Consider the following 115,343-nt stretch of genomic DNA (forward strand, 5'->3'; position numbering starts at 1 on the left):
TAAAGGCATTTTCATCATAACTGAATATGGAACCTTTATCAATTAAAAAGCTATTTTTATTTTCTTTTAGGTTATTGCTATTTTTAAATGAATTCAAAAACTTCTCCTGGAGCTTACTCTTATCAATAGGAAGGCTTATGACGTATTGATTAGTCTTATATATATTTTTAATACCATCAACAGCCTTTAGTCTTTCTACAAACTTATCTCCAAACAAATTGCCGTCCTTTGCTGTAAAGGCAGCTTCTACTTTGAGACTACCATTTAATATTTTGTTTGACCTTAAAGTAAAGTCTGCGAAGTTTGAAAAGAATATAAACATAATTAAGGAAACTGTTAAAGATATGCAGGTAATATAAAATCTCTTCCTGCTTCTTTTTATATTTTTGTAAGCAACCTCTCCTTCAAAATTAAATATAAGTCTAGGTAAAAAGCTTCTTCTTCTTTTTACTTTTTCTCCTTTTATTACTGTAGTTCCTCTGATTGCATCAATTGGAGAAACCTTTGAAGCAGTTCTTGCCGGGAAAAATGCAGATAAAAATATAGTTATAATCCCTAATGCTGCACCAATAATTACTACCTGAGGCTTTAATACTACATGTAAATCGCTAAAGGTATTTCCGGTCATCATAAGGTTGATTGTTATATATAGTCCCAAGTATCCGCAGAAAATACCTATTGGTATAGCTATTATGCTCATAATAAATGCTTCTTTAAAAACAAGATTTCTAATTTGCTTTTTAGTAGCTCCTATACTTCTAAGTATTCCATAATGCTTGACTCTTTCCATTACCGATATGTTAAATGCATTATAAATAACTACTACAGTACAAATGACTACAAACACTGTTACAACTATAAATATTTTTAATACAGCATCATTTTTTTGTTTATCCGGTCCTTGACCATAAAGATATAGAAGATCGCTGTTTACATCAAAACTTACTCCCGAGTCTGCAGCTATTTTTTTAGCAGCTCCTATTTTATCTTTTTTCTCTTTTAAATTAGCATAATAAGAAAAGCTTCCATCTTTTGCTAAAGCTTCATCAAGAAAAGTGATTCCATAGCTGCTTATTTCACTGCTTTCAAAAGCTCCTACTATTTTATACCCTTTATTCTCGGCATTATTTTCAAATGCTAACTTTCCCTTTAACAGGCTGCTATTATTTTTGTCTTTCAAAACATTATAAAACTTTTTATCTACTATTATTTCCGAACTATTTTGGGGAAGCCTTCCTTCTGAAAGCTTTAACTTAAATATATTATTAAACATTCCTTCATCATAAGCCTTAATTTGCATTGACTTGATTGAATCTGTCAAATCTACGTTTTCAATTACAAAGCTTCCTAGTTTTTTCTCTGCTCCTCCATTTTTTATTTCAGCATTGCTTTTGAGAAGCTTTAATTTATCTGTATTTAATTTAGAAAATAAAACTTCAAAGTTTCCGGATTTTTCTTTTGTACTTTCAATCTGACTTTCTTTCCCACTGTAATAAAAAGTAAAGATTGCTGAAAACATTGCAACAGCTACTATAATTCCAAATAGAGTAAGAATTGTTCTTCCTTTATGCTTTAATAAATATTTTCTTGTAAGAGACGAATATTTCTCCATTATTTCATCACCTCATCTGATGAAATCTTTCCGTCCACAATACTTATAATTCTATCTGCCATAGAGGCAATATTTAAATCATGTGTAATAAGTATCAAGGTCTGGTTATACTTCTTTGCTGAATACTTTAAAAGTTCTAGTACTTCTTTAGAATTTTTTGTATCTAGATTTCCTGTAGGTTCATCAGCTAGTATTATTGAAGGCTTATTAGAAAGTGCTCTACCAATGGATACTCTTTGCTGCTGTCCTCCTGAAAGCTCTGATGGAAGATGCTTTCTTCTTTCTTTTAAATCTAATATACTTAACAGTTCATCTATATAAGGCTTATCAGCTTTTTTGTTATCCAATAAAAGAGGCATTAATATATTTTCTTCTGCAGTAAGCACAGGTATTAAATTATAGGCTTGAAATATAAATCCCACTTTACGTCTTCTAAGTATAGAAAGTTGTTTTTCTTTTAGTTCATATATATCTAAGTCATCAATAAAAACTTTACCAGAAGTAGGCTTATCTACCCCTCCTAATAAATGAAGCAATGTACTTTTCCCTGAACCGCTTGGACCTACTATTGCAGTAAACTCACCCTTGTCAACAGAAAAGCTTATATTATCAAGCGCTACAACTTCATTTTCACCTTTGCCATATTTTTTTGATAGATTTTCAACTCTTAAAACTTCCATTTTTTCCTCCTTATAGTCGGAAGCACTGAGTAGTTTAGACCACTCACTTCCGCTCGTAAACTACTCGTTAAAGGTCATTTAGACCTTTAACCTCCTTTCGCTAGAAACACTGGGTCATTTAGACCTTTAGTTCTGGGCAATCTAAAATCGCTCATTGTCATTCCCTAGATTGCCCGTTGAAGCCCATTTAGGGCTTCAGTTCGGGGCAATCTAAAATCGCTCATTGCCATTCGCTAGATTGCCCGTTGAAGCCCATTTAGGGCTTCAACCTCCAAATCAACTTTATAGCTTTATTATAAAGTCAATTAATTACAATAAGCTTAATAATAAAATTACAAAATTGTAATTTAATAAAACAAAAAACTGATGCGCAGCTAATTATTAAGCTTACTGTTCATCAGTTCCTTATCATTTTTAAAGTGTTATTGTTTTTTGCAATCCTAAAAAATCTCCGCTCCATATAACTGCTTTACTTCATTTAATCCCTGCAATATTTCCATTCTTGAAAAATTGCAGTTAGAAAGCTTTTCTTCGCTCCATTTACTGATTTCATCATAAAAGTTTAAGGCTAATTCCAAAAGCCTCGGCGACTTACGGGTTTGCATAGCTTCAAATAGAGCATTTTCAGCCTTATTAATTTCACCGTCGCTTACATATCTTTTAATCATCATTTCCAACAGCTGATCCTCTGCAATAATAACATTTCCGCTTTCTTCATCAATATTGTCTTCAATGCCGCTCTTCTTTTTTATAAAAGAAACTATTCCATTTAAAGCAGATTTTATTAGTTTCATAATATAATCATTTTCAAACATCTATTATTTCTCCTTTTGTTAATACCTAATTTATTCTCAAATTCAGCTACTTACTTGCAAGCTTTGGTGAAGTCATAAACAATCCTTCAACTTTATGATTTTCATCTCCGTTTTTAAAGGTTATAGTAACCATAACATCATTAGGCTCATTAGAATACTTTGCACTATAAATTGCTGTTATATAATCTCCCTTAGCTTGGGCCTTTACGAATTGCTTTGATTTATACTCGCCTATCTTATCCTTTATAAGTTTATTCTGCTCCTTAAAGTTAGTTTCAGTTAAAGCGTCCTTCATTTTTTCACTGAAATCCTTAGAATAAGTAGAATAATCGTCTTTGTTTGCAGCCATTAGAATACTTTCTAATATAGGCTCTGAGTAATTTTTCACTTCCTCATCATTAACCTTTACTGACTTTTGGCTACAGGCAGTAAATAAGCTTACCATTACAATTAAAACAAATAATATGCTAAACTTTTTAAATCTCATGCTGACCTCTCCTTTCAGTTAAGCTAATATGCTTTCGCTGCTTGACTTTTTTATTTTCCTGATAATGAAGAATAGCACAGCTGCAGCAAAGACAGCAACCCAAGCCTCAAGCAGAATGGTGTTTTTTACAAAACCTATTGATGAGTCAACTATTCCATGAAGCAATATTGCATATAAAAGATATCTATTTTTCTTATTCTTAACTCCATATAGTACTACTAAGGATAGTGCCACATGAAGTGTCATAGCAAAAATCCTCTCAATTCCTCCTAAAAGATACATACCAGGAAAATTATATACTGTTGTTCCATTTATTAAGCTTGTAACAATTAAATTTATAAAAGGAATACCTGCAAGAAGTACAGCCTCTATTCCTCCATGACCTATACCATAAGCAATACCGTTTTTCCACTCCAGCTTATCCTTTAAGAAAAACTTAAAGCCAATAAATCTTCCCACATTCTCAAATATTCCTGCTGTAAAACCCGCTATTAAGTATATACTCCATGGATTTACTACAGAGTTATAAGTATACCAGTTTGTTTTTTGCCAAAGACCTAAAAGCTGAAATCTTGTCAATAGCTGAAATACTATAAAAATTAATACTCCAACAACTGTAGCTTTCCATGAGGTATTATACTTTTTATTAAGATATAAAGCTGCAGCTATAGGCAAAACTATAGCAATAGCTGCACTTATGCACATAAATAAAATTGAAAGACCATAGCCCATTATAACCCCTCCCCAATAGCTTTACTTATTATTAAAGTATATTAGAAAAAATCCATATTAAGATTCAATTTTATATATCAATATATAAATTTATTTAAAAGAATTATCTTTCTTAGTTATTGTAATATTATCGTCAGCTTTAATGCTGAGAACAAATTGTCCTTTAGCTGAATTACCTACTATTTTTATACGGCTTTTACCTTTTGGAATATCTATCTCTTTACTATTCTTTTCTGTTTTTTCTGTAATAGAAGTTACTTTTCCATCTGAATTTATGAAAGCTATTTTGAAGTTTCCTTCTTCTATTTTAACATCATACTCTAAAGTATACTTTTTATTTTCTTTTGCTTCAATAATCCATATGGTATCCGCACCGTCAAAACCGCCAAATTTCAAATCTGCTTTGTTATCAGTTTTGCTGCTTTCAATGGTCCCTACCTTGTTTTGAAAAGTAAAACTATCTCCCTCTGCTTCTATTTTTGAATCATCTTTATAAACAGACTTTTGATAGGAATTTATTTTACTGCAACCGCTTATTGAAAGCACTATTATAGTAAGTACAATACAACTTAACACTTTGATTTTTTTCATTTAACTTCTCCTTCATAGCCTTTCTTATTTTTATCTCCCCGGCTTATTTGCTATTTTATAAATGGAACAAATATCATTAGTGTCAAAAATGCATCCATAATAAAAGCTGGAGTAGCATTTTTTGCAATTACATTAGTCTCCATATCTTTAGTATACTTTTTGTAGCTGATTACACAGCAGAGTATACTTATCATAATTGCTAAAACCTCGCCAATTAGAGGAGTAAAATATGCTGGCAGAAAATAAGCGTATCTTTTTAGAGAAACAGAATAAATAAAGTATCCCTTTATAGCTAAGTAAAATAAATATACAGCTAAAAAAGTAATCTTTTTAAATTTATCTTTTAGCTTGTACTCTACTATGCATATCAAAGCTGCAAGGCAAATACTTGGAATAAGCCAAAGAGCTCCGTAAGGAAACATATATCCTATGACAAATAGAACTTCTTCAAAACTATCTTGGATGGCATATTTATATTCCTTTATTGTTCTTCCATTATTAGCATTTTTAAAATCTTCATTTTTTGAAGTCATATATATATTTGATTTTCCATCTTCAAAATCACAGAATACCACTGCTTCTCCTGCTATATCAGAATAAAGAGAAAAGGCCCTAGTTCTTGATACAGGTATTGGATTTGATGCAGCTCCATTAATAATTGTATATTCACTTATATTAGAAAACACCTTTTTCTTTCCCATAGGTACTTGATCACTTGTTAATATCTTCCCATGACCATCAGAATTATTTGCAACTACTTCTAATAATGTTTCTCTATATCCTTCTGAGTTTGTAAGTTCTTGAACCTCACCTTCTTTATCGCTGTCCAACTGGAACTTAAGTTCACTAATGCCGCCATTTAATCCCAAATACATATATGGGTTTAATATATAACCATATTTCCCATCTGATACAAGATTAGAGCCTATATAGGTCATTCTGTAGCTTCCCGGCATATGACCCGCTATTTGTGCCTTACTCACTTCTCCATTTTCAATATAAAAATATTTATACAAATCTGTACTTGTACAATAAGAAACCATATATTTGTTATTAATCTTTGTGCCTGAAATTCTCCTAGGAGTATCATCTTTAACTATTATCTTATTATTATTTTTAATATCACTTATCTCCATCCTATCTCCAAAACTTATTAGCATTAGACTATCACCGATTTGAATTTTGTCATCTATATCATCTATTTCTTTTTTATCCTTTATATTAAAATCTTTATCTAAAACTAGCTGATGCAAGTTTTTAATTTCACCTTTGTTTTCAATCCAGTTTAAATATATATTTTTTCCGTCTGTTAATAAGCCAACGCTTTTAGGCTCCCCGCTTACGGCGTTAAAGCTTTGTTCTTCAAGTTTTTTCCCTAATCCGTTAACGGATAATATCTTTACCTTACTTCCATAATTATGAGCAATAATATAATTCTCGTTATACTTCATTATTTTAGCCGATGTTTTACCATCACCTGTTGAAACAAGTACTTCCTTTCCCCAAACAGGTGATGGTGGCTGAGTTGTGTTGTTTATATTAATTACCAAATGGTAAATAAAAATCACTGCAAATACTGATATTAAAATGTAAAAGACTGACTTCTTACTCATGATTCTCAACTCCTAAATCAATTCTATAATCAAGTGCATCTGATAGTGCATCTCCAATCAAATTAATACATATCATAATCAAACTTAAAAAGGCACCTGGGAACAAAGCTTGATATGGATAAAACAAAATATTCTGTTGTGCATCGATTGCCATTGTTCCAAAGCTTATAAATGGTTTTGTAAGACCAAACCCTATAAAACTGAGTGCCGCTTCAGTTAAAATTATATTTGGCACTTCTAAAGCAAAAGTAACTATAGCAATGTTTAATATATTAACTAAGAAATGCTTTGCAATAATTCTTGAGGTACTTGCACCTAAAGCCTGGGCAGCCATTATGTACTCCTGTTGTTTCACTTGAAGAAGTTGTCCTCTTATTATTCTGCTTACATTGCACCACCCAACCATACTCAATGCAATAATAAGTGAAAATATTCCTACTCTAAGTACTAATAGTATTTGAAGTATAAATAGCACATTAGGAATGCTGGTAAGTATTTCTACAATTCTCATTATTATATCATCAATAACTCCCCCATAATAAACGCATATAGCCCCAAAAATAACTCCAATTATTATATCAAGTGCTGCTGAGCTTAAGCCTATTATAAGAGATGTTCTTATAGCAATACATACTCTGACAAATATATCTCTCCCTATATAATCAGTACCAAAAATATGCTCAGTACCAGGAATAATATTTCTCCATGCTCTCTTCTCTTCAAATGGCTGATAACTTGTTAATTTAGGTCCTATTGCTCCCATAATAATAATAGCTATCAATACAAAAACTGCTGTAACTGCAATCTTGTTGCTTAGAAACCTTTTTAATGTATACTTCCAATTAATTCTCTCTATACTTTTAGAAGCTTCATCTAAATCAATCTCATCAACCCCTATAATTCTAAATTTATCTTTACTTATTTCGTTCATAGTCAAATCCCCCATTTGTAAAACATTATATTTATATAAAACACCAAAAAAACATGACCCTTATTCAGAGTCACAATTTTTCTTAATTTAAGCTTATAGTTTCACTTGTATCTACAGGTTCACTATTTTCCGGAACTCTTAATAATATTAATCCTCCTATAATAAATAGAAGTATTATGCTAAAAACACCATAATTTGATTTTCCAGTAATTTGAGTCACTATTCCCATTAAAAATGGCCCCATAACAGCTGCAAATTTACCAAATATATTATAGAAACCAAAAAACTCATTAGAGTTTTCCTTTGGAACTAATTTCCCAAAATAAGATCGACTTAATGCCTGAATCCCCCCCTGAGAAGTTCCTACAAGCATTGCAAGTATCCAAAAATCTAATGTTGTCTTTAAGAAGAATGCATAAATACAAATTACAGTATAGATTATTATCCCAACATACAGCATAATCTTGCCTTTAAATCTTTGAGCCAGCCTTCCGTAAATAATTGCACAAGGAAAGGCGACAAACTGAGTAATAAGCAATATTAGCAATAGTGATGTAGGTTTTATCCCAAGATCAGCTCCATAGGCACTTGACATTTTAATAATAGTATCTACCCCGTCTATATAGAAAAAGTAAGCTAATAGAAATAAAAAAACCTTTCTATGTTTTTTAATATCCTTAAAGGTATGAATTATTCGTATAAAACTCTTCTTGACTGGTCTTGGCTCTATTTCAATACCATGGATTTGTTTAACATTTTTGATCATAGGAATAGTAAAAATAAGCCACCAAACTGCAGTTATAAAAAATGAAATTTTAGAAGCAGCAGCTGCAGATAAGGGCAGCATTTTTAACTGTTGAAGCATTATTATTGCCATACTGATTATAAATGGTATCGTACTTCCTATATATCCAAGTCCAAAGCCTAAGGTAGACACCCTATCCATTTTTTCTTCTTTTGTTACATCTACCAAGAAAGCATCATAAAATATATTTGTACCAGAAAATCCTATAGCTGATAATATGTAAAATCCTAAAAGTAATATCCAATTGTTATCTGGAACAAAAGAAAGACAAGCCGTAGCCATTATACCTATTATAAAAAACATGTTAAATAATTTCTTTTTATATCCCTTATAGTCCGCTACTGTTCCTAATATCGGTGCCATAATAGCTAAAAACAAAGTCGATATCGAACTTGCATAACCCCAATAAGCCGTAGATACCGCAGCACTTCCTCCAGCATTTTGAAACACAGACTTAAAATATAAAGGCAGTACCGCAGTAGTAATAGTCAAGCTATATGCTGAATTTGCCCAATCATATAAGGCCCAGCTCTGTTCCGTCTTATTTAAGTTAAACATCAAATCCCCCCATTCATTCCATTTAATGTATACTACAATTGTACCAAAGTATTGTTAACTTATCATCATATTTTAAAGAATTTTCAAAAAAATTATAAAAAGTCCCCTTAGTTTTAAAACTAAGGGGACTAATATACTATTTATTCTGTTTTGCATCAGTAATCTTTTCAGCCAGTTCATTCAAATAGACCCATCTATCCATTTTCTCCTCTAGCTGTTTTTCTAAAGTATCCTTTTCTTTTAGTAGGTCTTGCAATAAGTTATAGTCAGAAGAAGCACCATTAATTTTTTCTTCAGTTTCTTCAATTTTACATTCGAGCTCTAAAATAACCGAATCTATTTCATCATATTCTTTCTGCTCTTTAAAAGAAAACTTTAAAGGTTTTTCCTTCTTTTTATCCACAGTATCAGAATTTTTATTCACATTTTGCTTATTATTATCCCTGCTATTGTTAGCAATATCATCTTCGGTTTCTTTTATTTCTCTAAATTCAGTATAATTTCCTGTATATTGCTTTATTTTTCCCTGGCCTTCAAATAAAAATATCTTTTCGGCTATTCTATCTAAGAAGTATCTATCATGTGATACAGCTATAACGGCTCCCTGAAAATCATCTATATAATCTTCTAGTATAGTAAGTGTTTCTATGTCCAAATCATTAGTAGGCTCATCTAAAAGAAGAATATTCGGAGCTTCCATAAGAACTCTTAATAAATAGAGCCTTCTTTTCTCGCCTCCTGAAAGCTTTGATATCGGGGTCCATTGAAGAGTACCTGAAAACAAAAATCTTTCCATCATTTGTGAAGCTGTTATTTTATACCCTTCAGCATTTTCGATGTATTCAGCACCCTCTCTAATGTATTCAATAGCTCTTAAACTCTCATCCATATGATAATTTTCCTGAGTATAATACCCTATCTTAACAGTTTCCCCTACATCAACAATCCCACTATCTGGATTTATCTTTCCTGAAATTACGTTCATAAGAGTAGACTTTCCGCTTCCATTCTGACCGATTATTCCTATTCTGTCGTTTCTTAAAATGATATAGGTAAAATCATCAATAACCTTTTTATAGTCAAAAGCTTTATTTATATGCTCAAGCTCAATTATCTTTTTGCCTAATCTACTGCTTCCTACAGATATTTCTAATTTATCTTCAGCTGCATCAGAAAGACTATCACTTAACTTTTCAAAGCGATCTATTCTAGCTTTTTGCTTTGTAGTTCTAGCCTTAGCTCCTCTTCTTATCCAAGCAAGTTCCTTTTTAAACAGGCTTTGTCTTTTCTTTTCATTAGCATTTTCTATCTCTTCTCTTTCAGCCTTTTTCTCAAGGAATATACTATAGTTTCCTTTATATAAGTAAAGATTTCCGCTGTCTAACTCTATTATTTCATTGACAACTCTATCTAGAAAATATCTATCATGAGTGATCATAAGAAGTGCACCTTTTCTTTTATTAAGGTACTGCTCAAGCCAGTCAATAGTATCATTATCAAGATGATTTGTAGGCTCATCAAGGATAAGCAGGTCAGATGGATTAATAAGCGCGCTTGCAAGCGCTATCCTTTTTTTCTGCCCTCCTGATAAATTAGCTACTTTTGCACTAAAATCTAAAACTCCAAGCTTAGTTAAAATAGTCTTGGCTTCGCTTTCTAAAGTCCAGGCATTTAAAGTATCCATAGCATGGGTAAGCTTTATAAGCTTTTCCCCTGAAGAATCCGGGTTTTGAAGAGCCTCTTCGTAATCTCTTATAAGCTTCATAACCTCAGAATTTCCCTTAAACACCTGCTCTAAAACTGTAGCCTCAGGATCAAAATAAGGATTTTGAGGCAAATACTCAATTGTAACTGAATTTCCTATTATAACTCTTCCTTCATCTGGTTCTTCAACCTTTGAAAGTATTTTTAAGAAGGTAGACTTTCCAGTTCCGTTTACGCCTATAATACCTATTTTATCCCCTTCATTTATTCCTAAATTTATATTATTTAAAAGCTGTTTTTCGCTGTAGCTTTTTGAAATATTTTCTGCACTTAAAAGATTCATATTGTTGTCCGTACTCCTTCATATTTTTGATTTATTTACTTTATAACATAGAGGGCAAAAAAGAGCAAATAATTTGTAAGGTTATGTATTACGATTTACTCCTATAAATTGAATTTTATATATTAAAACTGTTCATTATAATAATAAAATTATTTACCAATAAGGAGACATATATTATGAAGCTTTCTAAGGGATGGTTTATAATTGGTTCAATAGCGATTTTTTTAGTGATATTCTTTTCTATTACCTATAGCAAGGATAATACAGAAACTCCTAAACCTGAACTTAAGTTTAGAAAAGATGGTACTTTTAAAATAGTTCAGTTTGCTGATTCTCAAGATGGCCCTGATATAGATATTAGGACTATAAATCTAATGAATAAAATATTGGATTTTGAGAAACCTGATTTAGTTTTACTCACCGGGGATAATGTTGATGACAGCAGCAAATCTTCTAAAGAAGTTAAGAAGTCTATAGATAATATTGCTGAGCCTATGGAAAGACGTAGGATTCCCTGGGCTGTTATCTTTGGAAACCATGATGATGAACACGGTAAGATGAGCAAGGAAGAAATGATGAATATATACACATCTTACCCTAACAATATAAGTCAATCTGGTTTTACTACTTCCGATAGAGTCGGAAATTACAATATTTTAATTAAAGCTTCCGAAACTAATATTCCTGTATTTAATATATACATGCTGGATTCTGGGAAATACGATTATAAAACTAAGGAATACGAGTGGATTAATTATAAACAGATAGATTGGTATAAACATACCACTGAAGCTATACAGCAAAAGTATAATAGAACTATACCTGCTCTAATGTTCTTTCATATTCCTATACCAGAATTTAAGATAGTCTGGGAAAACGGCCAGGCAGTAGGCTTTAAAAACGAAGAAATATCTTCACCAAAGTTTAATTCAGGACTATTTGAAGCTTTAGTTGACACAAAAGATGTAAAAGGCATATTTGTAGGGCATGATCATTTAAATGATTTTGTAGGAGAACTTAATGGTATAAAGCTCGGCTATTCAAGAAGTATAGGCTATGGTACCTATGGAGATGATAGCTTTTCAAGAGGAGCAAGGGTATTTTTTATTAAGGAATCAGACCCTTCTAAATTTGAAACTTGGATGAGACTTGCATCAGATTTTCACAATTAAGACGCTTTTCAAGGCGTCTTTTTTTATATTTTTCAAATGTATTTATATAATTTGCAATAAAATTCTGATTTTTTATATTTGCATTATCGAAATTTGTATAATATAATAGAATACGCGAATATTTATACAAAATTTACAATTAAGGGGGACAATCATGAGTAACTCAAAAAAAATTGGTTTATGGACTTTAGTAATGCTGATATTTGTGCCAACCTTTGGTTTTGGTAACATAACTACCAATGCAGTGGCACTTGGACCTGCAGCAATTCCTTCATGGCTGTTAGTTTCAGTATTCTTCTTCCTGCCTTTATCAGCAGTTATAGCTGAACTTGCTTCTGCAAACAATGATAAAAACGGAGGGTTATATAACTGGATAGATTCTGCTATAGGATCAAAATGGGCATATATAGGAACTTGGTCTTATTTTATTTCTAATTTATTTTATCTTCAAATGGTTTTTGCCAGAATTCCAGTTATGATTTCTTGGGCTATATTTGGCGAAAATAGATTTAATGATTCTAATGCTTATATATTATCTTATCTAGGAATTGCACTTGCAATTATTCTAACTTGGGCTGCTACAACTGGAGTTAAAAAATTCTCCAAGCTAAGTAATCTTGGTGGAAGATTTACAATAGCAGTTACAGTTATTTTTATAGTGTTTGCTTTTGTTGGTCTTTTAGTTGGAAAACCATCTGCAACAGAATTTACAACAGCTTCAGTTATGCCTAAATTTAATGTTGATTATTTTTCAACTTTCTCCTGGCTTTTATTTGCTGTTGCTGGTGCTGAAGTTGCAGGAACTTATATAGGTGAAGTAGACAAACCTAAAAAAACTTTCCCTAAAGCAGTTATAGTTGCCACATTATTAGTCGCGGCTGCATACACAATTGGTTCTGTTGCACTCTGCATCGTGGCATCACCTGATGCTATACAAAAGGCTGGACTAAAAGATGCAGGTTATGTTGTATACAAGCTTTTAGCTGAAAACTTCGGACTTAATGGAAAAGTTATTGTTCAGCTATACGCAGCAATACTTACTGTAACTTCTATTGGTGCATACATTGTTTGGATGGAATCTCCAATCAGAGCCATGTTCTCAGAGGTTCCTGAAGGAACTTTCCCTAAGACACTAACTAAGAAAGATGAAAATGGTACTCTTAAGAATGCTCTTTGGATCCAATGTGCTATTCTAATAATTTTGGTAGCAGTACCAGCTGCAGGATTAAAATCCATAGATACTTTCTTTAAATTCTTAACTAATTTATCATCTTTATCACTTATATTACCTTATATCATATTATCTGGAGCTTACTTAGTTTATAGACTAAAAGGGAATAAGGCTCCATATACAATGTTTAAATCAAACACAGCTGCTATTGCAGTATCAATACTATTATTAGTGCTTGGGATAGCAGGTTTCTTTGGAGCAGGTCTTGGTGACATAGTTTCAGCAGAAACTAAAATGGATGCAATAAAAGCAGTAGGTAAGGATTATGGCGGACCTATAGTTTTAATATTGCTTGGATATATAATATCCTGGATTACTAAACTTACCTCTAAAAATAGTTCAGACTCTGATAAGAGCACTGCAGCTTAATTAAAAGGCGTCTTGATATAAGGCGCCTTTTTTATAGCGATAATTATTAGAAAATTTCAAATTATTGTATACTTTTTGCTGATTTACATATATAATATATTGTAGTTAATTAATTTTGTATTATTAAAGGAGATGTGAGCCAATCGTGTGTAAAATGGTAGTTCTTACAGTTAGTTTAGCTTAACCTAGGGGTAGTCTGCCCTTTTTTAGCTGCTAACTGAATAGAATTATCGATTACAGGATAAGGCTCTTTTTTGCTGTCTTTTAGCTTGTATATATATTTGTAACTTTATATATTATATTTGGTTACTTATATGATTTGTACATTCTGCAGCAAACATCTCTTTTTTGTTTTGCAAAGTTTATTAACTTGGAAAGGGGAGTTTTATAACCTCTTTCCTTTTTTGTTTGCAGCTAAAATTAGTTAGATTAATATAAAAGTTTTTAATGAAATTGCGGCCTAACTATGAGTTAGGCTAGTGAATATTTTTAATGAGGTAAAAGTCCTAAATGGACTTTTACGGGCAGACTAGCGAGTGGGAACGAGCTGGTAAGGCTGCCCAGTGTTTCGAGTGAAAGGAGAAAATTATGAGTATATTAAACGTAGAAAACTTAACCTTTGAATTTGGAGATAAAACTATATTAAAAAACATTTCCTTTAGGCTTTTAAAGGGAGAACATGCAGGGCTCGTTGGCGTAAACGGAGCGGGTAAAACTACTTTTTTAAATATTTTAACTGGAAGACTTATTCCTGATACAGGCACTGTATATCGGCCTAGTTTAATCAATATAGGTTATCTTGACCAGCATCAGGAATTGGACGGAAGCTTAACCATTAAGAATACCCTGCAGTCAGCTTTTGCAAAGCTTTATGAAATTGATAAAAGAATTTTAGACATAGGAAACCTATTATCAAGCAGTGCTAATTCTGATACTGAAAAGCTTCTTAAAGAGCTTGGCAGACTTCAAGATTATTTGTATTCAAGTGACTTTTATAAAATAGACAGTTTAATAGAAAATGTTTCCCGCGGTCTTGGAATTTATGCTTTAGGGCTTGATACTCCCATAGAAAAGCTAAGTGGCGGCCAGCGAACAAAGATAAAGCTTGCAAAGCTGCTTCTTGAAAACCCAGATTTGCTGCTTTTAGATGAACCGACAAACTACTTAGACAAGGAACATGTAGATTGGCTTTCTACCTATCTAAGCAGCTATCCTGACAGCTTTATTGTTATATCTCATGACACTGATTTTTTAAATAAGATAACTAATGTAATATATCATATTGAGTTTGCAGGTTTAAAAAGATATCCTGGAAACTATGAAACTTTTTTAAAGTTAAAAGATGAAGAAACAAAAAAGTACTTTGACGAATACAATAAGCAACAGGAGCAAATCTCAAAGCTTCAAGACTTTATAAGCAAAAACCTTGTTCGTGCTTCTACTACTAAAAGAGCTCAAAGCAGAAGAAAGCAATTAGAAAAAATAGAAAGACTTGAAAAACCTAAGGTTATGCCAAAACCTGCTTTCTCATTTATGTTTTCAAGAGAATCAGGAAGGTTTGTTTTTGAAAGCTCGAAACTTAATATTGGCTACAGCTATCCAATACTAAATAATTTAAATCTCTCCCTTACAAAAGGAGAAAAGATTGCTATAACTGGCTGTAATGGAATAGGAAAATCTACTCTTTTAAAAACAATCATGGGTGTTATCCCCCCTCTAAGCGGAAAAGTAGAGCTTGGAGAATATCTTAATCCTATATATTTCGAGCAGGAATCTAAGGTAAGCAGTAATACTGCCATGGAAGAAATTTGGTCTGAATTTCCGAGTAAAACTCAAAGAGAGATCAGAGAGGCACTTGCAAGATGCGGGCTTAAGCAAGAGCACATACTTCAAAAAATGAGCTCACTTAGCGGCGGTGAGCAGTCAAAAGTAAGACTGTGCAGGCTTATGATGACCGCAGGGAACTGGCTTTTATTAGACGAACCCACAAATCATCTTGACATAAATGCTAAGGAAGCATTGAAAGAAGCTCTTGTTAAATTTAATGGAACTGTGCTCCTTGTATGTCATGAAGAAGATTTTTATAAGAGTTTTGTATCAGATATATGGAATATGGAAGAGCTTGCTCTAAACATGTAATAAAAAAACACTGGATATGTTTATTTATATCCAGTGTTTTAAGCATCTTTCATAAAAAAGCTGAAAGCATCCTTTTTATATCCATTGGCATTAGCGGTAATGCTTATATTTCTTACATGATAAACCTTGTTTCCATAATCCTTTGCCTGGTTATCACAAATGTACGCATAGTCGTAATTTCCTTCTTTAACCCATCCCATAAATACATAGGTATGAGAAGGTACTCCATTTTTGTTTCCTTTATCATCAGTTGTAAAACAAATATCTCCGGGCTTTAAATTTTTATAATTGTTGTCCTTTTCCCATCCTTCTTTTTCAAGCAAAGCTATCATTTGACCAGTATTACAGGTTTCTTTAGGAATTTGAAATTTATTATTTCTAAGCACCTCTGATATAAAATATACACAAGTGTTTTGAGAGCTTCCGTTATTAAGTTTCATTGCAGCTTCATAAATCTGCATTTGATTTTTCTCACTCTTAAGATACTTATATATACTTTCTCTTACCTGTAGATTACTGGTGCCAAACTCTTCCCTAGCCTTATTTACAATAACTACGCACAAAACTATTATTATAATAAGCTCAATAATAAATTTTACCCTTTTCATAATATGTAAGCCCTCCATAAATTAACAACTATATAAATATTATAAAATGCATATATTACGAAAGGCCTACAAAATTATTACAAATTCCTTAAGAAATAATAACTTTATTTTTTAATCTTCCTTATTTCATTTATTGAAACCCTGAAAGGGGCTGGGCCAGAAAGCCTGCCTCTTATACTAACCTCTTCAATAGGAATATTCAGCTCTCTAGCTATAATAGCCGCTACCCTTTTTCTACAAAAATTTCCCTGGCAATTTCCCATACCTGCCCTTGTTCTCCTTTTAACAGCATCTATCGAACTTACTGGTATCCCTCTATGCAAAGCATCGACAATCTCTGCTTCTGTAATCTTTTCACATCTGCATATCAAATTCTTAGCAGGATCTTCATGATCTACCTTTCCATCAAAATTGATGTTCTTTTTTATTATTATTGATTTTCTGTAAGGACTAAACTTTGGATTAATATTTAACTCTAGTCCTGTATCTTTGAGTATTTCAGATACCTTGACTGCAATTGCAGGAGCTGAAGTAAGCCCTGGAGAATCAATACCTGCTGCATTTATAAAGCCTTTAACCTTACTTTCCTCTATTATAAAATCCCCCGTACTGCTCACTGCTCTTACTCCAGAAAAAGTTGTAAGTGCTCTTTTAACATCAAAATCCTTTATAGACTTTCTTGCAGTATCAACAACTTCTTCTAGTATTTCTACCGAGGTTGCCAGATCCTCTTTATCCTCTATTTCCTCCGCATTAGGGCCTATCATAAAGTTGCCATGATAGGTGGTTGTTACAAGTATTCCTTTTCCTTTTTCAGTTGGAACTTGAAAAACTACAGTATTGACAAGATGAGCCTGATCCTTTCCAAATAGAATATACTGGCCTTTTCTAGGAAGAATTTTAAAGTTATCAGCACCAACCATTGCCGCAATCTTATCGCTGTATAATCCTGCTGCATTAATTACATATCTGCTTATTATTTCTCCATTATTTGTTTTAATATTAAAGTATCCTTCCAAAGTTTCTATACCTGAAACCTCTGTACCAAGCTTTAACGTAGCTCCATTTTCAATTGCATTTTCAGCAAGAGCAATTGTCAGCTCATAGGGTGAAGTTACTCCTACACTTTTAGCATACAAGGCAACAACAGCTTCATCATTAATATGAGGTTCTATTTCTTTTATTCTGTCCTTATAGATTATTTCTAAATCATCACAGCCAATCTTCAGTCCATTTTCATAAAGCTCTTTTATTTTCTTTTCGTCCTCTTCAATAAAGCCTACAACTAGAGCCCCTGTTCTTCTGAAACCAAAATTTAATTGCTTATCAAGCTCCTCATACATTTGATTTCCCTTAATGCATAGTTCTCCTTTTAGAGTTCCGTACTTTGCAGCATAACCTCCATGAACAATGCCGCTGTTTGCTTTTGAAGCACCCACAGCAACATCCTCAGTTTTTTCTATTAAGCATATATTTAAATTGTATTTAGATAACTCTCTAGCAATAGCGGAACCAACAACCCCTGCACCTATAATTGCAACATCGTACATATAAAGACCCCCACTTCTAAATAGCATTAATCCAACTTAAAATATCACTGTATACTTCTTCCTTTCCAACTTCATTTAATATTTCATGTCTCATATCATCATATAGTTTCATATTAATATTTTTAATTCCAGCTTTTTTATATTCTTCGAAGGCTTTAACAACAGTTTTACCGTTGGCTCCTACGGGATCTCTTCTACCTGAAAGCAGAATCATAGGTAGTTCCTTAGGAGTCATTTTTATATTATTTCTGTCAGTAATAAATAAAAGCCCCTCAAACATATCTCTAAAACCGCTGGAGGTAAAAATAAACCCGCATAATTCATCTTTGATGTACTCATCTACAATCTTTTCATCTCTTGTAAGCCAGTCCTGTTTTGTCCTTATAGGCTTAAACTGATCACTGAAGGAGTCATAGGACATTTTATTTAAAGTTTCATTTCTATGTTTGGAACCATTTTTTTGTATATCTCTTTCAGCTAACATCCTCCCAAACTTAAGCACTAATCTTGGATTATGTGCTGTTCCTGTAGCAATAACTCCGCTTACCTCTGTTCCATGAACTGAAGCATAGTGTCTTACCAAAAAGGAACCCATGCTGTGCCCTAGAATTATAATTTTCAAATTTTTGTGCTTGTTTTTAATAAATTTTGTTATTTCATATAGATCTTCAACCACAGTCTGCCAGCCATTTTCTTCTCCAAAATACCCCAATTCTTCATTATCTTTAACAGTTAATCCATGTCCTCTTAAATCATTTGAATAGACGATATAGCCATTATCAGTTAAAAACTTTGCAAAGTCCACATATCTTCCTGAATGCTCACAGGATCCATGAACAAGCTGTACTATTCCCTGAATCTCTCTCCCTTCCTCCGGCTCCCACAAATACATATAATTTTCGCAGCCGTCTCTCATCTTTAACTTAAATTCTAAACTTTTCATTGTGCCCCTCCCCTAATAAAAAAGCAATTTAATTAAACAAAAAATGGTATCCCCTTTAAAAGGAAATACCATCTCACGCTCTAATTATATTATATCACAATATTTCAAAAATTGTACTCAATATTTTTCACTAGTTTTTCTCTTTTACAATTTTAATTGTGTTTTTTGCTATAGCATATATAGGGACAATAACAAAAGCTGCAAAGGGCCCTCCAACTGCTACTGCACAAATTACTAAAAATATATCAGTAAGAGGATGTATCTTCATTGTTTTAGCCATTATAGCAGGTACTACCAGCCTCCCCTTGAGGGTTTGAACTATAATAAATACTGCTGCCAATTTAATAAAGGTTATAAATCCCATTCCTAAGGCTATTATTGATGGAATAATCATGGATATAAAAAAACCTACAAATGGTATAAAAGCTAAAATAAAAGTTATACCTGCAAGCAGCATAGCATTATGTATTCCAATGATTTTATAGCCTATGAAAATCATTGTACTAAGTGAAAGAGCAACCTTTGCCTGACCAGTAACATAGTGGCTCAGTATACTGTCACTTTCCGTTAATACTTTATCCGTAACATTTTTATATTTAACAGGTATAAATCTTAAAATACTATTTTTCAGATTTTGTCCATCTTTAAGCATATAAAAGATTATTACTATTATCAAAAATACAATAGAAAATGTATTCATGAAGTATCCTGCCATCTTCATAAAGTTGTGACCTATTTTTTGAATATAATTGTTAGCCATATTAGCAGCTAAAGAATATATTTTGTTATCGCTTATAAGCTTGTTAATATAGCTTACAACTCCACTCACTTCACTGCTGCTGTTAATAGTATTAATTAACTGCCTGCTTATTTGTCTAAATTGATCATAGGCATACCTTCCAAAATATACTCCCACTCCGCTTGCTATAAATGAGAATATTGTTAAAGTAAGAAGACTTGCCTTTCCTTCACTTAATCCCTTTTTCTTAAAAGCATCATTAAGTGGTCTTATTATATAAAAAAACAAAGTTCCGATAAATAAAGGGATTAAAAGCGTCTTATAAATAGCAGTTAAAAGTTCTTTAATGAAATTTATTCTGCCTATTAGAATCATAGCCAGCAGTATTAAATTTATTTTTATTAGAATATTAATTAACTTATCTTTTATATCAATCAACTCCTTAAGCCTGCCTTCACCAATTAATGCTATTGTAAGCAGGTTTAAGGATAGTTATTCAATTCTATAAGTTATAATTTCATTTATATCTTATAAACTCTAGCTTCATAAGGTCTTAAAATAAAATTATTATTTAACTCGTGTATCTCATAGTTGCTTATTAAAAGTTTGGCATTATTAACATCAAATTTTTTTGGAGCTGTAAACGCTGCTTCTTTATCGAAGAAATTAAGAACTACTAATAAACTTTCATTTTCAAACTTTCTAGTATAAGCAAAAATTTTTTCATCCTCTTCAAGCATCATATTGATATCGCCATATACTATTACTTCGTGCTCTTTTCGCAGCTTAATAAGCTTTTGATAGTAATAAAATATTGAATCTTTATCTTTCAATGCGCTTTCAACATTTATTTCTTTATAGTTCGGATTTACCCTTAACCAAGGAGCCCCCGTAGTAAAGCCTGCATTTTCTGAAGCATCCCATTGTATTGGTGTCCTTGCGTTGTCTCTTCCTTTAGCATATATAGATTTCATCAATTCTTCCTTTGGTACACCTTGTTCAGTCTTTTCTTTGAACATATTGATTATTTCAATATCCTTGTAATCTGATATATCAAACTGAACATTTGTCATTCCAATTTCTTCACCTTGGTAAATATACGGAGTTCCCTGCCAAGTATGAAGGAAGGTTGCCAGCATTTTAGCCGATTCTACTCTATACTCTTTATCATTTCCAAATCTAGATACTAATCTTGGCTGGTCATGATTGTTTAGGAATAATGAATTCCAGCCTTGTTCTTTTAAAGCTTCATACCATTTGTACATTATATTTTTAAAGGTAGTAAGCTTCCAAGGTCTTATATCCCACTTTCCATTACCTGAATCTATATCCATAAGTTCAAACTGAAACAACATGTTTAATTCTTTTCTGTCTTCATTTACATAAAGCTTCGCAGTTTCAGGATCTACTCCTGGAGTTTCTCCAACAGTCATAATATCATATTTACTTAAAACTTCTCTATTCATCTCTTGTAAATATTCATGAACTCTTGGACCATTTGCTGTTAGCGGAAAACCATTTCCATAAAGGTCATTTTCTCCTTTAGTTCCATCTGGAAGTCCCGGTACTTTTGATATAAGATTTATTACATCCATTCTAAAACCATCTATTCCTTTGTCAAACCAGAACTTCATCATATCATAAACTTCATTTCTAACTTTTTTATTTTCCCAATTTAAATCAGGCTGTTTTTTAGAAAATAAGTGCAGAAAATATTCATCAGTAGTTTCATCATATTTCCATACAGAACCGCTAAAGAAAGAACCCCAATTGTTTGGAGGATTTCCCTCTTTAGCTTTTCTCCATATATAATAATCTCTATACGGATTATCTTTAGACTTTCTACTTTCTACAAACCACTTATGCTCATCAGAAGAGTGATTAACTACTAAATCCATAACAAGTTTTATATCTCTTTTATGCATTTCCTTTAGCAGCTCATCAAAGTCAGCCATTGTTCCAAACTCATTCATTATATCTCTATAGTCGCATATATCATAACCATTATCATCATTTGGAGACTTATAAATCGGGCCCAACCATATTATATTTGTACCTAAGTTTTTAATATAATCTAATTTTTCAATTATTCCTCTTATATCTCCTATTCCATCACCATTGGAATCCTTAAAGCTTCTAGGATATATTTGATATACTACTCCTTCTTTCCACCACTTCTTATTCATTCTTCTGCTCCTTCTTGTAAGTTTTAAAACTTAACTTAATGTGTCAGTCAAAAACATCAATTGACACATTAAGTATATTTAATACACAATATAAACTAGATCCCAAATTTTTAACTTTGAAACTATAAATTTAATTTTTCTGCCTTGATCACTATCAACATATTTAAAATCTAATTTTAAAGCTTTCCCCTCTTCAAAATCAGGTGAAGCTGCATATACGGCTTTCACTTTATTACAAGTTAATACTGAAACTTCTATATCATTTATTTCAGATGATAATTTTTCCTTAGGTACATTCCAATTCATATCCTTCATTTCAGCATAGTTAATCAGGTTTATAATCTTATAACCCGGCTTTTCTTTAATTAAAGTCCACACACTTTCCGCCTCAGCCTTTGGTGAAGCTTCTACCCCGTTAAAAGTATACTCTCCATTTATTCCGCCAGTATTAACCATTGTAGTATCAACAATATCAAAATCATAGAGAAGTTCTTCATACTTAACTATAAAATCATAATAACTTCTTAGTTTGTTTTTAAAATCTTCATTTTCCATTGTTCTATATTTTGGATAATACGGATCGCAAAGTACCCCGTTCTTCTCACCTAACAGAAGATGAAAACCTCCGGCGGCAAATATAGTCGCCATAGTAAGCAAAGTTGAATTTTCAGCCTGATCTTTAGGAATATTTAGTTCCTCTAAGAATGGCTTCATATAAGCTGCTAAAATAACCTGCTTTTTCGGAGCATACTTCTTAGCGTTTGTTATTAGATTATATAAATCCTGATAGGTATCATTTGGCGGCCATACTTCAATATAAACTGCATCTTCTTTTGAATTAGCAACAGTTTCAACGGGCCAATTGTTTACAGCGTTGAAGATTAAGCTTACCTCTTCCCCTTTACCTTCTATATATTCTCTAGTGTCATCAATTAAAATCGGGAAGTCTTCTCTTAAATATCTAACTTTCTTTTCCCCATTTGCATTACTTACAGCTTCCTTTGGATAACCATACTGATCCATGTGGATTCCATCAAAACCCAGCTTAACAGCCTTGTAAAACTCATTAATGATATGATTATGCCATATGCTTTCTCTTGCTATGTCCATAATATAAAGAAAATCAGCAAAGCCAAATACTTCATCATTATTTTTATAAAGAGCTAATTCTTGATTTTCCTTATAAAAATCTGGAGCAGCTGCATAAACTGCACCATAGCCTATGGCTTTCATTCCATATTTATGTGCTATATTTATCTTATCCTTAACCGCAAGCAGACTAAGCTCTCTATTTAATGGATCTATAAATATATCAGTTTTAGGAATTAAATCATGATGTCTGTACATCCAGTCATAATACTGAACAACATTCAAATGATATTTATTCATTTCCTTTAAGTCTTCTTTATCCTCCAAGTCATTTGCCGAAAAGTCCGCTAGAAACCCATATCTAGGAGCATACTTAAAAGAATCTAAAATATCAAAGGCCGTACTTTTAGAATAAATCATCTTTCCATTTTTATATAATTCTATTTCTATCCCAAAGCCAGACATAATACCTTCTTGTCCATCTATATCAAATTCAAATAAAACTTTGTTTGTTAAGTTTTCAATATTTTCTTCCAGTGTTAAAATAACTTCATGAAACTTATAAACCTTGCACTTAATTCTTCCTTCTAAAATATGTTCCTCTAGCTCAACGACAATTTGTATTTTATCTCTTTTCATAAACTGTGACTTTAATGGGTAAACATCTATAATTTTCAAGCTTTTCACATCCCTAAAGTTATTCTTTATCAATATAAACCATGTTCCAATACTGAAGCTCTGGAACTTCAATATGAAGCTTTTCTCCATCGCTTTCCATCTTGGTTGTATATTTTAAGCTTATTGATTTTCCTCCATTAATATCTGGTGAAGCTAAGTACACTCCTTTAACCTTACCTTCTTTAACGGTATAGTCAAGCTTTAAGTCCTTTTTAAAGGTTGGAGCATTGTAATTAGCACCATCATCTCTCCAGGCAGGACGTCTCATACCTAAAAGATTTACCATTTGAACAACCTCATAGCCTTTTTTCTCTTTTGCAAAGGCCCACACAGTATCTTGAGTACCATTACTGCTTGTATTAATTCCTTCCAGCTCTATTATATTATTGATATCCTTAAGACCATCTCTTAAAAGATTCTCGTAGGCTACTAGAAAGTCATAATTACTTCTCATGGCAGCTACCAAAGACTGAGGCATAGTTAAGTTTTTATTAGGAAAATACTCTTTTGCAAGCATTCCTGTATCACCAAGCTCAAGGTGAGCACCTCCTGAAGCAAATATTGCTGCATCAGTTAGCCTAACACTGTGTTCATTAAATTCTCCTGGCATATTTGCTCTTCCATAATTCATGTAAGCTGCTATAACTGTATTTTTCTTTCCTCCTGTAAGCTCATATCCTTTATCCACTGTTTCCTTAAAAGAATAATAATTTGGAAAATCACTGGGCCAAAGCTCAGAATATAAAAAATCCACATCACTTTTGGCTACTTGCTCTAGCCCATATCTATTTACAGTATTAAATACAACTCCTACACCCATTTCTTTTTTTGCATTGTTAATAAAATCAGTATAGGTATCAGGTATATTTACTTTATTTCCATTATAATCGTAGGTGTCATTTCCTCTAAAACCTAAGGTATCCATATGAAACACATCAAAGTTTAATACTTTATGAACATTTTTTTCTTTATTATATATATAATTTTGCCACTCCTTATTTGATGGATTAAATACTGCTAATGATGAAGTTGCCCATCCCGAAGGAATATTATGAGTATCTTGTACTTCATGCTTTTCGTCTTTGTAAATTCCCCATTCCGGTTTTACTCCATCTTTCTCATAGTCTGCATAAGCGCCATAAATAAGATTATAGTTGCCAGCTTTCATATTTTTACTGTGCGCAGCATCAATATAATCTTTAACAGTATGAAAGTAAATGTCTCTATTAGCTATATCCTTCCATGACCTTGGGATATTATCAGTAATTCCGGGTACCGGCTTCTGATGCTCATTCTGCCAGTCATAAAACTGCAGCCCATTTATATGAAACTTATTTATTTTATCAATTACTTCAGCAGTTTTTTCTTTAGTCTGCTCAGGGAACTCGACTAAATAGCCATATCTCGGAAACTTATCCCATGTAGAAGATACATCCACGGCTGTATTTCTATGGTCATCAACGCTTATGCCGCGCGCTGCATATACTTCTACAAGATAACCTTGATAATCCTCCTGTGGTGCTATCCAAGAAAGCTCAATAGTTTTTTCCTCATTATTAGTTAAAGAAACCTTAATTTCCTTTTTTTCGATTGTTTTGTTTAAATGCTTGAAATAAACTTCTAAAATGCCTTTATAATTCTTATTTAGTTTATTGTTTAACTCGATTTTAAAATTAACTGTATCATTTGGATTATATCTAGACTTATCTGTATAAACATCCTTTATAAGACCGTTACTGCTTAAAATCTTCGCAGCTTCATCAGCTTTAAAGGTTTTATATTTATAAGCGGTAAAGCTCCCTCCCCCAAGGCATAACGCAATAGCTATACCTAATATAACTTTTCTTTTCAAATTAATCCTCCCCATAAATTAACCTTTAACAGCTCCTTGATTTCCACCTTGTTTAATAAACTGCTTGTTAAAGATAATAAAAATTAAAATAATAGGTATTAAAACTAATATTGCAGCAGCAAATATTATTCCCCATTGCGTTGCTTTACCGTTTTGTAAAAGCTTTATCGCAATTGGAAGAGTTCTCTTTGATTGAGTTTTAATAATTGCAAGTGCTGTAAATACTTCCATCCAAGTTCCCGAAAAAGTACCAATAGCCATAGTAGCTAAAGCCGGTTTTGAAAGTGGTATAATTATATTTTTATATATTGTCCACTTGTTTCCTCCATCCATTATTATGGATTCTTCCAATTCTTTAGGAATAGTTTCGAAGAAGCCTTTTAAGAAGAAAGTATTTCCTGCTACTCCGCCACTTACATATAAAAGTAATAATCCTGTATAAGTATCTACTAGACCTAAAGCCTTAATAATTGTAAATTGTGAAACCAAAGCAAGTACTGCAGGCATCATTAAAGAAAATATATAAATATTAAATATTACCTTTTTTCCAGGAAAATTCAATCTTGCAAACCCGTAGGCTGACAAGGAGGATATAAACAACACTAATACTGTAGTGGCTGCTGTAACAAATACACTATTAGCAAAGTATGTTGAAAAATGCTCTCCCTTCCAAACTGAAACATAGTTTCCAAAATAAAATTGTTTAGGAATTATCTGAGGTTCTGAAGGCAGAACATAAGTATTAGGTATCAAGGAGGTAGTTATCATATTCAAAAACGGAAGTAATGAGAATATAACTACTACTATAAGCACTAAATGTATTAAAAGCTTACCAAACTTACTTTGAACCATATTTCCCTCTCCTCCTTTAGAATTCAACTTCTACATTCTTTGTTATTTTTCTCTGTACTAGAGAAATGGCGATTAATACAGCCCCCATTACCATGCTTAAAGCTGCTGCATAACCAAATTCGAAGCTTGAAAATGCTTTATTGTACATATAGTTTAATAAAACATCAGTCTTTCCCATCGGTCCGCCGTTAGTAATAAGCATTACCTGAAGCATTATGTTAAAGGCTCCGATTATCAAATTGATTATAATAAAATAAGTTCTTGATGCAAGAATGGGCAGAGTAATTTTCCACATTTGCTGTCTCTTTGATGCTCCATCTACATCTGCAGCTTCATATATATCCTTTGGAAGATCTTGAAGTGCTGCTGTATACATAATCATTACCCATCCTATACCCTTCCATATGCAAAGCGCCCAAATAACAATATTTCCAGTCCACTCATTTTGAAGCCACATAATAGGTTCTTTGATAAGATGTAGATTAAGAAGTATTGAATTAATTAAAGCTCCTTTTGTATCCTGGAAAATATACTTAAATAATACTGCCACAACTATCCAATCTGATATGACTGGTATATATAATAGAAATCTATACAAAACCTTTCCCTTAGAGATCGCTTCTATTGCTACAGCAAGTATCATTCCCAAAAACCACTGAGCAGGAACAGTAACTAATACTGCAAGTAATGTATTTCTTAAAGACAGATAAAACTTAGAACTTTCATTTAAAACTCCGGACCCTAAAAATGCCTTTCTAAAATTATCAAGTCCTACAAAAGTGCTTGGTTTATTTGGATTAACACTATAATTCATAAATGCCATTTGAACATTTTTTAAAAGAGGATATGCCACAAAAACTACGAAAAGTAAAAAACCTATTCCAATAAAAGCCCAACCTTCTAAAGCTTCTCGGTGCTGCTTTTTAAATTTTCTATTTTTAGGCTTAGTTTGCAAAGCAATTGTATCCTTACTTATCAACCATTTCACTCTCCTTAAATTTATGACTAAGGATTAAGAGAGACCCCTTAATCCTTAGTTCTATCTAATAATTTATTTTTGCTGCAATAATGCATCAACTTTCTTGGAAGCATCATCTAAAGCTTGTTGAGGAGTTGCTTTTTTTCTAACTGCTAATTCAAAAGAATCTCTTATAGCTGATGAAATATCTGACCATTTTGGACTTGGAGTCCTTGCCCAGGTTGAAGCTAATTGAGTCATATAAACGCTTGTCATCGCATTATCTTTAACTACCGGCTTTTCAGCTGTTTTCTTATTAACCGGCATCATACCAAGCTCGGTAGCAAATATTGTTTGTGCTTCATCTGAAGCTAAGAACTTAGCAAAAGCTGCTGCTTGCTGCTGATTCTTTGAAGCCTTGAATACTATTGTATCTTCTCCTCCAACTATGGAAATGCTTCCTCCATCTCCCTTAGGAATTGGAGCAAATACTACATTGTCTTTAACTAACTTTTGATCTTTGTTAGCTGGGAACCACCATGGGCCGTCATCTATCATACCATAATGTCCTGCATTAAAACCTTCCCAGGAACCTTCTCCACCAAGTAAACTCTTTGCCACATACCCTTTATCATTCCACTCAACTATTTTTTCAAGGGCCTTAACACTTTCCGGGCTGTTTAAGAAGCCTGAAGCTTTTGTATTAGTCTTGTCTGTAACCTTGCCTCCAAGCGATAAGAAGTATGGCATTGTTCCCCAAGTATCTATGTTTGCAATACCTATTCCCATTACTTTATCTTTCTTTACTGCTTCAGCATATTTTTCAAGTTCATCCATAGTTTTTGGTGCTTCTGTCAAGCCTGCCTTTGTAAGCATTGACTTATTATATATAGCAATCTTAGTATTGGTATCTAGCGGTATTCCATAATAATGTCCATTGTAGAAATTTGTGCTCACCGGTCCCTCATATAGGTCTTTCTTTAAATCATCAAATCCAGGCATAGAATCAACTGCTACTAAGTAATCTTCTTTAGCATATTGAGCAACATCTACAATATCTGTTCTTGCCAAGTCCGGTGTGGTTCCACTCATAGCTGCTTGAAGTATTTGTTTCTTATAGTCATCTCCACCAGGCATTGGTGTAATTTTTACTTTAATATCTTGATATTTCTTATTAAACTCAGGTACTATTTTATCTGTTAATACCTTATTTTCAATATCTGTGAAAGTGCTCCACATTTCTATTTCACCTTTTAGCTTCGTCTCATCAGTAGTTGTTGCTGACTGCTGATCTTGAGCAGGCGCCTTGCTTCCGCAGCCAACAAGCAACGAGGAAGCTATTAAACCTGTAAGAATTAATGATAAAAGTTTTTTATTTTTCATATTTTTCCCCCTATAATTATATTTTTTAGCGTTATTAGCGCTTTAGTTAGCTAAATTTTTTAATATTATACAGTAAAATTAAATACATTGCATGAGCCCATAATACTGGCGAAGCTACATCACCCCACAGGCTTCTCCATTTTTTTATATAATTTTCATCATTTACATGTTCTAAAATTTGTTCACTTAACTCTCCATTTTCTTTTGCTTTATCTTCAATCCATCTAAGAATATCTTTTGCTTTTTCTATTTCATTTACTTTGCAGTAGTATAAGCCAAGTGAAGCTGATAGAACTATCCATTCTCCACCACCGTAATAAGTATCTCCTAGGTATCGATGGACACCAATATTGTTTACCAATTTATCCTCGATTTCCTTAACTGTATTCGTAACTATAAAATCGTTTACTTTAAACAGATTAAAAGGAACAGCTGCCCAAAGCAAACTTCCATCTATGTTTTCATCATCAATACACTTCTTTAGTCTTCCATCTGCTATACAGTTTTCTATAACATATTGTTTAATCAAGTTGGCAGTATGTTCAAGCCTTTCATCTTCTATATAATTACTTATTGCTTTTAATCCTCCATATATAGCAGCAAGGGTTGATGTATGAATTTTTTCACCATTTTCCTGCCAGCAATCAAAGCAAGGATAATCCCAAAAGTTTATTAAATACTCAATTACTATTTTTATGCTTTTTCTATATTCAGCTGCTAACTTTGTGTTATTAGAAATTCTTATACGTTCTGATAATGCCCAAAGCCATGTACCATATCCATCTAATTGAAAGTTAGGCCATTCATCTAGTGAGTCATTTCCATCAAGAGTATACTTAGTCGGAAGATAATCATCATTTAATAAAATATCTCCCCTTTTTTTCATTTCTAAAATTCTCTTAAGTTTTAAATCCTGTTTTAAGATCACATTATGAGACCATTCAAAAAACTTATCTGCAGAATTATTTTCCTCCCATAGGTTCATTGCGTATGCTGTAAATGCTCCATCCTTAATCCAGCAGTAATTATAAATACTAAAATTAGGACTAGCAACGTAAGAACCTGAATAGTGTTGATTAGAGGTTATAATTTTAATGCTTTTGTCTTTTAAATCAGCTATACTAATCAACTCCTTTTTCTAAAGTTTGCTTACTTATTGATTTAATTTTAATTTGTAATACAATATAATTGAATGTATCATTAATACTTTCTTTGTATAATTCCGACTTTCTATATAAATGGAGGGACCAATATGAACTTGCTTTCAATAGATACAAGTATTGTTCCATCAGTTAGACTCATTGGTCATGTGTCTTATAATAAACCTTGGAGTCATTTTACAAGAATAATAGATGAGTATTTGTTATATATAGTAAAAAGTGGAGAATTGTTCATAAGAGAAGGAGATAAAGAATACCACTTACTGAAGGGAGATATTTTACTCCTTGAACCCAATATAGAACATACCGGTTATAAGGAGGCTATATGCCACTATTATTACTTTCATTTTAAACATACAAAAATTAGTTTGGTTACTGACAAGTCTCATGATGAAATAGCTAAAGAATTAGTTATTAAAAGAAAAGATTCACTAGCAAGCGAGCATCTTGAGGAAACTACTGACACCGATCCTATATTTTACTTACCTAAATACTATCATTATGAAAACGAAAATGAACTTATGGCTATGTTGGTAGACACTGATAATGACTACTATAAAAAATATGAAGGTTACAAAAGAGTTGCTTCCCTAAAATTACTGGAAATACTCATAAAAATAAGTAGAGATTATACTTCTACGAAAATAGATAATTCTCAACCTCACTTCTCAAAAGCCTTTGCCAAATGCCGAAATATACAAAATTATCTTAATGCTGAATATCAAAGTAAAATTACAAGTACAGAAATAGAGAAAGCATTTGAATCAAACTATGATTATTTAAACAGAGTATTTCAAAAGATGACAGGTTATACTATAGTAAATTATTTAAATGTACTTAGAATTAACAAGGCAAAAGATTTACTGGATACCACTCCTATAAAAATATCTGAGGTAGGTTATCTTGTAGGTATAGAGGACCCTTATTACTTTAGCAAGCTGTTCAAAAAGCATACAGGAATGACTCCATCTCAGTACTTAAAATTAAGAAGTGAAACTAAAATATAAAAGAGCGTAAATAGCGTTACTTTAACAGTAACTATTTACGCCCTATTTTATAAACTATCAATAAAGTTTTGAAAATCGCTTAATATATCTAAAGTCTCAAATTTTTTTCTAAAATGTTTTTTCAATTCTTCCTGAAGCCTCTCGCAGTCTTCCATTTTGTTTTTTCTTTCGAGATAATCTCTGATAAGTTCCTGTTCTTCTTTAGAAATATAATATTCAAAATTGCTGTTGCTTTCTTGTAAATCTTCTAGAGTAACAGGTCTAGCTTTATCATTTTCAGCAATGACTATAGTTGATGCAGCCATATCACCAACTCTTTTGTGCTGTTTATTGAAGAATATAAAGAATACTCCTATCCCAAGCATATCCACGAATAATCTAAAAAGGTTTCTAATTGCTGAATGCTTCAGTGTAATTGATTGGCCGTTAGTTCTAATAGTTCTAAGCTTCATAACTTTCTTTCCTAAAGTCTGTCCATTATTATTAAGCTCCATGACAATAAAGTATCCATAAATTATTAATGCGCTTACGATAAGAGAAACACCTATAATCCATCCGTAATAACCTTCCCAAAACCTTGGCGAAAAATATCTTATTAAAACAATCGCAACTAAAAGAAGAATTAATATTACACTTTGGATAAGTGTATCAATAACCACAGCAGCAGTACGTGAGCCTACGTCAGCTAAAGTATATTCAACTTCTATATTTTCTGGAGTTGTAATTCTGATTTTTTTCATAGATTTTCTCCTTTACTTCTTTCCATTTTATGTACAATTCATTTTCAATCTGGTAAAATATACAAGAGGTGAATATATTGAAAGAAGAACAATTTATTAAAGCTAATTCAAATACCTGGCGAGAGCTTGAAGAACTCTCAGCTATTATAAATAAAAAGGGTATCAAAACCCTGCCTTCAAGTGATGTTAAAAAGTTTTTAAGTACTTTCAGACAATCAAGCCATCACTTAGCCTATGCCAGAACTCATTATCCTCAAAGCAGTGTAGTGACTTATTTGAATTCTTTAGTAAGCAAATGCCACAGCAATGTTTACGCTGTTAGAAAGTTTTCCCCTGGAGCTGTATTAAAGTATATTGGCTTTGAATTTCCAAGACTACTTAAAGAATATAAATGGTATTTATTAAGCTCCTTTGGCTTTTTTGCTTTTGGTGTAGCTTTAAGTCTTATACTAACTGCGCTAAATTCAAATAATGCCTCCATCTTTCTGCCTCAAGACATGATAGAAGGTGTTAAAAGCGGAAAGGCTGGCAGCGGCGGTCAATGGAACTACCCGTTAGTGTCTAGCCAAATCATGGTAAATAATATAACAGTTTCACTGAAAGCCTTTGCCTTTGGCATAACTCTTGGATTAGGTACAATGTATGTTCTTTTTATGAATGGCGCACTCCTTGGTTCATTAACTGCTCTTATGTATATGTACGGAGATCCTAAAAATTTTTGGTCTCTGATTCTTCCTCATGGCGTATTTGAACTTACAGCAATATTCATATCAGGAGCTGCGGGACTTATAATTGCCAAACATCTATTGCTTCCTGGAGACTACTCTAGAAAGCACGCATTAATAGATGGTTCTAAAAAAGCTGTATCCCTTATTATGGGAGTTGTTTTTATGCTTATAATTGCTGGAATTATCGAAGGTTTCTTTACTCCGCTTAATATATCTGCTGATATAAAACTTGCCTTTGCAGGAATCACAGCAGTGGTGCTTATAGCCTATTTTTCAATACCATACGTTATTAAAATGAAGAATTAAACACGGAATAGTAAGAGAACACAGAAGACACGGATATTTTATAGTCTGTTTACTTCTGTGTTTACTACTCTTTTAATTAAGCCGTCTTTCCGTGTTGAGTTATGCATTCTAAAGAAGGTTTTTGTTCTTTATCTCCACATACTGATTAATGGCTGCCAATTCTACTTTTTCTGCGGGGCATTCAATGCAGAAAACACCTCTTCTGTTTAAAAGATTAATTATCTTTTTCCGGTCGCTTAAAAGTTCTAGGGCCACTCCCTTATCAAACATCTCTTCCTGATTTTTAATATTTTGAGAACTTATTTGTTCTAAGCTTTCATTCTTTATCAGTATTATAACTACCAGATGATTTTTTGTTATTATAGGAAGTACCTTTAAAATATTTTCAGCTTCCTCAACAGTTTCAAAATCAGTAAACATAAATACTATGCTTCTATGACGTTCCTTTCTTTTAAAATGGTAAAAGGCATCATCATAATTTGAAGTCTGATTTGTATAATCTACATGATATAAAGATTCCAATATTTTATTTCTATGAGCTGCTCCTTTTCCGGGAGCTATCATATTGTCAACCTCTGTATTAAAAAGCAGCAGTCCTGATTGATCACCGTTTTGATTTACTATATCTGATAAAACTAAAGCTGTATTAACCGCTAAATCAAGCTTTCTATAGCCCCTTACTGTATAGCTCATAGGTCTACCCGTGTCTATAAACATATAAACATGTTGATTTTTTTCCGGCTCATATTGATTTATTATAGGCTTGTTGCTTCTTGCTGTAGCAGGCCAGTTAATTTTTCTGTATTCATCTCCAGATACATATTCCCTTAAGGATTCAAATGAAGTTCCTCTTCCAAGTATTTTTAGGTTTCTCTGTCCCTGCTTAAGCTGACGGTTATTGACAACGCTTAATCTATATTTTCTTAAGTTTTTTAAGTTGGGATAAACCTTATATTCTCTATCTAAGTTTAACTTAAATATTTTAGTACATAACTTTAAGTTCCCCTCGCATTTAACATGCAGTTTTTCAAAAGTAAAGGCTCCTCTTTTAGTTGGTAATACAAAGTAGTTGAATTTTATTTTTTCATGAGGTTTTACAAAACCTTTCATTATTTTGTTCTGCGTTTCAAAGTGAAATTCAGGTATTTCATCAACAAGTTCAAGCTTAAGTACTCTGCTTGTTTTATTAAAAACTTCAAATTCAATAGCCTCTTTTTCATATATAGATAAATTTTCATCTCCCACACGTTCTATAAATAAATCAGCTTCATTTGGAGAAATAAAATAGTCTATTATTAAAAGAACTGCACATAATAAATTATATAATATAAATATTGTTAGTGAGTTATTTAGAACTATGCCTAAGGTTAAAATTACAATTCCAAAGGATACTAAATAAATAAATCTTCTGGTAATACTCAATACTATCACCCATCTCTCTATCTTGGTACTTTAACTTTTGATAGTATATCGCCAAGTACCTGTTCAGGCTTAACCCCTTCAAGTTCAAGCTCAGGCTTTAAAATTATTCTATGCCTTAAAGTTGGCACAGCCATTTTCTTTATATCCTCAGGTATTACATAGTCACGTCCATTATAAGCAGCACATGCTTTGGAACACTGCAATAGTGCAATAGATCCTCTAGGTGAGCTTCCAATATCTATAGTAGGATTATTTCTGGTTTCAGAGATTATTTTTACAATGTATTCTAAAAGCTCCTCATCTACTCTAACTTTCTCTACCTGTTCTCTGCATTTTAATATATCCTCTGCCTTGCATACAGCTTCTAAATTGACCTTATCTAAATCAATGCTTGAAAAGCCCTCATTATGTCTTTTTAAAACTTCTTTTTCTGCATTATTTGAAGGATAATCTATTATAATTTTCATTAAAAATCTATCTACTAAAGCTTCTGGAAGAGGGTAGGTTCCCTCATATTCAAGAGGATTTTGCGTAGCAAATACCATATAAGGAGAAGGAAGCTGGTGCATTTCTCCATCAATGGATACAGTCTGCTCTGCCATAGCTTCTAAAAGTCCTGCCTGTGTCTTTGGCGGTGTACGATTTATTTCATCAGCTAAAAGAAGATTAGTAAATATAGGTCCTTTTTTAAGTTCAAACTCTCTTGTCTGCATATTAAAAATCTTTGTTCCAGTTACATCTGCAGGCATCAAATCAGGAGTAAACTGTATTCTTTTGAAATCTAATGAAAGTGTTCTGGCCAATGCCCTAACCATAAGTGTCTTAGCAAGCCCCGGCACCCCTTCTAAAAGTACATGTCCTCCGCTCAAAAGGCTTATTATGGACTGTTCAATAAGCTCTTCCTGTTCTACTATAACCTTTTTAAGTTCATTATCTATTTTTTGAGCAAGCTCTTTAACTATATTTTTTTCAACGCTTTCCAATATGAATCTCTCCTCTTCTTTAATATCCTGTTTAACTGTTCAATAGTAGTTATAATTTGTATATACTCCTTTGGCTTTCTTTTTACCTTTGAAGTGTTCATAAATTCATAAGCTTGTTTCGCCTTATTCAAAGCTGGTAGTTCTTCTCTTTCCCAATATTCCAGCCAATTTTCATGAGTATGCCTTATCTGATACAGCAAATTTTTATAATAGCTTTCTGCTATCAAATCATAGCTTTTTGCCTGTCTGTATAAAGCAGACGCGGAAAAAAGATATTCATTTTCGCTTCTTTCAACCTCTTCATATAAGGCTATAGGCCTCCCAAAGCGCTTTCCTTTATAATAGAAGAAGGCAGCAAGACACAGAACAAACTGAAATATTAAAAATCTTCCCCATAAAGGTATAAAATCCCACAAAGATACTTTTACAGCAGCCTGGAACAGATTAGTTTCATTGAAATATATTTTTCTGTTATTAAAGTTTGATACCTCGCTTAAAAGGCTGTAAGCATTGCTCGTATTTTCCAATAGAGCCTTATTTGTTATATAAGCTGCATCTGAGGTTATAACAGCTCCTTTTCCATAATTATAAACTGTTATATTACCTCTTATATCTGGATTTACTCCATAATCAACCATATGAATATTTCCTGCAGCCAAACGGACTAATACACCGCCTTTATTGACCCAGGACTTAATGGAGGGACTATTTATGTCAAACTTTCCTCCGGGAACTACAATTTGAATTGTACTGTAGTCCTGTTCCTCTACTGGTTTTAAAACCCTTTCAACAGGCATATTCAGCTTCTTCATAGCTTCATAAAAAACACTTGAACCTAAAGAAGACTTGTTTATTACAGAATAAGCTGGAAGCTGGTTTTCCATCCTGCTTGATACAAAGAATGCTGCAAGTAAAAATACAGGAATTAAAATGATAAAGATAATAAGCTCTCTATACTTTTTAACCTTCATGCTTTATCACCTCATTCCAGAGTAAATTAAAACTGTCACTCCAATTTTTATAAACTTCCTCGCTAGTATCCTTATGACCATACCAGGAATAATTAAATATATCTATTAAATTTCTAAACAAAGGAAGCCTTGAGAAACTATTTTTCTTTAAGAATCTATAAATTTCTTCGTTGGTTTTCGCTTCATCAAGGTATACTAAATTCTTTTCATGCATTAGTAAAAGAAGAGCTATAAAATCAAAACGTAAAGCCTGTCTCAAATCTCCCGACTTTATAAAATCTGAAGCTTTCTTTCTTAAGCTTTGCGGAGTTGTTTTATCATCAATTTTTTCACCAAGTATTTCTGTAACCTTCCTCTTCTTTTCGAAGGTTTTATTTATCTTTATGACTATAACTACAATAATTGATAGTATTACAACAATACCAATTATCATAAATACAGTAGACAAAGTATCTGATATTTGTCCCGGATTGCTGAGGTTATTAAAAGTTTTTTTTAAAAGCTTTAAAAGCCAATCTTTTATAGTATCCTTTGCCTTTTGTATAAAATCTCTTAAGGCGTTGTCAAGATGCTTGTAATCAGGCCTTTTTAGGATACTATGAACAGTGTTGTCAAATTCATTTTTAGATGGAATTATTAAATTCAACAGTTTCACTTAATTGTTTCCTTTCATCATTTTTTTCAATTTCCTTAAGTCTAAGTTCCAAGTCAAACCCTTCTTTCTTAAACCTCTGATTAAAGTACAGCATGGTAAGCATAATAGCAGCAATTGGAGTTATTACCATCCAAAAAATTAAGTTTAGAGGCCAATTAATATAGGTATACACAGAGGTTAGAAAAGTTGTATAATCTTGATTTATATTTAATATCTTTCCAAGCATATACACCCCGCTTGCAATAAGAGCAATTAGAGATTCTATAGATATTCTTATTGCATAGACTACTAGATTAAATAAAACAGAGGCTCCAAACACCTTCCAGTAATCTTTTCTGACCAGCTTAAAGCTTCTTTTTATCGAAGCAAAGGGACCCTTTTTTTCAACTACAAGAGCATGAAGTGCAAAGGAAAACCATGCAGCGTAGGCTGATATTATAAAAATTACTGCTAATACAAATATTATTGAGAAAATAACCATAAGTACTATTCTTCCGTTCAATGCACTCATCATTAAAAAAGTTCTGTCGAAGCTTCCGAAAAACTTTTTTCCTGCTAAATAGATTAGTCCGCCTGCTGGAATAAACATAACTGCTGCACATAAAATAATCACAAAAACTTTAAAGATACTTTTAAAAGAAACTTTTATAGCATCGTGTGCAAAAATACTTTCTTCTAAATATTCCTGACTTGCTATTTTTATAGTTCCTGAATAAAGACTTACCGTAAAGGATGCTCCTAAAATTACTACTATAGAAATAAGAATTACAGGAGCGGCCATATTTCTAGAGGAACTAAAGACAATCCCCCCCAGTGCCAAAAGGATTGCGCTTACAATGACCAAGGCTATTATTAGTAAAAAAGCTATTATTCCATATCCTACAGTAAAAAGTGCAATACTTTTTACATGTTTTCTTAAGGTTTCAATGGATTTATCCATTATTTCAGAAAGATTCATTATGCCCATATAAAATCTCCTATCATATTCATGTTAATCTATATTTTACTATAATTAACAAAAAATAAAAAGGGGCTCCCACAAAACAGTTTAACACGCAGGGTTTAATCGTTTTGTGACAGCACCTTTTAATATTATGCTTCTAATTTTTCCAATCTTTTTGAAGCTTCCATAAGCCTTTGGTGGCTTTGATTATATTTTTTATAAACCTTCATTTTTTCCTTAAGCCTTATTCTTGCATCTCTTTCAGGATGAAGCCTTATGTGTTCCCTGCAATCTTCGGAGCAAAAGCCTTCGTGTATCTTCTCACAGTCCTCGCAGCATAGATGCTGGTCATGACAGTCATCATTTGTACAATTTATATATCTGTCGCTTGGTTTTCCGCAGTGCTTGCATTTTGAAATCACAAGGTCCTCTTCTGTTTGATTAATCTTCACAGAAATTCTTTCGTCAAAAACATAGCACTTTCCATCAAACAGCTTTCCCTTTGTTTCCTCATCCTTTCCATAGGTTACTATTCCACCTTCAAGATGATAAACATCTTGAAAACCTTGATTTAGGAAAACTCCAGTAAGCTTTTCACATCTAATACCGCCTGTACAATAGGTTAATATTTTTTTATCCTTATGCTCTGATAAATTATTTTCTATCCATTCAGGAAACTGCTTAAAGTTTTTAACCTCTGCTTTTATAGCTCCCCTAAAGTGACCTATTTCATATTCATAGTCATTTCTTCCATCAACTATAATAACATCATCTCTTTGAATCATTTCCATCCATTCCTTAGGTTTTAAGTATGTCCCCACAATCTCATTAGGATTTACATCATCCTCTGGAAGAAGTGTTATTATACTAGGTTTATATCTTACATACATTTTTTTGAAGGCATTTTTTTCTTCCTCATCAATTTTAAACACCATATCTGCAAATCTTTCGTCTGCCTTAACTGTCTTCATATAAACTTCTGTTTGTTCAATGGTACCTGAAACTGTTCCGTTCATGCCTTCTTCAGCAACTAAAATACGCCCTTTTAATCCAAGTGATTTGCATAACTCTAAATGTTCCTTGGCAAATTCCTCAGCATTTTCTATCTTCACAAATTTATAATATAATAAAACTCTATACGGCTTATTCATTTTATATTTCAATCCTTTCTAAATCTGCAATATTTAGAATTTAATAATTAAATTACTTATATATCATAAACCATAGAAATATTTTTGTAAATAATAAATATTATCAGTTAATATATTTTATCATAATAAAGACCTCCTAAGCATTTAATATGCCTAAGAGGTCTTATTTTAATTAAAAGACTTCCAAAACTCACCTTGAGTATTTATTATATTCATTATGCTGTTAAAAGGTATTTTAAAAGTTGGGAAACCTGCAGCATACGGAGCTATTTCATAGGGTTCAAAATAAATATATAGATTATTTGCATCAACATAAAAAGGCTGGTTAGGCTTAATTCCTTTATAAGTGTCAGGGAATACGTAAGAATACTGAGGATCAGTTTTTATCATTTCTCCTATTATGTCGCTTAAAACCTTAACATAGCTGCTGTTAGCTTTAAATAAGTCCTTAAGCTCGTAAAATCTTCCGCTTATGAGATCTATGTGAGGATAAATTTTACTTGGCATTCCATGGGCTGCACCAAAGGCAAAATCATAACCGTTTAGCTCCAGTACAAGAAGATTCTTTTTGAAAAATTCTACTGAAAAATCTCCAGTATAGCTTGATTCAAGCTGAACATCCGGCTTAACATATTTAACTCTTGAAAGCTCTTTAAGTCTTCTGTTTACAGCCTGCTGTACAGTTCTGTACTTAATTCCTTCTATTTGAGGATAATATACTAAATAATCTTTGTTTGGCTTATATTTTTCTTCTATTACTCTATACTGATTGTTTAAAGGTATTACAGTATTTTCTCTATATATTACATTTCCAGCTTTATCAAAATAAGTTGTTCTCAAATCAACTAAAGCTCTTATTACATCACCTATTATTGTAAGACTTCCGCTGCCGCTTACCACAGGCAGCTTATTAACAATAGTTCCGCTTCTATCTATAAAAAAGGTATTTTTATTATCACTTGCAGAGGCTAATCCACCTTCAAAGTCTGATATATCATTATATATAAAATCAGTATAAAACTTTCCATTAATATCAGCTAAGGCATACTTATAGCCCAAAAAAGGCTTATCAGAAACTATTGCCTTGCCTACAGCAACTCTGTTTTCACCTAATATATTCATGTTATCGTAATCAGGCTTAAATATTAAATTTCCTTGTTTATCTATAAGCCCATACTTGTAAATATAATCGTTAATTGTATTTATAATCGCTCTTCCATTTTGAAAGTTTTGAGCATTTTGGAACTGAGGCTCAATAACTACCTTGCCCTGCTCATCAATAAAACCATACTTTCCCTCGGGCTCCTTTTGAAAATCCATGAGCCCTTCGCTTAAAATACCAACATAGTTGTAATTAAAGGTATTTAAAGTTTCTCCATTGATTCCAATCAGCTCATATTGATTATCTTTAACCTTAACAACTGTTTTTCCATTCCTAAAATCATTAGCCAGCTCATATTTTGCCTTTATTACTTCATTTCCTTGCCTGTCTAAAAATCCGTACAAGGTATTCCCTTTATCATCTGTATTAGAAAACAATGCTCTTTCGTTACTATAACTTCCTATAAAATTGTAAAACCTCTTCGTTATTACAGTACCTTTTTCATCAATAACTCTAAATCCTTGCTTATCAAGAACTGCTGCTCTGCCTTCTGAAAACTGATTTATAGACTCATACTTAGGTTCCACTATAAAAGCGCCTTTTGTATTAATAAGCCCGTTTAATCTATTTACCTCTACAACTGCAAGACCATTATCTTGAAAATCATAAGCATTGTCATACTTGGGTTTAATTATAAAATCTCCTTTGTTATTTATAAATCCCCACTTTGTACCTTTTGCAGTTCTAACCGGCGCAGGATACAGACTTATAGATGCCTGCTTAACATTTCTAAGAAGATATGAGACGCTTTGGCCGTTTGTTTTTGTATTAAGCATTGTGTACCAATAATCGCCCTGGTTTTTTAAAACAATAATATAGTCCTCATCCTGCCATCTGTATAAAGCTGAAATTTCCAATATGCCATCATTATCTATATCTTTAACAGCTACAGCAGGTTTATTTACTGAATTTCTATGAGCTAATATCACAGCATCCACTGGAAGACAGCTTTGAACAAAATCTACTAAATTAAATTTATTCCACATACCTAAACCTTTCTATAGTTTTGCTACTATAAGCAGTATATGAAATATATTATTTCAGTGTGCTTGTATAAAAATCAAAAACTCTAATGCTTTCTGCACTAGAGTTCTTCTCGTAAATTTATTGTCCGTTTGCTTTCAATATATTTGCCTGATGTACTGGATCTATAATTGGATCAGCATGTCCAGTTGAATTGTAGAAATAAAGATCGCAGTGTCCGTTCATTCCATTTGTTGTACTGTCTGTAGTGCTGTGCGGCATACCTGTTAGGCTTACTGCCATTTGGTAGTTTACCCCGCCTTTTGTAAAGCAAAGCACCATTGGTCTCTTGTGAGAATTTGCCCAGGACCAATCTCCATATATTGATTGCATAATATTTGTATCATTCTGAGTCATAGGAACTATATCACTGTGGTTCGAACCTCCATAGTATCTAACATTGAAGGTCTTTCCTGCAGCTAAGTCCTTAAGAGCTCCTGTAGTTCCAACTGTCCATAATCTCATTGCATTTTCCCAAGTGTATATATCACCGTAACTGTTATTTACTCTTGCTTTCATCATTGTAATTCCAACAGGCTTAACAATTTCCTTTGAATTTACTGGTATGGTTAATGTTTGATTAGGCATTACATAATCTACAACAAGCATATTGGTTTTCATTATTGCATCAACACTTGTCTTATATTTCTGAGCCAATGCCCAAAGTGTATCCCCAGATACTACCTTGTAGTTAACTGTTTCAACTACTTGTATTGGCACAGGAACTGGTGTTGGCAATGGTGCAGGAGCTGGAGTCGGTGTTACAGACGGAGCTGGCACACTTATAGGCATTCCCTCAATTCTCAATACTTGTCCAACTTTGATAACTGATGAAGTTAAATTATTGAGCTTCATTAAATTATCAACAGTTGTTCCATATTTTCTTGAAATAATCCACAAAGTATCCCCTGCTTGAACTATATGAATAGGAGCTACCTTTAAGGTTTGTCCAACATAGATTGTGTCTGCAGTTAGACTATTCCAAAGTTTCAAATCAGAAATAGATACATTAAAATTACTTGAAATCTTCCAAAGTGAATCTCCTGCAATAACCTTGTAGGTTGTTGCAGCTTCTGCAGCATGTGATATTGATGGTATAAAGGTTCCCCCTAGAATACCTGCTGAAATCAATATAGACAGAAGTTTCTTTTTCATAGAACACCTCCTACTTATTTCGACATTTTTTGCACTTCCATTATAACCGATTTCATTGGTAAAATAACCAGGGGGTTAAAACCTCTACTGCCTTTTTTTATCCTATATACTCATTGTTTTTAAACTCTCCAATTTGGACTTTTCCATCCGAAAATATATACATTCCTTTTCCATCTCTAATATCGTCCTTCCACTCACCTATGTATTTATCACCATCTGACCAGGTATGCATACCATAGCCGTGTCTTAAATCATTTTTCCAATCTCCAACATAAGTGTCTCCATCATTCCAAGTGTAGGTACCCTGTCCAGTCTTCTCACTGTTTTCCCAATGCCCTGCATATATTTCTCCGTCCGGCCATGTATATACGCCATAACCATGTTTTTCATCATCTTTCCATTCACCTATATACTTTTCCCCATCAGTCCAGGTATGTGTTCCCTGTCCGTTCATTTTATCATTTTTCCACTGTCCTATGTACTTACTGCCGTCATTATAGAGGTAAGTTCCTTCCCCCTCCATTTTCCCGTCTTTTTTTTCACCTATATAAGTTCCGCCGTGAACATGCTGGCTTTGAGTTTCTCTTACATTTTCTACTTTAAGGTTATTTAACTTTGCATTGCTTATTTTTATATTTTTCATTTTATGATCTCCTTTTCTTTAAATTCGTGTAAATATATAAATATATAATTATTTCAATAGCTATATTATTATCTAAGCTTTAGCTATTTTATTTAAGATTATATCATATAAAATAAAAATACCTATACGCAATCATAAAACTTACTGCTTACAGGTATTTTTTAAAGCTATCTATTCATATTTAACTGCCTCAATTATATTAAGCTTTGAAGATTTTAAAGCTGGGGCAATCGAAGCTGCCATAGTTATTCCTATTCCTAGTATAAAGCACATTCCAAACAAACTATAGGAATAATGCATATTTAAAGGGAGTTCCATTGCTTTCATTACATAGGGTACTATTACTGTAGTTACAAAGCCTGCTGCTACCCCCATGATACCCCCTATCAATCCTACTGACAATGCTTCAATAAATAATATTTTTATGCTCTGTCTTTTACTCATGCCTATTGAGGCAAGTACAGCAAAAGCACGCCTTCTTTCAATAAAGCTTATAATAAAATTATTTATTACTCCAAACCCGCCAATTATTATTGAAACAAAAGGAAATGCAGTAAGCTGCTTCATCATGCTTTCATTTGATTTTGCATTGTCCTCCTCCATATGCTTCAGTGTGTTAATTACATATCTTTTCCCCTTGAATTTGTCATTTAAGGAATTCTTAACAGCATCACTATCTTTACTTGTTTTCACAAAGATTTTGTCATAATTTTTCACTTTAAAATCACTCTTCATATATTTTTCAGGGATAAAAGCATAATTGCCGTTTTCCATTAATGTACTAAATATTGCTGCTACTGTATAACTCCTATCTCCGTTATCTGTTTTTAAAATCAGAGCATCACCTATTTTAACATTAAATCTTGATTTTAAAATAGAAGTTATCATTATATTTCTATCTCCGTCAAAATTCTCAGGTATCCCTTTAACACTGTCAGGAAAATCAACATTAATAAAATCTTTAAACTTTCTTGAATCAATGCTGTCTATAACCATTATCTTGTTATTAGGCACATTATCAATATTAACCTCAACGTTATATTTTGTTCTTATTGGACCTACATCAGTAACTCCTTCTACAGTGCTTATCTTTCTTACATCCTCAGTATTTTCTGTAGTGATATCTACCCTTGGAAATACAGCAACATCGCAATTCCAGGCAGCATAGGCTTTTGAAACCTCCTTATTCATGCTCAGGCTTACAACGTTAATCATAAATAAGGCTGATATACCTATACTTAATAGTGAAATATTATTTAAAAGGCTCTTGTTATCCCTTAAATTTTTAGCAGCAAGGATCCCTTCATTTCCAAATATAATAGAATAAACCGAAGTAAATATTTTAACAAAAACAGTGTTTATATAAGGAATAATTAAAACCACAGAAATCATAACACTAAACACTGCAGTTAAATTTATTATCATCGCTATAGTTTGATTTTTGGGTGAGTTCATAGGTCCTAAAAGACTGTAGGCCAATAATATAATTGCAAGCATTAGCTTCCAATATTTTTTCTTTTTGGCACTTTCAACTTTATTTAATACAATATCTTTTACAGGAACCTTAGATACTCTAGCAATAGGAACAATTGCACTTATAAAAGAGACAAGTACTCCAAATAAAAAAGCAGTAAATAAAGCTGAGGTCTTGAATTCCAAGGTTGGAGTAATATATTTTTTATACGGATTCATAAGTACTCCAACAACATAAAGTATACCTATGCCCAAAAAGTCTCCAATGATACTTCCTATCAATCCATAAATAACACTTTCCGCCACAAGTACTATATTTGTCATTTTCTTTGTAGCTCCAATACTTCTAAAGGTTCCTATTACAGGCATCCTCTCCATTATAATAACCTTAAAAGCAGTATATATTATAAACATGCTCATAATAAGTACTATTGCAAGCATCATAGTAAAAGAGGTTCTAACCATCTGAAGATCCTGATCCAGTTCCTTTTCATTTATAGCTTCTTCAACATCATAATTTTTATAGACCTCTTTTAACTCCTTTATAAGAGGCTGCTTGTCATTTAAATCCTTTGCCTTAACATATATTGCGGTAGCTTTTCCTTTTGCTGAATTAAATTCCTCCAAAGTACTCTTTGGTGCCACTGCCACCATATCATTTTGTTCTGTTTTAAAGTAGGAGGTTCCTTTAGCTACACCTGCTATGGTAAATACCTGATTATTTTCTCCTATTTTAAGTTTAATTTTTTCTCCTGCCTTTAGAAAATACTTGTCCGCCATTTTTTCACTTATGATAAGTTTATTTCCTTCAAAGGGCTTTATACTAAACTCTTCTTTCAGAATGACCGGATTAATTTTTTCTAAATCTTCATAAGCAATTCCTCTAAGCACTACATTAATACTCTCATCCTTATTTACGGCATAGCTTCCGGCTCCGTTCATCATTCCTATAACATAATCCGTTCTATCTTGAAAGCCTTTTGCAGCATCAGGCTTTAAAAACTTAGACGGCGACTTTTGATTTGCGCTTATAATTATATCTGAGTTTCCTATAGAACTTCTAATCATGGTAATATAAGAGCTTTTATAACTTTCAGAAATGCCATTTGAGGCAAAAAATAAAGCACAGGAAGCTGCTACAGATATGGTTATAAGCAAGGTTCTAAGCTTCTTTTCTTTAATATTTTTCAGTATAAATTTAATTATTATCCTCAAACTATCATCGCCTTTCAAGCTGCAAGGCTAGTTCTTGCTTATTTCAACATCTACGCTGTAATCAGGCAGAAGCTTTGAACTTGCATCTACAGAAATCTCAACAGGTATTGTTGTTTCCCCATTTTGTTTTACTGCCTTGCTAGGTATTTTTGTTACCTTTCCTGTAACCTTATTAGACTTGTCAAACTTAGGTATAATAGTAACAGACTTTCCTTCCTCCACATCTTTAATAAATTCTTCATCCACGTTGGCAACTACATAAATACTGTTTAAATCCATGAGACTTAATACCTTTTGCTGAGCAGTTATAACATCGCCTTTGTTATAATTAACCTCGCTAACAACAGCATTATCCATATCGCAGATTATACTCCCGCTGCTTATATAATTTCTGTTAAGCTTTGCTTTAAGTCCATCAATCTCTGCCTGCTGTGCAGATATCTTTAAGCTTTGAGCATTCTTTTGATTTGTTGTGATCATATCCTTTCTTAAAGTCCAGTCTGCATCAATAGTTTTCTGTTTTTGTGTAACAAGGGTATTATAATCAGATAAATCCAGTTCAACTAATTTTTCACCCTTTTTCACCTTCTGACCGTCTCTAACATTTATACCGGATGCTTTTGCCTGAGCTCCCATGGGCAGATCAATAACTATATTTTCAATATTGGATGCTTTAACAACTCCAGAGGTTTCAACCACATTTTTAGCTTCCTTTGCCATTACAGGCTTGCTTTCCTTGCTTGCATCCTGTGCTTTTCCGCAGCCTGCTGAAAACACCACAACTCCTGCAAGCCCTAAAACTAAAATTATTCTATTCTTTTTCATTACCCTTCAACTACCTTTCCATCTTTAACATAAACAATTCTTTGTCCATACCCTGCTGCTTCTTTAGAATGAGTAACCTGAACTATAGTTTTCTTTTTCTCCAAGTTAATCTTTCTTAAAAGCTCCATAACTTCTGTTCCTGTTTTACTGTCAAGATTGCCTATAGGCTCATCAGCTAAAATAACATCGGGATCTCCCACAAGGGCTCTTGCAATGGCTACTCTTTGCTGCTGTCCTCCTGAAAGCTCTCTCGGAGTATGCTTTCTTCTATCAGCAAGTCCAACAACCTCTAAAATTTCTTCAAGTCTTTCCTTATAGCTTTTTAGCTTTTTGCCATCTAAAAGCAGAGGCAGCATTATATTCTCCTCAACGTCAAGATTAGGAATCAGATTATAAAACTGAAAAACAAAACCTACATTTCTTCTTCTCATAATGCTCTGTTCCTTATCCTTCATATAGGAAAGTTCTTTTCCTGCAATCTTTACACTTCCTGAAGTTGGCTTATCCAATCCGCCAAGAAGATATAAAAGAGTACTCTTCCCAGACCCAGAAGGTCCCATTATAGTAACAAATTCTCCTTCTTTTATTTCAAGGTCAATATTTTTTAGAACCTCAACCTCTACTTCTCCAAGCTTAAAGGTTTTTACTAAAGCTTTAGCCTCAATGACAGCTTCATCTAATACCTCCATAAATCTACTTCCTTTCCAGCTACTATTGTTGATTTTTTAACATACATAAATTTTAGACGTATATATTCCACAATATCCCACGGATAAAATTAGAAATACTTACTTAAAAATACTTTTATTACTTAAGTACTAATATTAACTTTTAAATATTTATAAAGAATACTACACAAAAATATTGCACAACCTAAAGCTATATATCCTGCCAGAAAGAAGGTATAGCTTATGGATACTAGAAACATTCAACGTGAAGAGATTGAAAACATATACGGAAAAATAAGTCCTTTTGAATTTAAAAACAAATTGATTCACCTTGCAGCAGATCAAAAGGAAAAGAGTGCTCATGCCCTTTTAGATGCCGGTCGCGGCAACCCAAACTGGACTGCAGCAACTCCACGTGAAGCTTTCTTTACTTTTGGTCTTTTTGCTGTTGAAGAAACCAGAAGAGTTTGGAATGAGGGTGACTTAGCTGGCATGCCTCAAAAGGAAGGTATTGCTGATAGGCTGAATAATTATCTTGATAGAAATCCTAATGCTCCCGGTGGAGAGCTTTTAAGAAAGATAATATCCTATGGAGTAGAAAGATTAGGCTTTATTCCAGATGACTTTGTACATGAATTAGCTGATGCAATTATTGGAGATAATTATCCTGTCCCCGATAGAATGCTTATACATATTGAAAAAATTGTACATGAATACTTAGTTCAGGAAATGTGCTACAACAAGCCATCTAAAGGAAGATTCAACGTATTTGCAGTGGAGGGTGCTACTGCAGCTATGTGCTACATATTTGACACCTTAATAGCAAATGAGCTTCTTCAAAGAGGAAGTAAGATAGCTCTAGCGGTTCCAATATTTACTCCATATCTTGAAGTTCCTCATCTGCCCCGCTATAACTTTGAGGTGGTTTATCTGAGAGCTTCAGAGCTTACTAAAGACGGCACCCATACATGGCAGTATCCAAATTCAGAGCTTGATAAACTTAAAGATACAAGCATAAAAGCTTTATTCTGTGTGAATCCAAGCAACCCTCCCTCGGTTGCTATGAGACCTGAATCTGTTAAGTACTTGGTTGATATAGTAGAAAATGATAATCCTGACTTAATGATTATATCAGATGATGTATATGGAACCTTTGTTGATGGTTTCCGTTCCTTAATGGCTGATCTGCCTTATAATACAATTGGCGCCTACTCCTACTCAAAATATTTTGGAGTAACAGGCTGGAGGCTTGGAACCATTGCTATCCATGAAAAAAATGTGTTTGATAAGCTAATAAAAGAACTTCCTGAACATATAAAAAGAGAACTTACACAAAGGTATGAAGGAATCTCAACAAATCCTGAGCATATTCCTTTTATAGATAGAATTGTAGCTGACAGCAGACAGGTTGCCCTAAATCATACCGCAGGACTATCTACTCCTCAACAGGTTCAAATGGCCTTCTTCTCTGCTTTTTCACTAATAGATAAAGAGAATAAATACAAGAAGCTGACCATGGATATATGCCGAAGACGCCAAAAGCTTCTATTCGAGGGACTTGGCTTAGACTTAAGAAAAGATATTTACGATGCTGCCTACTACACTGAATTTGATCTTCTTGAATGGGCCAGCCACTACTACGGAAAAGAATTTGCGGATTATCTTCAGGCTAATCATAAGCCTGTACATGTGCTCTATCGCCTGGCTCAGGAATTTTCAATAGTTCTTTTAAGCGGAGGAGGCTTTCAGGGACCTGAATGGTCTATTAGAATTTCTCTTGCAAATTTAAATGACGAAGCTTACTCAAGAATAGGAAAAATGCTGCATAAGATACTGCAGGAATATGTTGCCGAGTGGGAAAAAAGCAAAAAATTATAAAATGCAGCTGATTAAAATAAGATTGGGAACTAAATGACCGCAGGCTGAGTGTAAAGACCGAGAGCAGGTGTAGAAAATAATATTTTAATTTGATTGATGACTTTGCCCATGTTCTTGGCGAAGTAATGCTGAAAAGCTTAGAGCCTCTCTCTGAGCAAGCTAAAAGTATTTTAAGTTTACTAAAGACTTTTTAAAGCCTGCGGCTATTAAAGTAACAAAAAGCTAAAGCGAATTTATAGAGACTCTTAGCTTTTCAGTATTGCAAGCCTTAGAACATACGCAAAGGAATCATAAAATAAAATATTATTTTCTACACAAAGCTCTAAGGTCTTTACGCCCCAGCCTGCAGCAACTTTATTCCGCAATCTACTTATTAGGCATGATAAATTATTTACCAACTACACATTAAGGCCTGTGCTTTGCACTGGCTTTTCTCTTTTTAAGAGACCACTTAGCATAACCAACGCTGCAATTATATCTATGATAAGTCCGAATATTATTGCATAATTTGTTCCAAATTCAGTGAACACGAATCCAAATATAGGCGCACTTATTATTGCAGATAATCCTATAATAGATTCTGAAAGACTTAAACAGCTTGCCTTATATTTCGCTGGTGCAAGTTCATAAATATAAGTTTTATAGGAAGCTGCAACAAGACCGAAGGCAAACCCTGAAAATACTCCCATAATCATTACTGCTGCTGCGTTATTAAATATTAAAATTACAGTTAATCTTACTATCTGAAGAAGAAAGGCTATAAAAATAAGACTTTTACTGTGAAATTTCCTTAAAAGCTTTGCTGCAAGGAAAAATGTAATTATTTCCGGTGAAGCGTCAAAGAAATAGGTAAGCCCTAAACTTCTTGCTCCTCCTCCGAAATCTGAAACCAAAACTCCAAGATAGCTGTATATTCCTCTCATAACAAAATTATACGTAAACATAATAGCTATCATTACTAGTATTGGTTTTATCTTAAAAATCTGTCCGAAGGCTTCCTTTATAGAAACTTGCTCGTTCTCTTTATGCGTAATTTGCTTTTCACTGTCTGCCATAAAGTATATGATTACTAAAGTTAATATAACTGCCGCTAATATATAATAACTGTAAATTTTCCAGCCTATACTTTGAAGTATAATTCCTAAAAAAGCTCCAGAAAAACCGTATCCTATGGATCCGAAGCCTCTTACTCTTCCAAAGTTTTTTTGCTCATTATGCTTTGTTAATATATTTATACACCATGCTTCTGAAAGAGAGTTAGTGCCAACAACAAAGAAGCCCCAAATAAAAATAATGATATAAATCTGCCAATTAGCAGTGCAGAAAGCCATACCTATTCCTACTAAAAGCCCCATGCTTATGCAGGCAAACATTATCTTTTTTATCTGCCTGAACTTATCAACTAAATATCCTATAAAGCTTTGACCTATTAGACCGGCTAACGTATATATTGTTACAGCTATGCTTACATCTTTTTTAGAAAAACCAAGTTGTGCTATGTACATCGTATACATTCCAGTTACACTTAATATCATAGCCCAGTATATAAACATAAAAATCCTGAACCTTTTAATATCCTTATTCATTTTATGCCCTTCCCCCTTGACCACTAAAATTATTGTTACCATTAAAAGTATATCATACTTAATTCTAAAAATTCATCTTGTACTATTGCAATTTATTAAATTTAAGAGCATAATAAAAATATATTAGTTGATAATAATTCTCATAATATTCAAAATACATGGAGGTCTAAAATGGAAAAACTACTTATAAGCAATGAAGCCTACGAAGAATTTGTAGAATTCTTAAAAGACAACAAAATAGACAATTTTAATATAAGAATCAATTATGCAGGTTCTGGCTGCAGCGGTCCATCCTTTGATATTTCAGTTAGTGAGCCAGAAGAAGGCGATGTTGTAGAAAAAGTCAACGACATAAGCTTCTTAATAAAGCCTGAAATTATTGATGAGTTTGGTATACTTACAATATTATCTTCAGAAGAAAATGATGGAAGAGGAATGTCACTAAGACCACTTATAGAACCAGTAGGCGGATGTGCAGGCTGCTCAGGCTGTCACTAACATAAAAGGCATCACGATATCTTTTTATCTAAATATCGTGATGCCTTTTCTATTTAAATAAATTCGCACTTGTCACCGGTGTAATATAGAACAAGCTGGTGAAGTGCTCTAGTACATGCTATATACAATAGTCTTCTGTCAAAATCACTTTTATAATTTTCTTTTGAAGCATTATAAACAAGTACTGCATCAAATTCCAACCCCTTAGAAAGATAGGATGGAATAATAACCACCGAACTTTTGCTGTCATATTTCTTATCTCCTAAAGTCTTAATCTCAATTAGACTTCCTAGGCTTTTTTGTATCCTTTCTGCTTCCTTTTTATCTTTGCAAATTATTGCTATATTTTTATATCCCTTATTATGAAATTCATCAATCTCTATGCAAATCTCCTTATTAACACTTTCTATGTCCTTCATAAATTTAACTTCCGGTTCAGCTTCATGTCTTTCAAAGGATGCAAAATCCTGTTTTTCTTTAAGCAGCCTTTGATTAAAAGCATTAATTTCAAAGGAAGACCTATAACTTTTATTTAAGTTAAGCTTAACTGTTTTAGTTTTATGAAGTATTTTTTCTACATAGTCATATAAATCTTTGCTGCCCTGTTTTTCAAGAGTTTGATTAAAATCTCCAAGCACAGTATATCTTGAAGCTTTAAATAAAAGTTTATAAATATGATAATGCATTGGGTAGTAGTCCTGAGCTTCATCGATTACAACCTGCTTAACCTCATCGTAGTTTTCGCTACCTTCAAGTTTTAATTTTAAATACAATAGTGCAGCTGCATCCTCGTAGGATACAAAGCCTTTATTTAAATTGTTTCTTGTGTCAGTAATAATTCTATCTATATTTTCAGGTAGGTCTATATCTTTAGAAAGTCTTAAAAGCAAATTTCTGTCCTCAAAAAGCAATTTATATAGTTTAGTACAATCTATATAAGTAAAACTTCGTATATGCTCCATAAGCTTATTTGCTTCCTTAATAGCTAACAGCCTGCTGAAGGATTTTATTTCAAACATGTGAGTTTCGGTAGTTCTTTCAACTATCTTTTCTATTAACTCAAGCCTCTCTTTTCTTAATGGATGAATTTTATTTAATATCATATTTTCTATTCTTGCAAGCCTTTTAGCCATAGGCATATTAATCTTATTATTTAGAAAAATACTCTTTAACTCCTGGGCTGTTTCAATAGTCTTTCCATGATAGTATATATCCTTAAATGAAAGCAATCTTCTTTCGTAGTATTCAAGCAGTCTGTCAAGAATCTTCACAAATTCATTTGAGCCCTTAAACTTTATGCTTTCAAGACTTGCATCAAAGCTTTCACTGCCTTGAAGCTCAATAAGCCTTTCCATCTGCTGCTGTCTTGATTCTCCCTTTATTAAATCTTCAAAGATTATCTGCTGTACATTTTCCTCTCCTAATTCAGGAAGTACATCTGAAATATAATTACTGAAAATTGAATTTGGTGAAATGATTAAAACATCATTTGCGTTAAGTTTCGAGTTCAGCCCTTCATAAAGTAAATAGGCTATTCTATGAAGAGCGATAGAAGTCTTTCCGCTGCCTGCTGCTCCCTGTACAATCAAAAGCTCGTTTTCAGTGTCTCTTATAACTATATCCTGCTCCTTTTGAATAGTCTCAACTATGCTTTTCATTTTATCAGAAGAGTTTCTGCCTAAAACCTCCTGCAGCATTTCATCATTGATTCTTATACTGCTGTCAAAAAAATACTTAAGCTTTGAAGCTTCAATTTTATACTGCCTTTTTAATAAAACATCCCCATATATTTTCCCCGCAGGCGAATTATAAAAACCTCTTCCTAATTCATTCCTGTAAAACATACTGCAAATTGGAGCACGCCAATCATAAACATATATATCTTCTGTTCTTTTATCCATTAAATTAGAAAGTCCTACATAAATCTTTTCAATTTCATCAAAACCCTCTTCAGAAAAATCAAATCTTCCGAAGTAAGGAGATTTGAGCATTTTTTCATACTTGTCAATTCTCTTTTGAACGCTTGTATAACCTATGGTTTCTGTATTGACCTCATTTAAATATTGATTCATTTCGGGCACTCCGTCAAAATCCTCGGAAGAATGCGAGCTCTTTTCCCACATTTCTCTTCTTGAAGCCATAACCTTGGTAAGCCTGGAATTTAAGGCTTCTTTTTCCTTTTGAAGCTCAGTTTTGATGACATCTAAAGTTTTTTCCAGATACCTGTTTTCTTCCCTTTGAATGTCGTTAAAGTTTTCCATTTAACCACTCTCCCCATATTTTTTTAAAATCCCTTGACATCATTACCAGCTTTGTGCTATGATTATAGTATAAATTTTGATGATAATGATATCATTGTTATAATTGTACACAAAACTTAATTATACTTTATAATTTTAGTTTTGTAAAGAATGACTTTTAAGCTGTGATTTTTAAATTTAAATCACAGCTTTTTTATTTTTATAAAAAATAAACTGCGATGTCATACTCACCGCAGCTTTAAAAACATATTATTTTAGTTTGTAATATCTTGTCCCATCAATAATTCTAAAAATGATGATTAATATAATCACCTCAGGTATATCGTTAATAAGAGTTAAGTAGCTATTTTTTTGATATGCCAAAAAAATTATTATTGCTGCTGTCATAGAAAATACACTTATGACTATAAAACTCATTCCAAAATTTTTTATAAACTTTATCTCCTCAACACTTTCTTCTTCGTTTTCACAGCTTGAATTTAAAATGCCTTTCTTTACAATTAAGTATCCAAAAACAAATGTTCCAGCACTCATTAATATGCACATTATTACCCCAGCAGCATATGTTGGCTCCACTTAATCATCCCCTATTGTATAATTTCTTACTAAAATACTAACATTTTTTAGTTCTTAAATTCTACAAAATATCGTGAAATGGTATGTTTTTAGTCGTGAAATACATATGTAACTTCATTTGCGGTGAAAAAAGTCCCTTTTGCGGAAAATCTATTGTAACTTTTCAGAATTTTTAGTACATTAAAGCTGATATATAGCACAAAGGTTATATTATAAGAAGGTGATTTTTATGGTATTTGAATACGAAAAGCTCAGCTTTAAAAATCTAATATCTGTTAGAAAGGTTATGAGTTATAAGGATATCAAATGTGAAATAGAGAATCTGGCGAAGGTAATTAAGAACTATAATGCATGGAGCCTAGGTCTTGCTTTTGCTAGACCCTACGATATTACTGAAATAGGGTCTGATAAATTCTTTGATATGGAAATACTTATCCCTGTTGATAAAAAAGTACCTGATTATAAGGACTACAAATTTATAGATAATTTTAACCTTTTTAACACCTTTAAAATAACACATTCAGATAGCGCAGAATCACTTGAAGATGTAATTTCTGATATCGGTGAGTATACTCTAAGCAAAAATCTCAATCCCCCTACTTTTGCATTTAATATTAACAGCGATTATGCCTCTATTATATCCTTAACACATGAATCTGAAGTAGATATATACATTTCAATGTAAAAAAGATATGCTAAATTATTAATTCAGCATATCTTTTTATTTATATAATTTTTAAAAGCCTCCAGCTCCTCCGCCACCGCCGCTGTCAAAACCTCCACTGCTGTCACTGGAACTAAAACTTCCACCGTATTCTGTATTTTTAATTGGAGTTTCAAATGAATTATAAAAACTGTCATTATCACTACTCATCATATAATACATTGCCCAAAAGCTTGAACCTGTTTCATCAACATAATTTTCATCTTTTGGAGTTATTTTATATATCAGATCACTTCTTAATCCCATTGAAACTGCATATATAAGATATATTTCTCCCTGCAGCGGTTTATTTTGAAGTTCTTCTATTTCAAACTTATTCAAGTTTTTAATTCTTCTCTTCATCTTATTCCATAGAGCTAATTGCACTTCTCCCTCAAGCGTTCTTGTATTAATTAAAAACACAGCTGAAAAAGCTAATGAAGAAGCAATAATGCTTATAAAGCCGTACAAGTTTCCTAAAGCAACCAGAAACACAGCCGCTGCTATTAGTATAATCTCAAATATAATTATAAAACTTTTAATATTGTCAGCCTTTTTATCGTGAAGATTAAGTTTATCTGCCTCAAGCTTTACTTCGCCTCTCCAAAGTGCAAATTGTCTTCTCAAGTCATTAGGCTTATCTTTGCCGTAATTCTTAATAGCCTCTATGGTTACAGAATTTCCGTCTCCTATTTCGTCAATAAGAAGATGCATTAAATATGCTTCATGCTTAAAGGTATTATCATCTTTTTTTCTAATTCTTTTAATTTTATATTCTTCAGTTTTACCTTCAATACTTAGATACCCTCGTCTTGAAAGCTCCATAACAGCAGCCATCAAGTCGTTTGGCATAAGCTTTGCTTTTGCATTGTAAGCTAATATAGCCGGATTATAATTTGCTATATCCTTTCCTGCTATTAAATCATCTACATAGTAATATTTTTTTCTTCTTATAAAAATGCAAATAATAATTAATAAGCTTACAACACTCATAAGGATAGCAATAATCTTTGTATCTTCTATAATCTTTTCTCTTTCCTTTGCCTTTTCTATTTTCTCGTTAATATATCTATTTTCTTCAGCCATAATACTTTCAAATTTGTTTTCGTTACTGCTTATTTTAGCCTGAGGTACCAGCTCTCTGGGAAACAAGGTTCTAACCTCAACATATCTTCCTGAAGGTACGTTTAAAACCGAAAAATTTATAGTTCTGTCATCTTGTATTCTCCATGCTCCATCTAACGGTCCATGGCCAAAAACCTTCATTTCTTCCTTTCTTGCTCCCTTAGGAAGTATTAAACTAATTTGCAAATTCTCTATTTTTGTTTCGTTATCACTGCCAATAAACTTCCAATACAGCTCCCCAATATCATTATATTTTTTAACTGCCGCTGGAATTTTATAAGATATTCTGAAGTTCTTTATTTCATCTTTTGATGGAGAGTATATTTTTAATCTTACACTGTTAGACTTTTTTTCTATGCTATATACTCCCTTATCCCCATTGCTTGCTGACTTTACTTCCTTATAAGCCGCTTCACTCCCCTTAAGCTCGGAAACAGTTATATTAGAAATGCCTTCACCCTTGTCAAAGGAAATATCCTTATATACACCATTATACTTGCCCGAAATATCAAAGCTTAAATCTTCTACTGTATTCATCGAGCCATCCTGAGTAATTTCAGTTTTTATAACATCGCTTTTCAGCTTTATTTCCTCTGCTTGAACTTTACTGCCTAATGATACAGTAAATGCCAAGGATATAAAAATTCCGATAATCCATTTGTTTAATCTCAATATAATCCCCCCCCCAAAATGCAAAATATATAGTTTTATTTAAAAATTCTTTATATTATCAAAAAGCACCCTCATTTTTAAAGGCAGCCTCAAATAAAATAACTGTTCCTCTAAGAATCAAAAATAGTATATTTATCAAAATCTCCTTTAGTACAACCCCTTCTTCCTTATAAAAATGATATTTCTTATTATACTATACTATTTACATTATCTGCAAAATATATCTTAACAAATATTCAGCTTAATAAAACAATAATAACGTAAAATCTATACTTATTAGTCGTAAATTAATTCTTTATAAAGGAAAAACATATTTCACGACTAAAAAATGGCCTTTCACGACATTTTGTAGAAAACCTTCTATTAAAATATTATAATTTATAATTAAAGCAGTTAAATTAATACAGTTTTTATCAAAAAATCCTAAAAAATAAAAATAAGGGGGGATAAAGATGGGGAAAACAAGACTAAAAAAATTTTTATCACTTATAATCTGTGCTGTTGCAATGTTTGTGGCTTCAATCTCTACATCTATGTGCTTTATATTTACTTTTGGCGAACCAAAAATGCCGGAATCCTTATATAAGATGGATTGAAGCAAAAGAACGGCTGCCTAGCTGCCGTTCTTCTCATTTAAAATTACTATCTCCTGAGTAAATACATTGTCCTTAATCTTTGTATTTAATAAAATATTATTATATTTCTCATCTATAATACTTCTAATAATCTTAAGTCCTAGTCCCCTGCCTTTACCTTTAGTTGAAAAATCCTGTTCATATATTTTGTTTACAGGAGGAGTATCCTCCAGACAGGTGTTGCTTATAAAGAACGCGGTACTTTCTTCTTCCTTCAAAAACATTAAATTTATTTTCTTGCCATCCGTCATTTCAGCTGCTTCAATAGCATTATCCATCAATATCCCTATAATTCTGCATATATCAATCAAATTTATTGGGAGATTTTCAATGTCATCAACAATCTGAATATTAGTCTCTATTCCCTTAGCTTGAGCCGCAATAATCTTCGAAGATATAAGCCCTTTTAATGATATAATTTTTATATGCTGCAAAACATTTAAATTTTTATTTTTATCTAATATTATCTTGCTTTCCGGTAATAATTCATCTTTATAGAAGTTTTTTAAATCAGCAATATTCTCTGTCTCTATATACCCGCCTATAGTACCTAAAATATTTAAATAATCATGCTTAAACTTTCTTAGATCATTGGATACAGTCTCAAGCATGTTAGTATATTCCTTTAGCTGCTCATATTCCTGCTGCTTGTGCTGGTTTTCAAGTCTATTTTTAATATTTTTATTGCTTATGTAAGTTAAAATAGTGGTAAATATAAAGAAGCCAACAATTAATACTATATACAATGATAAAATAACCTTATTGAAATTTTGTCCAAGTTTTTTGTTAATAATTGTATAAGCATATATAGAGCATAAACCTAAGATTACATAAATAACTATTAAGAAGTTATCTTTCAAATATTCCCTTAGGCTGTAAGAATTCATATTTATTTTTGTTGAAAGTATCTTAACAATTTTGCTTAAAGTATATGCTGTAAGCAATATAAAAACTCCAATAATAAAGTAGTAAGTTTCATTACTTATAATGCTCTTATAATCTATTCTAAAGATAAAAACTGTTACAGCTCCGACTACTACATCACTTATAGCAAAGATAAAATCTACCGCGATAGAAATTATAGTTGAGTAAATAAGTTCCTTAGTATTTATGTACAAAAGTATACATGTACAAAATGTAAGCACTGGAAGCAGCAGATTTTCAATTTTATTAAAATAAAATACTATGCACATCAAATAGCTTATCAAGGCATATATAGATATACTTTTGATGCTTATCTTTTTCATACCAATATTTAAAATTATTACTACCAATGTTCCAGACATTATAATAGAATAAAGCAGTACAAAAATCAGACTAAACATTTTTAAGCAGTCCTTTCAAATAACGAGAAGTCGTATAACATATCTCATTATTAATCATTCGTATAACAAGCTTATCTTTATCTATTTCTTTTATTTTTTTTGTATTTATCAAATAGGACCTATGACATTTATAATAATAGCTTGGAACTATTTTTTCCATTTCCTTTAGTGTGCCGTAAAACTCCAATTGTTCTTCGCAGGTATGTATTCTGAGCCTATGGTCTCTGCTTGTAGTTTCAAAAAATAATATATCATTTAAATTAAAATTAATAATTCTACTTCCAAAGGTGATAGGTATTATATTTGAATCCAGAGTTTTCAGATTTTCGTAGTCCTTATATGCTGCATTGATACATTCTCTAATTCTAGCATCAATACTATTAGCATCAAACTTTATTATAAAATCCATAGCTTGTACCTTGTATTGAAACGGTAAAAAAGACATTTCTGCATGGGATGTTATAAATATAATGTATCCTGCAGGGTCGTATTTTCTAATCTGCTTAGCCAGCTCCAACCCATTAATTTCACTTCCAAGCTCCACATCCAAAAAGTATATAAAAGTTTTTCCTTTACATGTGTCTATATAACTTATTACTTCCTTTGGACTATCTGTAGATAAGTCAATATTCATATTAAGCTTAGAAGATTTTAGTTCATCAATAATTATATCTTCAACTTTTTTTCTCTGCCTTAGATCATCCTCACAAATTACGATACTAAGCATGCCGCACCTCCTGAAATATATATATATATTTCTACGTACCTTGTATCAAATATTATAACATGAATGACAATATAATCCAATATTCTATTATATATTGACTTAATTAGCAATTTATGACATTATAGGATTGTAGTAATTAGTTAAAGGATGGTTAATATGGATATATCAGAATATATAAGTGAAAAAGCTGCAGTATTTGTGCAAACTTCTTTAGACAAATCAAATAGTGAAATAGAACAAATAAAATATGGTATACAATCTATTTTAACGAATACCTTTAAGCTCATTATTTTATTTATTACAGCTTATTTTTTAGGAATAGCAAAGCATACCTTAATTGCCTTAATAAGCTTTGGAATATTAAGAAGTTTTGCTTCCGGAATACATGCAACTTCAAGTTTAAAATGTATAATAGCAAATTATATTATATTTTTAGGAAATGTTTATTTAAGCATTTATTTTACAATAAACAAGCTTAATATTACTGTTTTATTCTTAATAAGCTTAGTATTAATTGCTTTATATGCTCCTGCAGATACTGCCGCAAGGCCATTGACAAGCAAAAAGACTAGAAGAAAATTAAAAACATTATCTATTGTAACTACTATATCCTTATATATTTTAGCAATTACTCTAAAAAATAATACTTATGTTAATATAGTAACTTTTTCTGCCTGCATTGAGGCCATTCTTATTACCCCATTAGCTTATAAAATATTTAATCTTCCCTATAGAAATTATAAGAAATATGAAATTATAACTTCTACTTCAAACCAATCCATGTAGTCATATTAAAAATAGAGTGGCACATTATGGGTATCCATAGTGTGTCATATTCTTTAAATAGAAATCCAAATACTAAGCTTGCTATTGAAACTGTAACAATTGAACTTACCATATCTGTGCCTGAGATAATCCAGTTTGGAAAGTGTAAAAGTACAAATATTATAGTTGTAATTATATTAGCATTCCAAAAATTCATTTTCTTTTGAAGCTTTTGAAGAATAAAGCCTCTAAACGGTATTTCTTCAAAAAATCCTACCAGTAGTACTGCTGACCACATCATTCCTATATTCATATTAATTGCTTTTCTTTGTATAGCTATATTTTTTATTATTAATATAAGTAAATAAGCCGCACTAAAAACAGCACCTTTAAAAATATTTTTTGACATATTATTTTTAAGTCTTAAAAACATAAAAGGGTCTGTCTTTTCTTTAAATTTTAGATAGAGAAAAATAGGCACTAAAAATACTGCTAAATATATAGCAAAACCAATCAATAATAATCTCGCATCATTTCTCACATATATTCCCCCCTTTTACTTCCCATTTTCCATTATAACCATCTTTCTACAATAATTTAATGGGTTAATACCCAAAATTTATATGAAATTTTTAATTCATATTTTTTTAGAAATGCAAGATAAATTACGTTTTCATAAGATAATATATGATTAATGTAGAATTTTAAGTTTAATTGTCGCTTATAGACTTTGACTATAAGTGCTTTTTCTCATAATATTGTTTATGGCAATTAAAGATTAATAAGTACAAGCATGAAATTCGGAGGGAGATACATATCATGTCATCTATTTTTAGAAAGAAAGATGTTAATTCAATTTTAGAGAGCAACAAAAACAGCTCAATTCAAAAACACCTGGGTGCCTTTGATGTAACTCTTATGAGTATAGGTGCAACTATCGGAACAGGTGTAATGGTTTTAACAGGTCTCGTTGCATCTCGTGATGCTGGTCCTGCTGTTGTTTTATCCTTTATAGCTTCAGCTATTGTTTGTATTCTTGTAGCACTTTGTTATGCAGAGTTTGCTTCATCAATACCTACCTCAGGCAGTGCTTATGCATACATTTATACTTCCTTGGGTGAAATAGTTGCTCATTTAGTTGGCTGGTCTCTTATTGTTGGTTATACTTTAAGCACTTCAACTGTAGCTGGTGGATGGGCCGCTTACTTTAACGGACTTCTAAAAGAAGTAGGAATTCACTTACCTGAAAAACTTACAAGTATACCAAGCCAGGGAGGAATTGTAAATCTTCCTGCAGTATTAGTTGTTTTAATGGTTACTTTCCTTTTATCAAGAGGTACTAAGGAAAGCAAAAAAGTAAACAATTTAATGGTTATTGTTAAATTAGCAATCATAGTTTTATTTGTAGCTGTTGGAGTATTTTATATAAAACCATCAAACTGGAATCCTTTCATGCCTTTCGGTATAAAAGGAGTATTCGCTGGAGCAGCTTCTGTATTCTTTGCCTTTACAGGTTTTGATGCTGTATCAACTTCAGCAGAGGAAGTAAAAAATCCTCAAAAGAATTTACCAATAGGTATTGTATTTTCACTTGTTGCTTGTACTTTAATATATATAGTAGTTTGTTTAGTTCTTACTGGCGTTGCAAGTTACACTAAGCTTAATGTTGCAGATGCTATGTCTTATGCACTTGCTAGTGTTGGACAAGGCTGGGCTGCTTCAGCAATATCAGTTGGTGCAGTTATAGGTATTATTGCAGTTATGCTTTCTTATACTTATGGAGCTTCACGTATATTATTTTCAGTAAGCCGTGACGGACTTCTTCCAAAGACCTTTTCTAAGGTAAATAAAAAGACTGGTGTTCCTGTACTTTCAACCTGGGTAGTAGGAATTGGCGCTGCTCTTATGACCGGAATGGTTGATTTAAAGCAATTAGCTGACCTTGCAAACATAATTCTTATCGGAACCTTTATGCTTGTTGCATTATCAGTAATTGTGTTTAGAAAGAAACATCCTAACATTAAAAGAGGCTTCGTGGTACCTTTAGTACCAGCACTTCCATTGTTTGCAGTTGCCTGCTGCATATTCTTAATGACTAATTTATCAAAGGCAACTTGGATCTACTTTGGTATTTGGATAGCACTTGGAGTTGTTGTATACTTTACTTATTCACACAAGCACAGCTCGCTTCAAGTTAAAGTTAAACAAAAGACTCAAGAAAGAAAGATTGCTTAAAAAAACAAGCTTAGTCTATTTATGCAAAATTGCATTTAGACTAAGCTTTTCTTATTTTCTTCCGCTGAAAGCTTTAACATAAAAGCCATCATTTATATAATATTTACTGTGAAGAATTTCTGTATTTTTAAAATCCAATTCTTCTTTTTTATCCACAACAAAGGTTATTTCATCCACAATCTTAACTAAATCATTCTCCTTTTGCTCATCCAGAGCAAGACCAAGAGCCGGCTTTCCTCAGCCTCTTCCCAGAACTTTAAGTCTAATAACCTTATTTTCTTTTGTTTTTAAGTATTCTTTAAGCGCTTCTGCTGTTTCAGCATTAAATCTAATGTTCATGTAATCACTCTCTATTATGAATTATTTTCTGCTGGCTCTCTTTGCAAGATAGTAAAGAGTTCTGACTCCTGCTCCTGTGCCACCCTTTGAGTAGTAGTCTCTTTCAGCATCTGTCCAGGCTGTTCCTGCAATATCTAAATGAAGCCAAGGTCTTTCAAGAACAAATTCTCCAATAAACAATCCTGCTGTTATAGTTCCTGCAAATCTTCCGCCTAGGTTTTTCAAATCAGCAATGTCTGATTTAAGCATCTTCTTATATTCATCAAAGGCAGGAAGTTGCCACACCTTTTCTCCAGCCTTTCTTGAAGCTGTCTCAAGTTCATTGTAGAATTCATCATTATTAGTTACAACTGCTGTAGTAGTAGTTCCTAGAGCAACTAGTGCAGCTCCGGTTAAAGTAGCTACATCTATAACTTTTGAAGCCTTTTCCTTTTCAACTATATAGAATACCGCATCAGCAAGAGTCAATCTTCCTTCTGCATCTGTATTTAATACTTCAATAGTTTTTCCTGACATTGAGCCAATAATATCTCCAGGCTTATATGCTCCTCCAGAGATCATATTTTCACAGGCTGCAACAACAGCAACCACATTTATTTTAAGCTTTCTTTGTGCTATAGCACTCATAGCTCCAATGACTGCAGCAGCACCGCCCATATCTGACTTCATTGTAACCATGCCATCTGTAGGCTTTATAGAATATCCGCCGGAATCATAAGTTAATCCCTTTCCTACAAGACCTAATATTTCAGACTTATTTTCTATATCTCCAAAGTATCTCATAATTATAACTCTTGGAGCCTTATCAGAACCTTGAGCAACTGATAGGAAAGCATCCATTTCTAAATCTTCAATTTGAAGCTCATCTAAGACTTCAACCTCAAAGCCATATTTCTTTCCGTGTTCTAAAACCTCTTCCGCAAGAGTTTCCGGATATATAACATTAGCAGGCTCATTAACTAAATCCCTTGCAAGAAGTGCCGCTTCAGCTACAGCTTCCCCTTCTTTTATGTAGTCCTCTGTCTCTTTATATTTTTCTTCAATAACATTTCCAAAACCTATATTTAGCTCTGCTTGCTCTTTTCTATCTGTTTTATACCAGTCAAATTTATAGTCTCCATACTTCAAGCCTTCTACCATAGCCTTAACTGTGGCACCATAACACAAGCTTTCAGTATTAATAAAGTCAACATATACTTTTTCCGCCTTAAGCTCTCTTGCCTTTTTAACTGCCTTAGCTAAAGCAATTCTTATCTTTTCTCCATTTATCTCTTCTTCTTTTCCAAGCCCTACAAATATAATGTCCTGAGGTAAAACTTCTCCAAATTTTACTGTAGTAAAAACTTCTCCTTGCTCACATTTAAATTGTTCCCTGCTTCTAATATATTGATAAATATCCGAAACATATCCCAAACTAACTTCTTCACTTTCAGCAAATACCGGAACTATAACTGCCTGAGCTTCTAAAATACTAATATTATTTATTGCTATATTCATTTTTTCACCATCCTCAATTAAGTTTTCTATAACAATTATGTATTAATAGTTATTATAACACTGTAGAAATTGCATCTCAACCTATTATTTTTTAACCATTCTCATATTTTACTGACATATATCCTTCGTAAGCTTTTCAATTTTTTCTCTTCTAGCATTAGTTTCATCTGCATCAATAGTTATTATATTACCATCAACTATAAGAACATCTCCTTCTTTTGCTTCTACAGGAATATTTTTTCGCTCTAAATCAATCATTTTCTCTATTATCTTTTTCACATATTGCAAGGGCGCCTTCGAACCTGTCTATGATGGCCTTCATATATATATTCCTCCTTTTAGTCGGAAGCACTGAGCAATTTAAGATTACTCGCTTCCGCTCGAAAATTGCTCGTTAAAGCCCATTTAGGACTTTAGTTCGGGGCAACCTGAACTCACTCATTGCCATTCACTAGGTTGCCCGTTAAAGATCATTTAGACCTTTAGTTCGGGGCAACCTAAACTCGCTCATTGCCATTCGCTAGGTTGCCCGTTAAAGGTCATTTAGACCTTTAACCTCCTTAATATGCGCTTGTGCTATTATATGCTAGATACTATATATAATATTATTGAACATAAAACGGAAAATAAAAATCAGTTTAAATTAAAGTAGGATGTGCTCTAACACCCTATTTTAATTTAAACTGTTCAATAAGTTTGCCTGATATTACTACTAACATCAACAGCACTTTATCTTTCTTCCCTAAAGTAAGGAAGCCCCAAGGACTCTGGAGGAGAATTCTTCTTGGACTTTTTAACAGAAATAAATATAAGAATAATTATAGTTACCAAATAAGGAAGCATGCCTAAAAAATAAGGGGATACAAAGCTAGTTTTTATTCTAAAGCCTATTATATCCAATCCTCCAAAGAGATAAGCACCTAATACTGCTTTATAAGGATTCCAAGCTGCAAAAATAACTAGCGCTACAGCAATCCAGCCTCTTCCTGCAGTTATGTTTTCCTGCCAGGTTGGAACATGTACTAGAGACAAATAGGCTCCACCAAGACCTGCCAAAGCTCCACCTAGAAGAATATTTATATATTTATATAGGCTCACATTTATGCTTACAGCATCTGCGGCTGCAGGATTTTCTCCTACTGCTTTAAGGTTTAGTCCCATATTAGTTTTATATAGATATATACCTACTGCTGCTGTTATTATATATGATAGATAAACAAATACATCCTGATTGAAGATTATATGTCCTATAAAAGGTATATCACCAAGCATTGGAACTTTTATAGGAGAAAAAAATACTTTTATACTTTCAGATAGTGATTGACCCACTACCTTTTGACCTAAAAGGCTTGATATTCCTGTACCAAAAATAGTCAGAGTCAGCCCTGTTACAACTTGATTAGATCTTAAGGATACGGTTAAAACAGCATATACAAGTCCTCCCAAGGCTCCTGCAAGCATAGCTGCTGCTAAAGCTAAGGCTGGATTTCTTGTACTATAGCCAGTAACAAACCCCATTACAGCTCCCAAGAGCATCATACCTTCAACCCCTAAGTTAAGGTTGCCTGCCTTTTCGCAGAGTATCTCCCCTAGGGTTGCCAATAAAAGAGGTGTTCCTGCTACTACCGCTGCGTGAAGAAATAATTCTAAATTCATTATTGTTCCTCCTCATTTCGTTCGTTGGAAACACAGGACAACCTGAACTCGCTCATTACCATTCGCTAGGTTGCCCGTTAAAGCCCATTTAGGGCTTTAACCTCCTTATAGAAACTTTATATCTTATAAACAATTCGCTTCCAAGTACAAAGAATAATAGTAACGCCTGAATTACTGACGCTGCTGCATTAGGAATTCCAAATGCTGTCTGTATATAGGAACCGCCTTCAACAAGCCCAGCAAAAAGTACAGAAACCACCAAAATAATTATGGAATTTAAATTTGACAGCCAGGCTACTATTATAGCTGTATACCCTACCCCACCTGTTACCTCTACAGATAAGGTCTGGGACACCGCTGAAGCTTGAATAAAGCCAGTAAGTCCACATAAGGCTCCACTTATACACACAGCAGCCAAAATAGTTTTATTTATATTTATCCCTGCATATCTGGCAGTATTTTTACTCTCGCCAAGCACTGCAATCTCATAACCTAACTTGCTCTTTTTCATAATAATATAAAAAATAATTACAACAATAAGTGCTATAATCCAGCCTGCATGTATATTAAAAACTTTTGGCAATATAGCATTTTCAGAAAAGTTAGCTATCTTTGGAAAATTCATTGCTTTCTTGTCTCTCCAAAAATCATACTGCAAAAAAGTGATAAATTTAAGAGCAATATAGTTCAACATAAGAGTTATTATGGTCTCATTTGTATTAAAGTACACCTTAATTACCCCAGCTACAGCTCCCCATAGCGCCCCAAAGAACATTGCTGATATTGCCATAAGTATTAGCAAAATAGGTTTTGGAAGAGCTGAAAGGTTTAATGCTACTAAGGCAGCTCCAAAGGCTCCCATAAATATCTGTCCATCACCACCTATATTCCAAAACTGCATTTTAAAAGCTACTGATATACCTATTGCTGTAATAACTAAAGGTATGGCTCTTATTATGGTTTGTCTTACTCTATATGGCGATCCAAAGGACCCCTTTAACATTCCTGGAAATACCTTCATAGGATCGAAGCTCATTAAGGCCAGGAATATACCTGCAACAACCAGTGCAAGAATTACAGCTATAACTCTCACCTTAATGCTGTTCATTTTGCTTATTTCTTCTCTTTTTATAAGTCTTATCAAAACCTTTAACCTCCTTAATTATGCTTTTGAGCCTACCATCATTCTTCCTAATATTTCTCTTGTGGCCTTGTCAGCTTCTATAGTTCCACTTATGCTTCCGTGGCACATAACCATAATCCTATCGCAAAGCTGAGTTAAAACATCCAAATCTTCCCCTATAAACAGTACTGCAGTACCGCTCTTTTTAGCTTCATTAACGAGGTTGTAAACTGTAAAACAAGTATTTATGTCAAGTCCTCTTACAGGATAAGCCATTACAAGAAGTCTTGGTTTAAGACTAAGCTCTCTTCCAAGTAAAATCTTTTGTATATTCCCTCCAGACAGATACTTTATAGGATAGGATATACTAGGTGTTTTTATTTCAAGAGATTTTTTTAACTCCTTAGCCTTCTCAATTAATGGCTTTCTATCTATAATCATACCCTTTTGAAGATGATAAGACTTTAGCAGAAGATTGTCCACCATATCCATGGAGCCTACAAGTCCCATGCCTAATCTATCCTCCGGAATAAAGCTCATGCTTATTCCTCTTTTAATAAATTCTCTTGGATTCTTCCCCTCAATATTTTCTCCTAAAAACACTATCTCCCCAGCTTTTGTGCTTATTACTCCTGCAATGGCCTCACATAATTCCTTTTGTCCTGAACCAGCAATACCTGCTACCCCTAATATCTCTCCTTCATTAATATTGAAGGAAATATTTTTTACAGCTTCAGAGCCCTCTTCATTTAGAACTGTGAGATTCTTAATTTGAAGTAATTCTTTTCCTATTTCGGATTCTACCTTTTCAATAGTTAAGTCTACCGCTCTGCCTACCATAAGCTCTATTAGTTCATCCTGATTTGACTCTTCTACTTTTAAGGTCTTGATCGTTTCACCCTTTCTTAAGATGGTTACTTTATCACATATCTCTATAACTTCATCCATCTTATGTGAAATGAAAATTACTGCGCAGCCTTGTTCTTTCATTCTTCTCATTATTTTAAAGAGCCTTTTTGTTTCCTGTGGAGTAAACACAGTAGTAGGTTCATCCATTATTAATATTTTTGCTCCTCTATATAGAACCTTTAATATCTCTAGATTTTGTTTTTCACCTACTGACATGTCGCAAACATATTTATTTAAATCCAAATCCAGGCCATATTTTTCGCATATTGCTTTTATCTCTTCTTCAAATTTCTTTCCCTTTTTAAAAATTCCATTTTTTTGACCGAGTATTATGTTTTCTCTGGCTATCATAGCATCTACTAGTTTGAAATGCTGATATATAGTTCCTACACCATATTTAATTGAATCCTTAGGTGATGCAAACTTAACTTCTTTGTCCTCATATCTTATTATTCCGCTGTCAGGAGTATAAATCCCAGATATAATATTAATAATTGTACTTTTCCCTGCGCCATTCTCACCAAGCAAAGCATGAATTTCACCTGAGTATATAGATAAATTTACATTTTTGCTCGCGGCTACCTTTCCAAAGACCTTATTTATATTTTCTAATTTCATTAAAGGAATTTTCTTATCCATTTTTCCTCCAAAATATAAGCTATATAGATTTTAAAGTAAATCTGCTATTTGAGCTTCTCAAAAACCTATAAAAACATTAGGATTTTTGCTCGCTCAAATAGCGATTTACTAATTAAAACTATATGGAACTGAAGCCTTACGCCTCAGTCCCATAGTTTTATCTTTAGAATAACAATTAATTAGCTGGTATAGTTCCATCTACACCTTCTACAAACCAATTCATATTCCATATTTCGTCATCAGACATTGCCTTACCACTTTCAACCTTAACATTTCCCTTTTGGTCTTTAAGAGGTCCAACAAATATTTTGTTCTTTCCAGATTTTATATCTTCTTTTGCCTTTTCAACCTTATCCTTAGCATCTGTTGGAGCTAAAGATGTTAATGGAGCTATATCCACTATGCCATCAGAGATTCCGCCCCAGTATTTTTCTGACTTCCAGCTTCCATCCATAATAGCTTTAATCTGCTTAACATAATATGGACCCCAATTCCAAACTGCAGAGGTCATATTTGCCTTTGGAGCTGTTTTGCTCATATCTGTATTATATCCTATAGAAAATACACCTTTAGCTTCAGCTGCTTGTTGTGGTCCTGCTGTATCCTGGTGCTGAGCTATAACATCAGCTCCGCCATCTATAAGTGCTAGTGCAGCATCCTTTTCCTTTGCAGGATCATACCAAGTGTTTGTCCAATTAACCTTTACCTTAATATTAGGATTAACTGACTTTGCACCTAGTGTAAAAGCATTAATATTTCTTATTACCTCTGGTATTGGGAAAGCACCAACAAAACCTACAGTATTTGTCTTTGTCTTAAGTCCAGCTACAATACCATCTAAATACATCATTTCATGAATTTTACCAAAGAATTGGCTCATATTATCAGCAGTTTCAGTACCTGAGCAGTGCATAAATTTAACATCCTTGTGCTTTGCAGCTTCTGAAATCATACCCTCCTGAAAGCCAAAGCTTGTACCTACAATTACATTAGCTCCCTGCTCTATCATATCTTCAACTACTTTTTCTACCTCTGCCTTGTCCTCTTTTACTGATTCTTTGTAAATTGTTTCAACCTTAAGTTCTTTTTCAAGATATAATCTTCCTTCGTTATGAGCATAGGTATAACCACCATCACCGATTGGGCCTACATATATAAAGCCAACCTTAATTTTGGACTTTTTGTCGCTGTTTGCACTGGTGCTATCCTTTGCACTGCATCCTGTTAATACTAGAGATGTTGTAACCGCTGCGACAGCCATTAACTTAAATAGCTTTTTCATAAATTTTTATCCCCCTTAAGTATGATAATCTTTATTCTTATAAAGCTTCAGTCATATGCTGAGCTTTATTTAAAACGCACCTTATTATTTTCCATTTTATCTATGGTAGCTAAAGACTCTACCCTTATACCCAGCTTTTCAATTTCTGCTCTTCCCTGCTGAAAGCCTTTTTCAATAACTATACCGACTCCTGCTACCTCTGCTCCAGCTTGCTTTACAATATCTATAAGTCCTAAAGCTGCACAGCCATTAGCTAAAAAGTCATCTAATATTAGTACCTTGTCCTCTTTATTTATAAATCTTTTTGAAACCATCACATTATAGGCCTTATTCTTTGTAAATGAATATACTTCAGTTTTATAAATATCATTATCTAAATTTAAGGATTCCGTTTTCTTTGCAAAAACTACTTTTGAGTTTTCAAAATATTGAGCTGTTATGCTTGCAACTGCTATACCTGATGCTTCAATTGTTAGAAGCTTATTTACTTCTTTATCTCTAAATCTCTCCTTAAACTCTTTTCCGATTTCATTCAGAAGCTCTACATCAATCTGATGATTTAAAAAGCTGTCCACTTTTAAAATAGTTTCCGATTTTACTCTTCCTTCATTGCGTATTTTGTCCTTTAATAACTGCATTACTTACATCATCTCCTAAAGCCATAATAAAAAAAGTGCTGCACAAAAAACCTGCATACACTTCGCATAGTTTTTGTACAGCACTTTCATTCTTAGAATCAAATATTTAACATACTTGCTCATTAATTAAGAATTATAATGGTATAAAAACAAAATTCCTGAACGTTTACCGCTCAGGAATGTAAAATCACATAATAATAATAAATAGCATTATTATAAGTAATTAAACATTCGTAGTCAGGTAATTTACGGCAACCCGGTAGAAACGCTTGAACCTTATCTTCAAACATATACGAAGTGAATATTTATTTAATTTTTAATATTATTGTTCGTGTTTTTGTTATACAAATATATTATATCAATTAAAATAAAAAATCAAGACATATTTAGATATATTTTTACATTAATCCTACTATAGTAATTCATTATAGTATATATTTTTGAACAAGTCAATTTGATGGATAAACTATGTATGTTAAAGAATAGTCCGCAAAACCAAATAATATAAATAAATATAGTACTTTTAGGAGCAGGCTTAATGAAGATTATAAGCTTTTATTTTATTTTTATGATTTCTCTATTTATTCATGAACTAGGTCATTATTATGTTGGAAAGCTCTTTAGGGTAAAAGCCTTAAAACTTTCAGTAGGTGCTGGGCCATCCTTTATTGACACCTATGTTGGCACAACAGAATTCAGCATTAAGTTTTTTCCTTTAATGGGGTTTGTAGAGCATGATTCCTACGATATAGATAACTTGAACCTATTTAAAAATATACTTATACTTTTAGCAGGAGTTATTAACAATATAATTTTAGGAATGTTTGCTATACTAGTCATATGCAAGTTCAATTTTATTCTTATGTTAAATGTAATGTTTGTAAGACTTATTCCAACGGTATTTAATATTTTCACTGATATTAGAAACTTTATTGGAGCAAATGGCAGCATATATCACGCCTATACCAGTATTCCTGTAAGTAACCTTGGAGAAATTTGGTCTTTACTTGCCGTTGTAAATATAGGTTTGGTTTTTGGAAATCTTCTTCCCATACCCGGATTAGATGGAGGACAGGTAATTTTATTTATTCTTCAAAGAGCCTTAGAGAGATTTGGTTTAAAAAAAGAATTTTTTAATAGAATTGCAAACTCATTAATTTGGATATGTCTTACTTTGCTCTTATTTCTTCCACTTATCAATGAAATACTAGCAACTAAAAATCCATTATTTTATGGTATATGTGCCTTTATCGTGGTACTTATAGTTATACTTTTTTATGTAATAAGAAAAACTGAAATTTATAGGAGAAATTTTAAAAGGTCGTGAAAACATCACGACCTTTTATTTAAAGTATCAAAAACGAGGCTGCAATTATAATATAAACAGCTAAAAGCTGAACACCTTCAAGCCAGTTTGATTCACCGTCACTAGACACTCTATTGGCAATAAGCACTGATACTATAAGGGCTATAAGCTCAAATTCATTAAAAATAATACTCATTGGGGTAAAAATCAAGCTTAAAAACACAAGTACCGGAGCAACAAATAGTATTATTTGAAGACTTGAGCCTAGCGCTATTTCAACTGCAACATCCATTTTATTTTTCATAGCCATAATAATTGCTGTACTATGCTCTGCAGCATTACCTATAATAGGAATAAGTATTATACCTACAAAGAATTTACTCAAGCCTAAGCTTTCCGTCATAGGCTCAACAGCACTTACTAAAAATTCACTTTCAAAAGCAATAATTACTGTTGCTATAACTAAAACAGCTACTGCCTTCTTAAGTGACCATTTTGCCTCTCCTTCCTCTTCATGATCTACTGAATAAATATCCTTATGAGTATAAAAAGAAAAATAAAGACTCAAAAGATATATTATAAACATTACAACTGCTACAACCACACTTAAACCTTCATACTTAGTATTTAGGAGTTCAGTTTTTACCGTATGAGTAAAAATTGCTGGAACGCTGAGGCCTATAACCGCAAATAAAAGCATGCTCGAGCTAACCTCAATTACCCTTTTGTTAAATCTTTGAGTTTTAAATTTAAGTCCTCCAAAAATCATGCTTGCCCCGAGAACTAAAAGTACATTTCCTATAACTGATCCCGCAATAGAAGCTTTAACTACATCAAATAAGCCTTCTCTTAAAGCAAAAAATGAAATTATAAGTTCGGTTGCATTCCCAAAGGTAGCATTTAAAAATCCTCCAAGCTTCGGACCCGAATAAAAGGATATTTCTTCTGTCGCCTCTCCCATAAGTCCTGCAAGAGGAATAATAGCAAGTGCGGCAAATATAAATATTAATGTAGGTGAAAAATGCATAAATTCACCTAAAAAGCTTATTGGTATAAAGATTAGTAGTAAATTTAATATTTTCAAAGATATAGCCCCCTTTATATATTTTAGATTGCTTTCCTCTAATAATTCTAATTATTAAATTTTATTTATATATTTCATATTTATGGAAAATTAGTTATTATTTATATATAACACTTGTAATATCCATAGTAAATATTATATTGTATTTCCACATTTTATCAAGCTTAACTTACGGGGGATATTTAAAATGAAAAAAACTTTTATAGGAATTGCTATTGGGGTCTTTATTATTGTTGGCGCTTCATTTAAATTTTATAATTCAATTTCAGTAAATACAGCTGCAAATAAGAACTTAAAATCTCAAGCCTTAGAGAAAGCTGAAATTGAAAGCCTTTTAGCGCTGCCAATAGAGCCTGAAAAAGCTTCAGAAGTTAAGGATAATGAAGAATATAGATTTTATACTTTTATGCTTAACAGACCTAACCTCTTATTGCTTGTGAACAGAAATCATCAGTTAGAAAAAGATTATGCACCTAGAAATTTAGTCAAAGCTGAGGTTTCGTTTTTATCTTCTTCATCTAATGAGGAAATGCTTATGCAAAAAAACGCTGCTGATGCTCTAAAAGAAATGTTTGATGCTGCTGATAAGCAGGGCTTAAGGTTATTTGGTGTATCTGCTTATCGTTCCTTTGCTTCTCAGCAAAGCTTATATAACGAAAAGCTAAAGAGTCGTGGAAAAAGCTATGTGGACAGCTATGTTGCTTTTCCGGGAGAAAGCGAGCATCAAACAGGTCTTGCTATAGATATTAGGGGAACTGTTTCAGCTTATAATGCAAATATAAAAGACTTTGGGCAAACAAAGGAAGGCACTTGGATAAGAAATAACGCTCAAAATTTCGGATTTATTATACGCTATCCTAAGGGAAAAGAAATCATAACTGGCTACAGATATGAGCCCTGGCACATAAGATATGTAGGACAAGATGTGGCTGAAAAGATTAAAGAATCTAATATTGTTTTAGAAGAATATGTAAACCAAGTTATAAATTAATCTGACTAAATCTAAATAAAAATACCGAAGGCTGTTTATTACAGTTCTTCGGTACATTATTATATTTACTATATAATTTTCTCATCCCTTAATACTTGTTCAAATGTCATAACAATTTTCTCATCATAATGCTTTCCTATTAAGCTCTTCATCTCATTTATAGCAGTTCTTGGATCCATACCTTTTCTATATGGCCTGTCTGAAGTCATTGCATCGTATGTATCTACTACAGCAATTATTTTAGCTTCAAGACAAATCTCACTATCCTTTAATCCATTAGGATAGCCGCTGCCATCAAGTCTTTCCTGATGCTGAAGTATTCCAGGTACAGCTTCTCTTAAAAAAGTATTCTTAATTATTTCTGCTCCATCACCAGGATGCTTCTTTATGTATTCAAACTCTTCATTTGTCAGCTTTCCCGGCTTATTCAATATTTCATCCGGCACATTTATCTTTCCTATATCATGAAATAATGCGGAATAAAACAATATATCAAGCTGCTTTTGAGATAATTTCATCTTCTCACCAATTTTTATAGAAAAGTCTTTTAATCTCATACCATGACTATGTGTGTACATGTCCTTTCCTTCAACCTTCTTTAGCATTGCACTTAGAACTTCAATTTCATTACTTAAGTAATGAAAAACGGGTTGGCTAGCCACATAAAGCAAAGTTACTTCTGTCAAAGTTCTAAAATGCACAGATTCTTTTAGTCCATGAGCATAAAAATAATCTCCTTTATTTAATTTAACTTCATTACCATTATCTTTATAAGCTACAGTTCCATCTATTATATAAAAAAATTCCATCAAGCTTTCATTTTCTCCAGGCTCAATCCAAAAAACCAAGTCAGACTGAAACCTTTGGGTCATTATTTCAACTCCATCACCCTTTGCCAGAAGCCTTAGTTCTTCTCCCTGCTTAGAAACCTTTTCGATATATTTGTCCTTGCTTTCAAAGTATAACCCTAACATTATGTATCTCCTACAAACTATATTCATTGCTAACATTATAGTATTCTATATAATAATAATATTCTATTAAAATCTTATTTTCCCTGCTTATAAGATTAAATTTTCATAATAAAAAAAAGAGTTTGATTACTTAATCAAAACTCCTTTCTAAACATATATAAATTAAACTGATCTTGATTTACAAGGATCCACCAAAACAACCCTTCCACCTATTTTAACTTCAATCCATTCTGAGTATACTTCAACTCCATATTTCTTAGCTTCCTCTATAAGCTTCGCAGCCTTTTGGTTTGTAACATCAATTAAATGATTTATTATTTTATCTAAATCATTGTTAAATCTTTCAGTTATCTTGTTTAAGGTTTCTTGTCTTTGCACTTCTAATAAGCTTTGACTCTTGTCATTAACATTAGCAATTGTATCTTCAACCTTTTTTTGAAGATCATTATATTCCTTGCTGCCAACATTTAAAACCTGAAGATTCTTTTCCATATTTAATACATTGATTACATTGTTAAGCCTGTCTATATTAGCATTTGTATAGTTAACATCTATCTCTCCTGCAAATAAGGCTTTTTCGCAGTTATATCTAAAAACAAGCATATTAGCCTGGGTAACTGCTTTTTGAATTTCAAAGTCTATCTCCTTATTTGTTTTTTCAATCATCTGATTTACTTTGTCCACATTAGTCTCTGCAGCCTGAACCTTAAAGCCAAAGAAAGAAAATACCATTACCATAGAACAAATAGCCATAAGAAGTTTTTTCATAATACATTCCCCTTTCGTTTTTAAAAAATATAAAATGCCTACTTTAAAATTCTCAGCCACAGCTTGTTTATTTTTATACTTTCAACAGCCTCCCCATATAAAGCTTGTACAAAAATAAATCATAATAAATTATTTTAATATATACTGTGTATTAAATAGGCAGCCCAGCCATCATAGATTAGTTTTTAATCCTTAGACCCGCAGCTTTGCGTCTTCCTCTTTCAAGGAATTTGCTCTTTTCTACATTATCTTCCACACATTAAATATTAGCATAATATTCTCAATATTTCAACGGTTACCAGTAATATTCTTACATCCATATGAATATACTATAATTCTTGATCAAGTATATTTACTTTACTGCCTTCATCAACTACACTGAAAACACCTGCTTTGCCCTCTATAGCTATAACCGCACCTTTTACTGGCATTATAATCCTTCCAGAAGATAAATTTTCAATCTTTCTAACTACTTTCATATCTTTATCCACAAATAACACATCAATATTGAATCTCATAAAAAAAGTATGGATACTGTTACAGGGTTTTATTAGTATAGCTTCATAATGAGGTTTTTTCCTAAACATATATCCGAAAAATCTTGATTTGAAAGTATCTGCTATAAAAACTTTAGCTAGTAGGATAGAATTATATTCTAAAACCTTAATCATTTTTAGCCCCCTTGTATTCCTTATGAGTCCATAAGGATTATTAATCTTTATGCCCCTTGTATTCCTTATGAGTCCATAAGGATTATCAACCTTATGCCCCTTGTTTATTTTGCAGTAAAAACTTTTACAATTTGAATTACTGCCGGACCTAAAATAATAATAAAAATTGATGGAAATATAAAGAACACTAGAGGAAATAACATCTTAATAGGCGCTTTCATTGCTTTTTCTCTTGCAGCCTGCTTTCTGTGTTCTCTTAAATTAGCACACTCAATTCTTAAAACTCTTCCAAGGCTTACCCCGAGTTCATCAGCTTGTATAAGAGAGGTTACAAGCATAGACAGTTCTCTTACATCACAACGATCACTCATATTTTTCAGTGCTATTTTACGTTCTATACCCATACGCACTTCTTTAAGAGATTTCGAGAATTCATCACATAGTTCCCCGCTAATATTGGTGACAACCCTAGCCATTGCCCCATCGAAGGATAACCCAGCCTCAACGCTGACTGTAATCAAATCCAATGTATAGGGTAGATCCCTAAGAATCTTCCCTTTCCTATTTTCTACTTTCCTTGACAAGTAAAAGCTGAAAAATGTATTTATGCAAAGTCCCATAAGAAGAAAAAGTCCCAAAGCTTTGATGAAGCTATGACTTGCAGCATAGGCAAGCAGACCCATAAGCGATGAAAATATTAAAACCACTATACTTTTTGTATAAAGATATTTTTCAGTAGTACTGTTTTTAAGCATTCCTGCCTTTTCTAACTTTTTGTTCAAAGTCTCGAGCTTACTCTTAGGTGTAGCTTTTAATAAAAATTTTCCTAATGTCTGATAAAAAGGAGTAATTGTTCTTTCAAAAAATGATTTATTTATAGTTTCAGCTTCCTCTGCAGTATTAAGAAGCTTGACTTGCTTTACTCTTTTTGTAATTATCGTCCTATCACGAGTTACTAAAGCGAGTACTCCGTATATGAGCATAAATACTGCTATAAAAACTATAAACACTGCAATATAAAGCATCATTTTTTCTCCCTTCCATATAATTTTCTTTAAATATATACAATGCAAAATTTTTATTACATTATATACTACATCTCTATATTAACTATTTTTCTAATTATCAAAAATCCGAATATTTCACTGATAATAGATGCTGAAATCATTGCTATACCAGTTGGCGTTGTAAAAAGTACCATCATATACTTTTTATTAAACACATAAATAAATGCTCCTAAGAAAATAGGAATAAGCATCACTATAATACCTGATAATTTTCCCTGTGCAGTTAAAGTTCTAAGCTCTCCCTTTATCTTTTGTCTTTCTCTTATGGTTTCTGAGATATTATCCAGTATTTCAGATAGGTTCCCACCTATGTCCTTTTGAATTAATATTGCATTTATTATCAACCTTAAGTCTTCTGATTCCATTCTTTCAAGAAAGTTCTTAAGCGATTCTTCTTCTGAAATTCCAAGACTCATCTCCTTTAAAAGCTTTTTAAACTCCTTCGAAAATGGATCCTTTGTTTCCTCAGTAACTACAGCAACCGCCTGAAGAAAGGAATATCCTGCTTTTAGTGAGTTTGATATTATTGTTATACCTTCATTTAACTGATTGTCAAAAATCTTTATTCTATCCTTTTTTCTTTTTGATATTACAAACCTGGGTATATTCCAAATCAATATAAATACAATCAAAGTCATGAAATAATCTTTAGAAACTGCATATACCAAAAAAGAAACTGCTGATGATGTTAATATTTTAATAACCAAAAGCTCTTCTGCAGTAATTTGCAAATCAGCCTTCATAAGCTCATTTTCTATTTTTTTCGTTCTCTTCTTATTCTGCTTGGTCTCTGGCACCAAACTTGATAAAAGTTTTAACGGACTGGTCTTATGATTTTTATTGCTCTCAAACTTTTCCTTAAGCGTATAGTCTTCATCAAAATGCTTAAGCTTATCTATTGGTCTGTTTTTACTTATAAGCTTAAACAGTACAAGCGCCCCTAAAGCCCAAACAGAAAAAAACACTAATATAGCTGACAAATATATCATTTCATCACCCCCATTAAATTAACAGGTCAGACGGAACATTAATACCCTTTTCTTTAAGCTTTTGAACGAACTTTGGCATTATTCCGGTAGAAACAAATTCCCCTTTTACCTTACCTCTGCTGTCCAGCCCTCTTTGTTCAAATCTAAAAATGTCCTGAAGAACTATAACATCGCCTTCCATACCTTGAACTTCTGTTATATAGGTTATTTTTCTGCTTCCATCCATAAGTCTTGATTGTTGAACAATAATGTCAATAGCAGAAGCGACTTGGTCCCTTATAGCTTTTATTGGAAGATTCATTCCAGACATCAAAACCATAGTCTCAATTCTTGACAACATATCTCTTGGTGAGTTAGCATGCCCTGTTGTCAGTGAACCATCATGCCCGGTATTCATAGCCTGAAGCATATCTAGAGCCTCTCCTGATCGTACCTCACCTACAATTATTCTATCAGGTCTCATTCTTAAGCTGTTCTTAACTAATTCTCTTATTGTTATTTCACCTTTTCCTTCTAAGTTTGAAGGTCTTGTTTCAAGCCTTACTACATGTTCCTGAGAAAGCTGAAGCTCTGCAGCATCTTCTATGGTTACAATACGTTCATCATGAGGAATAAATGAGGAAAGTACATTTAGTGTAGTGGTCTTACCGCTGCCTGTACCTCCTGAAACAACTATATTAAGCCTACCTTCAACGCAGTTTCTTAAAAGCTCTGCCATTTTGGAATTCATTGTTCCAAACCTTACTAAATCTTCAACCTTAAAAGGATCTTCAGCAAATTTTCTTATGGTAATTGAGGGCCCATCTATTGCTAGAGGAGGGATTATAGCATTAACTCTAGAACCATTTGGAAGTCTAGCGTCAACCATAGGTGAGCTCTCATCTATTCTTCTGCCAATAGGCGATACTATCTTTTTAATAACATGAAGTACATGATTATCATTTTTAAACTTTGCATCTGTAAGCACAAGCTTACCTTCTTTTTCTATATATACATGCTCAGGGCCATTTACCATTATTTCAGTAACACTGCCGTCTGATAAAAGCCCTGTAATTGGACCAAAGCCAATAATTTCATCAAGAAGTTCTTCTTTAATTTTATTTTTTTGACTGTTGGTCATATTAAGGGATTCTTGCTCAATATTTTTAGCAATTATATAGTTTATTTTTAGTTTTAATTCCTCGTTCTGTTCAGAAATTTCATTGAAATCTATATCAAGTTCTTCAATTACTCTATTTTGAATTTTCATTTTAAGCTCAAAATAAGGATCTATCTCTTTTTCACTGGCCTTATTAGCCTTATTAGCCTTTTTATCTATATTAATCTCTTCAAGTCTTTTCATAAGAGACATAGTATCACTCTCCTAATAAATCCTTACACATCACTTCTACGGCTTTTCCAATTTTAGATTTGTTATATTTGCTAGCTTCACAAAATGGTTCTCCTTTATTAATCGATAAAGCAACTGTTTTTTCTTCATCATGAATCATTGCAAAAATATTGTCTTTAAATACTTCTTCTACATCCTTTTTACCTATTCCATAGCTTGTATTAAATTTATTAATAACAAGTTTTACCTTGTCCTTTTCATATCCAAGAGATTGCATAACTCTTAATCCAAGCTTAGTATTTTTAAGTGATATAATCTCCATTGTGGACAAAAATATTATTTTTTCAGAGTGATCCAAAACATATAATGTATTATCATTAAAATTAATTCCAGTATCTACAACGATAACGTCATATTGCTTCTTAACTTGCATTAATAGTTTTTCAATGCTTTCTTTACTAATATACTCTGCAGCTTCCGGCTTTGAAGGTGCAAAAATCATATCTAAATTCTCACTATACTTATATAAATAGGGTTTTATATTTTCAAAAGAGTCTATTTGTCCTTCATCAATTAAATCTAAGATAGTCTTTTGATTATATTTATTAACCATTATTGAAATATCCCCAAACTGTAAATCCATATCAATAAGAAGTATTTTCATATTGTTTTGTTTGCTGAAGATAATAGAACTGTTAAGTGCTAGAACGGATTTGCCAACACCACCCTTTGAACTAAAAAAAGTAATTATTTTTCCGTCTCTTAATGGTTCATTATTGATAAACTTTACTTGTCTTTCTCTGTATTTCTCATAAGTGCTCTTAATTGTTTCAACCAAAGAATCATAATCAAAAGGTTTAATAATATATTCCTTTGCACCGTAGAACATAGCCTTCTTAAGATACTCATTTTCAGCTTGTACAGACATTATTATAACAATTACATTAGGATAATCGTTTGTTATTTTCTCTGTTGCCTCAAGTCCATTTAAAACAGGCATATTAATATCCATTAATACTACATCCGGATTAACCATTGGTATAAGACTTAATACCTCTTCACCATCAGCTGCTTCTCCCACAACTTCAAACTGGTTATCTTCAAGACTTAGTATTTTTTTTATTACACTTCTTGTCTCATCTATATCATCTGCGATAAGCATCCTAATCTTATTCATGCAAAGCCCTCCTTTCAGTGGTGGAAAACTTGTTACTGCAATTTTGGTATTTTTAGAACTTCTCCAGTTACTATAGTATTTTCATCATTTATATTGTTTGCTTCCTTAATTAAAGTGTATTTTGAAGGATCACCGTAAACCTGACTGCTTATTTTTCGAAGAGTATCTCCTCTTTTAACATTGTAAGTTGTATATCCATCCTTGCTGGAAATGTTATTATTTTGATTATTACCTGTGTTTTTTTCATTATTTACTTGTGAATTTTCGCTTCCATCAACATTAACATCAAACTCTTTCCAGGTTGTACCTCCGGTATCCACAGTACTATCATCCTTTAAAGGTCTAAGAGCAAGTTTTATAGTTCCTATGCTTTCAGCTAAAACTATTTTCTCAAGGCTTTTATTTTCTACTGATAATGTTACCAAATAAACTGCCTGTTCCTTTTGTGCATCCTTGCTGTCTTTATTCGGTTCTCTATCAAGCTGCTTATTGACAGCCAAAACTTCAATATTCTGAAGTAGAATTTTTGCTACATCCGGTCTAGTTATTTTTGAACCGTCAGATTTCTCGCTCAAATAAACAACAATATCAACAAAGTCACCAGGCTTTATTAAATAGGCTACTCCTGCGTCCCCCATAACATTTACAGAAATTGCTCTATGATCTTTACTTATTTTTAAACTCAACTCTTCCTCACCTTCATTGATAAGCTTATCCTTATGAAAGCCTTCATTCTTCATTATTGTTTCCTTTGTATATTTTCCGATAATTTTAGAAGAATCATTAATATAATCACCAAAGAGTGTGCTGTCTGAAATCTGAACTTCTTTGACCATACTTTTATCTATAAGTGTTCTTGGCTGTATTGTTTCAGCAGCTACCAAAACACTTGTTTTTTTAGCTACCGTTTTAGGTGACTTTAAAGACTGTATATACATAAATATTGTCACTGCTGCCAACAGTGCTAATATAAATGATGCTATGATTATCTTTGAACCACTGCTTTTCATCTATGTCACATCCTTTTTATCTTACTTAGAAAGTTTAGCTCCGTATAATCCTGTATCACTTAAACTAGTATCTATAGGAGCATTTATAACATATTGAATAAACCTGCCACGAATTTCAATATTCCCAGATTTTTTATTTACATCCTCAACGTAAAATTCAGCAAAGCCTGAAACCTGTATCTGATCTCGACCATTTACCATAAAGTTATTTACTATTGGTATAGTCCAAATCCTTATAGAGTTTCTTGGAAAATTATTAAAGGTACTATTTTCAGAATTAACATAGTTTTTTATTTCATTTGCTGTTCCTGCCATATCTCCGGTTTCAGTATCTATATAATCACCAACTGTTATAGTTCCGTTATAACCGTAAAGTGCGTTATTCCTAAAAACATTATTCCCTGTTCCTCCAAGAGCAACAGTTCCATAGTTACCACTGTAACCATCCCCAGCTCCTGTCTTAAGTGTTACTAAGTCTCCATAGGAATAATTAAACTTTTGAACTGCAAATGGTCTTATTCCACCCTTTACAGATTTCACAGGTCCTATAATTGCACTATTACCTGCACTTACATTACTAGACTCTATTCCTATTATTGGAGCAAAAAGATGCTTTACATTTACTGTTCCTGCTATTTGAATGCTTTTTTTATCAGAAGCAATGCCTATTGCAGTATTATTAGGATCCACGCCATTTTTTCTTAAGTAATCCTGTGCCACAGCTACAGCTTTAGTCTCATTATTAGGAAGCTCCAAAGCTGCGGCTAAAGCTGCTGAATCCATTGCATTTGAAAGCTTTACTTTTTCAGTGTAGACCAGTCCTATATCTAACGCAAAAGCAGTAAACCCAAATATCGCAGTGATTAATATACACAATACAATAGATGCATTTCCTTTATTAGCTTGTTTTTTCATCATAATCATCCCCATCATTCTATTCTCATGGAGGTCTGTGAGCTTAAAATTATAGAGTTTTTAAATATGCTGCTTATTACTGGAATAGTCAAGTTATAGCTGTAGCTTACCTTAACAGTAAGTGTATCACCTGACTTTCTATTGGATAAAGCAGGGGTTATGGTTACTGTTAACTTGCTTGAATCAAGACTAGGTGAATCAGCTGTAATCAAATTCTTTATTTCAGAATCTGTGCTTCCAACTATTCCAGCTCTTGCCCCTTCTCTTGCTGCATACTGAATAGACAAATATGAATTTATCATCATTCCAAATTGTACAATTCCCATTATTAAAAGCAGTAATATTGGAAGTATAATTGCAAATTCCACAAGAGCTTGGCCTTTATTATTTTTTATAATTTTCACCTGTAACCCCACCTCATTTCAGTCGGAAACACTGAGCAGTTTAGCGTGCTCATCCCCATTCGCAAACTACCCGTTGAAGTCCATTTAGGACTTCAGTTCGGGGCAACCTAAACCCACTCATTGCCATTCGCTAGGTTGCCCGTTGAAGTCCATTTAGGACTTCAGTTCGGGGCAACCTAAAACTACTCATTGCCATTCGCTAGGTTGCCCGTTGAAGTCCATTTAGGACTTCAACCTCCTAAAGTTTCATTTATTCCAAAAATGCTCTAATCAAACATCTTATGATTAGAGCATTTTTGTGATTTAGAGGGTATCTTCAATTATTGCTTTTTTATATCTATTTTTAAGCTAGAAAAGTTTTTGCATAATCAATATAGCCTGTTGTTCCTCCCGTGGATGGAGAAAGCTTATCTATTATCTTTTGGAAAGTTGCTGATATTGCTGGTCCGAGCAACACTAGAACCGCAATGACAACTATTGCTACAAGTCCAATTATTAATGCATACTCAACCATACCTTGGCCTTTTTCGTTGTTTATTTTTGTTAAAGCATAGTTTCTAAATTTTTGCAGCACATTCATTCCTCCTTTATATTTTTTTATTCGTGGTTAGTGGGTTCTCTTTGGATTTTTCTTCTCTTCTTGATATTATTATAGCTAATAACACTTTATTGTGGCAGATTGCAAAAGTCATTTTCTTTCAAGTAAAAAAGTAATAAAAAAATAGGGACTTTCGTCCCTACTCTTCGGAGTATCTTTTTTTATAATATTCTTCTATTTTGTTTTCAATAGCAAAAATTGTTGCCTGAACTCTATCATCCACATCAATCTTTCTAAATAAATTGGTAGCATAATTTTTTATTGTTTTTTCAGAAAGAAATAGCTGCTCTCCTATCTCCTTATTACTTAATCCCTTAGAAATTTTAATTAGTACTTCAATTTCTCTCTTTGATAATTTGTCAAGCGCACTACTATACTTTCTATCCTTACTTTTTATGTCTAAAAAAAGCATGGATACTAAAGATTTATCAATATATTTTTCACCTTTATAAACCATCCTGATTGCGTTAACTATTTCAGTTCCTGCAGAGTCCTTAAGAACATATCCATCTGCTCCAATATGAATTGCAGCATGAATAGTATTTCTATCATTCTCAATAGTAAGCATAATAACTTTTATGGTTTCACTATTGTTTTTTATCGACTTCAAAACTTCTATACCATTTTTTATAGGCATATTGCAATCTAAAAGTACAACATCTGGAACAATTCTCTCTAAAAGAGAAATAACCTTGTCGCCATCTTCAGCCTCTCCAACAATTTCAATATCCTCCTCAAAGCTTATTATTCTCTTCAAGCCTTCCCTTATAATAGCATGATCATCTGCTATTAATACCTTAATCTCCCCTTTTATCATCCTTAATCACCTCACGATTGTTAGGAAGCTTAACAATATAATTAGTTCCTTCTCCAGCTGAGGATTTTATTTCAATTTCTCCCTGAAGCTGATTTACTCTGTCAAAAATACCAATAAGTCCATAGGATGCACCTTTTGTCCTAACATCTTTTAAGGTCTCCTCTACGTTGAAGCCGATACCATCATCAGTTATAACAAGCATTAAATATTTTGTTCCAAAATCAAGCTTTACTTCTGCATGTCTTGCCTTCGAATGCTTTTTAATGTTGTTAAACACCTCCTGAATTATTCTATATACCGCTACTTGAATAATAGGCTCTATCTCAGTTTTTATTGGTTTTAACTTAAGTTCTATATCTATATTTGATTCCCGAGTTATTGATTTTACAGTTTGCTGAATAGTTTGATTTAATCCCAGATCGTCAAGCGACATAGGTCTTAAATCAAAAATTATATTTCTGACCTCTTTTAAAGCAATTTTTATACTTTCCTTTAAATCTGCAATCTCCTTAAGTCCTTCTTCTACATCCTTTTTTATCACCATGGTACAAATATCTGCTTTCATAACAGCATTTGCCATATGCTGAGCTGGTCCATCATGTATATCTCTTGCAATCCTTTTTCTCTCATTTTCTTGTGCTTCCAATATTTTTATACCAAGAAACATTTCGGAATTATTATCTGCTCCTTCTAACGCTGAAAGAATATCACCTTCCAGATATCCCATAGCTATACCTATCTGGTTAACAACTTTCTCAGCCCCATCAATATTTTCCATAGTGTTTTTTACTGCTATTTCAAGCTGAGATCTCTTTTCTCTTAAAACTTTTTCCTCATTTATCTTAGTAAAATATTTAACTCTCATATCTGAAGCTTTTTCATACGCCTCTTTTATATCTTTTTCATTATATCTGTTGAAATTGGCAGAAACCTCTGCTAGTTTTTTTCTGGCAGCTTTCTCTTGCTTTTGAAGTTCGTCCACTTCCCCTATAACCTTTGTAGTTTCATTCTTTATTTTAATTAGCTGAAGTTTTAAATCTTCTTGTTCTCTTCTGATATTATCTACAATATCAAGTATTTGTCCCCTACTGGAGCTTATTTCCTCTATTATTTTGTTAATTATTTTATTAATTAAACTAATGTCTAATTCAGTATTGTTCATTCTATCAGCTCCTGACACAGCTTAGTTGTATGCAGTAAATTATTTAAAAATAAGAAATGAAATTATAGTTCCCAATGCTAAAAACGGTCCAAAAGGGATATAGTCTCTGCGCCCTTTTATCTTAAGTAAAAGAAGTACAATACTAATAATTGAAGACAATCCAAAGGCTAAAAAAATTGCCCAAATTGTTCTATATGCTCCTAAAAAAGCTCCTAGACCAAGCATAATCTTAATATCCCCGCCGCCTAAGGCACTAGGTATAAGTGCTATTAAAAATAGTATTAGTCCTCCTATAGACATGCCAAGTACACTATTTATAAATGATATATCGGTTAAAAAAGAAAATCCTAAACCGGCTATCAAAGTAATAATTGATAGCACATCTGGAATAATTTGATGCTTTAAATCATTAAAGGACATAATTATAAGAAGAGAAGCCATCACTATGCCTTTGACAAACATCAAACTAAGCCCAAACTTCAAAAACATTGCTAAATAAACTATTACAGTTACAAATACTAAGATAACTTTTTCCATTATACCCTCATTATTATATAATACATAATTTAATTATTGTGTTCAATTTCATTATACACGAAATATATAATATTATTTAAAATTTATTCATAATGTTGTCATCATACTGCAATACAACACTTTTATTATATAATTAACATAATAATAGAAAGATTAAAACTGCAAATCAGTTTCAACCGGTATTTAAATTACCCAGTGTTTCGAGTGAAGGAGGTTAAAGGTCTAAATGACCTTTAACGGGTAGTTTGCGAGTGATAACGAGCATCTTAAACTACCCAGTGTTTCGACTGAAAGGAGAAAAATAGTATGAATGAAGAAAAAGATATTACTACTAATGAAAATGTACAATCTAACAATATAGATATTGATAAAAAAGACACTGAAACTGTTGATACAATAAGTGATGTTTCAGCAGAAAATGATGTGAGCACAGTAAAAGTACGCACTATTTTAAAGCAGAGATTTAGAAAGCTTAGACCCAGCGTAAAGATGGCTATTCCAATTATTCTTGTAGGCATTATATGCTTTGTCGGAGGAATTATGGCAGACAGAGCTCTGATGTGGAATAGAGCAGGAAAGTTCCTTAAGGGCAGACCTGGCATAAGCAGGCAAATGAAAAAGGATCCTTTTAATAATAAGCAGTTTAAGAATAAAAATAATACTCTTCCAAATAAAAACAACAATAACAATAATGGTGGTACTAATAGCCAAAATAATGGGTAATACTTTTATTAAAAAAGGACTAAAACATGAAATTTTAGTCCTTTTTTAATTGCATATTTTTTCACAATCCACTATAATAACATTATATGGTTTTTTTACTAAAATAAGTGGGGGGTAGAACAGATATGGATAATAAAAAAGAACAAAAATTAGGTGGAGGCATATTGACTGTATCAATTATTCAGTTAGTAATATATGCTATTGCTATAATCGGACTTGGAGCAATGGTTTTTGCTAGAGATAAATTTGAAGCTCAGTTTTCTGCAATGAACTTACCTTTACCTACACAAAACCAAAATATAACATCACTCGTTATATCAGTAGTGTTAGTAGCCGGTATTATACTAATTTTATGCAAGAAAGCAGTTGGAGTTTATGCTTACTTTATATGCACAGTATTAGATATTGCTTTCTCTATTCTTGACAATGGATTTAAGACTTCAATGATTATTAATTTTTTATTTCCTATATTAATGGGAATATTCATATACCAAAAGAAAGATCTCTTTGGATTTGGAAATAAAAAAACATCTGAAAACATATCTGAATAAAATAAAATTCAGCCATAAATATTTATATATTTATGGCTGTTTTTATTTTAAAAGCTGTATTTGACTAAGAGATTTTCTGCTGAGGCTTTTAAATCATCTAAAGTACCGTCATTTACTATAACTTCATGACATAGATTTTTTATTATATAAGGAACATCTACTTCAGTATTGTGTTCTGAGCTGCTGTTCTTAACCACTTCTATTCCATCTCTGGTTATTAGTCTCTTTTTTCTTACCTCATCACTAACCTTCACACCCACTATAAGATAGTTCTTACTCTTCCAATATTCAAGGTCTGTTAAAGTACGTCCTCCTACAATAAGTGATAGTTCATCATTTCTCATAATATTAAGCTGCTCGAGAATTGAATTATTAAAAGCCTCTTCATCTAAACTGCTGTTATTCCAGCCATATTTTTTCTGTCCATTTTCATATATAAGAGCAAGTATGTAATCACACATAATATTAATATCTAATTCTCTAAATCTATCAGCAATGGTTTGACCGATGTGTCTTTCCTGACCTCTCCACCTTTGATTAACTTTAGATACCTTCATCATTTCTCTGCACAATAAACTTATTTTATATATCTTGGCATTATCTCTCAAAATGCAGAACTGATCTGCCAAGGCATCTTTCCCTGCTCCCATTTCACCAAAAATTACTATACCGTTATAAACCTTATCCATTTGCTCCTCCAATATTTTTCTGAAAAGTTTATTATTCAATAGAATTTTATCATAGTGCAGTATAAGAATCTATAGAATTTTCATTACAAACCATAACTTGCTCACGACTCAAAATACTGAATCTTCATCAGTTTTTGAGCATATATAAGTTAATAGTTGAGTTGAAAATTCTATAATATATTGTAATAGCTAAACATCAATGCTAAATTTAAAATATAACTAGCATTGATGATAATTAAATTATTTCCGCTTAGGGGGGACTTAGTTTGAAAAAAAGAAATTATTACTTACTCTTAATTATAGTTTTTGGTGGTTTTTTAGTATTTGGATTTTCTGAAAATATAAAAGGACCTGCTATTCCTAAAATGCAGGCTGATTTTTCATTAAGCGAAATGCAGATTGGCTTGCTTCTAGCTCTTAACTCTCTTGGATGTCTTTTAGCTTGCAGTTTTACCGGCTTTTTAACTAAAAGATTCGGCATAAGATTTTCAAGTCTTTTGGCCTTTGGGAGTATGGCTCTTGCAGGGGTATTTATATACATTTCAGCAAGCTACAGAACCCTTTCTGCTTCTTATTTTTTAATGTACATAGGAAATGGAGTGCTGGAAATAGCTCTTGGAGTTCTAGCTGCCAGAGTCTTTACTAAGAATACAGGAATGATGATGAATTTATCTCATTTTTTCTACGGCCTAAGCTCAACGGTAGCTCCTATTTTTGCCACAGCTCTTATGGGAGCTAAATTTTCAGGTAAAGATATAGGCTGGCATGGAATGTATCTTATAATGCTTTCACTATCATTGCTTCCTTTTATCATTGCTCTATTTACTAAGTTTCCTGGAGATGATATTAAAGAAGAAGAACGTATGCCATTTAAGGAATATATAAAAGATCCGTCTGCCTGGCTTATAGTAATTATCCTTTCCTTTGGAGTAATTTCAGAGCTTTCAGTTGGAGGCTGGCTTGTCAACTTCCTTGAAAAAACCTATTACTGGAATGTAAATACCGCGTCGAAACTTTTATCTGCATTCTTTTTAACTTTTACACTTTCAAGGCTTCTTTTAGGGCCTCTTACTGATAAGATTGGTTTTGTAAAATCACTCATTATTTTTTCTGGTGTCTCAGGCCTCTTAACTTTAGCTGGTATATTTATCGGCAAAAATGGAGCCTTTTTATTTGCTCTTGCCGGTGCAGGCATAGCACCAATATATCCAACTACTATGGCCTTTCTTGCAAAAAGATATCCTAAAGACAGCGACACTGCCATAAGCTTTACTGTAACTTTGATGGGTATAGGAAGTGTCATCGGAAACTTTTTAGTAGGCTCAATAATTGATTTATTTAAAAATATATTTACAAACAGATATGGAATAGAAATTGGTATGGCATCAGGAATGAAAGCTGGTTATTCCTTCGTAGGAATTTGCGCACTGCTGTGCTCTTTAACAGCAGTTTTGCTTTACAGAACACTTAAGCGAAGAAATGAAGTAATATAGTAAAATTGAGAAATAAATTATCACAAGCTGTGGTGAAAAGACCTTAGAGCCTAGTGTAGAAAATAATATTTTACTTTATGATAACTTTGCGTATGTTCTAAGGCTTGCAGTACTGAAAAGCTAAGAGCCTCTAGGAATTCGCTTTGACTTCTTGTTTCTTCAATAGCCGCAGGCTTCAAAACATCTTTAATAAACTTAAAATACTTCTAGCTTGCTCAGAAGAGAGGCTCTAAGCTTTTCAGCATTGCTTCGCCAAGAACATGGGTAAAGTTATCAGCCAAATTAAAATATTATTTTCTACACCTGCTCTCGGTCTTTACGCCCAGCTTATGCAGCGTTAGCTCGCAATTATAATTATCTACATCACTTACTCAAGCTTATATTTATAGTTAAAACTCTTGGCTTTGTTAAAAGCTACTAATGGCATTTTTATTGCTAACTATTTAAATATAAACCTATAAAAATATTTAAATAGTTACTTGAGCCGTGCTGGTTTGCAGTAGATTTGTTTTCCGCAATATCAAAAAATATACTTATATCAAAATTATTATTAAATAGCGATAAGCTTTTAATGTTTAAACTAATTAACTAAAGATCAACAAAAGTATTATAGGCTTGCTTTAAAGTCTGTAGGGCAGTGTGGAAAATAATATATAAGATTAATTGAGTACTTTGACCATGTTCTTGGTGAAGTGAAGTCATAAAACTTAGAGCCTCTCTTCTGAGCTAACAAAAGTAAAATATGATATCAGCATTTATTATAGAAGCTTCGCTTTAAAGATAGCGAGAGTTCAAGCGAATTCTTAGAGGCTCTTAGTTTTATGGCTTCACGAACCTTAGAACAGTCGCAAAGTAATCACTAAGATTATATATTATTTTCCACAAAAAGCCCTGCGGACTTTAAAGCGAAGCCTGCAGCAATTTAGTCCTCTACTTAACAATTAAACCTTAAAGAGTTGTTTCTGGTTTTACATTATCATTATTTCTGCTGTATTGTACTTTCTCAGCATAGTGAGCTATTTCTCCATTATCACTCATTTTATGACCAATTGCTTTTCTCTGAGTATTTGTTAATCTAGATCTATTTTTCACAGGTTTCACTCCTTTCCGCAGTAAAAAAACTATAAGTACGTTCTTTTCCCATACAGAAATATGTTTTCCTGTGAATTGATATTTATTCCTATGAACTTGCAGATGAAGCTGCTGCAGCACTCGCCGCACAAGCCGCTGCTATTGCTGCCTGCTGCTGAGCTATAATTATAGCATTTATGCTGTTGCTTAAAGTTATTTGAAGAACACCTTTTTTTATCTCATCTACATAATAATCTGATACTAAAGTAGCACAAAGTATAACTTTGGTATTCTTATCAATACCCCAAAATCCGTAGCCATCTTTGTCTGAAATATAATCAAAAACTTCCTTTATTTCACTTACTGTTTTAGAAACATCATTAGTAATAAGTGCTAGCAAGCCTAAAGTTGCCAAACCAGTATACTGAAGTTTGCAATTAACTTCTTTAAGATTTTTATATAGACTTACCGCTTTGCTGCATTTCTCTTCCACATCTTCTTCACCGATTGCCAGGATATGAGATAAGGTTTGCAAATCATTACCTTTATAAAAACCTTCTTTATTTAAAAAACTGTAACATTCTTCTATTTTCTTTGAAGTAGCCTCCACCTCAAAGTCCGTAGTTGCTAAAACAGCAGCAAACACGTAATCATCTGAAGAAGTCAGCCAATAATGATTTTCTTTCATTTTATCAAAAAACTTTTTTGTCCTTTGAATTCTATAACTCCACTCATCAATTGGCACTTGTTTCACTATTGTATAAGCCGCTAACGGTAGCTGAGGACTTCTTTTAAAGCCTGCTTCCTTCATCTTATCATAAGCATTTAACATGTTTTCAAAAAAACTTTTATAATCTTCTTCAAAGGCTAAAAGATTTACAATAAGAAACTCACCAGTTCCTCTAAAATATGATGTCCAGCTTGTTTCTTCTTTTATATATTGTTTAATTTCTTTCAGTTTATCTATATCAACTCTTTTATCTTTAGTGGCATGAACTAAAGCACTAAAATGCTTAATTAAATTGGCTTCCCATTTAAAGCCTGCCTTAAGGTCACTATAATTGTCTACCATTAGATCCACTTTCTGTTTTAATTCTACATTCATAATTTTCTCCTTTCACTCGAAACACTGGGAATCTTAGAGTGCTCATTTTCATTCGCAAGATTCCCGTTGAAGTCCATTTAGGACTCCAACCTCCTATAATAAAAAAACTTATAACAGCGTTATGTATAATCCTATTATAAGTTTTTCATTACTATATTTCAAGGGAGTTATTAAATATTTTCTTTCATATCAATACCTTCTAAAAGATTTATAAAGTCCTCTTCACTTTTCTTTTCCAAGTACATATTAAGAAGAGTTCTGGTTGACATTTTATTAAAGCCTTTAAAGCCATTATCAAGTATCTCAGTTAATACATTCATAAAAGTTTCATTGTCTTTATTGACATCTTTAAGTATTTTATCTGCCATGTCTTTAGCTAGTGCTTCCTTAATGCTTTCTCTGAGCTTTTCTGTATATTTCCTCATATATTCCTGATCTTCTTCCGGGTATTTAGAAAATTCTCCAGATAATATATCCTGAATGTTAAACATAAATTATTCACCTTCCTGTCCTAGGATTACAAGTATAAGTTTTAGCAACAATCATTCTTTGTTATATCTAAAATACTACTAAATACTTTAAACCTTTAAATACTTCCATTTTCCTTTAAGCATTCTAGACAAATACATAAATGACCTGGAACTAAAGTCTAAAAATATTCCTATCATTACTGCAGTCATCCCAATATGAGCCCACCTTATCAAAGCAAAGCTTACAAACACTCTAAAAGTCCATAACCCCACAAAGGAGGATACCATAACATAATTAATATCTCCAGATGCTTTAAGAGTTGCTGAGCATACATTTAAAATAGCAATTAGAGGCTCAAGTATTCCAAAGGTACGTATAAGACTCATTGATTCCTTTATAACAAGGGGATCATTTGAATACAAACTAGCAAGAGGTCTTGCAAAAATCACCATAAACATTCCTAGAATAAAAGCCATAAGCATAGTTATTTTTAAACTCTCATAGGCATAGTTTTCTGCTTTTTTATAATTTCTTTCTCCCAGACTTTGACCAACAAGTGTTGTATTGGCAATTGCAAAACCAAACACCGGGAAAAAGGCTAAAGAGTTTACATTGATACCTACTTGATAGGAAGCCATAGCCACAGTTCCAAGTGTAACAATTATAATTTGGACTAATAAAAATCCACCCTGCATAACAGCCTGCTCTATAAAAGCCGGGATTCCTATATTAATAATTCTTTTCATAACATTAGTTCTAATACTATAATCATCCTTAAGACTTAAATTAAGCTTAAGTTTTCTTCCATTATATAAAACAATCAATCTAATAATTACGGCAACAACTCTTGAAATTGTAACAGCAATAGCTGATCCTATAACTCCCAAAGCAGGTATATGAAGAATCGGCATACCAAATATTAATATTGTGTTTAAAATAATATTTATTATATTTACGACTCCAGTAATAACCATTGGAGTTTTAGTATCTCCTGCTCCCCTCATAGCTCCAGATATAATAATATCAAGAACAAAGAAAGGTAAGTTCAAAAGTGTTATCCCGAAGTAGCTTATACCTAAATTGATAACGTTAGAGTCGGCTCCTCCAAAAAATAGCTTTAAAATAGATACTGAGAATATTTTTCCAAATAACGCTAAAGCAAGTCCTATAACCAAAGCCATATAAATAGATTGTATTAAGGCTCTTTTTGCTTCTTCCTTGTTTCCTTCTCCAGTTACTCTGGCTATAATAACTGTAGTACCCATGGACAAACCTGAAAAAACAGTTTGTAAAAATCCCATAAGCATATTGACCATACCTACTGCTGCCACTGCATCGGTTCCTATTCTCCCCATAAATATAGTTGAAACCATACCAACCATCATTTCAAGAATCTGCTCTGTTATAGACGGCCAGGCAAGTTCTATTATTTCTTTATCTGCTTTTTTATCTAATTTGAAAGTAAATTTTTTCACTACTGCTCCTCCTGCTAGCTGATTTTTATTTTTTCTTCTTTTTCTTTGCAATAGAATAGCCAAACTTCCCTAAAGGGTTATTGCTTAATGCAAAATACTCGCCATGAGAATAAGCTATCAAATTAGCCTTTTCTAGATGAATTTTTCCTTTGTCATCTATAATATTTTCATCAACAGATATAGAAACTACTTCAGCCAAAAACAGGTCATGACTTCCTAATGGAGTAATGCTTTTAAGTTTGCATTCAATATTTACAGGACAGTCCTTCAAAGAAGGTACAGCAATTTTCTCTGAATCTTCAAGCTGAAGTTTTAGCTTTTCTATTTTGTCTTCTCTTTTACCAGAAACAACTCCCACGTAATCAACTACTTTTGTCATAGCTGAAGTAGGCAGGTTAACTACAAATTCCTCTGTATCCTTTATATATTCGTAAGACAATCGTTCAGGCCTTATGGCAACTGTAATCATAGGAGGTCGAGTGCAGGCAGTTCCAATCCATCCAACAGTAAATACATTTACCTTGCCCTCTTTATTTTGACTTGTTATCATAACTGCTGGTACAGGATTTAATATAGCACTTCCTTTAAAAGTTATTTTACTCATAGTTGTATTTCAGCCTCCAAATTCTTATAATTATACACATGATTATAATTATATCGTTCTTTAAATATATTTCAAATAAATATATGGAGGTCTGCCATGACAGAAAGTAATAGTATAAAATTATTAAAACCAAAACTTTCAAAAGTTTTACCTGAAACCAACTTATCTTCAGAGGATATTTTTAAGGAAGCTTCTTTTTCTTCTTCTTTTATAAAGGACTGCTGCATCGAAAATCTTGATTCATCACATGTTTCCTTTGATGAGATTATATTTAAAAATGTAATATTTAGAAATGTATCACTTAACAACCTGGAACTTACTGATGTAAGATTTGAAAACTGCGATTTATCAAATGCAGACTTAAGAGAAGCTTCAATTCATAGAGTTGAGTTTATTAACTGTAAGCTTGTGGGGACTAACTTAAGCGATTCTACCCTAAGAAATGTAACTTTTAAAAACTGCAGTGGAAAATATGCCCTATTAAGGTTTGCAGATTTGAAACTAGTTTCATTTGACAGCTGTCAAATTCCTTCGTCAGACTTTGAAGAAAGTCAATTTTCCAAAGTAGAATTTAAAAATTCAGATATGACTCAATGTCAGTTGTCTGGCGTAATGCTAAAAGGTATTGATTTTTCAACCTGTGAAATTGATGGTTTAGGTGCAAGAACCTCTGATGTATATGGAGCCATAGTTACAGATGCACAGGCTATCTCCCTCGCAAGACTTCTTGGCATTGTGATAAAAAAATAGTAATTTACTTTTTTAATTGTTTACATACTAAAATTTAGGAAATACAAAATTTGGATTTGATTTTGAAATATGGTATAATAACTGTGGATTAATTTGTACATTTTTAGAGGAGGGAATAATCTATGACCCTTTCATCAAATTTTGATACTCTTAGAAAATCAGAGCTAAGCTTTAAGAGTATCTTTAAAATACTGTGTCAATACAGTGAAATTACAGCAGGAGAATTTATTGATAATAACAATATAGTAAAATGGTCCTTTAAGGATTACGAAACAAAAGTGTATAAGGCTGCTTCAAAAATTTCACAATTAGCTGGAGAAAGTAATAAGGGAAAATACATAGCATTAAAAATGCCTAATTCTCATTTATGGCCTGTAATGTTTTGGGGAATACTGGCTGCTGGATTTAAACCCATATTGATAGACAGCACACTCAATGAGGAAATGACTAGCTTTCTTGTAAAGCAGTCAAATTCAATTATGGTAATTAATAATCCAATTGAATTTGAAAATGAAGATACGCTGACCTCTCCGGATTGGTCAGATGAGGTTGCATTATGCACTTCTGGTACAACCTCTACCTCAAAAATATTTACATATTCAGGAGAAGCAATCTGTTATCAGTTATTTAATCTTGAAATACTAACAGAGAACAATAGAATGAATGCTGTTCCTGGGGATAGGGTATTAGCTTTTCTTCCTTTCCACCATGTGTTTGGATTTATAGCTCAATATCTCGTATATTCTTTTCTTGGTGCAGCTATGGTTTACTTAAAAGATAGAGCTCCTGAAACTATTATGAAAGCTTGCAGGTCTCATCAAGTAACTCATATAATAACTGTACCTCTTCTGCCAAACAACCTCGTAAACAGTGTTGTAAAAAAGATAAATGATGCTTCAGAGCTAAATCAGCTTATGTTCAAGTCCATGCTTAGCACAAGTTTATCAGCTCAGCGAGTTAACTTTAACAACGGGATTAAATTATCACAAAAGCTTTTTAAAAAGCTTCAGGATAATCTCCTAGGTCCGCAAATTAAGATGATTATAAGCGGTGGAAGCCGTATACCTTATGAAACAGTTCGATTTATGAACGCTATTGGTTATTATGTTGTTTGCGGATATGGAATGACTGAGATCGGAATAGCCTCCTGTCAGGGAGACTATGATTTAAACAAAAGATTAAACGGCTCCTCAGGTAAAAAATTCAAGCACCTTGAATATAAGCTTTCCGAAGGTGACAGCGAACTTCTTGTAAGAGGAAAAGCAATGCATACCGGTATGCTAGTTGACGGTAAAAAGATCTCTCCTGAGACTGAAAATGATGGTTGGTTTAAAACTGGAGATATAGTAAATATCGATGAAGATTCTCTTTTCATTCAAGGGAGAGTAAAGGACATAATTGTTAATGAGTCAGGCGAAAATGTTTATCCTGATGAATTGGAAGACTATTTTTCCAAGCTGCCACTAGTTAATTATATATCTGTCCTTGGTACAAAGAAGGACAACTCCTACGAAAACATAACACTTATCTTAAACATGGATAAGCCTAATATGAATGAAGATAACTTTAGTAAGCTTGTTGATGCCATAAACAAAGTTAATGGCACTCTTCCTATATTAAAAAAGGTAAATAAGGTTTTTGCAACTTCAAGCGAGCTTCCTTTAGCTAACGGTATAAAGGTTAAAAGAAACAAGCTTAAGGAGTTAATTGAAAATAATAGAATAGATTTGGTTGAATTAAATTTAAAAACAAAGACATTCACAGCTACTGAAGCTGTAAAAGGCCTTGAGCCAATGGCTTTAGAGTATGAGGATGATTTAATAGAAATTAAAGCTAAGGTCAGACAGTGCTTTGCAGAAGCTTTATCTTTAAAACCGGAAAACATAAAGGATACTGACCATTTTATAAATGACTTAGGCGGAGACAGTCTTTCAAGTATAAGCCTTTTAACAAAAGTTGAAGATTTATTTGGTATTGTTATACCTGACTCTGAATATTATAACTGCAGCAGTGTTAATGATCTTTCCTTATTAATTTTAAGGAAGACAAAAGGCGCTATTATGCTTGATGAAAGTGCAGCAACTTCTCCTATTTCTGAGACAGAAGTAAAAATAATAAAAAGCTTTGAAGATTCCAGAGAATATAATAATTTTCTTCCTCAGCAAAAGATTGCCTCTGGTGAGACTAATCCTTATTTTAAATGCCATGATTCAATTATACGAGACAAGTCCATGTTAAATGGAGAAATAGAAGTCTTAAATTTTGGTTCCTATAATTATATAGGAATGTCAGGTCATCCTGAAACAGTTAAGGCTGCTCAAGAGGCAGCAGCTAAATATGGAACTTCTGCCAGCGGAAGCAGACTGCTCACTGGTGAAAAACATTTATACAAGGAATTAGAGAGAGAAATAGCATCATGGAAGCATACTGAGGATTGTTTAGTTCTAGTAGGCGGACATTCAACCAATGTAACCTTTGTTGGCAACTTCTGCAATGAAAGAGATATTATACTTTATGATGCTTTAGCTCATAATTCAGTAGCACAAGGTTGCCAGCTTTCAAAAAGCGATTCTAAAGCCTTTCCTCATAACGATTATAAGGCATTAGAAAATATTCTTAAAAATATAAGAACTAAATATGAAAAAATCCTTGTTGTAATTGAAGGTGCCTACAGTATGGATGGAGATATAGCTCCTGTGCCTGAATTTGTGCGCCTTAAGAAAGAATATGGGTTTTTCTTAATGGTAGATGAAGCTCACTCTGCCTGTGTTATTGGCGAGCATGGCGGCGGTGTAGATGAATATTTTAATCTTGAACCTGATGATATAGATATAAAAATGGGTACCTTATCTAAAGGACTTGGTACCTGCGGCGGTTACTTAGCAGGTAAAAAATCACTAATAGAATATTTAAGATATAATGTTCCCGGATTTGTATTTTCAGTTGGGATAAGCCCTCCAGTTGCTGCTGCTACTCTTGCTGCTGTAAAACTAATACAAAGGGATAACTCTGCTGTGAAAAGACTTCATAAAAATATAGAAATTTTTATAAAGGAAGCCCATAAAAGAAAGCTTGATACCTGTTTAGCCGCTGAAACAGCTGTAGTTCCAATTTTAGTTGGAAATGATAATGCTGCCTTTATCTTAAGCCATCTTCTGCTTGAAAAAGGTATTGCAGTTCCTCCTGCTGTTTATCCTGCCGTTCCAAAGGATAAAGCCAGACTAAGATTCTGCGTTACCAGCGAACATAAAGAAGACCAGATAATCAAAGCTTTAGATGTATTAGTTGACCTGGCTAAGGAGAATAATATAGATATACAATTTAATAAATAATTATTATAGGTAGCTTGTGAAGATCATAAGCTACCTGTATAGTTTCAATTAGTAAATCGCTATTTAAGCTTCTCAAAAATCCTGATGTTTCTACAGGTTTTTGAGAAGCATAAAGGGCTGATTTACTTTGAAATCTATAAATAGTTTCAAATGAAAGGAAAAAATCATGAATAAACTAAAGAAGCTTACCCCTTTAACAGAAACTAAATTTTTAAGTCTTTATGATGCTGAATATGAAAATAGAAAAGGTGCTGAAAAGCATTGGATCATTGCTTCTAGAAAAAACTTTGATACCCTTAAGGAACAATTTTTCAATAAAAAAGAAGAAAAGATAGATGCTGTTATAATAAATGCAATCCATAAGCCTACTAACAGCCTTGTACTCATTAAACAGTTTAGAATTCCTCTTAACGATTACGTTTATGAGCTGCCTGCAGGACTTTTAGATGCTGATGAAGGCATCGTAGAAGCTGTAAGAAGAGAATTAAGAGAGGAAACTGGCCTTTCACTTATTGAAATCGACAATGCTAAAACCAACCCAAAGGTTTATATATCAGCAGGTATGACTGACGAATCTGTAGCAATGGTTTACTGCAGCTGTGAAGGAAGTATATCAAATAGCTTTTTAGAAGATGATGAGGATATTGAGGCTATTTTGGTTTCCAAAGAAATCGCTAAAGAGCTTTTAAAGCAAAATATAAAAATGGATATTAAAGTTTGGCTGGCTCTTCAAAATTTCATACATAATTAATATTATCTCTCTTGAATAACTGTAAATATATGGTAAAATATTATATATATTCAAGTTCATATAATATTATGATTTACATTTTAGTTACAAAGGAGATAAATTTTATGAAAAAAACATATTTAGCATTAACTTTGATTCTATCTACACAGCTTTTATTTGCTGGCTGCAGCGAAATCAATAATGCAAAAGACAAACTAAATTCACAAACTGCTAAAAACCAGACTTCTCAGCAGACAAAACAGGATGATTCTACTGCTAAAGCAGAAGATACTGCTAAGGATACGGCTTCTGACACAGCTTCTGATACTGCATCTGACAGTACTGATAAAGATAATACTGCTGCTGATTCAAGCTCAGCCAATACCGGCAGCGCTGACAAAACTGATTCTTCATCAGCAAACAATAGCGGTACCAATTCAGCTAAAACAGTTAAGCCTGCCAACTTAACCAAAAAGGATGTCCAAACATATGCTTCAATGACAAAAACAAATTTAATAAAAACTTTTGGAAAAGACTATAAAGCTGATGGAACTGCTTTAGTATTTTCAAATGGATTAGCAATTGCAGGTTTGGATAAGAGCGAAAGTAAGCCAACTTCTATTAAATGTAAAAATGATGTTACCATTATGGGTATAAAAAATGGTATGACATTTGATAAGGTTCAAGCTGTTTTGGGAAAGACTGAGGTTATTCAGACCTATCTAGGCACTAAGACAAATATTGTTTATAAAGTACAATATCCATACGGACAAGGTGTTATAAAAGTTATATCTCCAAGCAAGGATGGAAAGAACTCATATATACAAATTGTGCCTCAATAAATTTGTATAGCAAAACCGCAGACTTTTTGCAGCCTGCGGTTTTAATTTTAGCCCTTATTTTAAATATTTATCAAACCACTGAGTTATTTCTTTAAGTCTTCTTACTCTGTGCTTTGGCTTTCCGCTTCTGCTAAGTTCATGGTTCTCACCTCTGAACATACACATCCTTGCCTCTACTCCATGGTATTTTAATGCTGTGAACATCTGAATACCTTCCACAAGCCAGCATCTGTAGTCTTCCTCTGAATGAAGGAATAGAGTAGGTGTCTTTACTTTATCTGCGTATTTAAGCGGAGAATTATCCCAAAGCTTTTCCTGATTGCTCCAAGGAGTAGCTGAAACCTGATCCTCTGCGAAGAAATAGCCTATATCTGTTGTGCTGTACATAGAAATCCAATTAGATATGCTTCTTTGTGAAGCTGCAGCTTTAAACCTAGCAGTATGTCCTATTATCCAGTTTGTCATAAAGCCTCCATAGGAGCCTCCGGTAACCCCTATTCTTTCACTATCTATAAAGCTGTATCTTCTTAAAACTTCATCAGTAAACTTCATTATATCGTCATAGTCAATAGTTCCATATTTGCCTCTTATATCAGCAAATTCATTTCCTTTTCCGTCACTGCCTCTAGGGTTGCAGAAGAAAACTACATAGCCTTCATTTGCCCAATACTGCATTTCGTGTACAAATACAGTTCCATAAACAGTCTTTGGCCCCCCATGAATATCAAGTATAGCAGGATATTTTTTATTTTCATCAAAGTCAGCAGGTTTTAAAAGCCATCCATCTATGAAGACTCCATGTTCTGTCTCTAATGTTATTTTCTCAAGCTGTCCTACTTTTAACTCCTCATATACCCATCCATTAAAATCAGTAGCCTGCTGCTCAGCATCATCTTCTTTAGAATACAGCTCTTGAAGAGTGCTTTTTCTCATTGCAACATAAAGCATATGTCCATTATTAACACTTATTCCATCAACAGATCCTTCATCAAGCACAAGCTTTTCAATATTTCCGCTTTCATCAATTCTATTTAGAAATGAACTTTCTCCCTCTGTTGTTATGAAGTATAAATAATTATTATCTATCTGCTTAAGAACCGAACCTCCAAACCTGCAGTCAGAGCCTACCGAATTTGTGATTGCAGCATCCAAATCAGGAGTAATGCAGCTTGTTTCCTTTGAATCTAAATCCATTGTGTAAAATTTTTCATTTTCATTAATGCCATAATCCTTCATAGATGAAGCTGTAAAAATTATTTTATTGTTTTTTATAAAATCAGCAAAGTAGTGGCTCATTTCTTCCTTATTAAGCTTTTCCAATCTCTTGCTTGCCATATCATAAACAAAAACATCATTAAAAAGAGGCATTTTATGCTCAATACTATACCCTATAATGACTACTTTAGTTTTATCACTATTCAAATTGAAAGCATCCACATTAAAATTTTCTTCTGTTACAGCTTCTACTTCCTTTGATGATGCATGGTATATGTATAGCCTGTTTCTCTTCTTGCTTACAAAGCCTCCGCCATTTGACCAAAAAGGAATCTCTTCTAAAACTTCATAGTCTTTCTCTTCTTTTCTTGCCTTAAGTTCCTCAGCCTTTTCCTCTTCATTTAATAAACAAAGCTCTCTCTGATTAAAATTATACTCGCAGGTAAACATGAAGGTATCCTTGTCTATAATTTTAAGAGAATTTATATTCCTTGGTATCCTTAAATATTTTACAGCCTCACCGCCATGTATATTTATTTTATAGTACTGAGTAAACTCCTCACCTGAGTCTTTTTTATCTTTATCTTTAGAATCTCTGACAGCAGGAAAAATTATATTTTCATTATCAAGCCATAGAAAACTGTTCTCATTATCAAAACTTGTAAGCCTATAGTTGTTTTTATTATCATTATCAAGAATCCATAAATTTGAGAGATATTTATTTTCCTCTAAGTCTGTTTCATGAACTATGTAACAGGCATGACTTCCATCAGGTGAATGTTTCACTCCTGATAAAAATTTATATTTAGTAAAGTCATCAATTTTAATATTGTTCATTATAGCCCCTCCCCTATAAATTGAGTTATCATTTTGAAAAACCTTAGTTTTATAGAAATATTTTACATCAACTCTTTTTAAATAGCTAGACAAACAATAAACATAGTTATAATAAACATTTTTTTGAAGATACTATATAAAATACATATACTGTGGAGATGATATCTATGATTTTTGCTTTTTTTATACTTGCTTCCTGGCTGTTTATCATATTATTTGCATTAATAAAAAAAAGCTTAACTAAAGAAGAAAATTTTATTGTTTTCTTTTTTATTACTATAGTTGTTATGAACATCTTCACTATAATCACTCTAAATATGAAGCTCATACAAAACAGCAGTATACTTGAGTATTATTTTTGCATCTTACTTCAAAGGAACATAATTATTCCTATCGGACTACTGACTTATATTAATTTATCCTTATTTCAAACAGGATTTAAAAAAATAGTATTTTCACTTCTTACATTTATAATTTTATTTTCTTTTGAACTACTTTCAAAATGGCTTGGCCTAAAGATATATACCGGCTGGAGAATATCCTTTACTGCAATCTTACTACTTATTCTAATTTTATTAACGAAAACCGTTGCAGTTATATTGAAAAAAATTCCTTGAAAGGACGTCTGAAAAATGGATATTATTTATGACAAGCATTTCAATGGAAATGAATGGTACGGTATTATTACTTTTCTTATAGGATTTTTATTAGTATTTAAGCTAAAAAAGAGATTTTCTCTAAAGGAAGCTCTGGTTTATTTCTTTTATTGCGTCTTTATAGGCATGATGGCAGATCATTCTATCGGTGTCCCTCCTTTAGATTATTATGATGTGAATGACCTTTCTAATTATGAGTTCTTTGATTTTTTAACATACTTCATGTTTGGTGCTTACGGATATTTATATGTTTATATTTATGATTATTTTAATATCAAATCAAAATATGCTCCAGTATATATTTTGTTCTGGTCTATTGTCTCTACTATTATGGAACTCTTAGGAGACTACATGGGAGTATTTCATTATAAAAATAACTACAAAATATATTATTCCTTTCCAATTTATTTATTGACATTAGGTCTTCTGAGTTACCTGTATGTATTAATAAATACTAATAAAAAACCACAGTAAAAACTTCTGAAATTTAAATTATTAAATTCAAACTTATTGTTAATTATTATTATATAAACTAAAGCTATGGAGGCTAAAGTCCTTAATGGACTTTAGCGGGTAATTTGCGAGTGGAACGAGCACTCTTAAATTACCCAGTGATCCGAGTTAAAGGAGGAAGTTACTTTGAATGACTTAAGCATAAATTTAAATATTCGATTAATGTATCTATATAAGAAATTTGGAAGAGTTATTTATGCAGCAATCTTTGCTTTAATTTTAGCGGCAACTGTCTACGAAGGCATTGCCAAAAGCCGTTACTTCATCTGGCTTATGTTTTTAGATGTTACTCTTCTTCTAATAGGCCTTTACTTAGAAACAAACTTAATTCATTATACAGAGCTTGGAAGCAGCTATATTGAAGAAAGCAGAAAGGTTGACCGCTATGTTCTTGAAAAACATAATATATACGGTCAAAATTGTTTCATTTTTAAAACTAATAATGAATATATAGTTAAGATATCTGGTGAGACTTATACAAAAAGCTACAAAAAAGATAATGTAGTAATTCAAGAAAGCTCAGTCATTGAAATACCAAAAATAGAAATAACAACAATAACGAAAGTGTCTCAGCCAGCCGATAATGAATATTCCATTTTCGCTGCTAGTCATGAGCGCCATATTACACAATTAGTTAAAATAATTATTAATAATATAACCTCAGATATTGAAAAGTTGTAAAGAGTCTTCCCTCCTCGTTGTTTGTATTAATTAATCAATACAAATCAACTATATTATTGTCCTTTAAATGCTTTTTGAAGTCTCTTTTTATTATTAAAAATTGTTCTAAGTCATTTAAAAATTGATACAGCATTGCTCTGTTTTCAAACTCTTCCCTTGTTTTGGGAAGCTCCATTTCAGTGAAGCTTTCTCTAAGCTCCTGCAAATTTTTCAATAATCCTTCTGCAGAGTTATATTCATGTATTGAATTTGAAAGCCTTAAAGTAAACTCAGCTATCATTTCAGTCTGCTTATAGGAAATAGAGAATCTTTCAAAGTGTCTTCTCATATTTTTTAATGCACTAAGCTGCTGAAATCTCATATCCATATACTTTGCATAATAGCTATTATCAGCAAACAAGGAATTATTTAAAATTCTGTATGCTCTTTGTATACCCTTATTAAGTTTTAATTCCAGTTCATTGAAAAGTTCTTCTTCTTTTATTGATATGGCACATTCCTTTAAAGCCATTGACATATGCAATAACAATTCTCTTATTATATCTTCAATTCGACTAATATCATTTTTTATATCCTTTTCAATACTTGGCATATACATATTTACTAAAAGTGCTACAACTACTCCTATGAGCATTAGCAAAATTTCATTTATTATTAGTGAAATTGATGTAGTTTTCTCTACAAGCAGATGAGTTACAAGCACTGAACTAACTACAATACCATCATTTAATTTAAACTTTGCTGCTAATGGTATAAAAACAAGAATAAAAATGCCAAATACATATGCACTGTAGCCAAATATATTAAATAAAGTCGAAGATATAAACAAAGCTAATAAACAGGCTCCCATTCTTTGAAGAGCTATCTTCACAGACTGCCTTTTAGTACTTTGTACACTTAAGATAACTATAACTCCTGCAGCTGTGCCATATTTTAATCCAATAGCAGCTGCTATTAGCATTGCAATAGCAGACCCTAACGCAGTTTTTATAGTTCTATAACCAATAAAATTCATAAGTCACCCCCATTAGATAAATTATATTAGTTATTATATTATAATTTCGAAGTAAATTTAACAATAAAATTTTCTTAATAAAAATTAATAAGGACTGTATCTGAAATAATTACATTTCAGGTACAGTCCTTATTAATTTCAAATTACTTTAACTTAATTGGTTGAGCTGCTGACTTCGGTAGTATTCGTAACAGTATTGCTATCACTTGTTGCACTGGTACCTGTTTGATTCTGAACTGGTGATGTTGAATCTACAGGTGCTGGAGCAACAGCCATATTCGCAATAGCTAATAACTCATCTAAATCTGCATTTAATTTATTCAGGGCATCTAGTCTAGCTTGAAGCCTTGAAATAACTTTATCTAAAGAAGATAATGCATTATTAAAATCCTGCTTGTTAACCTTATCCTGTGTATCAGAAACTTCCTTTGATATCTCAGAAGTAGCTTTTACTGAATCAGTATCAGATTTTATATTTTGTGATTTTAAAAGAAGTTCATCAAGCATGTCTTGTGGGAGTGTTTTCTTCCCTGCTTGAATATCATTAATGATTGATGTTAACGACTCAGTCTTTGCTTCAATCTGATGTCTTACTGATATAGTTTGTTTTCTAAGCTGATTCATAGTATCGTGCTTTGCTTTCATCTGTGTTTTAAAAGCTTCTATTTCCTGTTTCTTTGCATCCTTTTTTACTTCATTTGCTTGTTTTTGTACAGCACCTTTGTTTTCATTTTCTACTTTAGAAGTTTCTTTATCCTCATGAGTTGACGGAGCTTGTCCTTTATCTTTGCTTATAATTTGCTGCAGGCCTTTTCCTGCGTTACTATTTGAGTTGCTGTTTGGATTACCCTTTGCAAAAGCTGCAGTTGGCATTAAAATTAACGCTGACATTACTACTGCTATTAATTTTTTATTACTCATATTTTTTCCTCCTTTTAGTCGGAACACTGAGTAATTTAAAACTCTCGCTCCGCTCAAAAATTACTCGTAAAAGTCCATTTAGGACTTTTACCTCCTTTTAGTCGGAAGCACTGAGCAATTAAAGATTACTCGCTTCCGCTCGCGAATTGCTCGTTGAAGTCCATTTAGGACTTCAACATCCTCGTTATTTTATTTAATTTAAATTAATATCTTTTACATCCTCAAGAGATTTTAAGGAATCTTTTATATTATTTATTACTGGCATTACTTTAGAATTGATTTGAGATTTTTGTGATTGATTCAGTTTCGGTACTGTACCAGGTTGTACAGGCTTTAAATTATTTTGTATACTATCCGTTTTATTACTGCCGGCTTCGGATACATCTGAATTTTCTCTGTTACCTGTTGCTGTATTACTAGATATACTCCCTGATGTCTGTTCCTGGCTCACTGGTGAAACAGCACTTTTATTTGTATCTTGAATATTTTTACCTTGACACCCTGTAAAAATAAGTGCTGATAATAGTACCGCTGCAGCGATTTTGTTTTTCATTCCAGCTACCTCCTTTAATTTTCATTATTATTTACGTTTCAAATATTTAGTTTTGGGGGGCATGTTTAAAATATTCTTAATTTAATTAATTGATTGATAAATAAATTCAAATTGTTTCATATATCATTAAGTTTTAATTTTCGTAAACTCCTTCTTTCCGCTTTTATTAGTTAAATTATCGGATAAAAATCTGATTAATAAAGAGGAAATATATAGAATTCATCTTATAATATCAACTGTTACCTCTCTTTATATATTGACATCCATAATAAGTAAATATATAATAAAATTTCTTGTGTAATTAATTTGTAAAGGTGGGATAAAATGATTGAAGTTAAAAACCTAACCAAAAGCTTTAAGGTAGCCAAACGGAACTCTGGAGTTGCTGCTGCTGTAAAATCTTTATTCAAGCCCGAATTTACAAGAGTTGAAGCTCTAAAAGACATCTCCTTTAATATTGATGAAGGAGAAATTGTAGGCTATATTGGTCCTAACGGCGCTGGTAAGTCTACTACTATTAAGATAATAAGCGGCATTTTGGTTCCTGACAGTGGACAATGCAGCATACTTGGCAATACTCCTTGGAAAAATCGAGTTGCTCATGTAAAAAATATTGGTGTAGTTTTTGGACAAAGGTCTCAGCTTTGGTGGGATGTTCCCGTAATAGACTCTTATAATCTTCTTAAAGACATTTATAAAATCCCGCAGATTACTTTCAAAGATAATCTTGAATTATTAACATCTACTTTAGATTTATCCACATTATTAAACACTCCTGTGCGCCAGCTAAGTCTAGGTCAAAGAATGCGCTGTGAAATCGGTGCTTCCCTGCTTCATAACCCCAAAATACTTTTTCTTGATGAACCGACTATAGGCCTTGATGCCGTTTCAAAGCTTGCCGTAAGAAACTTTGTTAAAACAATAAATAAAGAAAAAAAGGTAACTGTTATACTAACAACTCATGATATGAGTGACATAGAAGCTTTAGCAGAAAGAATAATTCTTATAGGTAAAGGTGAAAAGCTTTTAGACGGAAGCCTCACAGAACTTAAAAACAGATTCTCCACCCATAAAACCCTTACTGTTGACTTTGCAGAAAGCACTGAAGACATAAATATTGAAGGCACAACTATCCTGTCCAGATCAAAGGAAAACCTCTCTCTATCAGTTGATTTAGAAAAGATTAAAGTATCAGAGGTTATAGGTATGCTTTCAAACAAATTGGACATACTTGATGTTTCGGTCGACAGCAGACCTATAGAAGAAATTATAGTTGAGCTTTATAAGGAGTACGAGATATGAGAGCATATTACTCTTTATTCAAAATGAGACTTTTAAAAGGTCTTCAATATAGAATAGCTGCACTTGCCGGCGTTTTAACTCAATTTTTCTGGGGTTTTATGTATATTATGATATTTGAAGCTTTTTATAAAAGCACTTCATCTGTTCAGCCAATATCCCTAAGAGAACTTATTCAGGTTTTATGGCTGCAGCAAAGCTTTCTAGCCTTAATTATGCTTTGGTTTAGAGATACAGAGCTTATTAATCTTATTACAAGTGGAAATATAGCCTATGAGCTTGTAAGACCTTCAGACCTATACAGCTTTTGGTATGCAAAACTTATTGCTCAAAGACTGTCTTCAGCCTTGCTAAGATGTTTTCCCATACTTATTGTAGCAATACTCTTACCTTACCCATATAACTTTACACTACCTCCAAACCTTGCAGCCTTTGTATTGTTTATCATTACTCTAACTCTTGGAATAATATTAATTGTTGCAATTTCAATGCTTATTTATATATCCATATTTTATACCATGTCTGGAGTAGGCTCATTATTAATCTTTGGTGTGCTCGGTGAATTTTTTTCAGGACTGCTAATTCCAGTTCCTCTTATGCCCAATTTTTTAAAAAATATAGTCTATATGCTTCCTTTTCGATATACTTCAGACCTTCCATTTAGAGTTTATGCAGGAAATATAGGTACTAAGGAAGCTTTAATAAGTATTGGTGTTCAGCTTTTGTGGATAATTATAATAATAATTGGCGGAAGGCTTTGGATGAATAAAGCATTAAAAAAAATTGTTGTACAGGGGGGGTAAAGCCCTAAATGGGCTTTAACGGGCATCTGGCGAGTGAGAACGAGCATGCTAAGATGCCCCGGACTGAAGCCCTAAATGGGCTTCAACGAGTATCTTGCGAGTGAAACCGAGTATGCTAAGGTACTCAGAGCAAAAGTCAAAAGGAGTTGATTACTATGAGATTATACATTAGGTATATGTCCATACTTTTTAAAAGCCAAATGGAGTACAGAACCTCATTCATTTTACTTTCTATAGGACAGTTTTTCGTTCCTTTCTTAGTTTTTGTATCTATATTATTATTTTTTCAAAGATTTCCAAGCATAGGTGGATGGTCCTTGTATGAAGTTGCATTATGCTATTCGATAATTCACATAGCCTTTTCCATAAGCGAGTGCTTTGCAAGAGGCTTTGATTCTTTTTCTTCACTTATAATAAACGGAGATTTTGACAGAGTACTAGTAAGACCTAGAAACAGCATACTTCAAGTGCTAGGTTCAAAATTTGAATTTACTAGAATAGGAAGGCTCTTTCAAAGCTTTATAGTTTTAGTTTTTTCACTTGCAAATCTTACAATTGCTTGGAATTCTACTAAGATTATAACCTTGATATTAATGATATTAAGTGGAGTATTTATTTTTGCCGGTATTTATATGCTTGGAGCTACATTGTGCTTTTGGACTATTGAAGGTCTTGAAGTGATTAATATATTTACAGACGGCGGACGTGAAATATCACAATATCCTCTCAGCATATATAAGGAGTGGGTTAGAAAATTTTTCACCTTCGTTATTCCCTTTGGAACAGTAAATTATCTTCCTCTTATGTTTATTTTAGATAAGGTACAAGGTAATAGAACTATGTATATGTTAACTCCTCTATTTGGCCTTCTATTTATAATTCCATGCATAGTTATTTGGAACTTTGGTGTAAGACATTATAAATCAACAGGGTCATAAAAATGAGCAGTTCTTGAAGAACTGCTCATTCTTAACTACCGCTCTGTTTATTTTCTGTATCTTTATCCTTGTCTTTAATCTCTATAAGATGACTAAAATCCGTTAATTCTTTACGCTTACCGCCGCTATTTTTTCTTCCCATTCTATCACCTCTTTGCTAGCATTCACTATACACTTATGTTTTATTCTTTATTTGCAAAAACAAAAACCCTATAGGAAACCTATAGGGTATTAACAAACAATTTATTATCTTCTAAATCCTCTGTTATTGTTGTTTTGTTGCTTTCTTGCTCTTCTGCAATCAGCACATCTCTGAGGCTCATTATCAAAGCCCTTTTCTTTATAGAAAGCCTGCTCATTTTCAGTAAATAAGAACTCTTTTGAACAATCTTTACATACTATTGTTTTATCTGCCATTTCAACATTCCTCCTTTTTTATTATTTAAGATTAAAAATAGACCAACAAGTATATTCTTTTAAAAAAAGAGGATATGCTTCTTATCATATTAAATCTCAATACTAGACATTTACCAATCTCTAGTGCTCAATCAGAATAACATACATATAAATATAATGCAACATATTTGTTTTGGTTTATAAAACCTCCTCTTCCACATTAAAAGTTTATTACCATAATAACATCATTGTGCTCAAAGTTTAATCATGTTATTATTAGTTCATCGGGAAACAAAGTCGTGCTAAACGGGGAGCTAGCGGTGCCCTGTAGCCTGCAATCCGCTACAGCAGGGTTGAATCCCCCGTATAGGCTTTAATTTGTCAGGTCAGTGTAGTCAAACTGGTGCTGATAACTTGGTCCCATGCAGCAGAAAGTCATAAACTCCGTCAGGTTCGGAAGAAAGCAGCGGTAAGTGAATTTTTCTGTGTGCCGTGGAGCAACCTGGTTTGAGCTAGTTTAACTGCAAACGCTGGTAGATTAATTGTCAACACGGGGTGCACGGTTTACATAGAGTGCGTACAAAAAAGGTTCCAGAGGGATTAAATTTAATCCCTCTGGAACCTTTTTATTATAATTATGAAATATTAAATCTTATTTCAAGCTTTCTATAGCCTTTTTAGCCCAATCTGAGTCTTTATATATAGCTCTGCCTACCCCTATGAGATCTGCTTTTTCTTCTTCAAGTAATTTTTCTGCTACATAAGCTTCATTTATTCCACCAGTTAAAATTACCGGTATGGATACAACTTCTTTAATAGCTTTTGTAAGAGGTGAAAAATATCCTTGTTCACAAGCTCCTGGCATCATATACCCACAGAAGCCTCCTGAAATATCAAGTATATCTATACCTGCATTTTCAAACTTTTGAGCTGCAAGCTTACTATCATCTACTGTGCTTCCGCCTTCCATGAAATCAGAAGCACCTAACCTAAGAAGTATTGGAAAGTTCTCCCCCACAGCCTCACGAACAGCTTTAATAACTTCTAGATGAATTTTAATACGACCCTTTATATCTCCTCCGTATTCATCTGTTCTTTTATTCGAAAGTGGAGAGAAAAATTGATTAAGCAGATATCCATGAGCAGAATGAATTTCTACTGCATCAAAACCGGCCTCTCTAACACGTCTTGCAGCCTCTTTAAAATCATTAGTGATTGATTCTATATCTTTTTTAGTTAGCTCTTTAGGTATGTTTCCCATTCTTGGATTAGGAATAGCTGAAGGTCCGACAACTTCTTTGCCAGTAACCTCAGTCTTAGCAGCACTACCTGCATGATTAATTTGCATTACTGCCTTTGAGCCGTTTCTATGTATAACATCCGCCAATTCCTTCAATTTTTCTACAACATTATCTTTTGCAATTGAAAGCTGCTGATTACTGGCTTTTCCCTCTTCACTTATAAAGCTATGCTCAATAATAATCAGCGAAATATATCCTCCCCTAGATTTTTCATCATAATAATCTAAAATATCTTTGCTTACCTTACCATCTATTTCAGACTTTGAAGTAGCCATAGGCGGCATTATCAATCTGTTCTTTAAAGTTAAGTGTTTAGCTTTTATCGGTGTAATTAAATATGACATATTTACTACCTCTCTTTCACTATACCTGGCCTATCCAGTTCTCATAATAATTTTACTACATATATTATCCCATTAATCATTAATAATTATTTTCTAAACTATATTGACCTAATTTTTTACAAGCCTTATAATTATACCTAGATATACTATGCATATTAATTCTAGGTATGAAAGGTGGAAGGTTTATGAAAATTAACAAAGAACTGCTTAAAGGCAGCACGTCGACTCTCATTTTAAGCCTGCTTAACAGAAGACCAATGTACGGTTATGAAATAATAAAGGTGATGGAGATTAAGTCTAACGGTATCTTTAGTTTTAAAGAAGGAACTTTATATCCTATTCTACATTCTCTCGAAGCTGATGATCTGATTGAGGCTTATTGGAGTGAAGGCGATGGCGGAAGAAAGAGAAAATATTATAAACTTACAGACAAAGGAAGACTTTTTATGGAAGAGAAAAAAGAAGAATGGTCTACCTTTAAGACCGCAGTTGATGAAATTTTGTGTGGGGAGAAGATAATATGGGGATAGATAGAAATAATAAGCTTGAAGAATATATAAATAAAGTGTGTTTGCTTATAAAAAACAAAGATGTTCATTCAGATATTAAACTTGAATTAACTGATCATCTTGAGTCTATAAAAGAAGAAGCTATGAACTCTAAACTATCTGAAGATGAAGCTATTGATAAAGCAATTGCTCATATGGGTGACGCTGAGGTAGTTGGAAAGCAGCTTAATAAAGCACATAGAGCCAAGCTTGATTTAAAAACACTAATTCCAGTACTTTCAATTTCACTTTTTGGCTTATTAATAATGTATTTCATACAAACTAACTCAGTTGTTGCAGAAGCTAGAAACTTAAAAGTATTCCAACAAAGCTTGGTATATTATCTTATTGGCACAGTTCTAATGCTAGGACTATACATATTTGATTATAGAGAGCTATTAAAATACTCTAAGCACATATATATTGGAACTATTATTATTATAATCTCCACAATTCTATTTGGAGTTAGAATCAATGGAATTTCCTATTTGAATATAGGATTTGCAAAAATTAATTTTACTGAAATCAGTCCGTTTTTTCTAGTAATTGCTTTTGCTGGAATATTTGAATCATGGAGTTGGAGAACTTCTTTTAAATTTGTGTTAGGAATAGTGATTATGTTTATACCTTTAATGCTAATATCAACATCTTCATTGTCTACTGCTTTCATATGTATAGTTCTTTGTTTAACAATTATGATTACTTCAAAAGCAAAGCTTAAGCATATTATTATATCAATAGCAGCAGTTACAATAGTACCTTATTTGTATATAATGATTGAACCTTATAGATCAAAAAGATTATTTACATTTTTAAATCCTTACTCTGATCCACAAGGAAGTGGCTGGCTTTATATTCAACTTCGTAAAACCTTAAGCTCAGCTGGTTTTCTAGGGAATGGCTTTAATCTAAATCCAAAGACAATACCTGAAGTGCATACAGACTTCATTTTTACATATATTGTATATTCCTTTGGATGGCTCGCTGCGATAATAACAATTATATTCATAGCTTTTTTCATTATCAGAATGATGAACACTGCTAAATCAACTAGGTATTCTTATGGCAAGTTATTAGTTATAGGCTTTACCGCTGCCTTTACAACTCAGTTTATCCTAAGCATTACAACAAACTTAGGCTTTTCACCTTTGTTTGGAATTACGATGCCTTTTATGAGCTTCGGAGGTTCTCACATAATTACAGATATGATGTCTGTTGGGCTAATATTGAGTATATATAGAAGAAAGAATTTAGGACCTGTTCTGCCAGAAGAAAGCCTTGCTTAACTCCAAAGACAAAGCCAGCCAAACATTTATTCACATAAGTGTTTGACTGGCTCTTCAATTTTGTTCTTAATCCTCTGCCTTTTCTATAACGCTTCTAAAGTTTTCTTTTACTTTTCTTAATTTTTCTTCTCCAAGATCATTTTTTACTTTTAAATTATCAATAACTCTTTGGACCTTATAAATTGTAGATCTTAGACTATACTGTGAGTCTTCTATTTTTGACTGCACATTCCAATCAGCAAAAATTCCGTCAAAAAAATAATCTGCAAATTTATCAAAGGAACTTATGTCCACTGTAACATCTATACTTAAGTTTACATCCGAGAGTTCTCTTCTAAACCTGTCAAGCTTATCTCGTGCATCATTTATATAATCTACAGCTTCATCAATACTAGAATGCTTTTCCATACTACTTATAATTCCGCCGCCAAACATATCATAGGTTCCCCAGTTTTCAGCAGTATCTAGTGCATCAGCTGCACGCTCCAGAGAATTTAAAACAGAGTTTCCTGCCATTATTGCTTGCTTTATTTCTCTAAGGTCAGCCTCTATACTGCCTCTTTCTTCTGCAAAATCTAATATTTTTCGAGTATTTATATCGTGAGCATTCAATATAAACTGTTCTTTTTTTCTCATTAATTTTTCATAATCATCATTCGCATTGCCTATTTCTCTTAACTCGCCATAATACTTTTGAAGGTCTGTTTCTATACTTTTAACAGTGCCGCAGCAAGAATCATATTTAAGCTTGGCAGCTAAAAATTCCGCTTTTTCTTTATCTAGCTTTTCCTCTTTATTACCCAGTAGAGTTATAAACATCCCTTTTATGCTTAATCCTTCAAGCTTTTTGACATCAAGTTCTTCCTTGCTTAGAATTTTCTTAAGCTCATCTTTTCTATGAAGTTCGTTCTTAAGATTATCGTCAGCATGATTAATAAAGCTTAAGATTTTTTCTCTTCTTCTTACTCTTTCTTTTACTTCTAGAATTTCCCGATTTATTTTTTCATACATACCCAATCGCCCCCCTATTATAAGTATATCATACTATCTTTATAACGAAAAAAGTTGTATAAGCTCCTCTTCACTTAAAGAAGCAAAACCTTCTCCTCCACTTAATTCATCACCCATTACCTCAGAAATAAGTTTTTTCTTATCCTCCTGAAGCTTAAGAATTTTTTCTTCAATAGTTCCTTTGGCTATAAGCTTTATAACCTCAACTACATTTTTCTGCCCTATTCTGTGAGCCCTGTCTGTTGCCTGCTCCTCAACTGCTGGATTCCACCATGGGTCAAAATGAATAACCACATCTGCCGAGGTTAAATTAAGCCCTGTACCTCCTGCTTTTAAGCTTATTAAAAATACAGAGTTTTCTCCTTCATTAAACGCTTTAACCATATTCATTCTTTTTTCTGAAGGTATAGAGCCATCTAGATAACTAAAGCTTATTCCTTCCTTAGAAATTCTCTTACCTATATTTTTAAGTACAGAAGTAAATTGTGAAAATACAAGAACTCTATGCCCCTCTTCAATGCTTTGTTCTAGGAGTTCAACTAAAGCCTCAAGCTTTGCACTATCTCCTCTGTAATCTTCCATTAAAACTGAAGGATCTAAACAAAGCTGTCTCAGTTTAGTTATATATGAAAGAATTTCTATCTTACTGTTTTCAAACTCATAATCCTTTACTCTTTTTTCAATAAGTTCAACAGCATAGTTCGCATAGGCTTTATAAACCTTTTTCTGTTCTTCTTCCATATCTACTGTTATAATTTTTTCTATTTTATCAGGCAGTTCTTTTATAACTTCCTTTTTCATTCTTCTTAAAATAAAAGGCTTAATAAGTCTATTTATCTCCTCAATTACTACAGGCTCCTCTCTAAGCCTTTTGTGATACCTTACGCTGAAACGTTTTTCATCATATAAATAGCCAGGCATTATAAAATCAAAGATAGACCAAAGCTCCATAAGAGAGTTTTCTATTGGTGTTCCTGAAAGAGCAAAACGTGTTTTTGCTTTTATTTCTTTTACTGCCAGCGCATTTTGAGAGCCAGCATTTTTAATGTACTGGGCCTCATCTAGAATGAAGTAATTAAACTCGATAGAATTATAACTGTCTAAGTCTCTTTTTAAAAGATTATAAGTTGTTATAAAAACATCATACTTATCAATATTTTTTATGATTTCCTCTCTCTCTTCCTTAGAGCCATTAACAGCAGCAACCCTTACCGTAGGTGCAAACTTTTCAAATTCACTTACCCAGTTGTAAACTAAAGAAGTGGGTGCAGCGATTAATGATTTGCTTCCCTTATTTCCTAGGATAAAAGCAATAGCTTGTATAGTTTTCCCAAGACCCATTTCATCTCCCAAAACTCCTCCAAGTCCCAAATAATCAAGAGTTTTAAACCAATTATAGCCCGTCTTTTGATACTCTCTTAAATCCGCAAGCAGGTCTTTAGGCTGTTCAAACTTTAACTTATCTATATGC

At 32.6% G+C, this 115,343-nt stretch carries 105 protein-coding genes, 1 other RNA gene and 2 riboswitches (2 of these 108 cut by a window edge); of the genes, 29 read left to right on the forward strand and 77 right to left on the reverse strand.

Translation table 11 applies throughout. The features are described 5' to 3' along the window. The 10 genes from JK636_RS12175 to JK636_RS12220 all read right to left on the reverse strand — a co-directional run. Nucleotides 1-1,612: the 5' portion of an ABC transporter permease gene (locus JK636_RS12175; protein ID WP_202749283.1), read on the reverse strand. Its footprint begins 890 nt before the window's first position; only the first 1,612 of its 2,502 coding nucleotides appear in the window; it begins with the start codon at nt 1,610-1,612; its stop codon lies off the left edge, out of view. Continuing rightward, nucleotides 1,612-2,292, reverse strand: coding sequence for an ABC transporter ATP-binding protein (locus JK636_RS12180; protein WP_202749284.1), 681 nt, complete (start codon nt 2,290-2,292; stop codon nt 1,612-1,614). The genes JK636_RS12175 and JK636_RS12180 overlap by 1 nt, the downstream gene beginning before the upstream one ends. 440 nt (nt 2,293-2,732) lie before the next feature. Next, nucleotides 2,733-3,107, reverse strand: a complete 375-nt coding sequence (locus JK636_RS12185; protein WP_202749285.1) for a DUF6483 family protein — start codon at nt 3,105-3,107, stop codon at nt 2,733-2,735. A gap of 46 nt (nt 3,108-3,153) precedes the next feature. Further along, nucleotides 3,154-3,594: a DUF3887 domain-containing protein gene (locus JK636_RS12190; protein ID WP_202749286.1), complete on the reverse strand. Its 441-nt coding sequence runs from the start codon at nt 3,592-3,594 to the stop codon at nt 3,154-3,156. Between the two features lie 18 nt (nt 3,595-3,612). Continuing rightward, nucleotides 3,613-4,326 (reverse strand): YhfC family intramembrane metalloprotease, encoded by a 714-nt coding sequence (locus JK636_RS12195; protein WP_202749287.1) that lies wholly within the window; start codon nt 4,324-4,326, stop codon nt 3,613-3,615. A gap of 90 nt (nt 4,327-4,416) precedes the next feature. Further along, on the reverse strand, nt 4,417-4,917 hold the full coding sequence (locus JK636_RS12200) for a lipoprotein (RefSeq protein ID WP_202749288.1): 501 nt from the start codon (nt 4,915-4,917) through the stop codon (nt 4,417-4,419). A gap of 50 nt (nt 4,918-4,967) precedes the next feature. Beyond that, nucleotides 4,968-6,530 (reverse strand): hypothetical protein, encoded by a 1,563-nt coding sequence (locus JK636_RS12205; protein ID WP_202749289.1) that lies wholly within the window; start codon nt 6,528-6,530, stop codon nt 4,968-4,970. Then, complete coding sequence (locus JK636_RS12210) at nt 6,523-7,461, reverse strand: ABC transporter permease (RefSeq protein WP_202749290.1); 939 nt, start codon at nt 7,459-7,461, stop codon at nt 6,523-6,525. The genes JK636_RS12205 and JK636_RS12210 overlap by 8 nt, the downstream gene beginning before the upstream one ends. Before the next feature lie 82 nt (nt 7,462-7,543). After that, entirely contained in the window at nt 7,544-8,824 is a 1,281-nt protein-coding gene (locus tag JK636_RS12215) for an MFS transporter (protein ID WP_202749291.1), read from the reverse strand. Between the two features lie 136 nt (nt 8,825-8,960). After that, the gene (locus JK636_RS12220; protein WP_202749292.1) at nt 8,961-10,871 is read right to left on the reverse strand and encodes an ABC-F family ATP-binding cassette domain-containing protein; all 1,911 of its coding nucleotides are present in this window, start codon (nt 10,869-10,871) and stop codon (nt 8,961-8,963) included. A 176-nt stretch (nt 10,872-11,047) separates the two neighbouring features. Here JK636_RS12220 and JK636_RS12225 point away from each other — a divergent pair, with 176 nt between their 5' ends. The 3 genes from JK636_RS12225 to JK636_RS12235 all read left to right on the forward strand — a co-directional run bounded on the left by JK636_RS12225 (nt 11,048) and on the right by JK636_RS12235 (nt 15,782). Further along, nucleotides 11,048-12,043, forward strand: coding sequence for a metallophosphoesterase family protein (locus JK636_RS12225; RefSeq protein ID WP_202749293.1), 996 nt, complete (start codon nt 11,048-11,050; stop codon nt 12,041-12,043). Between the two features lie 154 nt (nt 12,044-12,197). Beyond that, a complete protein-coding gene (locus JK636_RS12230) occupies nt 12,198-13,643 on the forward strand; it encodes an amino acid permease (protein ID WP_202749294.1) in 1,446 nt (481 codons plus the stop codon). 588 nt (nt 13,644-14,231) lie between these two features. Continuing rightward, complete coding sequence (locus tag JK636_RS12235; RefSeq protein WP_202749295.1) at nt 14,232-15,782, forward strand: ABC-F family ATP-binding cassette domain-containing protein; 1,551 nt, start codon at nt 14,232-14,234, stop codon at nt 15,780-15,782. 38 nt (nt 15,783-15,820) lie between these two features. On the opposite strand, the gene JK636_RS12240 is transcribed toward JK636_RS12235, so the two are convergent. The 11 genes from JK636_RS12240 to JK636_RS12290 all read right to left on the reverse strand — a co-directional run bounded on the left by JK636_RS12240 (nt 15,821) and on the right by JK636_RS12290 (nt 29,749). Next, nucleotides 15,821-16,390: a hypothetical protein gene (locus JK636_RS12240; RefSeq protein ID WP_202749296.1), complete on the reverse strand. Its 570-nt coding sequence runs from the start codon at nt 16,388-16,390 to the stop codon at nt 15,821-15,823. Between the two features lie 104 nt (nt 16,391-16,494). Further along, nucleotides 16,495-17,940, reverse strand: a complete 1,446-nt coding sequence (locus JK636_RS12245; RefSeq protein WP_202749297.1) for an NAD(P)/FAD-dependent oxidoreductase — start codon at nt 17,938-17,940, stop codon at nt 16,495-16,497. 16 nt (nt 17,941-17,956) lie between these two features. Continuing rightward, nucleotides 17,957-18,883, reverse strand: a complete 927-nt coding sequence (locus JK636_RS12250; protein ID WP_202749298.1) for an alpha/beta fold hydrolase — start codon at nt 18,881-18,883, stop codon at nt 17,957-17,959. A gap of 130 nt (nt 18,884-19,013) precedes the next feature. After that, nucleotides 19,014-20,060 (reverse strand): AI-2E family transporter, encoded by a 1,047-nt coding sequence (locus JK636_RS12255; protein WP_243428219.1) that lies wholly within the window; start codon nt 20,058-20,060, stop codon nt 19,014-19,016. An 83-nt stretch (nt 20,061-20,143) separates the two neighbouring features. After that, nucleotides 20,144-21,808, reverse strand: coding sequence for a glycoside hydrolase family 13 protein (locus JK636_RS12260; RefSeq protein WP_202749299.1), 1,665 nt, complete (start codon nt 21,806-21,808; stop codon nt 20,144-20,146). Nucleotides 21,809-21,886: 78 nt separating this feature from the next. Continuing rightward, a complete protein-coding gene (locus JK636_RS12265) occupies nt 21,887-23,575 on the reverse strand; it encodes a glycoside hydrolase family 66 protein (protein WP_202749300.1) in 1,689 nt (562 codons plus the stop codon). 19 nt (nt 23,576-23,594) lie between these two features. After that, a complete protein-coding gene (locus JK636_RS12270; RefSeq protein WP_202749301.1) occupies nt 23,595-25,427 on the reverse strand; it encodes a glycoside hydrolase family 66 protein in 1,833 nt (610 codons plus the stop codon). A gap of 18 nt (nt 25,428-25,445) precedes the next feature. Continuing rightward, the gene (locus tag JK636_RS12275; RefSeq protein WP_202749302.1) at nt 25,446-26,279 is read right to left on the reverse strand and encodes a carbohydrate ABC transporter permease; all 834 of its coding nucleotides are present in this window, start codon (nt 26,277-26,279) and stop codon (nt 25,446-25,448) included. A 16-nt stretch (nt 26,280-26,295) separates the two neighbouring features. Further along, nucleotides 26,296-27,258: a carbohydrate ABC transporter permease gene (locus JK636_RS12280; protein ID WP_202749303.1), complete on the reverse strand. Its 963-nt coding sequence runs from the start codon at nt 27,256-27,258 to the stop codon at nt 26,296-26,298. Between the two features lie 72 nt (nt 27,259-27,330). Continuing rightward, nucleotides 27,331-28,620 carry an extracellular solute-binding protein gene (locus tag JK636_RS12285; RefSeq protein WP_202749304.1) on the reverse strand — a complete coding sequence of 430 codons (1,290 nt, stop codon included), beginning with the start codon at nt 28,618-28,620 and terminating at the stop codon, nt 27,331-27,333. A gap of 46 nt (nt 28,621-28,666) precedes the next feature. Further along, the gene (locus JK636_RS12290) at nt 28,667-29,749 is read right to left on the reverse strand and encodes a glycoside hydrolase family 15 protein (RefSeq protein WP_202749305.1); all 1,083 of its coding nucleotides are present in this window, start codon (nt 29,747-29,749) and stop codon (nt 28,667-28,669) included. 123 nt (nt 29,750-29,872) lie between these two features. On the opposite strand from JK636_RS12290, the gene JK636_RS12295 reads away from it, so the two are divergent. Next, the gene (locus JK636_RS12295) at nt 29,873-30,787 is read left to right on the forward strand and encodes an AraC family transcriptional regulator (RefSeq protein WP_202749306.1); all 915 of its coding nucleotides are present in this window, start codon (nt 29,873-29,875) and stop codon (nt 30,785-30,787) included. Nucleotides 30,788-30,834: 47 nt separating this feature from the next. On the opposite strand, the gene JK636_RS12300 is transcribed toward JK636_RS12295, so the two are convergent. Next, on the reverse strand, nt 30,835-31,527 hold the full coding sequence (locus tag JK636_RS12300; RefSeq protein ID WP_202749307.1) for an RDD family protein: 693 nt from the start codon (nt 31,525-31,527) through the stop codon (nt 30,835-30,837). 77 nt (nt 31,528-31,604) lie between these two features. On the opposite strand from JK636_RS12300, the gene JK636_RS12305 reads away from it, so the two are divergent. Further along, complete coding sequence (locus JK636_RS12305) at nt 31,605-32,561, forward strand: stage II sporulation protein M (protein ID WP_202749308.1); 957 nt, start codon at nt 31,605-31,607, stop codon at nt 32,559-32,561. 108 nt (nt 32,562-32,669) lie between these two features. Here JK636_RS12305 and JK636_RS12310 read toward each other — a convergent pair whose 3' ends face one another. From JK636_RS12310 to JK636_RS12365, 12 genes are all read right to left on the reverse strand, one after another. Further along, nucleotides 32,670-33,983: a DUF58 domain-containing protein gene (locus JK636_RS12310; protein WP_202749309.1), complete on the reverse strand. Its 1,314-nt coding sequence runs from the start codon at nt 33,981-33,983 to the stop codon at nt 32,670-32,672. Between the two features lie 17 nt (nt 33,984-34,000). Next, nucleotides 34,001-34,966 (reverse strand): AAA family ATPase, encoded by a 966-nt coding sequence (locus tag JK636_RS12315; RefSeq protein ID WP_202749310.1) that lies wholly within the window; start codon nt 34,964-34,966, stop codon nt 34,001-34,003. Continuing rightward, a complete protein-coding gene (locus JK636_RS12320) occupies nt 34,942-35,937 on the reverse strand; it encodes a DUF4350 domain-containing protein (protein WP_202749311.1) in 996 nt (331 codons plus the stop codon). The genes JK636_RS12315 and JK636_RS12320 overlap by 25 nt, the downstream gene beginning before the upstream one ends. Then, a complete protein-coding gene (locus JK636_RS12325; protein ID WP_202749312.1) occupies nt 35,927-36,592 on the reverse strand; it encodes a hypothetical protein in 666 nt (221 codons plus the stop codon). The genes JK636_RS12320 and JK636_RS12325 overlap by 11 nt, the downstream gene beginning before the upstream one ends. After that, nucleotides 36,561-37,559 (reverse strand): DUF7847 domain-containing protein, encoded by a 999-nt coding sequence (locus JK636_RS12330; protein WP_202749313.1) that lies wholly within the window; start codon nt 37,557-37,559, stop codon nt 36,561-36,563. The genes JK636_RS12325 and JK636_RS12330 overlap by 32 nt, the downstream gene beginning before the upstream one ends. A gap of 125 nt (nt 37,560-37,684) precedes the next feature. Then, nucleotides 37,685-38,686 (reverse strand): oxygen-dependent tRNA uridine(34) hydroxylase TrhO, encoded by a 1,002-nt coding sequence (trhO, locus tag JK636_RS12335; RefSeq protein WP_202749314.1) that lies wholly within the window; start codon nt 38,684-38,686, stop codon nt 37,685-37,687. Nucleotides 38,687-38,854: 168 nt separating this feature from the next. Beyond that, nucleotides 38,855-40,834: a WG repeat-containing protein gene (locus JK636_RS12340; protein WP_202749315.1), complete on the reverse strand. Its 1,980-nt coding sequence runs from the start codon at nt 40,832-40,834 to the stop codon at nt 38,855-38,857. Nucleotides 40,835-40,952: 118 nt separating this feature from the next. Then, complete coding sequence (locus JK636_RS12345; protein ID WP_202749316.1) at nt 40,953-42,026, reverse strand: LysM peptidoglycan-binding domain-containing protein; 1,074 nt, start codon at nt 42,024-42,026, stop codon at nt 40,953-40,955. Nucleotides 42,027-42,123: 97 nt separating this feature from the next. Next, nucleotides 42,124-42,669 carry an MORN repeat-containing protein gene (locus JK636_RS12350; RefSeq protein ID WP_202749317.1) on the reverse strand — a complete coding sequence of 182 codons (546 nt, stop codon included), beginning with the start codon at nt 42,667-42,669 and terminating at the stop codon, nt 42,124-42,126. A gap of 171 nt (nt 42,670-42,840) precedes the next feature. Continuing rightward, nucleotides 42,841-45,357, reverse strand: a complete 2,517-nt coding sequence (locus tag JK636_RS12355; protein WP_202749318.1) for an ABC transporter permease — start codon at nt 45,355-45,357, stop codon at nt 42,841-42,843. Nucleotides 45,358-45,384: 27 nt separating this feature from the next. After that, nucleotides 45,385-46,182, reverse strand: coding sequence for an efflux RND transporter periplasmic adaptor subunit (locus JK636_RS12360; protein WP_202749319.1), 798 nt, complete (start codon nt 46,180-46,182; stop codon nt 45,385-45,387). After that, a complete protein-coding gene (locus JK636_RS12365) occupies nt 46,182-46,871 on the reverse strand; it encodes an ABC transporter ATP-binding protein (protein ID WP_202749320.1) in 690 nt (229 codons plus the stop codon). Before JK636_RS12365 ends, JK636_RS12360 begins: the two co-directional genes overlap by 1 nt. 222 nt (nt 46,872-47,093) lie before the next feature. On the opposite strand from JK636_RS12365, the gene aspD reads away from it, so the two are divergent. Continuing rightward, nucleotides 47,094-48,728, forward strand: coding sequence for an aspartate 4-decarboxylase (gene aspD, locus JK636_RS12370; protein WP_202749321.1), 1,635 nt, complete (start codon nt 47,094-47,096; stop codon nt 48,726-48,728). A gap of 398 nt (nt 48,729-49,126) precedes the next feature. Here aspD and JK636_RS12375 read toward each other — a convergent pair whose 3' ends face one another. Next, nucleotides 49,127-50,314 (reverse strand): MFS transporter, encoded by a 1,188-nt coding sequence (locus tag JK636_RS12375; protein WP_202749322.1) that lies wholly within the window; start codon nt 50,312-50,314, stop codon nt 49,127-49,129. Nucleotides 50,315-50,485: 171 nt separating this feature from the next. On the opposite strand from JK636_RS12375, the gene JK636_RS12380 reads away from it, so the two are divergent. Then, nucleotides 50,486-50,812 carry a HesB-like protein gene (locus tag JK636_RS12380; RefSeq protein WP_202749323.1) on the forward strand — a complete coding sequence of 109 codons (327 nt, stop codon included), beginning with the start codon at nt 50,486-50,488 and terminating at the stop codon, nt 50,810-50,812. 53 nt (nt 50,813-50,865) lie between these two features. Here JK636_RS12380 and JK636_RS12385 read toward each other — a convergent pair whose 3' ends face one another. Together JK636_RS12385 and JK636_RS12390 are read right to left on the reverse strand one after the other, a co-directional pair. Continuing rightward, nucleotides 50,866-53,073, reverse strand: coding sequence for a HelD family protein (locus JK636_RS12385; protein WP_202749324.1), 2,208 nt, complete (start codon nt 53,071-53,073; stop codon nt 50,866-50,868). A gap of 249 nt (nt 53,074-53,322) precedes the next feature. Then, on the reverse strand, nt 53,323-53,649 hold the full coding sequence (locus JK636_RS12390) for a hypothetical protein (protein WP_202749325.1): 327 nt from the start codon (nt 53,647-53,649) through the stop codon (nt 53,323-53,325). A 229-nt stretch (nt 53,650-53,878) separates the two neighbouring features. Here JK636_RS12390 and JK636_RS12395 point away from each other — a divergent pair, with 229 nt between their 5' ends. Then, a complete protein-coding gene (locus JK636_RS12395) occupies nt 53,879-54,334 on the forward strand; it encodes a hypothetical protein (protein WP_202749326.1) in 456 nt (151 codons plus the stop codon). Nucleotides 54,335-54,385: 51 nt separating this feature from the next. On the opposite strand, the gene JK636_RS12400 is transcribed toward JK636_RS12395, so the two are convergent. Further along, entirely contained in the window at nt 54,386-56,149 is a 1,764-nt protein-coding gene (locus tag JK636_RS12400; protein ID WP_202749327.1) for a DUF2207 domain-containing protein, read from the reverse strand. A gap of 452 nt (nt 56,150-56,601) precedes the next feature. On the opposite strand from JK636_RS12400, the gene JK636_RS12405 reads away from it, so the two are divergent. Then, nucleotides 56,602-56,745 carry a cyclic lactone autoinducer peptide gene (locus JK636_RS12405; protein WP_202749328.1) on the forward strand — a complete coding sequence of 48 codons (144 nt, stop codon included), beginning with the start codon at nt 56,602-56,604 and terminating at the stop codon, nt 56,743-56,745. A gap of 17 nt (nt 56,746-56,762) precedes the next feature. On the opposite strand, the gene JK636_RS12410 is transcribed toward JK636_RS12405, so the two are convergent. After that, nucleotides 56,763-58,109, reverse strand: coding sequence for a sensor histidine kinase (locus JK636_RS12410; RefSeq protein WP_202749329.1), 1,347 nt, complete (start codon nt 58,107-58,109; stop codon nt 56,763-56,765). Beyond that, nucleotides 58,102-58,836 (reverse strand): LytR/AlgR family response regulator transcription factor, encoded by a 735-nt coding sequence (locus tag JK636_RS12415; RefSeq protein ID WP_202749330.1) that lies wholly within the window; start codon nt 58,834-58,836, stop codon nt 58,102-58,104. Before JK636_RS12415 ends, JK636_RS12410 begins: the two co-directional genes overlap by 8 nt. Before the next feature lie 156 nt (nt 58,837-58,992). On the opposite strand from JK636_RS12415, the gene JK636_RS12420 reads away from it, so the two are divergent. Further along, complete coding sequence (locus tag JK636_RS12420; RefSeq protein WP_202749331.1) at nt 58,993-59,622, forward strand: accessory gene regulator B family protein; 630 nt, start codon at nt 58,993-58,995, stop codon at nt 59,620-59,622. Here the strand turns inward: JK636_RS12420 and JK636_RS12425 are convergent. After that, nucleotides 59,600-60,142 (reverse strand): CPBP family intramembrane glutamic endopeptidase, encoded by a 543-nt coding sequence (locus tag JK636_RS12425; protein ID WP_338025771.1) that lies wholly within the window; start codon nt 60,140-60,142, stop codon nt 59,600-59,602. The genes JK636_RS12420 and JK636_RS12425 overlap by 23 nt on opposite strands. 278 nt (nt 60,143-60,420) lie before the next feature. Between JK636_RS12425 and JK636_RS12430 the strand changes: the two genes are divergently transcribed. After that, the gene (locus tag JK636_RS12430) at nt 60,421-61,836 is read left to right on the forward strand and encodes an amino acid permease (protein WP_202749332.1); all 1,416 of its coding nucleotides are present in this window, start codon (nt 60,421-60,423) and stop codon (nt 61,834-61,836) included. A 360-nt stretch (nt 61,837-62,196) separates the two neighbouring features. On the opposite strand, the gene JK636_RS12435 is transcribed toward JK636_RS12430, so the two are convergent. The 7 genes from JK636_RS12435 to JK636_RS12465 form a co-directional block, all read right to left on the reverse strand. After that, entirely contained in the window at nt 62,197-63,672 is a 1,476-nt protein-coding gene (locus JK636_RS12435; RefSeq protein WP_202749333.1) for a leucyl aminopeptidase, read from the reverse strand. Nucleotides 63,673-63,780: 108 nt separating this feature from the next. After that, entirely contained in the window at nt 63,781-63,951 is a 171-nt protein-coding gene (locus JK636_RS12440) for a DUF3006 domain-containing protein (protein WP_338025772.1), read from the reverse strand. Between the two features lie 450 nt (nt 63,952-64,401). Then, entirely contained in the window at nt 64,402-65,328 is a 927-nt protein-coding gene (locus tag JK636_RS12445; protein ID WP_202749334.1) for an ABC transporter permease, read from the reverse strand. Between the two features lie 88 nt (nt 65,329-65,416). Continuing rightward, entirely contained in the window at nt 65,417-66,472 is a 1,056-nt protein-coding gene (locus JK636_RS12450) for an ABC transporter permease (RefSeq protein ID WP_202749335.1), read from the reverse strand. An 18-nt stretch (nt 66,473-66,490) separates the two neighbouring features. Then, nucleotides 66,491-67,999, reverse strand: coding sequence for an ABC transporter ATP-binding protein (locus JK636_RS12455; RefSeq protein WP_202749336.1), 1,509 nt, complete (start codon nt 67,997-67,999; stop codon nt 66,491-66,493). A gap of 175 nt (nt 68,000-68,174) precedes the next feature. Beyond that, nucleotides 68,175-69,281: a BMP family ABC transporter substrate-binding protein gene (locus JK636_RS12460; protein ID WP_202749337.1), complete on the reverse strand. Its 1,107-nt coding sequence runs from the start codon at nt 69,279-69,281 to the stop codon at nt 68,175-68,177. Nucleotides 69,282-69,346: 65 nt separating this feature from the next. Continuing rightward, nucleotides 69,347-69,919: a xanthine phosphoribosyltransferase gene (locus JK636_RS12465; protein ID WP_202749338.1), complete on the reverse strand. Its 573-nt coding sequence runs from the start codon at nt 69,917-69,919 to the stop codon at nt 69,347-69,349. Nucleotides 69,920-70,133: 214 nt separating this feature from the next. Further along, a riboswitch (purine riboswitch) is annotated at nt 70,134-70,235 on the reverse strand. A 222-nt stretch (nt 70,236-70,457) separates the two neighbouring features. On the opposite strand from JK636_RS12465, the gene JK636_RS12470 reads away from it, so the two are divergent. Beyond that, a complete protein-coding gene (locus tag JK636_RS12470; RefSeq protein ID WP_202749339.1) occupies nt 70,458-71,246 on the forward strand; it encodes a site-2 protease family protein in 789 nt (262 codons plus the stop codon). A 19-nt stretch (nt 71,247-71,265) separates the two neighbouring features. Here JK636_RS12470 and cax read toward each other — a convergent pair whose 3' ends face one another. Beyond that, nucleotides 71,266-72,309 (reverse strand): calcium/proton exchanger, encoded by a 1,044-nt coding sequence (gene cax / locus JK636_RS12475; protein WP_202749340.1) that lies wholly within the window; start codon nt 72,307-72,309, stop codon nt 71,266-71,268. Nucleotides 72,310-72,496: 187 nt separating this feature from the next. Between cax and JK636_RS12480 the strand changes: the two genes are divergently transcribed. Next, a complete protein-coding gene (locus JK636_RS12480) occupies nt 72,497-73,300 on the forward strand; it encodes a M15 family metallopeptidase (protein WP_202749341.1) in 804 nt (267 codons plus the stop codon). Between the two features lie 68 nt (nt 73,301-73,368). Here JK636_RS12480 and JK636_RS12485 read toward each other — a convergent pair whose 3' ends face one another. The 14 genes from JK636_RS12485 to JK636_RS12550 all read right to left on the reverse strand — a co-directional run bounded on the left by JK636_RS12485 (nt 73,369) and on the right by JK636_RS12550 (nt 85,719). After that, entirely contained in the window at nt 73,369-74,274 is a 906-nt protein-coding gene (locus JK636_RS12485; protein ID WP_202749342.1) for an HD-GYP domain-containing protein, read from the reverse strand. Between the two features lie 162 nt (nt 74,275-74,436). Beyond that, nucleotides 74,437-75,042 (reverse strand): hypothetical protein, encoded by a 606-nt coding sequence (locus JK636_RS12490; protein WP_202749343.1) that lies wholly within the window; start codon nt 75,040-75,042, stop codon nt 74,437-74,439. A 155-nt stretch (nt 75,043-75,197) separates the two neighbouring features. Then, nucleotides 75,198-75,287, reverse strand: a riboswitch (cyclic di-GMP riboswitch). 84 nt (nt 75,288-75,371) lie between these two features. Beyond that, nucleotides 75,372-75,713, reverse strand: coding sequence for a DUF192 domain-containing protein (locus JK636_RS12495; protein ID WP_202749344.1), 342 nt, complete (start codon nt 75,711-75,713; stop codon nt 75,372-75,374). Nucleotides 75,714-75,817: 104 nt separating this feature from the next. After that, the gene (locus JK636_RS12500; protein WP_202749345.1) at nt 75,818-76,738 is read right to left on the reverse strand and encodes a type II secretion system F family protein; all 921 of its coding nucleotides are present in this window, start codon (nt 76,736-76,738) and stop codon (nt 75,818-75,820) included. 68 nt (nt 76,739-76,806) lie between these two features. Then, nucleotides 76,807-77,769, reverse strand: coding sequence for a type II secretion system F family protein (locus JK636_RS12505; RefSeq protein WP_202749346.1), 963 nt, complete (start codon nt 77,767-77,769; stop codon nt 76,807-76,809). A gap of 13 nt (nt 77,770-77,782) precedes the next feature. Further along, the gene (locus tag JK636_RS12510) at nt 77,783-79,120 is read right to left on the reverse strand and encodes a TadA family conjugal transfer-associated ATPase (protein WP_202749347.1); all 1,338 of its coding nucleotides are present in this window, start codon (nt 79,118-79,120) and stop codon (nt 77,783-77,785) included. Nucleotides 79,121-79,124: 4 nt separating this feature from the next. Next, the gene (locus tag JK636_RS12515) at nt 79,125-80,276 is read right to left on the reverse strand and encodes a CpaE/TadZ family protein (RefSeq protein ID WP_202749348.1); all 1,152 of its coding nucleotides are present in this window, start codon (nt 80,274-80,276) and stop codon (nt 79,125-79,127) included. 32 nt (nt 80,277-80,308) lie between these two features. Continuing rightward, nucleotides 80,309-81,286 (reverse strand): Flp pilus assembly protein CpaB, encoded by a 978-nt coding sequence (gene cpaB / locus JK636_RS12520; RefSeq protein WP_202749349.1) that lies wholly within the window; start codon nt 81,284-81,286, stop codon nt 80,309-80,311. A 21-nt stretch (nt 81,287-81,307) separates the two neighbouring features. Then, nucleotides 81,308-82,204: a pilus assembly protein TadG-related protein gene (locus JK636_RS12525; RefSeq protein ID WP_243428220.1), complete on the reverse strand. Its 897-nt coding sequence runs from the start codon at nt 82,202-82,204 to the stop codon at nt 81,308-81,310. Between the two features lie 11 nt (nt 82,205-82,215). Further along, a complete protein-coding gene (locus JK636_RS12530; RefSeq protein WP_338025773.1) occupies nt 82,216-82,605 on the reverse strand; it encodes a TadE/TadG family type IV pilus assembly protein in 390 nt (129 codons plus the stop codon). A gap of 343 nt (nt 82,606-82,948) precedes the next feature. Beyond that, a complete protein-coding gene (locus tag JK636_RS12535) occupies nt 82,949-83,179 on the reverse strand; it encodes a Flp family type IVb pilin (protein ID WP_338025774.1) in 231 nt (76 codons plus the stop codon). 163 nt (nt 83,180-83,342) lie between these two features. Further along, on the reverse strand, nt 83,343-84,020 hold the full coding sequence (locus tag JK636_RS12540) for a response regulator (protein ID WP_207751746.1): 678 nt from the start codon (nt 84,018-84,020) through the stop codon (nt 83,343-83,345). After that, nucleotides 84,001-85,182, reverse strand: a complete 1,182-nt coding sequence (locus JK636_RS12545; protein ID WP_202749352.1) for a sensor histidine kinase — start codon at nt 85,180-85,182, stop codon at nt 84,001-84,003. The genes JK636_RS12540 and JK636_RS12545 overlap by 20 nt, the downstream gene beginning before the upstream one ends. A 39-nt stretch (nt 85,183-85,221) precedes the next feature. Further along, a complete protein-coding gene (locus JK636_RS12550; protein WP_243428221.1) occupies nt 85,222-85,719 on the reverse strand; it encodes a prepilin peptidase in 498 nt (165 codons plus the stop codon). A 306-nt stretch (nt 85,720-86,025) separates the two neighbouring features. Between JK636_RS12550 and JK636_RS12555 the strand changes: the two genes are divergently transcribed. Further along, nucleotides 86,026-86,442, forward strand: coding sequence for a hypothetical protein (locus JK636_RS12555; RefSeq protein WP_202749353.1), 417 nt, complete (start codon nt 86,026-86,028; stop codon nt 86,440-86,442). A 125-nt stretch (nt 86,443-86,567) separates the two neighbouring features. Beyond that, entirely contained in the window at nt 86,568-86,993 is a 426-nt protein-coding gene (locus tag JK636_RS12560) for a hypothetical protein (protein ID WP_202749354.1), read from the forward strand. A 47-nt stretch (nt 86,994-87,040) separates the two neighbouring features. Here JK636_RS12560 and JK636_RS12565 read toward each other — a convergent pair whose 3' ends face one another. After that, entirely contained in the window at nt 87,041-87,682 is a 642-nt protein-coding gene (locus JK636_RS12565) for a hypothetical protein (protein WP_202749355.1), read from the reverse strand. Nucleotides 87,683-87,948: 266 nt separating this feature from the next. Between JK636_RS12565 and JK636_RS12570 the strand changes: the two genes are divergently transcribed. Continuing rightward, nucleotides 87,949-89,175 carry an MFS transporter gene (locus JK636_RS12570; RefSeq protein ID WP_202749356.1) on the forward strand — a complete coding sequence of 409 codons (1,227 nt, stop codon included), beginning with the start codon at nt 87,949-87,951 and terminating at the stop codon, nt 89,173-89,175. Nucleotides 89,176-90,123: 948 nt separating this feature from the next. On the opposite strand, the gene JK636_RS12575 is transcribed toward JK636_RS12570, so the two are convergent. From JK636_RS12575 to JK636_RS12595, 5 genes are all read right to left on the reverse strand, one after another. Beyond that, the gene (locus JK636_RS12575; protein WP_202749357.1) at nt 90,124-90,267 is read right to left on the reverse strand and encodes a hypothetical protein; all 144 of its coding nucleotides are present in this window, start codon (nt 90,265-90,267) and stop codon (nt 90,124-90,126) included. 88 nt (nt 90,268-90,355) lie between these two features. Beyond that, nucleotides 90,356-91,351, reverse strand: a complete 996-nt coding sequence (locus tag JK636_RS12580; RefSeq protein WP_202749358.1) for a DUF4003 family protein — start codon at nt 91,349-91,351, stop codon at nt 90,356-90,358. A 170-nt stretch (nt 91,352-91,521) separates the two neighbouring features. Then, nucleotides 91,522-91,842: a hypothetical protein gene (locus tag JK636_RS12585; protein ID WP_202749359.1), complete on the reverse strand. Its 321-nt coding sequence runs from the start codon at nt 91,840-91,842 to the stop codon at nt 91,522-91,524. Nucleotides 91,843-91,929: 87 nt separating this feature from the next. Beyond that, entirely contained in the window at nt 91,930-93,297 is a 1,368-nt protein-coding gene (locus JK636_RS12590) for an MATE family efflux transporter (protein ID WP_202749360.1), read from the reverse strand. Between the two features lie 25 nt (nt 93,298-93,322). Further along, a complete protein-coding gene (locus JK636_RS12595) occupies nt 93,323-93,901 on the reverse strand; it encodes a flavin reductase family protein (RefSeq protein WP_202749361.1) in 579 nt (192 codons plus the stop codon). Between the two features lie 96 nt (nt 93,902-93,997). Between JK636_RS12595 and JK636_RS12600 the strand changes: the two genes are divergently transcribed. The 4 genes from JK636_RS12600 (at nt 93,998) to JK636_RS12615 (ending at nt 99,555) form a co-directional block, all read left to right on the forward strand. After that, the gene (locus tag JK636_RS12600) at nt 93,998-94,651 is read left to right on the forward strand and encodes a pentapeptide repeat-containing protein (protein WP_202749362.1); all 654 of its coding nucleotides are present in this window, start codon (nt 93,998-94,000) and stop codon (nt 94,649-94,651) included. Nucleotides 94,652-94,773: 122 nt separating this feature from the next. Then, nucleotides 94,774-97,983: an aminotransferase class I/II-fold pyridoxal phosphate-dependent enzyme gene (locus JK636_RS12605; RefSeq protein ID WP_202749363.1), complete on the forward strand. Its 3,210-nt coding sequence runs from the start codon at nt 94,774-94,776 to the stop codon at nt 97,981-97,983. A gap of 166 nt (nt 97,984-98,149) precedes the next feature. Next, a complete protein-coding gene (locus tag JK636_RS12610; protein ID WP_202749364.1) occupies nt 98,150-98,734 on the forward strand; it encodes an NUDIX hydrolase in 585 nt (194 codons plus the stop codon). A gap of 104 nt (nt 98,735-98,838) precedes the next feature. Continuing rightward, complete coding sequence (locus tag JK636_RS12615; RefSeq protein WP_202749365.1) at nt 98,839-99,555, forward strand: RodZ family helix-turn-helix domain-containing protein; 717 nt, start codon at nt 98,839-98,841, stop codon at nt 99,553-99,555. 54 nt (nt 99,556-99,609) lie between these two features. Here JK636_RS12615 and JK636_RS12620 read toward each other — a convergent pair whose 3' ends face one another. Next, nucleotides 99,610-101,607, reverse strand: a complete 1,998-nt coding sequence (locus JK636_RS12620) for an alpha/beta hydrolase family protein (RefSeq protein WP_202749366.1) — start codon at nt 101,605-101,607, stop codon at nt 99,610-99,612. Between the two features lie 167 nt (nt 101,608-101,774). Between JK636_RS12620 and JK636_RS12625 the strand changes: the two genes are divergently transcribed. From JK636_RS12625 to JK636_RS12635, 3 genes are all read left to right on the forward strand, one after another. Further along, nucleotides 101,775-102,224 carry a hypothetical protein gene (locus JK636_RS12625; RefSeq protein ID WP_202749367.1) on the forward strand — a complete coding sequence of 150 codons (450 nt, stop codon included), beginning with the start codon at nt 101,775-101,777 and terminating at the stop codon, nt 102,222-102,224. Nucleotides 102,225-102,239: 15 nt separating this feature from the next. Then, a complete protein-coding gene (locus tag JK636_RS12630; RefSeq protein ID WP_202749368.1) occupies nt 102,240-102,737 on the forward strand; it encodes a hypothetical protein in 498 nt (165 codons plus the stop codon). Between the two features lie 165 nt (nt 102,738-102,902). Then, on the forward strand, nt 102,903-103,457 hold the full coding sequence (locus JK636_RS12635; protein WP_202749369.1) for a hypothetical protein: 555 nt from the start codon (nt 102,903-102,905) through the stop codon (nt 103,455-103,457). A gap of 34 nt (nt 103,458-103,491) precedes the next feature. On the opposite strand, the gene JK636_RS12640 is transcribed toward JK636_RS12635, so the two are convergent. The 3 genes from JK636_RS12640 to JK636_RS12650 all read right to left on the reverse strand — a co-directional run bounded on the left by JK636_RS12640 (nt 103,492) and on the right by JK636_RS12650 (nt 105,946). Next, nucleotides 103,492-104,472, reverse strand: coding sequence for an aromatic acid exporter family protein (locus JK636_RS12640; RefSeq protein ID WP_202749370.1), 981 nt, complete (start codon nt 104,470-104,472; stop codon nt 103,492-103,494). 153 nt (nt 104,473-104,625) lie between these two features. After that, nucleotides 104,626-105,393 (reverse strand): hypothetical protein, encoded by a 768-nt coding sequence (locus JK636_RS12645; RefSeq protein ID WP_202749371.1) that lies wholly within the window; start codon nt 105,391-105,393, stop codon nt 104,626-104,628. Nucleotides 105,394-105,586: 193 nt separating this feature from the next. Beyond that, nucleotides 105,587-105,946 (reverse strand): hypothetical protein, encoded by a 360-nt coding sequence (locus JK636_RS12650; protein ID WP_202749372.1) that lies wholly within the window; start codon nt 105,944-105,946, stop codon nt 105,587-105,589. A gap of 324 nt (nt 105,947-106,270) precedes the next feature. Here JK636_RS12650 and JK636_RS12655 point away from each other — a divergent pair, with 324 nt between their 5' ends. From JK636_RS12655 to JK636_RS12665, 3 genes are all read left to right on the forward strand, one after another. Continuing rightward, a complete protein-coding gene (locus JK636_RS12655; RefSeq protein WP_202749373.1) occupies nt 106,271-107,248 on the forward strand; it encodes an ABC transporter ATP-binding protein in 978 nt (325 codons plus the stop codon). Then, complete coding sequence (locus JK636_RS12660; protein ID WP_202749374.1) at nt 107,245-108,048, forward strand: ABC transporter permease; 804 nt, start codon at nt 107,245-107,247, stop codon at nt 108,046-108,048. The genes JK636_RS12655 and JK636_RS12660 overlap by 4 nt, the downstream gene beginning before the upstream one ends. 155 nt (nt 108,049-108,203) lie before the next feature. Then, a complete protein-coding gene (locus JK636_RS12665; RefSeq protein WP_202749375.1) occupies nt 108,204-108,986 on the forward strand; it encodes an ABC transporter permease in 783 nt (260 codons plus the stop codon). A gap of 246 nt (nt 108,987-109,232) precedes the next feature. Here the strand turns inward: JK636_RS12665 and JK636_RS12670 are convergent, their stop codons facing one another. Beyond that, nucleotides 109,233-109,403, reverse strand: coding sequence for a zinc-ribbon domain-containing protein (locus JK636_RS12670; RefSeq protein ID WP_202749376.1), 171 nt, complete (start codon nt 109,401-109,403; stop codon nt 109,233-109,235). A gap of 276 nt (nt 109,404-109,679) precedes the next feature. Between JK636_RS12670 and ffs the strand changes: the two genes are divergently transcribed. Beyond that, nucleotides 109,680-109,945, forward strand: an RNA gene (gene ffs, locus JK636_RS12675) — signal recognition particle sRNA large type. 89 nt (nt 109,946-110,034) lie between these two features. On the opposite strand, the gene JK636_RS12680 is transcribed toward ffs, so the two are convergent. Continuing rightward, a complete protein-coding gene (locus JK636_RS12680) occupies nt 110,035-111,027 on the reverse strand; it encodes an NADH:flavin oxidoreductase (protein ID WP_202749377.1) in 993 nt (330 codons plus the stop codon). Nucleotides 111,028-111,212: 185 nt separating this feature from the next. Here JK636_RS12680 and JK636_RS12685 point away from each other — a divergent pair, with 185 nt between their 5' ends. Both JK636_RS12685 and JK636_RS12690 read left to right on the forward strand, forming a co-directional pair. Further along, entirely contained in the window at nt 111,213-111,557 is a 345-nt protein-coding gene (locus JK636_RS12685; RefSeq protein WP_202749378.1) for a PadR family transcriptional regulator, read from the forward strand. Beyond that, nucleotides 111,548-112,861, forward strand: coding sequence for an FtsW/RodA/SpoVE family cell cycle protein (locus JK636_RS12690; protein ID WP_202749379.1), 1,314 nt, complete (start codon nt 111,548-111,550; stop codon nt 112,859-112,861). Before JK636_RS12685 ends, JK636_RS12690 begins: the two co-directional genes overlap by 10 nt. A 66-nt stretch (nt 112,862-112,927) precedes the next feature. On the opposite strand, the gene JK636_RS12695 is transcribed toward JK636_RS12690, so the two are convergent. Together JK636_RS12695 and JK636_RS12700 are read right to left on the reverse strand one after the other, a co-directional pair. Next, nucleotides 112,928-113,872 (reverse strand): hypothetical protein, encoded by a 945-nt coding sequence (locus tag JK636_RS12695; protein WP_202749380.1) that lies wholly within the window; start codon nt 113,870-113,872, stop codon nt 112,928-112,930. Nucleotides 113,873-113,911: 39 nt separating this feature from the next. Continuing rightward, nucleotides 113,912-115,343, reverse strand: partial view of a DEAD/DEAH box helicase gene (locus JK636_RS12700; RefSeq protein ID WP_202749381.1) — the final stretch only. The gene runs 1,808 nt beyond the window's last position; the window shows 1,432 of its 3,240 coding nt (coding positions 1,809-3,240); its start codon lies beyond the right edge, outside the window; it ends in the stop codon at nt 113,912-113,914.

It is taken from the genome of Clostridium rhizosphaerae (assembly GCF_016765585.1).
GTDB lineage: Bacteria > Bacillota > Clostridia > Clostridiales > Clostridiaceae > Clostridium_AT > Clostridium_AT rhizosphaerae.

What these genes read in the sequence shown, in the direction of transcription:
- JK636_RS12685 (WP_202749378.1), top strand. Translation starts at nt 111,213, where the DNA reads ATGAAAATTAACAAAGAACTGCTTAAAGGCAGCACGTCGACTCTCATT.
- JK636_RS12245 (WP_202749297.1), bottom strand. Translation starts at nt 17,940, where the DNA reads ATGTACGATGTTGCAATTATAGGTGCAGGGGTTGTTGGTTCCGCTATT.
- JK636_RS12505 (WP_202749346.1), bottom strand. Translation starts at nt 77,769, where the DNA reads ATGATATATTTGTCAGCTATATTAGTGTTTTTTTCTGTTTGGGCTTTA.
- JK636_RS12210 (WP_202749290.1), bottom strand. Translation starts at nt 7,461, where the DNA reads ATGAACGAAATAAGTAAAGATAAATTTAGAATTATAGGGGTTGATGAG.
- cpaB (WP_202749349.1), bottom strand. Translation starts at nt 81,286, where the DNA reads ATGAAAAGCAGTGGTTCAAAGATAATCATAGCATCATTTATATTAGCA.
- JK636_RS12230 (WP_202749294.1), top strand. Translation starts at nt 12,198, where the DNA reads ATGAGTAACTCAAAAAAAATTGGTTTATGGACTTTAGTAATGCTGATA.
- JK636_RS12615 (WP_202749365.1), top strand. Translation starts at nt 98,839, where the DNA reads ATGAAAAAAACATATTTAGCATTAACTTTGATTCTATCTACACAGCTT.
- JK636_RS12480 (WP_202749341.1), top strand. Translation starts at nt 72,497, where the DNA reads ATGAAAAAAACTTTTATAGGAATTGCTATTGGGGTCTTTATTATTGTT.
- JK636_RS12525 (WP_243428220.1), bottom strand. Translation starts at nt 82,204, where the DNA reads ATGATGAAAAAACAAGCTAATAAAGGAAATGCATCTATTGTATTGTGT.
- JK636_RS12625 (WP_202749367.1), top strand. Translation starts at nt 101,775, where the DNA reads ATGATTTTTGCTTTTTTTATACTTGCTTCCTGGCTGTTTATCATATTA.
- JK636_RS12240 (WP_202749296.1), bottom strand. Translation starts at nt 16,390, where the DNA reads ATGAAAAGGGTAAAATTTATTATTGAGCTTATTATAATAATAGTTTTG.
- JK636_RS12550 (WP_243428221.1), bottom strand. Translation starts at nt 85,719, where the DNA reads ATGGAAAAAGTTATCTTAGTATTTGTAACTGTAATAGTTTATTTAGCA.
- JK636_RS12565 (WP_202749355.1), bottom strand. Translation starts at nt 87,682, where the DNA reads ATGGATAAGGTTTATAACGGTATAGTAATTTTTGGTGAAATGGGAGCA.
- JK636_RS12495 (WP_202749344.1), bottom strand. Translation starts at nt 75,713, where the DNA reads ATGATTAAGGTTTTAGAATATAATTCTATCCTACTAGCTAAAGTTTTT.
- JK636_RS12415 (WP_202749330.1), bottom strand. Translation starts at nt 58,836, where the DNA reads ATGCTTAGTATCGTAATTTGTGAGGATGATCTAAGGCAGAGAAAAAAA.
- JK636_RS12490 (WP_202749343.1), bottom strand. Translation starts at nt 75,042, where the DNA reads ATGAAAAAACTTCTTATGGCTATTTGTTCTATGGTAATGGTATTTTCT.
- JK636_RS12605 (WP_202749363.1), top strand. Translation starts at nt 94,774, where the DNA reads ATGACCCTTTCATCAAATTTTGATACTCTTAGAAAATCAGAGCTAAGC.
- JK636_RS12620 (WP_202749366.1), bottom strand. Translation starts at nt 101,607, where the DNA reads ATGAACAATATTAAAATTGATGACTTTACTAAATATAAATTTTTATCA.
- JK636_RS12595 (WP_202749361.1), bottom strand. Translation starts at nt 93,901, where the DNA reads ATGAGTAAAATAACTTTTAAAGGAAGTGCTATATTAAATCCTGTACCA.
- JK636_RS12650 (WP_202749372.1), bottom strand. Translation starts at nt 105,946, where the DNA reads ATGAAAAACAAAATCGCTGCAGCGGTACTATTATCAGCACTTATTTTT.
- JK636_RS12435 (WP_202749333.1), bottom strand. Translation starts at nt 63,672, where the DNA reads ATGAATATAGCAATAAATAATATTAGTATTTTAGAAGCTCAGGCAGTT.
- JK636_RS12330 (WP_202749313.1), bottom strand. Translation starts at nt 37,559, where the DNA reads ATGGGCATAATGAATCTTTCTGAAATAATGGATAAATCCATTGAAACC.
- JK636_RS12380 (WP_202749323.1), top strand. Translation starts at nt 50,486, where the DNA reads ATGGAAAAACTACTTATAAGCAATGAAGCCTACGAAGAATTTGTAGAA.
- JK636_RS12560 (WP_202749354.1), top strand. Translation starts at nt 86,568, where the DNA reads ATGGATAATAAAAAAGAACAAAAATTAGGTGGAGGCATATTGACTGTA.
- JK636_RS12430 (WP_202749332.1), top strand. Translation starts at nt 60,421, where the DNA reads ATGTCATCTATTTTTAGAAAGAAAGATGTTAATTCAATTTTAGAGAGC.
- JK636_RS12670 (WP_202749376.1), bottom strand. Translation starts at nt 109,403, where the DNA reads ATGGCAGATAAAACAATAGTATGTAAAGATTGTTCAAAAGAGTTCTTA.
- aspD (WP_202749321.1), top strand. Translation starts at nt 47,094, where the DNA reads ATGGATACTAGAAACATTCAACGTGAAGAGATTGAAAACATATACGGA.
- JK636_RS12500 (WP_202749345.1), bottom strand. Translation starts at nt 76,738, where the DNA reads ATGCTTTATATTGCAGTGTTTATAGTTTTTATAGCAGTATTTATGCTC.
- JK636_RS12640 (WP_202749370.1), bottom strand. Translation starts at nt 104,472, where the DNA reads ATGAATTTTATTGGTTATAGAACTATAAAAACTGCGTTAGGGTCTGCT.
- JK636_RS12585 (WP_202749359.1), bottom strand. Translation starts at nt 91,842, where the DNA reads ATGTTTAACATTCAGGATATATTATCTGGAGAATTTTCTAAATACCCG.
- JK636_RS12295 (WP_202749306.1), top strand. Translation starts at nt 29,873, where the DNA reads ATGAACTTGCTTTCAATAGATACAAGTATTGTTCCATCAGTTAGACTC.
- JK636_RS12190 (WP_202749286.1), bottom strand. Translation starts at nt 3,594, where the DNA reads ATGAGATTTAAAAAGTTTAGCATATTATTTGTTTTAATTGTAATGGTA.
- JK636_RS12580 (WP_202749358.1), bottom strand. Translation starts at nt 91,351, where the DNA reads ATGAATGTAGAATTAAAACAGAAAGTGGATCTAATGGTAGACAATTAT.
- JK636_RS12365 (WP_202749320.1), bottom strand. Translation starts at nt 46,871, where the DNA reads ATGGAGGTATTAGATGAAGCTGTCATTGAGGCTAAAGCTTTAGTAAAA.
- JK636_RS12225 (WP_202749293.1), top strand. Translation starts at nt 11,048, where the DNA reads ATGAAGCTTTCTAAGGGATGGTTTATAATTGGTTCAATAGCGATTTTT.
- JK636_RS12690 (WP_202749379.1), top strand. Translation starts at nt 111,548, where the DNA reads ATGGGGATAGATAGAAATAATAAGCTTGAAGAATATATAAATAAAGTG.
- JK636_RS12345 (WP_202749316.1), bottom strand. Translation starts at nt 42,026, where the DNA reads ATGAAAAAGAAACTTCTGTCTATATTGATTTCAGCAGGTATTCTAGGG.
- JK636_RS12515 (WP_202749348.1), bottom strand. Translation starts at nt 80,276, where the DNA reads ATGAATAAGATTAGGATGCTTATCGCAGATGATATAGATGAGACAAGA.
- JK636_RS12510 (WP_202749347.1), bottom strand. Translation starts at nt 79,120, where the DNA reads ATGTCTCTTATGAAAAGACTTGAAGAGATTAATATAGATAAAAAGGCT.
- JK636_RS12445 (WP_202749334.1), bottom strand. Translation starts at nt 65,328, where the DNA reads ATGAATTTAGAATTATTTCTTCACGCAGCGGTAGTAGCAGGAACACCT.
- JK636_RS12680 (WP_202749377.1), bottom strand. Translation starts at nt 111,027, where the DNA reads ATGTCATATTTAATTACACCGATAAAAGCTAAACACTTAACTTTAAAG.
- JK636_RS12180 (WP_202749284.1), bottom strand. Translation starts at nt 2,292, where the DNA reads ATGGAAGTTTTAAGAGTTGAAAATCTATCAAAAAAATATGGCAAAGGT.
- JK636_RS12275 (WP_202749302.1), bottom strand. Translation starts at nt 26,279, where the DNA reads ATGGTTCAAAGTAAGTTTGGTAAGCTTTTAATACATTTAGTGCTTATA.
- JK636_RS12300 (WP_202749307.1), bottom strand. Translation starts at nt 31,527, where the DNA reads ATGAAAAAAATCAGAATTACAACTCCAGAAAATATAGAAGTTGAATAT.
- trhO (WP_202749314.1), bottom strand. Translation starts at nt 38,686, where the DNA reads ATGAATAAGCCGTATAGAGTTTTATTATATTATAAATTTGTGAAGATA.
- JK636_RS12200 (WP_202749288.1), bottom strand. Translation starts at nt 4,917, where the DNA reads ATGAAAAAAATCAAAGTGTTAAGTTGTATTGTACTTACTATAATAGTG.
- JK636_RS12220 (WP_202749292.1), bottom strand. Translation starts at nt 10,871, where the DNA reads ATGAATCTTTTAAGTGCAGAAAATATTTCAAAAAGCTACAGCGAAAAA.
- JK636_RS12185 (WP_202749285.1), bottom strand. Translation starts at nt 3,107, where the DNA reads ATGTTTGAAAATGATTATATTATGAAACTAATAAAATCTGCTTTAAAT.
- JK636_RS12350 (WP_202749317.1), bottom strand. Translation starts at nt 42,669, where the DNA reads ATGAAAAATATAAAAATAAGCAATGCAAAGTTAAATAACCTTAAAGTA.
- JK636_RS12600 (WP_202749362.1), top strand. Translation starts at nt 93,998, where the DNA reads ATGACAGAAAGTAATAGTATAAAATTATTAAAACCAAAACTTTCAAAA.
- JK636_RS12470 (WP_202749339.1), top strand. Translation starts at nt 70,458, where the DNA reads ATGAAGATTATAAGCTTTTATTTTATTTTTATGATTTCTCTATTTATT.
- JK636_RS12205 (WP_202749289.1), bottom strand. Translation starts at nt 6,530, where the DNA reads ATGAGTAAGAAGTCAGTCTTTTACATTTTAATATCAGTATTTGCAGTG.
- JK636_RS12250 (WP_202749298.1), bottom strand. Translation starts at nt 18,883, where the DNA reads ATGAAAAGTTTAGAATTTAAGTTAAAGATGAGAGACGGCTGCGAAAAT.
- JK636_RS12235 (WP_202749295.1), top strand. Translation starts at nt 14,232, where the DNA reads ATGAGTATATTAAACGTAGAAAACTTAACCTTTGAATTTGGAGATAAA.
- JK636_RS12660 (WP_202749374.1), top strand. Translation starts at nt 107,245, where the DNA reads ATGAGAGCATATTACTCTTTATTCAAAATGAGACTTTTAAAAGGTCTT.
- JK636_RS12410 (WP_202749329.1), bottom strand. Translation starts at nt 58,109, where the DNA reads ATGTTTAGTCTGATTTTTGTACTGCTTTATTCTATTATAATGTCTGGA.
- JK636_RS12545 (WP_202749352.1), bottom strand. Translation starts at nt 85,182, where the DNA reads ATGAACAATACTGAATTAGACATTAGTTTAATTAATAAAATAATTAAC.
- JK636_RS12395 (WP_202749326.1), top strand. Translation starts at nt 53,879, where the DNA reads ATGGTATTTGAATACGAAAAGCTCAGCTTTAAAAATCTAATATCTGTT.
- JK636_RS12195 (WP_202749287.1), bottom strand. Translation starts at nt 4,326, where the DNA reads ATGGGCTATGGTCTTTCAATTTTATTTATGTGCATAAGTGCAGCTATT.
- JK636_RS12610 (WP_202749364.1), top strand. Translation starts at nt 98,150, where the DNA reads ATGAATAAACTAAAGAAGCTTACCCCTTTAACAGAAACTAAATTTTTA.
- JK636_RS12655 (WP_202749373.1), top strand. Translation starts at nt 106,271, where the DNA reads ATGATTGAAGTTAAAAACCTAACCAAAAGCTTTAAGGTAGCCAAACGG.
- JK636_RS12485 (WP_202749342.1), bottom strand. Translation starts at nt 74,274, where the DNA reads ATGTTAGGGTTATACTTTGAAAGCAAGGACAAATATATCGAAAAGGTT.
- JK636_RS12540 (WP_207751746.1), bottom strand. Translation starts at nt 84,020, where the DNA reads ATGATAAAAGGGGAGATTAAGGTATTAATAGCAGATGATCATGCTATT.
- JK636_RS12215 (WP_202749291.1), bottom strand. Translation starts at nt 8,824, where the DNA reads ATGTTTAACTTAAATAAGACGGAACAGAGCTGGGCCTTATATGATTGG.
- JK636_RS12455 (WP_202749336.1), bottom strand. Translation starts at nt 67,999, where the DNA reads ATGGATAAGAAAATTCCTTTAATGAAATTAGAAAATATAAATAAGGTC.
- JK636_RS12695 (WP_202749380.1), bottom strand. Translation starts at nt 113,872, where the DNA reads ATGTATGAAAAAATAAATCGGGAAATTCTAGAAGTAAAAGAAAGAGTA.
- JK636_RS12320 (WP_202749311.1), bottom strand. Translation starts at nt 35,937, where the DNA reads ATGAAGGTTAAAAAGTATAGAGAGCTTATTATCTTTATCATTTTAATT.
- JK636_RS12360 (WP_202749319.1), bottom strand. Translation starts at nt 46,182, where the DNA reads ATGAAAAAGAATAGAATAATTTTAGTTTTAGGGCTTGCAGGAGTTGTG.
- JK636_RS12385 (WP_202749324.1), bottom strand. Translation starts at nt 53,073, where the DNA reads ATGGAAAACTTTAACGACATTCAAAGGGAAGAAAACAGGTATCTGGAA.
- JK636_RS12375 (WP_202749322.1), bottom strand. Translation starts at nt 50,314, where the DNA reads ATGAATAAGGATATTAAAAGGTTCAGGATTTTTATGTTTATATACTGG.
- JK636_RS12285 (WP_202749304.1), bottom strand. Translation starts at nt 28,620, where the DNA reads ATGAAAAATAAAAAACTTTTATCATTAATTCTTACAGGTTTAATAGCT.
- JK636_RS12645 (WP_202749371.1), bottom strand. Translation starts at nt 105,393, where the DNA reads ATGAGTAATAAAAAATTAATAGCAGTAGTAATGTCAGCGTTAATTTTA.
- JK636_RS12630 (WP_202749368.1), top strand. Translation starts at nt 102,240, where the DNA reads ATGGATATTATTTATGACAAGCATTTCAATGGAAATGAATGGTACGGT.
- JK636_RS12405 (WP_202749328.1), top strand. Translation starts at nt 56,602, where the DNA reads ATGGGGAAAACAAGACTAAAAAAATTTTTATCACTTATAATCTGTGCT.
- JK636_RS12460 (WP_202749337.1), bottom strand. Translation starts at nt 69,281, where the DNA reads ATGAAAAAGCTATTTAAGTTAATGGCTGTCGCAGCGGTTACAACATCT.
- JK636_RS12555 (WP_202749353.1), top strand. Translation starts at nt 86,026, where the DNA reads ATGAATGAAGAAAAAGATATTACTACTAATGAAAATGTACAATCTAAC.
- JK636_RS12260 (WP_202749299.1), bottom strand. Translation starts at nt 21,808, where the DNA reads ATGAATAAGAAGTGGTGGAAAGAAGGAGTAGTATATCAAATATATCCT.
- JK636_RS12340 (WP_202749315.1), bottom strand. Translation starts at nt 40,834, where the DNA reads ATGTGGAATAAATTTAATTTAGTAGATTTTGTTCAAAGCTGTCTTCCA.
- JK636_RS12420 (WP_202749331.1), top strand. Translation starts at nt 58,993, where the DNA reads ATGGATATATCAGAATATATAAGTGAAAAAGCTGCAGTATTTGTGCAA.
- JK636_RS12665 (WP_202749375.1), top strand. Translation starts at nt 108,204, where the DNA reads ATGAGATTATACATTAGGTATATGTCCATACTTTTTAAAAGCCAAATG.
- JK636_RS12465 (WP_202749338.1), bottom strand. Translation starts at nt 69,919, where the DNA reads ATGCAGTTATTAAAGGACAAAATACGCAATGAAGGAAGAGTAAAATCG.